This is a genomic window from Enterococcus sp. AZ015 (assembly GCF_050499225.1).
Classification (GTDB): domain Bacteria; phylum Bacillota; class Bacilli; order Lactobacillales; family Enterococcaceae; genus Enterococcus_D; species Enterococcus_D entomosocium.
The window spans coordinates 3,127,131-3,230,000 of sequence record NZ_JBMHEX010000001.1; the positions used below are offsets into that span (position 1 = coordinate 3,127,131).

The 102,870-nt window shown below is 44.8% G+C and carries 93 protein-coding genes, 23 tRNA genes, 1 other RNA gene, 1 riboswitch and 1 other annotated feature (1 of these 119 cut by a window edge); of the genes, 27 read left to right on the forward strand and 90 right to left on the reverse strand.

The features are described from left to right. From IGK85_RS14580 to IGK85_RS14600, 5 genes are all read left to right on the forward strand, one after another. On the forward strand, window positions 1-55 hold the final stretch of the coding sequence (locus IGK85_RS14580; RefSeq protein ID WP_005233555.1) for a type 1 glutamine amidotransferase. Its footprint begins 617 nt before the window's first position; 55 of the gene's 672 nt are visible here — the last part of the coding sequence; its start codon lies beyond the left edge, outside the window; it ends in the stop codon at window positions 53-55. A 187-nt stretch (window positions 56-242) separates the two neighbouring features. Further along, window positions 243-1,835, forward strand: a complete 1,593-nt coding sequence (locus IGK85_RS14585; protein ID WP_005233553.1) for an alpha-glucoside-specific PTS transporter subunit IIBC — start codon at window positions 243-245, stop codon at window positions 1,833-1,835. Window positions 1,836-1,848: 13 nt separating this feature from the next. Continuing rightward, the gene (locus tag IGK85_RS14590; protein ID WP_008379332.1) at window positions 1,849-3,180 is read left to right on the forward strand and encodes a 6-phospho-alpha-glucosidase; all 1,332 of its coding nucleotides are present in this window, start codon (window positions 1,849-1,851) and stop codon (window positions 3,178-3,180) included. A 63-nt stretch (window positions 3,181-3,243) separates the two neighbouring features. Next, on the forward strand, window positions 3,244-4,017 hold the full coding sequence (locus tag IGK85_RS14595; RefSeq protein ID WP_008379329.1) for a MurR/RpiR family transcriptional regulator: 774 nt from the start codon (window positions 3,244-3,246) through the stop codon (window positions 4,015-4,017). Beyond that, window positions 4,010-4,450, forward strand: coding sequence for a hypothetical protein (locus tag IGK85_RS14600; RefSeq protein WP_008379328.1), 441 nt, complete (start codon window positions 4,010-4,012; stop codon window positions 4,448-4,450). The genes IGK85_RS14595 and IGK85_RS14600 overlap by 8 nt, the downstream gene beginning before the upstream one ends. Before the next feature lie 55 nt (window positions 4,451-4,505). On the opposite strand, the gene IGK85_RS14605 is transcribed toward IGK85_RS14600, so the two are convergent. Together IGK85_RS14605 and IGK85_RS14610 are read right to left on the reverse strand one after the other, a co-directional pair. Further along, entirely contained in the window at window positions 4,506-5,336 is an 831-nt protein-coding gene (locus IGK85_RS14605; RefSeq protein WP_008379326.1) for an endonuclease/exonuclease/phosphatase family protein, read from the reverse strand. A gap of 93 nt (window positions 5,337-5,429) precedes the next feature. Further along, a complete protein-coding gene (locus tag IGK85_RS14610) occupies window positions 5,430-7,604 on the reverse strand; it encodes a PTS transporter subunit IIBC (RefSeq protein WP_005233542.1) in 2,175 nt (724 codons plus the stop codon). Window positions 7,605-7,855: 251 nt separating this feature from the next. Between IGK85_RS14610 and IGK85_RS14615 the strand changes: the two genes are divergently transcribed. Both IGK85_RS14615 and IGK85_RS14620 read left to right on the forward strand, forming a co-directional pair. Continuing rightward, window positions 7,856-10,120, forward strand: coding sequence for a glycoside hydrolase family 65 protein (locus IGK85_RS14615; protein ID WP_008379323.1), 2,265 nt, complete (start codon window positions 7,856-7,858; stop codon window positions 10,118-10,120). Window positions 10,121-10,227: 107 nt separating this feature from the next. Continuing rightward, the gene (locus tag IGK85_RS14620; RefSeq protein ID WP_005227844.1) at window positions 10,228-11,247 is read left to right on the forward strand and encodes a LacI family DNA-binding transcriptional regulator; all 1,020 of its coding nucleotides are present in this window, start codon (window positions 10,228-10,230) and stop codon (window positions 11,245-11,247) included. Window positions 11,248-11,324: 77 nt separating this feature from the next. Here IGK85_RS14620 and IGK85_RS14625 read toward each other — a convergent pair whose 3' ends face one another. Beyond that, window positions 11,325-12,290, reverse strand: coding sequence for a ribose-phosphate diphosphokinase (locus IGK85_RS14625; RefSeq protein ID WP_005233536.1), 966 nt, complete (start codon window positions 12,288-12,290; stop codon window positions 11,325-11,327). 71 nt (window positions 12,291-12,361) lie between these two features. After that, complete coding sequence (locus IGK85_RS14630; protein WP_005233534.1) at window positions 12,362-12,901, reverse strand: C39 family peptidase; 540 nt, start codon at window positions 12,899-12,901, stop codon at window positions 12,362-12,364. 140 nt (window positions 12,902-13,041) lie between these two features. Between IGK85_RS14630 and IGK85_RS14635 the strand changes: the two genes are divergently transcribed. Then, window positions 13,042-14,934, forward strand: coding sequence for a M13 family metallopeptidase (locus IGK85_RS14635; RefSeq protein ID WP_429972319.1), 1,893 nt, complete (start codon window positions 13,042-13,044; stop codon window positions 14,932-14,934). A gap of 63 nt (window positions 14,935-14,997) precedes the next feature. Here the strand turns inward: IGK85_RS14635 and IGK85_RS14640 are convergent, their stop codons facing one another. Continuing rightward, complete coding sequence (locus IGK85_RS14640) at window positions 14,998-15,606, reverse strand: hypothetical protein (protein WP_008379316.1); 609 nt, start codon at window positions 15,604-15,606, stop codon at window positions 14,998-15,000. Between the two features lie 137 nt (window positions 15,607-15,743). Continuing rightward, window positions 15,744-16,298, reverse strand: coding sequence for a hypothetical protein (locus IGK85_RS14645; RefSeq protein ID WP_008379314.1), 555 nt, complete (start codon window positions 16,296-16,298; stop codon window positions 15,744-15,746). A gap of 870 nt (window positions 16,299-17,168) precedes the next feature. Here IGK85_RS14645 and IGK85_RS14650 point away from each other — a divergent pair. After that, window positions 17,169-18,185 carry a hypothetical protein gene (locus IGK85_RS14650; RefSeq protein ID WP_008379311.1) on the forward strand — a complete coding sequence of 339 codons (1,017 nt, stop codon included), beginning with the start codon at window positions 17,169-17,171 and terminating at the stop codon, window positions 18,183-18,185. A 101-nt stretch (window positions 18,186-18,286) separates the two neighbouring features. Here the strand turns inward: IGK85_RS14650 and IGK85_RS14655 are convergent, their stop codons facing one another. From IGK85_RS14655 to IGK85_RS14665, 3 genes are read right to left on the reverse strand one after another with little or no spacing between them, the layout of a single operon-like run. Further along, entirely contained in the window at window positions 18,287-18,586 is a 300-nt protein-coding gene (locus tag IGK85_RS14655) for a hypothetical protein (RefSeq protein ID WP_008379310.1), read from the reverse strand. Further along, window positions 18,587-19,150 carry a cysteine hydrolase family protein gene (locus tag IGK85_RS14660; RefSeq protein ID WP_008379309.1) on the reverse strand — a complete coding sequence of 188 codons (564 nt, stop codon included), beginning with the start codon at window positions 19,148-19,150 and terminating at the stop codon, window positions 18,587-18,589. A gap of 43 nt (window positions 19,151-19,193) precedes the next feature. Continuing rightward, window positions 19,194-19,889: a 5'-methylthioadenosine/adenosylhomocysteine nucleosidase gene (locus IGK85_RS14665; RefSeq protein ID WP_005227823.1), complete on the reverse strand. Its 696-nt coding sequence runs from the start codon at window positions 19,887-19,889 to the stop codon at window positions 19,194-19,196. 152 nt (window positions 19,890-20,041) lie between these two features. Between IGK85_RS14665 and IGK85_RS14670 the strand changes: the two genes are divergently transcribed. Beyond that, window positions 20,042-20,644 carry a class I SAM-dependent methyltransferase gene (locus tag IGK85_RS14670; protein ID WP_008379308.1) on the forward strand — a complete coding sequence of 201 codons (603 nt, stop codon included), beginning with the start codon at window positions 20,042-20,044 and terminating at the stop codon, window positions 20,642-20,644. 57 nt (window positions 20,645-20,701) lie between these two features. Here IGK85_RS14670 and macP read toward each other — a convergent pair whose 3' ends face one another. Both macP and IGK85_RS14680 read right to left on the reverse strand, forming a co-directional pair. Beyond that, window positions 20,702-20,998, reverse strand: a complete 297-nt coding sequence (gene macP / locus IGK85_RS14675) for a cell wall synthase accessory phosphoprotein MacP (protein WP_005233519.1) — start codon at window positions 20,996-20,998, stop codon at window positions 20,702-20,704. Further along, window positions 20,991-21,569, reverse strand: a complete 579-nt coding sequence (locus tag IGK85_RS14680) for an NUDIX hydrolase (RefSeq protein WP_008379307.1) — start codon at window positions 21,567-21,569, stop codon at window positions 20,991-20,993. Before IGK85_RS14680 ends, macP begins: the two co-directional genes overlap by 8 nt. Window positions 21,570-21,787: 218 nt before the next feature. On the opposite strand from IGK85_RS14680, the gene IGK85_RS14685 reads away from it, so the two are divergent. Together IGK85_RS14685 and IGK85_RS14690 are read left to right on the forward strand one after the other, a co-directional pair. After that, a complete protein-coding gene (locus tag IGK85_RS14685) occupies window positions 21,788-22,429 on the forward strand; it encodes a 5-bromo-4-chloroindolyl phosphate hydrolysis family protein (RefSeq protein ID WP_008379306.1) in 642 nt (213 codons plus the stop codon). A gap of 97 nt (window positions 22,430-22,526) precedes the next feature. After that, complete coding sequence (locus IGK85_RS14690) at window positions 22,527-23,720, forward strand: toxic anion resistance protein (RefSeq protein WP_005233515.1); 1,194 nt, start codon at window positions 22,527-22,529, stop codon at window positions 23,718-23,720. An 84-nt stretch (window positions 23,721-23,804) separates the two neighbouring features. Here the strand turns inward: IGK85_RS14690 and IGK85_RS14695 are convergent, their stop codons facing one another. The 25 genes from IGK85_RS14695 to IGK85_RS14815 all read right to left on the reverse strand — a co-directional run bounded on the left by IGK85_RS14695 (window position 23,805) and on the right by IGK85_RS14815 (window position 50,835). Next, window positions 23,805-25,136, reverse strand: coding sequence for a sensor histidine kinase (locus IGK85_RS14695; protein WP_008379305.1), 1,332 nt, complete (start codon window positions 25,134-25,136; stop codon window positions 23,805-23,807). Beyond that, window positions 25,130-25,816 (reverse strand): response regulator transcription factor, encoded by a 687-nt coding sequence (locus IGK85_RS14700; RefSeq protein ID WP_005233513.1) that lies wholly within the window; start codon window positions 25,814-25,816, stop codon window positions 25,130-25,132. Before IGK85_RS14700 ends, IGK85_RS14695 begins: the two co-directional genes overlap by 7 nt. Window positions 25,817-25,890: 74 nt before the next feature. Next, window positions 25,891-26,049: a hypothetical protein gene (locus tag IGK85_RS14705; RefSeq protein ID WP_005233508.1), complete on the reverse strand. Its 159-nt coding sequence runs from the start codon at window positions 26,047-26,049 to the stop codon at window positions 25,891-25,893. Window positions 26,050-26,089: 40 nt separating this feature from the next. Next, a complete protein-coding gene (locus IGK85_RS14710; protein WP_008379304.1) occupies window positions 26,090-27,403 on the reverse strand; it encodes a PASTA domain-containing protein in 1,314 nt (437 codons plus the stop codon). Further along, window positions 27,396-28,070: an ABC transporter ATP-binding protein gene (locus IGK85_RS14715; protein ID WP_008379303.1), complete on the reverse strand. Its 675-nt coding sequence runs from the start codon at window positions 28,068-28,070 to the stop codon at window positions 27,396-27,398. The genes IGK85_RS14710 and IGK85_RS14715 overlap by 8 nt, the downstream gene beginning before the upstream one ends. 12 nt (window positions 28,071-28,082) lie before the next feature. After that, window positions 28,083-29,537, reverse strand: a complete 1,455-nt coding sequence (locus tag IGK85_RS14720) for an ABC transporter permease (RefSeq protein ID WP_005233505.1) — start codon at window positions 29,535-29,537, stop codon at window positions 28,083-28,085. Window positions 29,538-29,810: 273 nt separating this feature from the next. After that, entirely contained in the window at window positions 29,811-31,196 is a 1,386-nt protein-coding gene (locus IGK85_RS14725) for an APC family permease (protein ID WP_005233503.1), read from the reverse strand. 23 nt (window positions 31,197-31,219) lie between these two features. Next, entirely contained in the window at window positions 31,220-32,086 is an 867-nt protein-coding gene (locus IGK85_RS14730; RefSeq protein ID WP_008379298.1) for a GRP family sugar transporter, read from the reverse strand. Between the two features lie 115 nt (window positions 32,087-32,201). Then, window positions 32,202-33,239, reverse strand: a complete 1,038-nt coding sequence (sapS, locus tag IGK85_RS14735; protein WP_008379296.1) for a two-component system sensor histidine kinase SapS — start codon at window positions 33,237-33,239, stop codon at window positions 32,202-32,204. Beyond that, the gene (sapR, locus tag IGK85_RS14740; RefSeq protein ID WP_005227794.1) at window positions 33,236-33,910 is read right to left on the reverse strand and encodes a two-component system response regulator SapR; all 675 of its coding nucleotides are present in this window, start codon (window positions 33,908-33,910) and stop codon (window positions 33,236-33,238) included. The genes sapS and sapR overlap by 4 nt, the downstream gene beginning before the upstream one ends. Before the next feature lie 159 nt (window positions 33,911-34,069). Further along, entirely contained in the window at window positions 34,070-34,273 is a 204-nt protein-coding gene (locus IGK85_RS14745; RefSeq protein ID WP_005227790.1) for a hypothetical protein, read from the reverse strand. 19 nt (window positions 34,274-34,292) lie between these two features. Then, window positions 34,293-35,798 carry a phosphoglucomutase gene (locus tag IGK85_RS14750; RefSeq protein ID WP_008379286.1) on the reverse strand — a complete coding sequence of 502 codons (1,506 nt, stop codon included), beginning with the start codon at window positions 35,796-35,798 and terminating at the stop codon, window positions 34,293-34,295. Between the two features lie 103 nt (window positions 35,799-35,901). Next, on the reverse strand, window positions 35,902-36,396 hold the full coding sequence (locus IGK85_RS14755) for a methylated-DNA--[protein]-cysteine S-methyltransferase (RefSeq protein WP_008379284.1): 495 nt from the start codon (window positions 36,394-36,396) through the stop codon (window positions 35,902-35,904). A 201-nt stretch (window positions 36,397-36,597) separates the two neighbouring features. Next, on the reverse strand, window positions 36,598-38,520 hold the full coding sequence (locus IGK85_RS14760) for an ABC transporter ATP-binding protein (RefSeq protein WP_429972332.1): 1,923 nt from the start codon (window positions 38,518-38,520) through the stop codon (window positions 36,598-36,600). After that, a complete protein-coding gene (locus tag IGK85_RS14765; RefSeq protein ID WP_008382065.1) occupies window positions 38,459-40,198 on the reverse strand; it encodes an ABC transporter ATP-binding protein in 1,740 nt (579 codons plus the stop codon). Before IGK85_RS14765 ends, IGK85_RS14760 begins: the two co-directional genes overlap by 62 nt. 186 nt (window positions 40,199-40,384) lie before the next feature. Next, the gene (locus tag IGK85_RS14770; protein WP_008382063.1) at window positions 40,385-41,932 is read right to left on the reverse strand and encodes a PASTA domain-containing protein; all 1,548 of its coding nucleotides are present in this window, start codon (window positions 41,930-41,932) and stop codon (window positions 40,385-40,387) included. Beyond that, window positions 41,925-42,599: an ABC transporter ATP-binding protein gene (locus IGK85_RS14775; RefSeq protein WP_005227776.1), complete on the reverse strand. Its 675-nt coding sequence runs from the start codon at window positions 42,597-42,599 to the stop codon at window positions 41,925-41,927. Before IGK85_RS14775 ends, IGK85_RS14770 begins: the two co-directional genes overlap by 8 nt. Window positions 42,600-42,611: 12 nt before the next feature. Continuing rightward, window positions 42,612-44,162 carry an ABC transporter permease gene (locus IGK85_RS14780; protein WP_081487954.1) on the reverse strand — a complete coding sequence of 517 codons (1,551 nt, stop codon included), beginning with the start codon at window positions 44,160-44,162 and terminating at the stop codon, window positions 42,612-42,614. Between the two features lie 313 nt (window positions 44,163-44,475). Next, a complete protein-coding gene (dtd, locus tag IGK85_RS14785) occupies window positions 44,476-44,922 on the reverse strand; it encodes a D-aminoacyl-tRNA deacylase (RefSeq protein WP_008382058.1) in 447 nt (148 codons plus the stop codon). A 6-nt stretch (window positions 44,923-44,928) separates the two neighbouring features. Then, on the reverse strand, window positions 44,929-47,139 hold the full coding sequence (locus tag IGK85_RS14790) for a RelA/SpoT family protein (protein ID WP_005233463.1): 2,211 nt from the start codon (window positions 47,137-47,139) through the stop codon (window positions 44,929-44,931). A gap of 187 nt (window positions 47,140-47,326) precedes the next feature. Then, a complete protein-coding gene (locus IGK85_RS14795; protein ID WP_008382055.1) occupies window positions 47,327-47,992 on the reverse strand; it encodes a hypothetical protein in 666 nt (221 codons plus the stop codon). A 4-nt stretch (window positions 47,993-47,996) separates the two neighbouring features. After that, window positions 47,997-48,752, reverse strand: a complete 756-nt coding sequence (locus tag IGK85_RS14800; protein WP_008382053.1) for a 16S rRNA (uracil(1498)-N(3))-methyltransferase — start codon at window positions 48,750-48,752, stop codon at window positions 47,997-47,999. A gap of 1 nt (window position 48,753) precedes the next feature. Then, window positions 48,754-49,701 carry a 50S ribosomal protein L11 methyltransferase gene (gene prmA / locus IGK85_RS14805; RefSeq protein ID WP_005233456.1) on the reverse strand — a complete coding sequence of 316 codons (948 nt, stop codon included), beginning with the start codon at window positions 49,699-49,701 and terminating at the stop codon, window positions 48,754-48,756. Window positions 49,702-49,712: 11 nt separating this feature from the next. After that, window positions 49,713-50,201 (reverse strand): DUF3013 family protein, encoded by a 489-nt coding sequence (locus IGK85_RS14810; RefSeq protein ID WP_034872159.1) that lies wholly within the window; start codon window positions 50,199-50,201, stop codon window positions 49,713-49,715. Then, entirely contained in the window at window positions 50,137-50,835 is a 699-nt protein-coding gene (locus IGK85_RS14815; RefSeq protein ID WP_005233451.1) for a DNA-3-methyladenine glycosylase, read from the reverse strand. Before IGK85_RS14815 ends, IGK85_RS14810 begins: the two co-directional genes overlap by 65 nt. 216 nt (window positions 50,836-51,051) lie before the next feature. Between IGK85_RS14815 and IGK85_RS14820 the strand changes: the two genes are divergently transcribed. The 4 genes from IGK85_RS14820 (at window position 51,052) to IGK85_RS14835 (ending at window position 53,611) form a co-directional block, all read left to right on the forward strand. Next, a complete protein-coding gene (locus IGK85_RS14820; protein ID WP_008382049.1) occupies window positions 51,052-52,329 on the forward strand; it encodes a replication-associated recombination protein A in 1,278 nt (425 codons plus the stop codon). An 85-nt stretch (window positions 52,330-52,414) separates the two neighbouring features. Next, a non-coding RNA gene (gene ssrS / locus IGK85_RS14825) (6S RNA) lies at window positions 52,415-52,609 on the forward strand. A 167-nt stretch (window positions 52,610-52,776) separates the two neighbouring features. Next, a complete protein-coding gene (locus IGK85_RS14830; protein ID WP_005233435.1) occupies window positions 52,777-53,067 on the forward strand; it encodes a hypothetical protein in 291 nt (96 codons plus the stop codon). Window positions 53,068-53,131: 64 nt separating this feature from the next. Continuing rightward, on the forward strand, window positions 53,132-53,611 hold the full coding sequence (locus tag IGK85_RS14835; protein WP_008382048.1) for a universal stress protein: 480 nt from the start codon (window positions 53,132-53,134) through the stop codon (window positions 53,609-53,611). Window positions 53,612-53,896: 285 nt separating this feature from the next. On the opposite strand, the gene IGK85_RS14840 is transcribed toward IGK85_RS14835, so the two are convergent. Together IGK85_RS14840 and IGK85_RS14845 are read right to left on the reverse strand one after the other, a co-directional pair. Then, window positions 53,897-55,477, reverse strand: a complete 1,581-nt coding sequence (locus IGK85_RS14840) for a hypothetical protein (RefSeq protein WP_008382047.1) — start codon at window positions 55,475-55,477, stop codon at window positions 53,897-53,899. Then, window positions 55,478-56,233 carry an ABC transporter ATP-binding protein gene (locus IGK85_RS14845; RefSeq protein WP_008382046.1) on the reverse strand — a complete coding sequence of 252 codons (756 nt, stop codon included), beginning with the start codon at window positions 56,231-56,233 and terminating at the stop codon, window positions 55,478-55,480. A 270-nt stretch (window positions 56,234-56,503) separates the two neighbouring features. Between IGK85_RS14845 and IGK85_RS14850 the strand changes: the two genes are divergently transcribed. After that, window positions 56,504-58,504 carry a KUP/HAK/KT family potassium transporter gene (locus IGK85_RS14850; protein WP_008382045.1) on the forward strand — a complete coding sequence of 667 codons (2,001 nt, stop codon included), beginning with the start codon at window positions 56,504-56,506 and terminating at the stop codon, window positions 58,502-58,504. A gap of 313 nt (window positions 58,505-58,817) precedes the next feature. After that, complete coding sequence (gene abc-f / locus IGK85_RS14855; RefSeq protein WP_008382043.1) at window positions 58,818-60,401, forward strand: ribosomal protection-like ABC-F family protein; 1,584 nt, start codon at window positions 58,818-58,820, stop codon at window positions 60,399-60,401. A gap of 95 nt (window positions 60,402-60,496) precedes the next feature. Here the strand turns inward: abc-f and IGK85_RS14860 are convergent, their stop codons facing one another. The 15 genes from IGK85_RS14860 to IGK85_RS14930 all read right to left on the reverse strand — a co-directional run bounded on the left by IGK85_RS14860 (window position 60,497) and on the right by IGK85_RS14930 (window position 72,627). After that, window positions 60,497-61,957, reverse strand: coding sequence for a peptide MFS transporter (locus tag IGK85_RS14860; RefSeq protein ID WP_005227746.1), 1,461 nt, complete (start codon window positions 61,955-61,957; stop codon window positions 60,497-60,499). Between the two features lie 357 nt (window positions 61,958-62,314). Continuing rightward, complete coding sequence (locus IGK85_RS14865) at window positions 62,315-63,499, reverse strand: acetate/propionate family kinase (protein ID WP_005233419.1); 1,185 nt, start codon at window positions 63,497-63,499, stop codon at window positions 62,315-62,317. A 24-nt stretch (window positions 63,500-63,523) separates the two neighbouring features. After that, window positions 63,524-64,528 (reverse strand): class I SAM-dependent methyltransferase, encoded by a 1,005-nt coding sequence (locus IGK85_RS14870; RefSeq protein WP_008382040.1) that lies wholly within the window; start codon window positions 64,526-64,528, stop codon window positions 63,524-63,526. Between the two features lie 167 nt (window positions 64,529-64,695). Continuing rightward, complete coding sequence (gene comGG, locus IGK85_RS14875; RefSeq protein ID WP_008382038.1) at window positions 64,696-65,067, reverse strand: competence type IV pilus minor pilin ComGG; 372 nt, start codon at window positions 65,065-65,067, stop codon at window positions 64,696-64,698. Further along, window positions 65,030-65,455, reverse strand: a complete 426-nt coding sequence (gene comGF, locus IGK85_RS14880; protein ID WP_005233416.1) for a competence type IV pilus minor pilin ComGF — start codon at window positions 65,453-65,455, stop codon at window positions 65,030-65,032. The genes comGG and comGF overlap by 38 nt, the downstream gene beginning before the upstream one ends. Next, window positions 65,445-65,759: a hypothetical protein gene (locus IGK85_RS14885; protein WP_005233415.1), complete on the reverse strand. Its 315-nt coding sequence runs from the start codon at window positions 65,757-65,759 to the stop codon at window positions 65,445-65,447. The genes comGF and IGK85_RS14885 overlap by 11 nt, the downstream gene beginning before the upstream one ends. Continuing rightward, a complete protein-coding gene (gene comGD, locus IGK85_RS14890) occupies window positions 65,740-66,204 on the reverse strand; it encodes a competence type IV pilus minor pilin ComGD (protein WP_005233414.1) in 465 nt (154 codons plus the stop codon). Before comGD ends, IGK85_RS14885 begins: the two co-directional genes overlap by 20 nt. Then, window positions 66,188-66,493, reverse strand: coding sequence for a competence type IV pilus major pilin ComGC (comGC, locus tag IGK85_RS14895; protein WP_005233413.1), 306 nt, complete (start codon window positions 66,491-66,493; stop codon window positions 66,188-66,190). Before comGC ends, comGD begins: the two co-directional genes overlap by 17 nt. After that, window positions 66,490-67,518, reverse strand: a complete 1,029-nt coding sequence (gene comGB, locus IGK85_RS14900) for a competence type IV pilus assembly protein ComGB (RefSeq protein ID WP_008382036.1) — start codon at window positions 67,516-67,518, stop codon at window positions 66,490-66,492. The genes comGC and comGB overlap by 4 nt, the downstream gene beginning before the upstream one ends. Then, window positions 67,472-68,434, reverse strand: a complete 963-nt coding sequence (gene comGA / locus IGK85_RS14905; protein ID WP_429972320.1) for a competence type IV pilus ATPase ComGA — start codon at window positions 68,432-68,434, stop codon at window positions 67,472-67,474. Before comGA ends, comGB begins: the two co-directional genes overlap by 47 nt. Window positions 68,435-68,522: 88 nt before the next feature. Further along, window positions 68,523-69,179, reverse strand: coding sequence for a tRNA (guanosine(46)-N7)-methyltransferase TrmB (trmB, locus tag IGK85_RS14910; RefSeq protein ID WP_005233410.1), 657 nt, complete (start codon window positions 69,177-69,179; stop codon window positions 68,523-68,525). A gap of 57 nt (window positions 69,180-69,236) precedes the next feature. Continuing rightward, entirely contained in the window at window positions 69,237-70,016 is a 780-nt protein-coding gene (locus IGK85_RS14915; protein WP_005233409.1) for a phosphotransferase family protein, read from the reverse strand. Window positions 70,017-70,120: 104 nt separating this feature from the next. Beyond that, window positions 70,121-71,332 (reverse strand): ABC transporter permease, encoded by a 1,212-nt coding sequence (locus IGK85_RS14920; RefSeq protein WP_008382031.1) that lies wholly within the window; start codon window positions 71,330-71,332, stop codon window positions 70,121-70,123. Then, a complete protein-coding gene (locus IGK85_RS14925) occupies window positions 71,329-72,063 on the reverse strand; it encodes an ABC transporter ATP-binding protein (RefSeq protein WP_008382029.1) in 735 nt (244 codons plus the stop codon). Before IGK85_RS14925 ends, IGK85_RS14920 begins: the two co-directional genes overlap by 4 nt. Before the next feature lie 84 nt (window positions 72,064-72,147). Continuing rightward, window positions 72,148-72,627, reverse strand: coding sequence for a hypothetical protein (locus IGK85_RS14930; protein WP_008382028.1), 480 nt, complete (start codon window positions 72,625-72,627; stop codon window positions 72,148-72,150). A 211-nt stretch (window positions 72,628-72,838) separates the two neighbouring features. On the opposite strand from IGK85_RS14930, the gene IGK85_RS14935 reads away from it, so the two are divergent. From IGK85_RS14935 to IGK85_RS14945, 3 genes are all read left to right on the forward strand, one after another. Beyond that, window positions 72,839-73,264: an HIT family protein gene (locus IGK85_RS14935; protein WP_008382027.1), complete on the forward strand. Its 426-nt coding sequence runs from the start codon at window positions 72,839-72,841 to the stop codon at window positions 73,262-73,264. Further along, window positions 73,265-73,639, forward strand: a complete 375-nt coding sequence (locus tag IGK85_RS14940) for a YtxH domain-containing protein (RefSeq protein ID WP_005227717.1) — start codon at window positions 73,265-73,267, stop codon at window positions 73,637-73,639. It begins immediately after the preceding gene. A 115-nt stretch (window positions 73,640-73,754) separates the two neighbouring features. After that, complete coding sequence (locus IGK85_RS14945) at window positions 73,755-74,789, forward strand: peptidylprolyl isomerase (protein ID WP_008382026.1); 1,035 nt, start codon at window positions 73,755-73,757, stop codon at window positions 74,787-74,789. Between the two features lie 170 nt (window positions 74,790-74,959). On the opposite strand, the gene IGK85_RS14950 is transcribed toward IGK85_RS14945, so the two are convergent. From IGK85_RS14950 to IGK85_RS14970, 5 genes are all read right to left on the reverse strand, one after another. Continuing rightward, a complete protein-coding gene (locus IGK85_RS14950; RefSeq protein ID WP_034872173.1) occupies window positions 74,960-75,904 on the reverse strand; it encodes a 3'-5' exoribonuclease YhaM family protein in 945 nt (314 codons plus the stop codon). 16 nt (window positions 75,905-75,920) lie between these two features. Beyond that, window positions 75,921-78,596: an AAA family ATPase gene (locus IGK85_RS14955; protein WP_008382023.1), complete on the reverse strand. Its 2,676-nt coding sequence runs from the start codon at window positions 78,594-78,596 to the stop codon at window positions 75,921-75,923. Further along, entirely contained in the window at window positions 78,593-79,783 is a 1,191-nt protein-coding gene (locus IGK85_RS14960; RefSeq protein ID WP_008382022.1) for a metallophosphoesterase family protein, read from the reverse strand. The genes IGK85_RS14955 and IGK85_RS14960 overlap by 4 nt, the downstream gene beginning before the upstream one ends. Before the next feature lie 193 nt (window positions 79,784-79,976). Next, window positions 79,977-80,318, reverse strand: a complete 342-nt coding sequence (locus IGK85_RS14965; RefSeq protein WP_005227708.1) for a YlbF family regulator — start codon at window positions 80,316-80,318, stop codon at window positions 79,977-79,979. A 70-nt stretch (window positions 80,319-80,388) separates the two neighbouring features. Continuing rightward, window positions 80,389-82,551, reverse strand: coding sequence for a PBP1A family penicillin-binding protein (locus IGK85_RS14970; protein ID WP_008382020.1), 2,163 nt, complete (start codon window positions 82,549-82,551; stop codon window positions 80,389-80,391). Between the two features lie 191 nt (window positions 82,552-82,742). Here IGK85_RS14970 and IGK85_RS14975 point away from each other — a divergent pair, with 191 nt between their 5' ends. Beyond that, entirely contained in the window at window positions 82,743-83,597 is an 855-nt protein-coding gene (locus tag IGK85_RS14975; RefSeq protein WP_008382019.1) for an RluA family pseudouridine synthase, read from the forward strand. Window positions 83,598-83,693: 96 nt separating this feature from the next. On the opposite strand, the gene IGK85_RS14980 is transcribed toward IGK85_RS14975, so the two are convergent. The 3 genes from IGK85_RS14980 to IGK85_RS14990 form a co-directional block, all read right to left on the reverse strand. After that, window positions 83,694-84,770 carry a peptidoglycan DD-metalloendopeptidase family protein gene (locus IGK85_RS14980; RefSeq protein WP_035007288.1) on the reverse strand — a complete coding sequence of 359 codons (1,077 nt, stop codon included), beginning with the start codon at window positions 84,768-84,770 and terminating at the stop codon, window positions 83,694-83,696. A gap of 141 nt (window positions 84,771-84,911) precedes the next feature. Next, window positions 84,912-85,631, reverse strand: coding sequence for a pseudouridine synthase (locus tag IGK85_RS14985; protein WP_008382017.1), 720 nt, complete (start codon window positions 85,629-85,631; stop codon window positions 84,912-84,914). Window positions 85,632-85,700: 69 nt separating this feature from the next. Continuing rightward, window positions 85,701-87,347, reverse strand: coding sequence for a putative polysaccharide biosynthesis protein (locus tag IGK85_RS14990; protein ID WP_008382016.1), 1,647 nt, complete (start codon window positions 87,345-87,347; stop codon window positions 85,701-85,703). 199 nt (window positions 87,348-87,546) lie between these two features. Here IGK85_RS14990 and murE point away from each other — a divergent pair, with 199 nt between their 5' ends. Beyond that, window positions 87,547-89,067 (forward strand): UDP-N-acetylmuramyl-tripeptide synthetase, encoded by a 1,521-nt coding sequence (gene murE / locus IGK85_RS14995; protein ID WP_008382015.1) that lies wholly within the window; start codon window positions 87,547-87,549, stop codon window positions 89,065-89,067. Window positions 89,068-89,139: 72 nt separating this feature from the next. On the opposite strand, the gene IGK85_RS15000 is transcribed toward murE, so the two are convergent. Beyond that, window positions 89,140-89,439 carry a DUF5960 family protein gene (locus IGK85_RS15000; protein ID WP_008382014.1) on the reverse strand — a complete coding sequence of 100 codons (300 nt, stop codon included), beginning with the start codon at window positions 89,437-89,439 and terminating at the stop codon, window positions 89,140-89,142. Between the two features lie 220 nt (window positions 89,440-89,659). Between IGK85_RS15000 and IGK85_RS15005 the strand changes: the two genes are divergently transcribed. Beyond that, window positions 89,660-89,890, forward strand: a complete 231-nt coding sequence (locus IGK85_RS15005) for a hypothetical protein (RefSeq protein WP_005233376.1) — start codon at window positions 89,660-89,662, stop codon at window positions 89,888-89,890. A gap of 106 nt (window positions 89,891-89,996) precedes the next feature. On the opposite strand, the gene leuS is transcribed toward IGK85_RS15005, so the two are convergent. Together leuS and IGK85_RS15015 are read right to left on the reverse strand one after the other, a co-directional pair. Further along, window positions 89,997-92,411 (reverse strand): leucine--tRNA ligase, encoded by a 2,415-nt coding sequence (gene leuS / locus IGK85_RS15010; RefSeq protein ID WP_008382013.1) that lies wholly within the window; start codon window positions 92,409-92,411, stop codon window positions 89,997-89,999. An 86-nt stretch (window positions 92,412-92,497) separates the two neighbouring features. Beyond that, window positions 92,498-92,717 (reverse strand) — a binding site (T-box leader). A 42-nt stretch (window positions 92,718-92,759) separates the two neighbouring features. Continuing rightward, window positions 92,760-94,460 carry a LysM peptidoglycan-binding domain-containing protein gene (locus IGK85_RS15015; RefSeq protein ID WP_008382011.1) on the reverse strand — a complete coding sequence of 567 codons (1,701 nt, stop codon included), beginning with the start codon at window positions 94,458-94,460 and terminating at the stop codon, window positions 92,760-92,762. 291 nt (window positions 94,461-94,751) lie between these two features. Here IGK85_RS15015 and IGK85_RS15020 point away from each other — a divergent pair, with 291 nt between their 5' ends. The 3 genes from IGK85_RS15020 to IGK85_RS15030 are packed head-to-tail and all read left to right on the forward strand — an operon-like array spanning window position 94,752 to window position 96,953. Next, window positions 94,752-95,402, forward strand: a complete 651-nt coding sequence (locus tag IGK85_RS15020) for a phosphatase PAP2 family protein (protein ID WP_008382009.1) — start codon at window positions 94,752-94,754, stop codon at window positions 95,400-95,402. Between the two features lie 14 nt (window positions 95,403-95,416). Beyond that, a complete protein-coding gene (locus tag IGK85_RS15025; RefSeq protein ID WP_005233367.1) occupies window positions 95,417-96,400 on the forward strand; it encodes a TIGR01212 family radical SAM protein in 984 nt (327 codons plus the stop codon). Beyond that, window positions 96,375-96,953 (forward strand): tRNA (mnm(5)s(2)U34)-methyltransferase, encoded by a 579-nt coding sequence (locus IGK85_RS15030; RefSeq protein WP_008382006.1) that lies wholly within the window; start codon window positions 96,375-96,377, stop codon window positions 96,951-96,953. The genes IGK85_RS15025 and IGK85_RS15030 overlap by 26 nt, the downstream gene beginning before the upstream one ends. A 24-nt stretch (window positions 96,954-96,977) precedes the next feature. On the opposite strand, the gene IGK85_RS15035 is transcribed toward IGK85_RS15030, so the two are convergent. From IGK85_RS15035 to IGK85_RS15160, 26 genes are all read right to left on the reverse strand, one after another. Next, window positions 96,978-97,757, reverse strand: a complete 780-nt coding sequence (locus tag IGK85_RS15035; RefSeq protein WP_005227672.1) for an alpha/beta hydrolase — start codon at window positions 97,755-97,757, stop codon at window positions 96,978-96,980. Between the two features lie 22 nt (window positions 97,758-97,779). Further along, entirely contained in the window at window positions 97,780-99,237 is a 1,458-nt protein-coding gene (locus IGK85_RS15040; protein ID WP_005233363.1) for an MDR family MFS transporter, read from the reverse strand. Window positions 99,238-99,303: 66 nt separating this feature from the next. Beyond that, entirely contained in the window at window positions 99,304-100,488 is a 1,185-nt protein-coding gene (gene metK, locus IGK85_RS15045; RefSeq protein ID WP_008382004.1) for a methionine adenosyltransferase, read from the reverse strand. After that, window positions 100,486-100,567, reverse strand: a riboswitch (SMK box riboswitch). It overlaps the preceding gene by 3 nt. 91 nt (window positions 100,568-100,658) lie before the next feature. After that, window positions 100,659-100,730 (reverse strand) — tRNA-Glu (locus tag IGK85_RS15050). A gap of 15 nt (window positions 100,731-100,745) precedes the next feature. After that, window positions 100,746-100,819: transfer RNA gene (locus tag IGK85_RS15055), tRNA-Ile, on the reverse strand. A 16-nt stretch (window positions 100,820-100,835) separates the two neighbouring features. Next, window positions 100,836-100,906 (reverse strand) — tRNA-Gly (locus IGK85_RS15060). 7 nt (window positions 100,907-100,913) lie between these two features. Further along, window positions 100,914-100,986, reverse strand: a tRNA-Phe gene (locus IGK85_RS15065). Window positions 100,987-100,994: 8 nt separating this feature from the next. Beyond that, a tRNA-Asp gene (locus tag IGK85_RS15070) sits at window positions 100,995-101,068 on the reverse strand. Window positions 101,069-101,107: 39 nt separating this feature from the next. Then, window positions 101,108-101,181, reverse strand: a tRNA-Met gene (locus IGK85_RS15075). Window positions 101,182-101,247: 66 nt separating this feature from the next. Then, window positions 101,248-101,337: transfer RNA gene (locus IGK85_RS15080), tRNA-Ser, on the reverse strand. 12 nt (window positions 101,338-101,349) lie between these two features. Further along, window positions 101,350-101,421 (reverse strand) — tRNA-Glu (locus IGK85_RS15085). 12 nt (window positions 101,422-101,433) lie between these two features. Beyond that, window positions 101,434-101,521, reverse strand: a tRNA-Ser gene (locus tag IGK85_RS15090). 21 nt (window positions 101,522-101,542) lie between these two features. Then, window positions 101,543-101,616, reverse strand: a tRNA-Ile gene (locus tag IGK85_RS15095). Between the two features lie 17 nt (window positions 101,617-101,633). Continuing rightward, window positions 101,634-101,704: transfer RNA gene (locus IGK85_RS15100), tRNA-Gly, on the reverse strand. A 1-nt stretch (window position 101,705) separates the two neighbouring features. Beyond that, window positions 101,706-101,782 (reverse strand) — tRNA-Asp (locus IGK85_RS15105). A gap of 38 nt (window positions 101,783-101,820) precedes the next feature. Next, window positions 101,821-101,894: transfer RNA gene (locus IGK85_RS15110), tRNA-Met, on the reverse strand. 66 nt (window positions 101,895-101,960) lie between these two features. Beyond that, window positions 101,961-102,050: transfer RNA gene (locus tag IGK85_RS15115), tRNA-Ser, on the reverse strand. Window positions 102,051-102,076: 26 nt separating this feature from the next. Next, window positions 102,077-102,150: transfer RNA gene (locus IGK85_RS15120), tRNA-Ile, on the reverse strand. A 14-nt stretch (window positions 102,151-102,164) separates the two neighbouring features. After that, a tRNA-Met gene (locus IGK85_RS15125) sits at window positions 102,165-102,238 on the reverse strand. Window positions 102,239-102,266: 28 nt separating this feature from the next. Further along, window positions 102,267-102,339: transfer RNA gene (locus IGK85_RS15130), tRNA-Ala, on the reverse strand. 13 nt (window positions 102,340-102,352) lie between these two features. Then, a tRNA-Pro gene (locus tag IGK85_RS15135) sits at window positions 102,353-102,426 on the reverse strand. Between the two features lie 9 nt (window positions 102,427-102,435). After that, window positions 102,436-102,509 (reverse strand) — tRNA-Arg (locus IGK85_RS15140). A gap of 11 nt (window positions 102,510-102,520) precedes the next feature. Next, a tRNA-Leu gene (locus tag IGK85_RS15145) sits at window positions 102,521-102,606 on the reverse strand. 18 nt (window positions 102,607-102,624) lie between these two features. Beyond that, window positions 102,625-102,696 (reverse strand) — tRNA-Gly (locus IGK85_RS15150). Between the two features lie 10 nt (window positions 102,697-102,706). Next, a tRNA-Thr gene (locus tag IGK85_RS15155) sits at window positions 102,707-102,779 on the reverse strand. Between the two features lie 7 nt (window positions 102,780-102,786). Then, window positions 102,787-102,868: transfer RNA gene (locus IGK85_RS15160), tRNA-Leu, on the reverse strand. Window positions 102,869-102,870: the final 2 nt, after the last annotated feature.

A 102,870-nucleotide genomic window follows, 5' to 3' on the forward strand; every position in this document is an offset into this window, starting at 1 on the left:
AGAGCGCTTGATCCGCACCGCCCTTGCCAATCGTTATGGCAACGTCGAAATTTAAATACACGTACTTAGCAAACAAACCTGTTTTTCGCAGGTTTGTTTTTTTATGGGAAATTTCCCCGCAGTTGCTACCTTTTCTCTTTGTTTGCTTCTACGTTCCTATGCCGCCTCACTTTATTGTAACCGCTATCTTTCTTTTCTATACTGAGGTTGTAGTAAAAATTGAAAGGAGATGTTAAGAAATTATGATGGAAAAAGTTCAGCGGTTTGGCGGTGCGATGTTTACCCCGGTCCTCTTGTTTTCATTTTCGGGGATCATGGTCGCGCTGTGTATTATCTTTAAAAATCCGATGCTTGTGGGGAGCATCGCCACTGAAGGCTCTACTTGGTTCAACATTTGGACGATCATTGAAAACGGTGCATGGACGGTCTTCAACCAAATGGAATTACTATTTGTTATTGGATTACCGATCGGTCTCGCAAAAAAAGCCAATGCGCGAGCGGCAATGGAAGCCTTTGTCGTCTATATTACTTGTAATTATTTTATTTCTGGCATGATCGAGTACTTTGGTCACTTCTTCGGTGTCAACTTTGCAGCTGATCCCGGCGGTGAGAGTGGCTTGAAAATGATCGCCGGCATCAAAACATTAGATACTGGTATTATCGGAGCAATTTTTATTTCGGCGATCGTCGTCTATCTTCACAACAAGTTTTTCGATACGAAGCTGCCTGATTTTCTCGGAATCTTCCAAGGCTCTTCCTTTGTCGTGATCCTTGGATTCTTTTTGATGTTGCCAGTCGCTTTCTTGATTGCATTGATTTGGCCGAAAGTCCAAGCTGGCATTGGGTCCATGCAAGGGTTTCTAGCAAGTGCTGGGGTCTTTGGGGTCTGGCTCTATACTTTCTTAGAGCGAATATTGATCCCCACAGGTCTCCATCATTTCGTGTATACCCCCTTTGTTTTTGGTCCTGCTGTCGTCGAAGAAGGAATCTCCAAATACTGGATGGCACATTTACAAGAATTTGCCCAATCCACCAGACCATTGAAAGAGCTTTTCCCTGAAGGGGGCTTTGCTTTACATGGCAATTCTAAGATCTTTGCTGCACCGGGGATCGCTGCTGCTTTTTATTTCACAGCCAAGCCTGAGAATAAAAAGAAAGTCTTAGCGATTTTGATCCCTGCCACTTTAACTGCCGTTTTAGCTGGTATCACTGAGCCATTGGAATTCACCTTCCTCTTTATCTCACCACCCCTCTTTGCGGTGCACGCTGTTTTAGCAGCGACCATGGCGGCAACGATGTTTGCCTTCGGGGTCGTTGGAGATATGGGGGGCGGCTTGATCGATCTGTTAGCGAAGGTCTGGATTCCGCTATTTCAAAATCATCGCAGTATGATCTTCACGCAGTTGGTGATTGGGTTAGCCTTTACTGCGCTTTATTTCCTTGTTTTCCGCTTCTTGATCCTCAAATTTAAGTTAGCCACACCAGGACGGGAAGAAAACAATAGCGAAGTCAAACTATACACCAAAAAAGATTACAAAGAAAAACAAGCCAACACTGGAACTCCAGTGATTGCCGGTGCCAATCGCTACACCGAACAAGCCGCAGTCTACTTAGAAGGGTTTGGCGGTCGCGACAATATCGATAAAGTCACTAATTGTGCCACTCGCCTAAGAATCACCGTCAAAGATCAAGACCAAGTGCTGCCAGATGACATCTTTAAAGGCGCTGGTGCCCATGGTGTCGTTCGCAACGGCAACGCCTTCCAAGTGATCGTTGGCCTGGATGTGCCACAAGTGAGAGAACAATTCGAAAAATTATTAGCTGTATCAGACTAAGGAGGAAACAAAAATGAAAAAATTTTCAATCGTGATCGCTGGAGGCGGCAGTACCTTTACCCCAGGAATCGTCTTGATGCTTTTAGAACACTTGGATCGTTTCCCGATTCGCCAAATCAAGTTTTACGACAATTTGGAAGAACGACAAGAAAAAGTGGCACAAGCTTGCGAGATTTTATTGAAAGAACGCGCACCCGAAATCAGCTTTTTAGCAACCACTGATCCCGAAACCGCGTTTCAGGATGTCGATTTTGTGATGGCGCATATCCGAGTTGGCTTGTATGCGATGCGCGAAAAGGATGAAAAAATCCCTTTGAAATATGGTGTGGTCGGCCAAGAAACTTGTGGTCCTGGCGGGATCGCTTATGGGATGCGTTCTATCGGCGGTGTATTGGAGTTAGTCGATTATATGGAAAAATATTCCCCTGATGCGTGGATGTTGAATTATTCCAATCCTGCAGCGATCGTCGCAGAAGCGACTCGTAAATTGCGCCCTGATGCTAAGATCATTAATATTTGTGATATGCCAGTGGGAATCGAAGAACGGATGGCGCAAGCGATCGGTTTAGCTTCTCGCAAAGAGTTGGTGGTTCGCTATTATGGCTTGAATCACTTTGGCTGGTGGACAGATATACGAGACAAAGCTGGCAATGATTTGCTGCCGCAGATCCAGGCGCATGTGGCAAAATACGGCTATTCATTGCCAGAAGAAATCGAAGCGAGCCAACATGCTGATGCCAGCTGGATGCACACCTTTGCCAAAGCAAAAGAAGTGTACGAGGTTGATCCATCCACTTTGCCAAATACCTACTTGAAGTATTACTTTTTCCCTCAAGATGAAGTGGCGCACACCAACCCATCTTTTACACGGGCAAATGAAGTCATGGCTGGCCGCGAAAAACACGTCTTTGGTGAATGCCAACGCATCGTAGAAAACCAGACAGCGACTGACACCACGCTTGAAGTGGATGAACACGCCAGCTACATTGTTGACCTTGCACGAGCGATTGCTTATAACACGCAAGAACGAATGCTGTTGATCGTGCCTAACGAAGGAGCGATCGTCAACTTTGATGAACAGGCAATGGTGGAAGTGCCTTGTATCGTCGGCAGTAACGGGGCAGAACCAATCACACAAGGCAAGATCCCTCGCTTCCAAAAAGGATTGATGGAACAACAAGTCGCCGTAGAAAAATTAGTCGTGGAAGCTTGGGCAGAGGGTTCTTACCAGAAGCTGTGGCAAGCACTGATTCTTTCAAAAGTGGTCCCAAATGCCCGTGTAGCCAAAGAATTACTCGATGAATTGATCGAAGCAAATCAAGCCTTTTGGCCAGAATTACACTAGCCAGCGTTCTTCGCCTCCCCTCCTGGCTTTTCAGCTATACTTAATCAATAAGGAGGGGTTTTTGTGAAATTACAGTATTTGATTCAACAGCACCAAGCAGAGTTAAGTGAACTTGACCGTGGCATTCTGAACTATATTCTTTCCCACGGCGATACCGTTCTATCTATGGGGATCGTCGAGCTATCCGAGCAGGTTCACGTCTCAAAGTCATCTATTTTACGGTTGACGAAAAAACTTGGTTTTTCTGGCTATTCCGAGTTCAAATATTTTCTACGGCATCAGCAAGAACAGGCAACAACGATTTCGCAGCAAAAAACGATTTTTGAAAAACAACAAGAGGATATTTTCGCCACCCTCAACTATGTAAAAACGGTAGACTTAGCTGTCCTCAACCGCTTGTTTGACCGCAGCAAAACCATCTACTGCTACCCAACTGGGTTTTCCCAAAAGAAAGCACTGGAGGAGTTTTCCAAAATGATGCTTTCTATGGAAAAACGAGTGATCGTATTGCCGAACAAAACGGAATTTGATATGGTCATGCCGATGATCACTGCCGAAGATTGTGTGATCATCGCCTCACTCAGCGGCGAAACAGAAAACGTCAAAGAGAATCTGACGACTTTTGCGATTCGTCAGATTCCCGTTTTGACATTGAGTGCGCCAGGAGATAATTATTTTGCTCGCCATTCAACGTTTCACCTGACCTATTATTGCGATTTTTTTCAAATCGGTCGCAAGAAAATCCCTAGCCAGTCTTTGATTGGACTGAGCTGCTTGATTGATTATTTGATCCGTTCCTACGGACTATTCACTTTACAGGAGGGCAACCATGACTAAACGAAAATGGGCGTTTCCATTGATTTTACTGAGTTATTGGCTTTTGATCGCCGGTGCTTACTATCTTTATCTTTCCTTGACTGCCTTCAACCATGGGATGACCTTTGCCCAGTACCTCAACTCGCAACCGTTAGCCGCTTTAGGGGTCTTGTTAAGTAGTCTCCTTTTGCTGCAAGGGGCTTGCCTGTACTTTATTCAACGGTTTTCCATGAGTAAAAAAGGCCTTTTGGGACAGTATTTATTCCTGATCTTCTTCCAGCAGTTACTGACAGCGAATGTCATCGGCGCAGGACTCGTCTTTTTTACAAGAAGAAGTCTTTCGAGTCAGGAGGAAAACGCAACCTGGGGCGAAAAGAGTTTTACCTATGGGACATTAGCATTCATTCTTTTATTGAGTTTATTCTTTTTCCTCCTTGTTCGATCAGCGATTTAACTTCCCCAAAAAGAAAAGCAGTGCCGGTTGGCACTGCTTTTTGCTGTCGCTCATGTTAGTTTGGCTCTGTTTTTGAAGCAAAAACCACTTTGATTCCAAAGTGATCGCTGACGATTGGAGTACGCGTTCCGTCAAAAACGACTTCATATTCCGTTGCTTGCAGGTCTTTTGATGCAAAAACATAATCGATCCGCAATGCTTCTCGATTGTCTTGCCAACCATCAATGGCTTTAACGACAGAGGCTTCACCAATCGTTTCGGTAGCCGTTAAAAAGCTGTCTTGCAGCTGTAAGGAGCTGTCAAGGACGAGTTGATGACCAGAACTGGCCGCATCGTTGTTGAAATCTCCTAGAATCAATAAGGTATCTGCCCGTTCTGCTAAAAATGCTTCTGTCTGTTGCCACTCGTAGGCAAATTTACCGTCTTGCCACCAAGAAAAGTGACAGCTAACGACTTGTACGATCTGCCCATCGGCTTCAGTCACGCCGCTCAGGTTTTTGCGCGTGGTATGATCCCAGACATCCGTGGCTTGTGAAGCAAGATATTCTTTGGCAATGATGGGCTGTTTGGACAATAAGGCATTGCCTTCGTGGTAAATGTCATAGCCTACGTGACTGTAGGTCCATGACCAATAGTAGTCACAGTCTAACAGTTGCAGTTCTTCCACTAGGCGTAAAGCAAAATTGTCCTCCTTGATTTCCACCAGCGTATCTGTCGGGCAATAAAGCCCATCAGGAACGATGGTTTGAGCAGCAATCGTTTGGTTGACTTCTTGCAAGGCGATGATGTCATAGTCGCCTGTTGCAATTTCTTGTGCGATCATTTTGCATTTTTCTAGCTGATTTTCTTCTAACCAGCTATGGGTGTTCAAAGTTAATACCTTCATGAATAAGGCTCCTTCTCTCGATTTGCTTGTACGATTCCTTTTAAAAATAAAAGAGAGCGGGTCAACAAAAGAGTCGACCCGCTTGTCATTTTATTATAGTTTTACGATTCCAACAACTGCGGCTGCTTGTTGCTTGCCGATTTGGGTCAATTCAAAGGAATCGATTTGATCGCTGTTGGTCAACACTACAACGATGGTGGTGTCTTTGCCAGCAGCACTTACTGCAGCGAGATCCATCTCCGCTAACTTGTCACCGACCGCCACTTGTTGTCCTTCAGTGACAGCTACCGTAAAGGGTGCACCGTTTAAGTCAACGGTATCTAAGCCCATGTGAACCAATACTTCGATGCCTTCATCAGAAAGCAAGCCGATCGCATGTTTCGTTGGGAAGATGTTGGTGACTTTCCCGCTGATTGGTGCGACAACTGTCGTCTGCTCTGGACGCACGCCATAACCGTCACCCATCATTTTTTCCGCAAACACTTGGTCTTTGACAGAGGTGATCGGCATCACTTCTCCAGTGGCAACGGCAGCTAGTTCAGCTGTCACGCCTTGGCTTTGATGGGTAGTGCTTTCTACGGGTGCTTGACTAGCAGTCGGTTCGGGAATCGTGACACCAGAATCTAAGATATCTTGAATGTCTGATTTTAAGACATCTGCTTTCGGTCCATAGACTGCTTGCACGCCATTGTCTTTTACGATCAAGCCTAACGCCCCTGCGGCTTTCCACGCTTTTTCATCGCCGACCGCTTCTCGATTTTTCACAGAGACCCGTAAACGAGTCATACATGCATCAACGTCGGCGATATTTTCACGTCCACCTAATAAATGAATGATTTTCACGACTTGTGAATCTGGGTTCAAGTTGCCATCCGCCGAAGCAGTTGCTGGCGCATCGCTGGCCCCTTCTGTTTCATAGTTGCCGTTTCTACCTGGTGTTGCAAAGTTGAATTTTTTGATCAAGAAGTTTGCCAAGAAATACATCCCGACACCAAAGACGATGGTCACTAACACAAAGTTGATCAAATCCTGTCCTAAGCCGGCATTGATCGCCATTGGGGTACGGGTCAACAACTCGATATTCCCAAAAGAATGGACCCGTAAGTTGACGATATCCGCCATCGCAAATGCCGCCCCTTGTACGACTGCATAAACGATGTAAAGCGGTACGGCAGCAAACATAAACATGAACTCCAACGGTTCTGTTACCCCTGTCAAGAAGACAGCGATGGCAGCTGATAAATACATAGAGGTATATTTGTGCCGTTTGTCCGCATCGACATTGCGGTACATGGCATAAGACAAGCCCATCAAGATCCCAGATGAACCAATCATTTGTCCAACTTTAAAGCGGGCAGGAACAAAGTTTTCCAATAAAAATTGATATTGTGACGTATCTCCAGCATTGCGCATATTCACTAGATCTGTTGCCCAAGCAAGCCATAATGGGTCTTGTCCAAAGACTTGGGTGCCGGCTTGTGCCCCAGAAAGAATTGTGTAGGTTCCACCTAATTCGGTGTAATTGATCGGGATCGTCAACATATGATGCAGCCCGAATGGTAAGAGCAGCCGCTCCAAGGTTCCAAACAAGAAAGGTGCTAAAACGGGCGCACTTTCTTGTGATTGCGCGATCCATAAACCGAAGTTGTTGATACCGGCTTGAATGTAAGGCCAAACGATTGATAACACTAATGCGACGACTACTGAACGGGCAATCACCACGAAAGGGACGAAGCGTTTGCCGTTAAAGAAGGAAAGCGCATCCGGTAATTTGCGGAAATTATAGTATTTGTTGTAAGCTGTTGCCCCCACAAAACCGGCGATGATCCCGACAAAGACACCCATGTTCAAAGCAGGTGCTTCTAATACACTAGTAAAGAAACCGTCGATCATGATCTTTGTCCCAAACAACGTATGGGTAAAGGCGCCTTCTTCGGTTAACATCGCGCTCGTCACGCCAAAGATCGAACCAGTGATCCGGTTGATCAAAATAAAGGCGATCCCGGCAGCAAATGCCCCACCAGCTCGCTCTTTAGCCCAACTACCACCAATAGCTAATGCAAATAATAAATGCAGGTTACCAATAATTGCCCAACCAATGTTTTCAATGACGCCTCCTGTGGTGATCAAGAATGCCCAGTCGGCATTAATCATTGGGATCGTTTTCCCAATACTGATCATCAAACCAGCGGCTGGCATAACAGCGACAACCACCATTAGCGCTTTTCCGAATTTTTGCCAAAATTCGAAGCTCAATAATTTTTTCATCTTCCTTCTTCCTTCCCTGAATCGATTTACGCAATCGGTTTCTTAATAATTTCATTCTAGCGGAGAAAAAAGATTTTGTAAACCCAGAAATATCAAAAGGGATTCTATTCGCTTTTTCACCTTTATATAACTGAATCTCTCTTTCTCGATGTTTCCTAATAGGAAATTCTTTAAACGCAACAACTTTCACTTGACGATGCAATCGTTTGCGCTTATGATAGAGATATCAAAAAGATTCTGGAGGGACTTTCATGAAAAAAATCCAACGATTGTTCGAGATCGATCCATGGAAAATCGCGACATCTACCTTAGATAAAGAAAATCGTCGACTGCAAGAGTCGCTAACAAGCATCGGGAATGGCTACATGGGAATGCGCGGCAACTTCGAAGAACAATACAGCGGCGACCATCACTTAGGTACTTATATCGCAGGTGTCTGGTACCCAGACAAAACCCGTGTTGGCTGGTGGAAAAACGGCTATCCTGATTATTTTGGCAAAGTGATCAACGCGGTCAACTTTATTGCGATGGACCTATTTGTCAACGACCAGTTAGTCGACTTAGCAAAAATCAGCCCAAGTGATTTCCGTTTAGAACTAGACATGGAAACCGGAATTTTACGCCGCAACTTTACCGTCACTTTGGCAGGCGCCACCGTAAAATTCTCTTTTGAACGCTTCTTGAGCATCGTAAAACGTGAACTTGCCCTCATTAAGATGGACGCTGAGATCATTGAAGGCGACGCTGAGATCAAAGTCGTTTCTAAACTAGATAATAACGTCCATAACGAAGACAGCAACTACGACGAACGTTTCTGGGAAGAATTGGCTCATGGCCAAACCGAAACCTTCCATTACTTGACGACTCGGACCGTAGAAAATAATTTTGACATTGAACGCTTTACTGTCACTTCTGCTATGCGTCATAGCCAAACACCGATTGATTCCGTGAAAAGCGAACTTTGCGTCGCTGATACCTTTGCCTTTTCTGGGGCAGCCGGTGACACCTTCTCATTGATCAAAGAAGTCTTGATCGTTACGAGTCGTGATGTTCCCGCTCATGATCATCCAGCAAAAGTCACCGAATTAGGCACTTTATACAAAGCAGATTATGATGCGTTGCGTGCAGAACAAGTCGCTGCTTGGAAAGCCCGCTGGGATTTAGCCGATGTGATCATTGAAGGCGATGCTGCGGCGCAACAAGGGATTCGTTTCAACCTGTTCCAATTGTTTTCAACCTATTATGGCGAAGACGAGCGCTTGAACATCGGACCGAAAGGCTTTACTGGTGAAAAATATGGCGGTGCGACTTACTGGGATACCGAAGCCTATGCAGTCCCATTGTATTTGGCATTAGCAAAACCAGAAGTGACCCGCAACTTGTTGAAATACCGTCACAACCAATTGCCGCAAGCCCATATCAATGCGCAAAAACAAGGATTAGCAGGTGCCCTTTACCCAATGGTGACCTTCACTGGGATCGAATGCCACAATGAGTGGGAGATCACTTTCGAAGAAATCCACCGAAACGGTGCCATCGCTTATGCCATCTACAACTATACGAATTATACTGGCGATACAAGTTACCTGAAAAAAGAAGGATTAGAAGTGTTAAGCGCGATTTCACGTTTCTGGGCAGATCGTGTCCACTATTCAAAACGTCAGCAAAAATACATGATCCATGGCGTCACTGGACCAAACGAATACGAAAACAATATCAATAACAACTGGTACACCAATAAAATGGCTACTTGGGTCTTAGCTTATACCTTAGCCAGCTATGAAGCCTTCAAAGACGAAGCGACTGTCACGATCTCTGACGAAGAGCAAGCCAAATGGCAAGACATCATCGACAATATGTACTTCCCAGAAGACCAAGAGCTTGGAGTCTTCGTCCAGCATGATACCTTCTTAGACAAAGACTTGATGCCCGTTTCCGATCTTGATCCAAAACATTTGCCGTTGAACCAAAATTGGTCGTGGGATCATATCTTGCGCTCTTGCTTTATCAAGCAAGCCGATGTTTTGCAAGGGATCTACTTCTTCGGCGATCAATTCAGCAAAGAAGAAAAACAACGGAACTTTGATTTCTATGAGCCGATGACAGTGCATGAATCTTCCCTTTCTCCAAGTATCCATGCGATTTTAGCAGCGGAATTAGGCATGGAAGAAAAAGCGTTGGAAATGTATGAGCGGACTGCTCGTCTTGATTTGGACAATTACAACAATGATACCGATGATGGCTTGCACATCACTTCTATGACCGGCAGCTGGTTAGCGATCGTTCAAGGCTTTGCTCAAATGAAAACCGATCACGACCACTTAGGGTTTGCGCCATTCTTACCTAAAACGTGGAGCCGCTATGCCTTCCACATCAACTATCGTGGACGTCTGCTCTTTGTTTCCGTCAATGAGTCGACGGTGACTTTGAAAAAAATCAGCGGTGAGGCATTGCCAATCAAGGTGTATGGCAAAGACTATGTTTTAGAAGACGAAATCAGTACAGCGATTAGCTAAACAAGCCTTCTGAAAGAAGAAATGTCTGCATTTCTTCTTTCTTTTGATTGGCTCTACCCTTGTGCCGACACTTTGTGATACTATAAGCTAAAAAAGGAGGGAAATCAGTGAGCATTACGGTCAAAGATGTCGCCAAAAAGGCTGGCGTCGCTACATCCACGGTTTCTCGTGTCGTAAACGATCATCCCAGTATCTCTGAAGATACTAAGAAGAAAGTGCGCAAAGTAATGGCAGAAATGGGCTACGTCCCCAATCTTGCGGCTCGAAATCTCGGCAAACAGATATCTAGTGCCATCGGCGTGATCTTGCCGCCCCTTGATTCGAAAGAACGACTAGGAAACCCCTTTTATTTAGAAACGATCGAAGCCATCAATGAAGAGGCCCGCCATCATCAAATGACGGTTGCCGTTGCCTCCGCCCGTGACTTTGCTACATTACTAAAAAACGTGGAACGAATGCACCTGCAAAAACAAGTAGATGGCTTTATCTTGGTCTATTCCGATGAAAAAGACCCCATCATCGATTATCTGGTCGAAAAAGAAGTCCCCTTTACCTTGATTGGTCAACCATACAGCAATGAAGACAAAATCGTTTTTGTCGATAATGACAACCAGTTGTTAGGCAAGCAAGCAACCGAGCATCTGATCGCCCAAGGGCATACGAAGATTTTATTTGCTACTAATACGACCCATGAAAATCTGTATTTCGAGCGTTTCTTCGGCTACCAAAAAGCCATGATGCTGGCAAATCTCCCCTTTTATCCAGCATTGACCTTTGAAAAAGCGGAAGATTACGTCACGTTTGAAGAAACGATCAAAGAATCCCAAGCAACGGCCATCGTCGTGATCGATGATCTGTTCGCTGTGCGGATCATTCAATTAGCGACGATGTATGGCTACAAAGTCCCCGACGATTTATCCATCATCAGTTTCAACAATTCGATCTTTGCTACTTTGACACATCCGTATTTGACTAGTATCGATATCAACGTGTTGTCCTTAGGAAAAATCGCTACCGAACGGCTGATGGCGCAATTGAATCATGAAGATTCAAACGGCGTACAGCTGGTCGTACCACATAAGCTGATCAAACGAGAAACAGTCTTGAACCGCAACCAGTTGAACTGATCCGCTGTGTCTGGTCCACTTCCCCCACACGCAAAAGCACCCGCTGTCCCTAGGGATAGCGGGTGCTTTTCATATTTTTATTTATACTCTTTGCTTTCCAGGCGGAACAATGGACTCATTGGTGTATTTTCGTGAATGCGGCGAACGGCTTCCCCCATCAATTCAGCACAAGAAATGTAGTGCAGTTTTTCTGGATGGCGTTCTTCGCTGGTCCAACAAGAATCGGTGACACAAATCCTTTCAATCGCTGATTGATCCAAAATTTCTTTAGCTGGCGGCGAAAGTAAGGCGTGAGACACACAAGCATACACTTCGCTGGCACCAGCTTCCTTCAACAAGTCTGCCGCTTTTGCCAATGTATGGCCGGTATTTAAAATGTCATCAACTAAAATACATTTTTTCCCAACGACATCACCAATCACATAGCCGCCATCGGCTTCATCTTGATCGACGATCGCGATCGCTGTATCTAAGTATTCTGCCAAACTACGGGTCCGTTGGACACCGCTGTTTTTTGGTGAAACAACGACATAGTCGTCACCAGTCATTTTTTGTTCGCGATAATAATGGGCAAACAATGGGATCGTAAAGAGATTATCCACTGGGATGTCGAAAAATCCTTGAACTTGGACGGCATGCAGATCAAGCGTCAAGATCCGAGAAGCCCCTGCTTCCACCAGCATATTGGCAATCAATTTTGCAGTAATCGGCTCATGCGGGTTGGCGGTTCGGTCTTGCCGCGCATATGCGTAATAAGGCAAAACGACATTGATGGTCTTCGCACTAGCCCGTTTCATCGCATCGATCATGATCAGCAACTCTAAATAATGATCATTGACGGGTTCATTCGTCGATTGAATGATATAAATATGGTCGCCCCGCACACTTTCTTCAATATTGATGGCAATCTCTCCATCACTAAACTGTGTCACTTTTGACTTCCCTAGTTCTGTACCGAAAACTTTCGCAATGTTTTCTGCTAATGGTAAATTTCCATTTAAACTAAAAATTTTCAACGAACTATCTTTATAACTTTCGCCCATGATTGCCTCCAATGAATGTGGTTGTTTTCTTCTATTCTAGCACAAAGTGACTGTTTTTTTAACCGTCTCGTTCAAGGAAGTGTGACGGTACCGTTTACCCAACTGGCGGGAATTACTTTTTTGTAGTTGCCCCAGTTGTCATGAACTTTAAAATAGCGTTCTCCGCTGGCGGTTTCAGCGTAGGCGTAAGCCACGACCCAATGATTGCCATATGTGCTGCCTAAAGGCTTCAAAATACCGATGATCACCGGTTTGCCTTCGTCGATTCGTTTGCACGCTCGATGCCAACCGCCAACAACGGTCGCACGTCCGCGGTAAGGCAATTGGAATTGATCGAAAAACCGAGTCAAACCATGACTGACTTGCCAAGCGATCGTCGGCAACCCATGAGGCTGAATCAGCACACGCAGCATTTCCGTCACTACTGTCAGATCCCGCTGTTTTTTTCGGCGAAACGCTTTCGGGATGATCGTTTCATCGATGTAATCTTGATAGTAGGCCAAAAAGACGGCTGCCGCATAGGTGCCGCATAAATACCCTGAAGGAGTGACCCACTGCTTATACGGACGAAACCGCTCTTCGGCGATCCCTTTCCACTCTACTTGTTCCATCTCGTTCACCTGCCTTTTTTCTTATTATACCTTAGATTCTCCTCCTACTTGGATCAAAACCCTTTTTCGTCTAGAAAACTTTTCTTTGCGTCCTTACAGATTTTGTTTCATAATAGTAGAAAGCGAGAGGAGCGAAAGACATGACAACCTTGTTAAAAGATGATTTTTATGACTATGTAAATGGCGAGTGGCTGGAGACCGCTGTTATTCCAGCAGATAAACCCGCTACGGGTGGATTCCAAGATCTCGTTGACGGAATCGATTCCTTAATGATCGCAGAATTTGAAAATATGGCACACGATCCCCATGCTACGCCAAAAGGCCGCATGAAGGATGCTGTGGCTTTTTACCGCTTAGCCAGCGATTTTGCCCAACGAGAGGCAGCTGGCGCTACTGAAGCAAATGCACTATTAGCAAAAATCGAAGCGTTGCGTTCTTATGAGGAATTGAATCAGCAACTGGCAAGTTTCGTTTTAGATGGCATTGCCTTGCCTTTCCAACTGGATGTCGATGCAGACATGAAAAATGCGCAAATGAATACTTTGTCGGTCTATCCGCCTGCTACTATTTTGCCGGATAAAACCTATTACACAGAAAATCCCCAAGCAGGCGAAATGCTGCAAGTCTACTTTGAGATGGCCGTCAACGTTTTAGTTGCTTACGGAAAAGACCAAGCAGAAGCGGAATCGTTGGTAGAGCAAGCGATCGCATTTGATAAATTGATCGCCCCTCACGTCCGCAGTGCGGAAGAAAGTGCGGATTATAGTAAAAACTACAATCCTCGCTCCTTGGAGGAATTTGCAAAGCAAGCTAGCAAGATCGATTTTACACAACTCTTGACAGCCCTTTTACCAGGTACACCAGAAGAGCTGATCATAACGGAACCCGCTTACTTTGAAGCCTTTGACATTATTGTTTCTGATAGCCATTTTGAACTCTTGAAAGGCTGGATGATCGTCAACCAAAGCTTGCGCTATACTAGCTATTTGAGTGAAGAATTGCGTCAGTTAGGCGGAACCTACAGTCGCTACTTATCAGGGATCGATGAAGCGGCTCCCCAACAAAAAGCGGCTTATTACTTAACGATGGGTCATTTTAGTCAAGTGATCGGTGATTATTATGGACGCAAGTACTTTGGGGAAATGGCGAAAAAAGACGTCAAACACATGGTGGAAACAATGATTGCTGTCTACCAAGATCGTTTGCGCAACAACACGTGGTTAAGTGAAGAAACCCGCCAAAAAGCGATCATCAAATTGAATCGTTTAGGCATCCATGTCGGGTACCCTGATCAAGTTCCTGCTATTTATGATCAATTGCATACCGATGAAGGGAAAAGTCTGTTGGCAAATGCCCTGCATTTCAATCGTTTGTTCCGAGAAGATGGCTTCAAAAAATGGCAGCAGCCCGTGGATCGCGAGGAATGGGAAATGTCCGCCGCTACCGTGAATGCCTACTATCACCCATTTAAGAACGTGATCGTTTTCCCAGCGGCAATTTTACAAGCGCCCTTTTATAGTTTGGAACAATCCACCAGCGCAAATTATGGGGGGATCGGCGCGGTCATTGCTCATGAGATCTCCCACGCCTTTGACAACAACGGGGCAAAATTTGATGAATATGGTAATTTAAACAATTGGTGGACAGAAGAAGATTTGGCACACTTTGAACGCTTAGCTCAAGCGATGATCGACGAGTTTGATGGCCTGCCATTTGCCGGCGGTAGCGTCAACGGAACATTGACTGTTTCTGAAAACATCGCCGATGCAGGCGGACTAAGCTGTGCGCTAGAAGCAGCGCAAAAAGAAAGCGATGTTTCTTTAACAGACTTCTTCACCAATTGGGCGAAGATTTGGCGTACAAAAGCCAAAGAACAATACCAACAGCTCTTACTGGCGATCGATGTCCACGGACCAGCGAAACTACGGGCCAATATCCAAGTCCAAAATATCGATGAATTTTATACAACCTTTGATATCAAACCTGGTGACCCTATGTATCGTGCACCAGAAGATCGTGTGCAGATCTGGTAAACAAAAGCGTAAGAAAAAGACAAACCATAGATAGCTAGGGTTTGTCTTTTTGCTATGGATTTTTTAGAAGTGATAGATGAACGAGACAACTAACGAAAGAACCCCCAGGAGAATATGAATGATACCTATGCCTACGAAAAAACAAAGCAAGACATGGTACATCCTGCATTTTCTATCTTCATAATAAAAGGCTTTATAATAGTCGAATGCCAATACACACCGCAGTAAAACATAGAACATCATAAAAAAATGAAGAAAGTAGAGCCGTTCCAGATGATAGGTGATTTTCTCTAACGGTATCGTTCGAGATAGTAAACCAATCAAGGGATCGGCAGTGAAAATCAAGATAAAAAAACCGGCCAAGAAGAAGAAAACGTGCTCAATTCCAGCGAGATGCTTTTTGTATTCAGGAACAAGCTCATGACGGTTTAAACTTGAAGTTGTATTCCAGGCTAGCAAAAGTATCATTGCGGTTACTGCTGTCAACCCAATCGCGCGAATATCTGAATTTCCAAGAGTTCTTATAGGTCTAATCGAGAATCTACGAGGCCAAATTTGGGAGCTATGATATGCTTCAAGTAATATTGCAGCCCCCATAATTATATGATCAATAAGGGAATAGATCTTCCCTTTTCGCTGATAACTATCAAGGGGTTGATATCTTTTTTTCAAAACATTAAAAACCTCCTCACAATTTAAATGAAGCAATCCTGTAACAAACTTATGCGATTGAAAGACAATCTTTTAATCACCTAAAGCTTATCTTTTGCTAATGGATTCTTTTAGAAGGGTTGAATAAATGAGACAAATTAAGTAAGAGCTGCACGAAGAATACGAATGACACCTACGCCCACGAAAAAACAAAGCAAGACATAATACATCCTGCATTTTTTATCTTCATAATAAAAGGCTTGATAATAATCGAATGCCAATACACACCGCAACAAAACATAGAACATCATAAAAAAATGAAGAAAGTAGAGCCGTTCCAGATGATAGGTGATTTTCTCTACCGGTATCGTTCGCGATAGTAAACCAATCAAGGGATCGGCAGTGAAAATCAAGATAAAAAAACCAACCAAGAAGAAGAAAACGTGCTCAATTCCAGCGATATGCTTTTTGTATTCAGGAACAAGCTCATGGCGGTTCAAACTTAAAGTTGTCTCCCAAGCTAGCAAAAACACCATTGCGCTCACAGCCGACAACCCAATCCCACGAATATCTGATCTCCCACGAATTATAGGTCTAATTGGGGAGCTATGATATGTTTCAAGTAATATTGCAGCCCCCATAATTATATGATCAATGATGGAATAGATTTTTCCTTTTCGCTTGTATAACGTCACTTGATCCGTTTTCCCCAATACAAAGCCCCCTATTCTATTCATAACTGAGTATATTTTTGAAAAAACTTTTCCTATGGCAATGAGGTATGGACGTAAACTCCGAAGACACTATTTGCGAAATAAAAAGTTTATGGACATGATCCACATATAGAAGAGTGCACCTCCTACTAGAAATAAAAAGCTGTATACATAAATATAGCCCATGTAGCATTTTCTTTTTTTGTAATAAAAGGCTTGATAGTAATCAAAAGCGAATAAACACCGTATCAAAGCGAACAGTAACATAAGTAGATTGAGAAAATACAATCGATCGAAGTGATACATAATCTGTTTCAAAGGTAATTGGTTTCGAAAAAGCAAATGATTAATTAAGCTTTCTGATCTGAATAAAAGCAAAATAAAAGAGACGAGTAAGCCGAGAAAAAAACTGATTTCTATACTATGTTTTTTTTCTTTAGGAATGTTTTTATGCGCATTCAACAAATAGGTCTTATAAAGAGAGTAGGACATTAATACGCTAAATAAGCCACCTACCATATACTCGTTCGTCCCCGGAATATGTAAATACTTAGGAATCGTAAGCGGAAAAGAATGATATGCACTAAAACAAAGGGCTGAGGTGATCACTAGATAATCAATCAAAGCATACAATTTTCCTTTAGTTGTATCATCGTCGAATATCTTGAATTTTTTCACTTCCCTCCTCTTTTAGCAATCAAGGTTATCTGCTTAGGGATACCTCCAAAAATTAAGACGAAATAACTAATCCTACATTTTTTAAACAAATTAATCAAATTTAGATAAAATAATTCATTTTTGTATTTTTATACGATAAATTTAACTTGTATAACACGTGTTGTCAAACTTTAATTATGAGGAGGAATTGAAATGAAGCAAAAATATTCAGTTATATTGTTACTTGTCGTTTTACTGAGTGGTTTTTTCTCACCAATCACGGCATATGCTGTCAGTGAGAGTGGCAATTTTGCAGATGTTCCTGATGACCATTACGAAAAAGCGAATCTATTGGTCGCCCTTGAAGAAGAGCTAGTAGAAATCGGTTTATCTTTGGAAATCTTTGCTAATACGAGTATCGATTTTGAAAATTTACAGTACCAGTCACTAATGCCAGCAGAGGAGCGTTCAGAAAGAAATTTACCAGCTGTTACGCCGGTCGTTCCTTTTGAGTTTCCTAAAGTCAAACAATTTGCCACCAGAATTTACGGAAACAATCCCACCAATGATCAACTAATGCACACTTTTATGCTTTATTATTTTGATGTGCATGATTATGATCGCAATGCTGGGCTGGTGGGTGACAGACTTCCCCTTCGTTACTACCCTGAGTATTACACCTTCAATGACACCAATGCTTACAATGCCTTTCTTAGAACCACTACGGGAACCAAGTACTTGAATTTTGCGTTATCATCTTATGATACGGTAACTAGTCTTAAAGATTATTTTTCTCAAACTTCTATCTCTGAGATAAGGAATCAGGCTTCCTTTGTAAAGACAACAATCGCCTCAGCAAAATTAAAGCTGGATACTAAAGACTTATTTAAGAGCATTCAATCTACATTTGAAGATTACAACACCTTGAAATCCATAAACTCCCCAGAAAAATTCATGGAAGAAATCTCTAATATGATCGATACACAAGAAACCATCGATCAAGCTTCGAAAAAGGCTTTAAAAGGGATGTATGACACCGTTTTAGACTCTGTCTTTCTTCTACTTATGGGTGCAAATCCAATTGGGATAGCGGGAATCGCTACCATGTATGTTACCGCTATGGCGACAATGTACGTATCTATTATTGATCTTGCTGCCATCAATACTTTAGCGGGTACACGAAACAGCCGTCTAAACTTTAGACAGCTTAATAACTGGGGTATGTGGTAGCAAATAAAAATCAATTTGTTACCTATCCCCACCACTTACTATATGAAGAAGGAACCTTCGGAAATCAGTTGATTTTCGAAGGCTCCTTCTTCTATCGTTGTTTATTTCTGTAAAGCTTTTTTCATCATACTAATCACAGAATCGAATTGAGAATGCTCATTGACGACTTGATCGGCTTTTTGTCGATTGGGGCGGTCTTTTAGAAAGTCGAAGATTTGGTTTTCATTCTGGATTCCTAGTTTAGCCATAAACTCATCCAAGTTCTGAAAATCTGTATACTTTTGTAAGAAGTCATTGTTCAACAACGCCTTCACATCAAGATTCCCTTTTTGATACGCTTGATAAAGGCTAGTCAGTTCACTGAAACTGAAATTTGCTTTTAATTGATCCATCCATCCCATTTATGCTTCCTCCTTCGCAGAAATGATTTTCGCACCAAGGGTATTTTCAAAATGGCGTAGTGCCCATTCATGTCCGACCGCGTCAAAGCTGGCAACGGTATCTGCATCGATCACCAGTTGGTAGCCTAAATTATAGGCATCCACTGCTGTATGCAAGACACAGATGTCGGTACAAACGCCGGTCAGGTACAATTCCGTGATCCCTCTTTCCCGGAGTCGGATGTCCAAGTCGGTACCACTAAACGCTGAGTAATGGCGCTTGTCGATCCAATAGACATTTGGCGCTTCCTGATAGGTTTCATAAAGCGGGGCTAAACGACCATAAAGATGTCGCCCCGCACTGCCCGCAAGATTGTGAGGTGGGAACAAGCGGTTTTCAGGATGATAGTTGTCTGTTTCCTCATGACGATCAATGGCAAAAACGACATACTCACCGGCTTCGATAAAGGCTTGCGTCCGAGCCACTAAGGCAGCTTCAATCGCTTGCCCAGCAGCACCCGTGGTCAATCGTCCCTCATCTGCAACAAAATCAAACGTATAATCAATGGATAGTAATGCTCTCATGCTTCCTTCCTCCTCTTACGGATCGGCTCTCCTGTTTTTTAAGTTACTTTAATGTTTCAACGAATGCCAAGACCATTTCAGCGGAACGCTTGCCAGCTTCTAAGATAAACTCATCAAAAGAGACGGTTGCTGCGTGGTCGGCGGTGTCGCTGATCGCGCGCACGATCAAGAAAGGAATATTGAATTGCTGCGCGGTCTGTGCGATCGCGGCTCCTTCCATCTCACAAGCCAAGGCATCTGGAAAATGTCCTAAAATCTCCTGTACTTTTTGCGGGTCATGAATGAAGCTGTCGCCTGTAACGATCAGTCCCTTTTTCACGGTATGATGGGTCGCTTCTGCGGCTTTTGTCATCTCACTGATCAAATAGCGGCTGGCTTCATAATACAAAGGCATCCCACCAGGCAACTGGCCATATTCATAACCAAAGCCCGTCACATCGACATCAAAATAGGCCACTTTATCTGAGATCACTAAATCCCCTACTTGTAAACCGGCACCGATCCCACCAGCTGATCCAGTATTGATCACCATATTGACCCCGTATTGTTGGATCAGTAAACTAGTGGTGATCGATGCCAGAACTTTACCAATACCTGAACGAACGACGATCACTTCATGATTGCCGATACTTCCTGAAATAAATAGTGCGCCGCCGCGTTCCCAAGAAAGCGGTGAAATCAACTGTTCCCGCAACGCCTTGATTTCTTCCTCCATTGCACCAATAATACCAATTTTCATGTGTTTGCCTCCTGCTTCTCGTTTATTTTTCATCCTTTAAAATGAAAAACAACAGAAATTCCCACGTATCTACTGACGTGTTTTTTCTCCTTTCATGATAAACTAGTTTTGACGAAACGAACAGTTTTTTGTCATTATCAAAGGAGGCACTTATGTCTGAAATTTTCAACGCCATGGCAGCAAAATACGATACCCCTGAACGGATCGCGTTAGCACAATTAGTCACCCAAACCCTTGAACCTTATTTTAAAGACAACCAGCACCAAACTCTGATCGATATCGGCGGCGGTACCGGCCTAGTAAGTCTGCCCTTAGCAGCTTATGTCCAGCACTTAGCCATCTGGGATACTGCCCCTGGCATGATCGAGGTTTCTGAAAAAAAAATCAACCAACTGCAGCTGGCCAATGCTTCTGCAACTGTCCACGATCTGCTGCAAGAATCCTTACAAGCAAAAGCAGACGCTGTGCTGCTATCCCTCGTCTTGCTGCATATTCCTGACACAGCCGCTATGATGGAAAAACTATACGCCTTGCTGCAGCCAGGAGGAACCCTTTACCTAGTGGATTTCCTCAAAAATCCCGCCGTGTCTCACCCGCTGGTTCATAATGGGTTTGACCCTGCTGCATTGACTCAACTGACAGAGGCGATTGGGTTTACCGACACTTCCTTTACCGTTTTTCATGAAGCGGATCATTTGTTCATGAATCAGCCAGCGGCCATGTTTTTAGCTATTTTGAAAAAGCCGACCGAATAACAAAAAAGCCGCACTTGCAGAAGATGCAGGGGCGGCTTTTTCTTAGTACTAGATGAATCACAACAAAAAGATCGCCAAACCGACGACGACTAACAATAAAGTGACGATCACAATGGCTTTCATTAAAAAACGGTTCAGATCCCGAGATTTCTGGTTCTCACCGGCACGGGTCTTCGTGATTTCTTTGTTTTTCTTGCGCACTTTTCGGTAGTGGTTATCAATTTGTTTTTCTTTTTGTTTCCATTCTTTCTTGCTTTGCTTTTCTACGATTTGCTGATTACGTTCAGACGCCGCTTGTTCTTCTTCGCGTCGGCGTCGAAGTTCACTGCGGGTGATCAATGGTTCTTTAGGCAAGTCCGTTCCTCCGTTTCAATTCCAGCAACTCCCAAAATTGGATCGCAAACACGGTCTTCGCATCACAGATCGTTCCATCAGCGATAGCGGCTTGTGCTTGCTCTAAGCTCAATTCATAGACTTCCAGCACTTCGTCTTCGTCTTGCGGTAAGGGATTTGCCACTTTTTCCAGCTCTTTCGCATAATAGACGTGCAAGATTTCATTCGCAAAGCCTGGTGAAAGGTACATAGAAGAAACATGCTCTAGCGTTTTTGCGCGATAGCCAGTCTCTTCTTCCAATTCCCGGGCGCCAGTCAAATCTGGACGTGCGCCTTCTCCTGGATCGATTTTGCCTGCTGGTATCTCTAAAATCACTCGCTCTAATGGCTTTCTGAATTGGCGAACGAACAGCATTTTGTTCTCACTCGTCAAGGCGATCACGGCCACCCCACCTGGGTGGAAGACTAGTTCGCGTTTACTGGTTCCACCATTGGGCAAGGAGACATCATCAACCACCACATCAATGATTTTGCCATGGAAAATTTCATTCCGTTGGATCGTTTTTTCTTCAAAATCTTTAAATTCTAACATCTATCGACACCTAACTTTCCTCATACGTCTTATCTATCAAACACTTTAGCATAATTTAGAAAAAATATCTTCTTAAGAAATGGCAAGAAAGCTTATGAATTTACTAAAAATCGGAAAATCCACCCCAAGTCTGATATTTTTCTTTTAGTGAACATGCTAAAATAAAGATGTCGAATAACCCAATCTACTTGTCCAAGAGATTTTTAGGAGGAGGAAAAATGAAAAAAAACATCTGGCTGATCGTTGGTGCGATCGTCCTCATCAGTATTATTTTTAACGTAGTAGGCGATTCATTTGCGAGCCTATTATTAATCGTCGGTGCAATTTTAGTCTACGTCGGTATCAGAGGACGTAAAGTTCCGGCAGCGGATCCACAAGTTTTGCCTTCTTTAACGAGAGAACGAGAAGCCCATTACTTGAAGAGCGGAATGACTGCTCGTGAGATCGAATTGTTCCGTGAAACGATGAATCAGACGAAACACCAAATCGATAAATACCAAAAAAATATCACTAGCAATAACAAGTTAAAAGCCATTGACTTGCGTCACGATGCCTTGCGTGCCTCAAAAGCTCTTTTCAAAGAACTCGTAAAAGAACCAACTAAACTGCCTTTGGCAAGTCATTTCCTTTATACCCACTTGCCCAATATGGTCGATTTGACCGATAAGTTCATTGAAATCAATAGCCATGAGATCAAAAGTCGTGAGACCTATGATAAAATCGAAGAAAGCACACAAATTATCGAGCAAATGGCTTCCTTGATCGCCAAAGACTACTCCCAATTTGTAGCAGACGATCTTGATGACATGGATATTGAGTTATCCATTGCCAAACAAAGCATAAAACGAGATAATGAATAGGGATAGATTCTGATTGGCAACAAAAAAAGAATCTAAAAAAAAATCTAGCCCAGGCTAGATTTTTTTCGAAAGCAGACAATTATTAGGAGGAGTTATTATGAGTGACACACCAAATCAAGTAAAACCGGTAACGGATACGCTTGACGATTTATTGAACAACCCATTTTCAACCCCTGTCGACACTTTGACCACTACTCAACAAGCGGAGATCAGTCAGCTGAAAGAACAGCAAACAGCACCGCGTTTGATTGACAAATTACCGCCAGAGCGTCAAGCACAGGCCCAAGAATTAGCCAGCAAGATCGATGCAACTGACCAGCAAGCAGTCATCACCTATGGTGCAGCTGCCCAAACCAAACTTGGGGAGTTTTCCCAATCTATGTTGAACCATGTCCAAGCAGCTGATATCGGCCCTGTGGGCGACTCATTGACTGAGTTGATGTATCGCTTGCAAGAAGCCAATCCAGATGAACTGCGTGCAGGTGAAGGCAACTTATTCAAGCGGATGTTTGGTAAAGTAAAACAATCCATTTTTGAAATCACCGCTAAATACCAAAAAATCGGTGCCCAAATCGACAAGATCGCCGTCAAATTGGATAAAGAAAAAGACGGTTTGCTAAAAGACAACCTGATGTTGGAACAGTTGTATCAAAAGAACAAAGATTACTTCGATGCATTGAACATCTACATTGCCGCTGGCGAGTTGAAGATGCAAGAATTGCAAACCAAAATCATTCCTGAAGCCATGAAAAAAGCAGAAGAAACGAATGATCAAATGGACGTACAGATCGCCAACGATTATACGCAATTCCTAGATCGTTTAGACAAACGGACCCATGACTTGCGCTTGGCACGTCAAATCACGATCCAACAGGCACCGCAAATTCGCCTGATCCAAAACACGAACCAAGCGTTAGCAGAAAAAATCCAAGCTTCTGTCAATACAGCGATCCCACTATGGAAAAACCAAGTGGTCATTGCCTTGACTTTATTGCGTCAAAAAGATGCAGTTACGGCACAGCGCCAAGTTTCTGAGACCACCAATGATCTATTGAAGAAAAACTCAGAAATGTTGAAAGTTTCTGCTATTGAAACAGCGAAAGAAAACGAGCGCGGCATCGTCGACATCGAAACATTGCAAAAAACACAAAACGACCTTGTGGAAACGATCCAAGAAACATTACGGATCCAAAAAGAAGGAAAAGAAAAACGTCGTGCTGCCGAAGTGGAATTAGGTCATCTAGAAGAAGACTTGAAAGACCGCTTATTGGATTTAACTAGCAACAAGTAAATTTCACCTATCAAAAGAGGACTTCCATTCCCGGAGTCCTCTTTTTTTGAAAAAATTGATTTAAGTGAAGGCAGCAATCAAATCTCAATGAAATGAAACTTCAAAGTGATTGACGCCGTCTTGATCCACCGTCAAACTGATTTGCGCCTCCAGCATTTCTGTGATGGCTTTGGCGATGGCTAAACCTAACCCATAGCCACCGTCTTGATGGTTGCGAGAAGGATCCCCGCGGTAGAAGCGGTCAAAGACATAGGGAATTTTTTCTTCGGGGATCAGACAACCACTGTTGGAGACTTGCAATACTGTCTTTCGTTGCCGTTCGATTAGGGCCACTTTGACTGTTTCTCCAGCGGGCGTGTATTTCAAGGCATTGTCTACCAATATCATGGTCAATTGCCGCAAGGCTTGCTCATTGCTTTCAAGGTGCACCTGTTTAGCGATCTGTTCCTGATAGTGGATCCCTTTTTCCAGCGCAATCGCCTCCATGCTTTGATAAACACTTTGCACGACTTGACTGGCGTCGATCAAAGAACGCACCATTTCTTGTTCGGCACTTTCGAATTTGGTCAACAGCAATAAGCTATTCACTAGCTCATCCATCCGTTCGGAACCTAACTGAATGTTTTTCAGCCATTTCATCTGGCTTTCCAAGGTTTCTTCTGGACTGCCAGCTAATACCTCAGCATTGACTTGAATGATCGCCAGTGGTGTTTTCAACTCATGGGAAGCGTTAGAAACAAACTCTTTTTGTTTGCGCCAAGCCAGTTCCACCGGTCGCAAGGCTCGATTGGCCACATAAAAACTAGCGATATAAATACTGGCTAAAGCTAAAACGCCGATGAGCAAAAGCGTGTTTCTTAGATTTCTCAGACTGGTCTTATAATCGGTGACATCAAAAAACATTACTTGGTAATACGGCTCATAGCTATTGATACTGGTAGAGTACATTCCCATTGACTCATTATTGATGGAATAATGGCTGAAAGAAGCTACCAAAAAGAGGGAATAGCGCCAATAACGATCATTCAACTTCACCTCGTTTGGTACTGCTCCTTGCTTCGTTGCTGTATCGACCAAAGCGGCATACAGTTCGCTCTCATCGACACCCTCATCATCACTTTGGATCTCAACGTCGACTTGATCGCTGACAACTAAGCCAATTTCTCTGACGTCACTCGTACTATTGATGACAGTCAAAATCATTGGATATTCTGGGTCTGCCAGTGATTGACGCACTTCTTCCTCATCTAACGGTGCTGCAGCTAGGAGATTTGATTCTTGCGAGACGAGCGATTGGATCTCGTTTTCAATTTGGGTGGCATTCAAAATATAGATAAAGGTAAAGGCACCTAAGACAATGATTGAGATCAACGCCATATTGAACCACAGCATTTTATTTCGCAATTTTTTTAACATGGTGGCTCCTTGCTCTGCAAAATATACCCCGCATTGCGGATCGTGCGAATGCCGATATCCGCTTCAAGCAGCGTCAGTTTTTTCCGCAGCAAAGACACATAGATTTCAACGCGGTTTTCTTCCACATCGGGATCAAAGCCCCAAATTTTATTGATGATGGTTTCTTTTGATAAAATCACTTTAGGTCTGGCTAAAAATAGCTCCATCAGTTTCATTTCTTTGGGTGACAGCACCACTTGATTGCTAGGCGTGGCTAACTGCAGCTCATTACGATCTAAGCCCACGTTGCCAAAGGCTAACTGGTCTTCTTGATAATCCAAATCTTTTCTTCTGCCTAGCGAACGAATCCGTGCCAGCAACTCTTTCATTTGAAAGGGTTTCGTCAAGTAATCATCTGCCCCTGCATCCAAGCCGAGTACTTTGTCATCGACTTCGCTTTTGGCCGTCAACATAATGATCGGCGTGCGAATATTTTGCTTGCGTAACGTCTTTAGCAATGTGATCCCATCGATTTTTGGCAGCATGATATCCAAAACGAGAATGTCATATACACCACTCGCTGCATAATCTAATCCGGTTTCGCCATCATACGCCAAATCAACGGAATAATGTTGTTTCTTCAATAAGCTGGCAACCGCTTCTGCGATCGATGGCTCATCTTCTACGAATAAGATCCGCATCGGTCAGTCCCCCTTTTACACTCATCATTTCTTTTTTCAATCACTTTTCGGTAAGCACAATCATTCCTGTAGGATCATTCCAATTGTTCTCCAATAAAACGTTCTGTTGAAACGATCCGCACGTGTTCGCTGGATTGATGAATCCACATGTGTAGCAACAATGCTACCATACCGCTTAGTAAAAACACAAACAGCTTTTTCCTAAGGTCTTGAAAATTCTCTTGATGACGCATGGGTTTCCTCCTTTTGCAGGTTGACTAAAAAAGAAAGCGACTATTCAGAATCAGATGCCGCTGGGGCTGTCTGATTGCCTAAGCTGATATCGAAGGTAATCGTATCTTCTAACGGTAAAAACTGATTGAACTTGCTCATCCCCACGATTGTCCCGTAGGGTTCTGCTGAATTGACATAACGGACTTGATAGCTGATGTTCGCCCCTTTTGAACGGAATTCATCAAAGAAGAGTTTTTGCAGATCCCCTTCAAGGATCTCGCTTCGACGGTAATCTTTGATATAAGGTTGACCTGCCGAATAGACGACTTCAATGCCTTTGTCATCTTTGCTGGTTAAGACGGTCCCGGCGGTCTCACTTTGCGAGATCAATTGTCCATAGGGCAGACTCTGAGTAAACTGCATCCGCATCCGCACAGTGACACCCTCAACAGCGGCCTGGGAATCATCTGGTAAAATCGTTGAAAAGTCTGGTACGGTGACCCCTTTCCCTAGGGAAATCGTTACTTGAAACGCATCCCGTTTCGCAATTTTTTCTTTTGGTGCCACGCTTTGTTCAATGACCTTGCCTTCTTCCACAGTATTCGAAGCCTGTTCTTTGACTTCAAGCTCCAGCTCATGGGCTTTCCCCCATGTTTCTACCTCTGCACGGGTTTTATCACTAAAGTCTGGTACTTCAATATCTTTTTCAAAGGTTTCTTCGCCTTTGGAATAAAAGACTCGTCCGACATCTCGACGATGATAGTTCTCTCGTGAGACTTCTTTATTGGTAAATTCTACTCGAATCGGTGCTTTTTCCTCGATCTCATCGTGGTATTCATCGACGATCGTCAAATTGCTTGCTTGATTTTTTTCGATCCACTCTGCTGCCTCGTCCCTCGTCATTTCCATAAAGTCTGGCAATGCCAATTTCTCTTCTGGATCAGGTCCTTGGCTCACGGTTAGATGCAGGGTGCTTCTTTTTCTGACTCGACTTCTGGCGGCTTCTGCTTGGGCGATCACTTGATTGGCTGGGGCTTCATCATAGGCTGGTGTGACATCAACCGCAAGATCATGTTCCGCTGCCCATTCTCTGACCTCTGAGATCTCTTTGTCCACAAAGTTATCCAACCGGACATACGCCAATTGGAAAAATAAAAAGCCGCTGAGTATAAAGAGTCCAAGCAAGGCAGCTAACCCTAGCAGTCGTTTTTTTCGCCGCTTCTTTTTGAAGGAGGGATCATGTTCGATCCCCTCTTCTAAAGAAGCTGAACCTTTTTCTTTGCGGGAAGCACGGGAAGAAGGTACTTCGGCTGCTGCTGATCCCTTGTCTGGCTGTTTCGGTTCTTCTTCAAACTTCGATAAAAAATCACTCATAGGCCGTCAACGCACCTTTTTTTAAGTAAAAAGTCTGATCTGACTGCTTGGCGATCTCGGTCGAATGGGTCACTACGATGATGCACTTGTTGTGGATCGCCGCTAGTTCTTTAAAAATATCCACGATTTCTTGTTCCATGCCTTCATCCAAATTCCCGGTAGGTTCATCGGCTAAAATGATATCAACGTTGGTCGCTAAAGCACGAGCGATGGCGACCCGCTGCTGTTCCCCACCGGAAAGCTGATTGACGAAACGATCGGCTTTCGTGGAATTGATGCCGATATAGTCCAGCAAACGATACGCAATTTGATCGTGCTGATCCGGGAGTTTGTTGTCTGAAATCGCCATCGAAACAAGGACGTTTTCTAAAGCCGTCAAATAAGGGATCAAGTTGTAACTTTGAAAAATCAGACTGATTTTGTTGCGGCGATATTCTTCATAACCGATCGTTTTGATATTTTTTTCTTCAAAAAACACTTCCCCATCGGTTGGCTGATCCAATGCACTGATCAAGGAAAGAAAAGTGGTCTTTCCTGAGCCTGATTTTCCTAAGATCGTGTAAAATTTGCCTTTTTCAAAGGAGATATTGGTTTTATCTAAAATTTTCCGGCGATTCTCGCCATCTTGGTAGTAATACGTCATGTCTTTTGTTTCTAAAATTGCCATGTTCATCGCTCCTTACAGCATGATTTTTTTCGGATTCAACCGTAAAATGTACAACAGCGGCACCACTGCCGAAAGCAAGATCGTCACGATCCCAGTCGCTAAAAAGGCGATCACATAAGATAAGGTATATTGAACGCGAAACGCCTCGTTGATCGTCGCTTGGTCGATTTTCGGTGCCCCCACAAAGAATTGTTCCATCCCTGCCTGGTTTGCCTCTAGCATACTGCTGGCTAACAAAGATTCAGAAACCATCTTGCCCAGCATATTCCCTGTAACCAAAGAGATCAGCATTGCACTGACACCAATCAACAGGAGTTCGATCACAATCTGTGCAAACACGTATTTCCGGCGTTCCCCTAACGAAAGGTAGATGCCTAACTCATATTTACGATCACGGGTAAACAACACAATGATCAAGGAGATAATAATCAAGGAAGCAATCACCGCAATCACTACGACATACGAGGAAATTTGTGATAAGCGATTCATACTGGTTCCCACACGGTCATACTCATCCGTAGAAGCATTGACCTTATAGCCATTTGGCAAGAGTGGTGTCACCTCTTGTTTGAATTGTTCTGCATCTTCTGGTTGATTCAAAATAAATTGCGGGGTAAAGAAATCCTCGTCAGATCCGGGGTCTGTCGCTGGAAACGCCGCTTGTCGCCCCGCACGTTCCTCTTCAACAATCGTTTTCACAGCATCATTTGGCATATAGATCCGATTGAAGGGACGATCATCAAAAGCAAACGAGCTGACTCCCCCCTCTTGTCCTTGTTCATTCGCTTTTTCTAAGCTGGTATTTTTAAAGATCCCGACGATTTCGATAGGATAATCATTGCCTTTTTGTTTCTCTGGATCTCCACCAGATGAATAATCGATAAACTGTCCATCTAATACCATGGTGTCACCAACGGTCAAGCCGTTTTCCTGAGCCACCTCTTCAGAAATCAACCCTACACGTTTTCCGGTACGCTGTTCCTCTTCTGTAAAGAAGCGTCCCTGAGTTAAATTCACCGTATCTTCTTCAAAATCCAACGGTTGTAAGAGATTGGTTCCTGTTAAATAGACCCAAGAATCCATACCTCCAGAAACCATGATATTCTCGTTTTCAACTTCTGGTCTAAAACTATAGGGTTTGAATTTATCAACAGCAATCATTGCTTCTCGCAAATAGTCATACTGTTTGACTTCCGAGCGCTCGCCAATTTGTTTGATCAGCTCCTCCGGCAGCGGCTGAATCTCCTCCATACTTGCGCCGCCCTCACTATTTGCCATCAAGGCTTCATAGTCGATATCGATCGTTGCGAGGGAACCTAATTGGTTTTTGATCTGCTTTTCGACATTTTGAGTCGACTGATTGACCGCAATTGCACCAGCGATCACATTTCCTAAAATTAGAATAACAGCAAACAATATTGCAGATTTCCCTCGCTTTCTCGTCACACTCAGCCATGCCCGTTTCATATAATTCAATTGCCAACATCCTCTCTTTTTTTCTCTAACAAAAGCATACTGGATGAACCTTTAGCGAATCTGTCATTTGGAAAATTTCTCAAAAAAAGCAGATTCATAGAGGACTTTTGATCAAGAAAGACTGTCATTGCAATGATCAGCACCAGAAATGACCACTATTTGAATAACAAAAAAAGCCTCCTAAAACGCTGCTTATAGGAAGCTCGGCTATATTTACATAAAAAAAGACAAAAACCGCATCCGGGTCTTTGCCTTTTCACAATCCTATTCGTCAATTTTCTCATTTAATTCGCTGTTACGATAGCCATATACAAAATAGATCGCGATTCCGATCACTAAGGAGATCCCAAAAACGATCCAGGTCGCCGTTTGTAGACGGGTCATCAAGAAGAGACAGCTGGCAACGGACAACAAAGGCAATAACGGTACCAGTGGTACTTTGAATTCGCCTTTAGCAGGTGGGCCCATCATCTTCCGCAGCTTGATGATTCCTAAGGACATTAAGATCATATACGACAATGCCGCAATGTTGGTCAATTCTGCCAAGATATTCAATGGGAAAGCTGCCGCAAAGAAGAAAGCAAAAACACCCGCGATGTAGGTCGCTTTCTTTGGTGTTTGATGCTTTGGATCAATGGCTTGCATCGCTTTTGGCAATAACCCATCTTTACTGATGGCATATAACAGACGCGCCAAGGAGTACATCATAGCGATCGTCACTGTTAATAAGGTCAAGATCGCACCCACAGAAATGATTGATCCGACAACCCCATGACCGACATAACGCATCGCAAAAGCTACCGGATCATTGACTCCTAATTCCGCAAACGGAACGATTCCCGTCATGATCAGTGTGACAATGATATAAAGGACAGTTGCGATCGCAATGGAGCCAATGATTCCTCGAGGGACATTTTTCTTGGCATCTTCGACTTCTTCCGCTGCCATTGCGACGGCATCAAAGCCAAGAAAAGCAAAGAAGACTAACGCTGCACCATTAAAGACGCCTGAAAAACCAAAGGGCATAAAGGGCTGCCAGTTGTCTGGTTCCACGAAAAAGGCACCAAAGACGATAAACAAGAGGATCACGCCGAATTTGACCCATACCATGGCATTGTTCAAACGTAACGCTTTTTTCGCTTCTTGGCTGACCCACAAGGTTACAAAAATAATGACTAAACCAGCAATCAAATCAATGTAGGTCCCCTTGCTTGGGTCATAACCGCCCGTCAAAGCGGTTGGTAAATGGATATCCGCACTGGCCAAAAAGCCTTGCACATAGCCTGACCAGCCAGATGCTACCGAAGAAACGGCCAATAAGAACTCGCAAATCAAAAACCAGCCTGCCAGCCACGCGGTAAATTCACCAAAAACGACATACAGATACGAATAGGCGCCCCCTAAAACGGGGATCCGAGAAGCAAATTCCGCAAAAGAAAGCCCTGATAACACAACAACGATACCAGCTACAACAAAGGAAAGAATCAATGCCGGTCCGGCATACTCAGCAGAAGCAGTCCCTGTAACAACAAAGATACCTGTGCCAATAATGGCGCCGATCCCCAACATAATCAAATCTTTTAACTTCAACTCTTTTTTTAAATTCGTCACACTTTCCCGTTGTATGACTTTTTTTCGAAATAAATCCATAACTCCTCCTCAAAAATATACGTTTATGTTGCTTTCATATACCCCAGCAAAACACCGCCGATAATCACCAGCAGACAACCAATCACCACATACCGCAGTTCTTTTTTGGTTTTCTTTTCGCCGAGAATAAAAATCCCGCCTAGCGTTGAAATGATGATTCCCATCTGCGACAATGAGAAGCCCACCGCTAGTCCGACTTGCTGAACCGTGATCAGCATGCAGACATTGCCGATGCCCCATAACAATCCTGACAAGGTATTTTTCCCTACAAAACGGTCGACCTTCGTCTTTCTTAAAGCAAATAGGCTGGCACCGATCAGCATCCCGACACTTTGTGGCAAAATGATCGCCAATGGGTCCAATCCTGCCCAAGTAATCAAAATCGTATAGGCGCCGTACCCAATCGTGGATGAGATCAATGCCCGAAATCCTTTAGGAAAATCAAGCATCTTGCTGCCGGCTTCTACCGGACTTTCACCATCTTGGCGAGCGGTCAGATAAGCCCCTATCACCAATAAGATCAATGCGCTAACACCTAATGCATAATCGCGGGTCTGTGTCCATTCTGCAAAAAACAATGCACCGGCGACCGTATTTAAAATTAGCTGCATCCCGGTTGAGAGCGGTAATCCAACAGACACACCTAAATATTTCATGCCATGGAATTGACCGTTTTGACCGACGGACCAAAAGAGACCAGACAAAAGACCGATCAAAATCACCTTTCCATCAATCACTGGCATCGTCACAAAATATACGACCAGAGAAAAGAAAAAGGCACCAATCGTCATTCCTAGCGTTTGCTGGTTCGCATCCCCGCCAAGTTTGGCACTTACTAAACCAATGCTGCCCCACGCAAACATTGGTACTAATGCAACGAGTATCTCCATTTCATTCATCCTTACCATTCAATTTTAAGCACAGGCTTTAGTGTATCAGTGAAAACGTTCTAGGGACAAGTGGTTTTTGTCAAAAAACACAAAAAGATACTCGAAAAAAAGCAGATTAGCGTTTTTCCTCATAATAACTCAACAAGGGAAAGAACAGCGTCATGGTGGTTCCTTTTCCAACTGTCGACGAAGCCGTTAGCTCGATGCCTAATTCCTTCGCTAAACTTTTCGCTAAAAAGAGCCCTAATCCCGTCGAGTGGGTGTCCGTTTGGCGCCCATTTTCGCCCGTAAAGCCTTTATCAAAGATGCGACGCATGTCTTCTTTAGGAATGCCGATCCCACTATCTTGCAAGTGGAGATAGGTTCCTTGGGCATCTTTTTCGATCCGAATTATCAGCTGCCCATTTTGTGGTGTGTACTTAACGGCATTGCTGACCAATTGTCGAAAGATAAAGCCGAGCCATTTTTCATCGGTCAACACTTGCTGATCCTCACCTTCAACGGCATAGTGCAGGTTCTTTTGGATAAAATAATTTGCCTGACTGCGTAAAACCGGCTGGATGACGGCTTTCAATGAAATTTCTTGGACCAGATAATCTTTTGAAAAGCTGTCCAAACGGGCGACGTACAAGACTTGCTCGACATATTCGTTCATGCGGTTCAATTCATTTTCTAGTAAGATGAATTTTTCATCTGGAATATCAAATTCGATCGAATGCAAAAGCAATCGTGATGCGGCTAAAGGTACTTTGATTTCATGGACCCACGAATCGATGTATTCCTTTTGTTCTTCTTGATTGCTGACGACTTGCTGCATCAATTCTTGGTGCTCTCGGATCAACTGATTGATGTAAGATTCGATCCGTTCTTCTTCCGCCGAGCGTGCTCCTTGCAAGTAGTTTTGCAGCAAGCTGTCTCCGGGCTTGGGGGTGATTTTTTGCCAAAAACGCCGCTTAGATAAGTAGCTGATTGCCAAAAAGAACACCATCAAGACACTTTGCATCAAAAAGAGATAGCCGACTGTACCCCAATCCATCGGGGAATGAGGAGTCAGCCAAAAAACTAAGACCGTCAACACGAAAAAGACCAGCCAGCCAATAAACAGCAGCCAACGATCTTTCAAAAAACTGCGCAAAACCCGCCACTTTGTCATGGTACGATATACCCTTGACCAACCTTGGTTTCAATGTAGCCATTCATCCCCGCTTGTTCGATTTTTCGTCGCAAACGATTGATATTGACCGTCAAGGTATTGTCATCTACAAAACGCTCGTCATCCCATAAGGCCCGCAAGAGTTTTTCACGACTTAAAATCTTGCCGTGATTTTTCATCAAAATATACAGCAGGCGGTATTCGTTTTTGCTAAGATCGATGCTTTCGCCATTGATATACATGCTGCTGTTGTCGATATTGAGGGTCAAACCGTTATGCACTAACGTCTCGCTGCTGCTTTCTACATAGTTGTAGGAACGGCGCAATAAGGCATTGATTTTTGCAATCAGAACGTCGATCTCAAAAGGTTTTGTCACAAAATCGTCCGCCCCCATATTCATGGCCATGATCATATCCATATTGGTATTGCGACTGGAAATAAAAATGATTGGTACTTTGGAAGCTTCGCGGATTTTTTGACACCAATAGTAGCCATCAAAAACCGGCAAATTAATATCCAGTAAAATCAGTTGGGGCTCTTGTTCTTCAAAGTCAGTCAACACTTGATGGAAATCCGTCGTGCCAAAGGTCTCAAACTGCCATTTTTCTAGTTCTTCGATAATCAGTTGGCGAATCACCGCTTCATCTTCTACTACCATTATTTTTGCCATATCCGTGAATTCCCTCACTTTGCGTAATTTTCTCCTCTTTACTTTATCAAATATCAAAAACGAATGCGAACATTAATCGCCGTTTTTAGCAAACCCTAAAAAACCTCTTCACTGTCCTGAGGAATCAGTGAAGAGGCAAACAAAAAACGGACGACTAGGTTACTCGATGATCTCAACAGTCTCAATTAGTAGTTTTCCGATAAACAATAAAATCCCATCGAAAAAAAGCACACTCATGTTGACACCTAATAGCATTGATAACCGTTCAACGACATCGATTTTTGGTCGTTTGTTCAAATAACGAAACAAGAAAAAATTCACACCATACGTCACTGCCATGATCAGCAGCATCAAGATCACCATTTTAGTTCCCTGCTTTTCTTCAAATTTTTGGTTGCTGTGCTAAAAACTGTGTCAGTTTACTTTGATCGATGGCTTCATACTGCGATAGGAAGCGACCGATTGCTTGAACGACTGCCGGTAGATGACCCGCTTCATCATTTTCGATCTGCAGCACCAGCAGTGGTTCGTGCAAGCTCATTCGCAGCAAGAACCAGCCTTGGCCATAGGGCGCTGTCAAGTTGATGCGAATGCCTTCCTCATTTTCTGGATCGATCTGCCAGCCTGGCAGCAAATGATCGGCTAAATCCGCGATCACTTGGCGACCATAGTCTTGATAGTCGGCTTTTTGGATCGCAAAGCGCAATTCTTGGGTCTCGGCGGGTTGTTGCAACGCCGCGATCAGCTCATCCAGTGTCGTGCCTTGCTGTTGCAATTGTGGCAGCATCATCAAGAGCTTGGCGATCACGTACGCCCCGTCATCTAAAAAGAAATTTTCTTTAAACGCGGCATGCCCGCTGGTTTCGATGGCTAACTGTGTGTCCAGTCCTGCTTCATTCAATTCAATCGCTTTGTTGATCACATTGCGGTAGCCAGAAATATAGCGTACTTGCTGCCCTCCCAGTGCTTCGATAAAGGTTTTTAAATGATTAGAGGTTGGTGAATTAGTGACGATACGCGTGCCAGGGTGTTCCGCTAAGATGATCTTGCTTAATACAGCAATCATATTGTTGCGGTTCAAGGGCTCACCGCTTTTGGTCACGACAGCCGAGCGGTCGACATCGGTATCGAAAATAATGCCTAGATCGGCTTGTTCTCGTAAGACGGCTTCACGAATACTTGCCATCGCCTCTTTATTGTCTGGATTAGGGATATGATTGGGAAAATGCCCATCCGGTTCTAAAAATTGCGAGCCATTCGTATCTGCCCCTAGCGGCAGCAACACTTTTTCAGCAAAAAAGCCGCCGGCACCATTGCCTGCATCAACAATGATCTTTAATCCAGCCAAAGGTTTTTCCTCATTGGTTCCCATCCCTTGGCGAATTTTTTGCAGTAGATCTTGGGCATAAGGCGTCAGCAGGTCTTTTTGCTGATAGCTTCCTTTTTCCGCTGCCTCATGAACGGTAGTGTGGGTCAAAATATAGTGGATATCCGTTTTTTCGGCACCACCTTGGCGGCTGAAAATTTTTATTCCATTAAAGTAATAAGGCAAATGACTCGCTGTCAGCATCACACCAGCATCACAGTCGAAATCCGCAAACTGTGTGCTCATAAACATGGCTGGTGTCGTTGCCAAGCCACAATCGATCACTGCCACGCCTTCTTGCTGCAGCTGTGCCATCAACACTTCTTGCAGTGCTTCGCCACTCAAGCGACTGTCACGACCGACTGCCACGCGAAAAGGTCCGCTGCCCTTTGTTGCCAACCAGTTGCGCAAGCCCGAAGCAACTTGCCAAACCGCTTGCTCCGTCAGCGTCACCTGTTCTTTTTCTGTTGCGATCGCAATCCCTCGAATATCAGAACCATTTTGCAAATCAACGATGTTCATTTCCTCCACCCCTTCTTGTAACCGGAATCAATTTTATTATACCAGAGAAAAAAGGAAATGAAATTGCTTTTTAGTATTTTTTACTATAAATAGTTTACTTTCCTTATTCTTTAAACGGAATCCCTTCCAGTTGCAGTAGTCGGCGTTTGGTTGCTACCCCACCCCGATACCCCGTTAAGCGGCCGTTTTTTCCTAACACCCGATGACAAGGAACCACGATCATCATCGGGTTACGCCCCACTGCATTTGCGACAGCGCGGACAGCAGTCGGTCGTTGAATGCGCAGCGCCAAGTCACTATACGTAGTGGTTTGTCCATAAGGAATTTGGGTCAGTGCTTGCCAAACGGTTTGTTGAAACGGTGTCCCTACAAAATCAAACGCAAAAGTAAACGTCACTGGTTCCCCTGCAAAATAAGCTTGCAGCTGCGTTTCAATTACTGGATCAAGGTCAGCTATACTACTGATTTCAGCCAATGGAAAGAATTTGAGTAATTCATGATGATCCTGCTGCCGACCAAAATACACTAGCCCTTTTTCCGATTGGACCACCTCATACCATTCTTCGTCTAAAACGATCTTTGCCAATGCTAGTTTCATATTTTCACCTCGTGGAATCCATTTTCCGCAGCACAACTGCTTACGTGCTGCCGCCGTTCTACGGCTGTCTCAGTGACAGTATACCATTTTTTCGAGCTGCGCAAAAAAACCGACTGGCTTACTGCCAATCGGTCGTTGCAAACAAGGGGAAAATAGGCAGATCGCCAGTCGCTGCAGCTTCAAGCCGTAGCAATGGCAGAATCAATCCAATTCGATTTTCCCAGTATATAGCTGATAATAGGTGCCTTTTTCTGCCAACAGCGTTTCATGGGTCCCCCGCTCAATGATACGGCCATGATCCATCACCATGATGGCATCGGAGTTTTGGATTGTAGACAATCGATGGGCGATCACAAACACGGTCCGTCCAGACATCAAACGATCCATCCCTGATTGGACGATACGCTCTGTACGGGTATCGATGCTTGAGGTGGCTTCGTCTAAGATCATCACTGGCGGATCAGCGATCGCTGCGCGAGCAATTGCCAACAGCTGCCGTTGACCTTGGGAAAGCCCTTCGCCATCGCCCGTGATCACGGTGTCGTATTTTTCTGGCAAATGGTTGATAAACATGTCGGCATTGGCTAGTTTCGCTGCTGCCAGCACTTCTTCATCACTAGCATCCAGTTTTCCGAAGCGAATATTCTCGCGAATCGTTCCAGTAAACAAATGGGTGTCTTGCAAAACGATTCCTAATGAGCGACGGAGGGATTCCAGATGGATTTTTTCAATATTGATACCATCATAGCGAATCTTCCCGTCTTGGATGTTGTAGAACCGATTGATCAGATTGGTAATCGTTGTCTTACCAGCACCTGTTGCACCAACAAAGGCAACTTTTTGCCCAGGCTCTGCATACAGATTGATCTCATGTAAGGCCAGTTGATTATCGACATAGCCGAAATCAACATCTTCAAACCGCACGTCTCCCGTCACTTCCGTATAGGTAATGGTTCCATCCTCGTGGGGATGTTTCCACGCCCACGTGCCTGTTCGTTCTTTGGTTTCAACTAGTTGACCTTGCGACCATTTGGCATTGACCAGTGTGACGTAGCCATGATCGATTTCTGGCGTTTCATCTAATAGGTTGAAAATTCGCTCAGCACCGGCTAATGCCATGATCACAAAGTTGATTTGTTGTGATACTTGGCTGATAGGGCCATTCAATGAACGGCTCAGTTGCAAGAAAGAAGCGATCATCCCGACCGTCAGTCCAGAAACACCATTGATGGCAAACAGGCCACCAATGATGGCGATCAAGACATATTGGACATTTAGTAAGTTCATCATGATCGGCATCAAGGTATTGGCATTGACATTGGCTTTAGTGGCACTTTCTTGCAGTTGATCATTTAAGGCATCAAATTCTTCCATGACGATTTTTTCATGATTGAAGATTTTGACGACTTTTTGTCCGTGCATCATTTCTTCGATATACCCGTTGACAGCGCCTAAATCTCGTTGCTGTGCGCCAAAGAAGCGGCCGCTGCGGCGAGAAATGATGCGGATCACATTCAGCATCAAAATAACCGACAGCATCACGAACAGAGTCAATGGAACACTGATGGAGAACATGGCGATAAAGACAGAACAAAAGGTTACCGCCGCCATCATCAAGTTTGGAATACTTTGGGAGATCATTTGACGCAACGTGTCCGTATCGTTGGTAAAGTGACTCATGATGTCGCCATCTGAGCGGGCATCAAAGTAGCCGACTGGTAGAGACTGCATATGTGTAAACATTTGGTCACGGATTTTTTTCTGCGTGCCCTCACTGATCTTGACCATCATAAAGTTATAGATCAGTGCGGCCAAGATCCCAATCAGGTAGATGATCGCCATTTGGACGATCGCCCGAAACAAGCCGCCAAAATCAGGATTGGCTTGCCCTAAAAGCGGTGTGATATGATCGTCGATCACGACTTGTAAAAACAACGAACCACGAACGTTGGCAAAAGCACTTAACAAGATCATAACAACGACGAATAGGAGTTGTCCTTTGTAGTCGCCAAACATCGTTCGCAATAAACGTTTTAATGTGCGCTTGGGATTTGCTGCTTGTCTATTCTTCACCTTCACCAAATCCTTTCTGCTGCGAATGGTACACTTCTTGATAGATGGCATTGTTTGCCAACAATTCTTCGTGGGTACCGATGCCATTGATTTTGCCATCATCCATTACGATGATCCGGTCGGCGTCTTCGATCGAATTGATCCGTTGGGAAATAATGATCGTCGTCGTTCCCGGAATTTCTCGTTTCAAGCCTTCGCGGATACTGCGATCGGTTTTGGTGTCGACGGCACTAGTAGAATCATCGAGAATCAAGATTTTCGGTTTCTTTAATAAGGCGCGAGCAATCGTCAACCGTTGTTTTTGCCCACCGGAAACATTGTTCCCTCCTTGTGAGATCTGCGTTTCATATTTATCAGGAAACTCTTGAATGAAGGGATCGGCTTGTGCAATCGTCGCCACGCGCTGGATCTCTTCATCCGACGCCTCTTCATTGCCCCAACGTAAATTGTCGTTGATGGTGCCGCTAAAGAGTACATTGTTTTGCAAGACCATACTTACTTGGTCCCGCAATGCTTCTAAATCATAGTCGCGAACATCATGACCGCCGACGATGACACGCCCTTCAATCACATCATATAAGCGCGGGATCAGCTGGACGAGGGTGGATTTCCCGCTCCCGGTTCCACCAATGATCCCAATGACTTCACCGGATTCGATGCGTAGATTCGCATCGGTCAGCGCCAACTTGTTTTTGTCATTGGCGTAACTAAAGCCGACATTTTCAAAAATGATGGAGCCGTCTTTGATTTCTTTGACTGGCTCGTCGGGATTTTTCAAGTCACTTTCTTCATCTAATACTTCCACGACCCGTTCTGCCGACGTTCGTGCGATCAAAATCTGCACGAAAGCCATCGACATCATCATCAAGCTCATCAAAATCTGCATCGTGTAGTTGAACATGCTGACTAATTCACCAGTCGTCAGGCTACTTTGTTCCACGATCAACTGGGCACCAAACCATGACAAGAGCAACATACATGTATAGACTGCAAATTGCATCAATGGCATGTTAAAAGAGACGATTCGTTGCGCAAGAGTGAAATTCCGATAAACATCGGTGGACACTTCGCCAAACAGTTCTTCTTGTTGTTCTTCCCGGACATACGATTTCACGACGCGAACCCCTTGTAGATTCTCTTGCACCACATTATTCAAGCGGTCATAAATGCGGAATACTTTTAGAAATAGCGGGTGGGCAAAACGAATCACTAAGGCAAGGCCAATCGCTAAGATCGGTAAAACAACTAAGTAGATCGTCATAAGTTCTGGGCTGATGGTGCTAACCATTGCAAGTGAGAAAATCAGAACTAACGGACTGCGGACCAGAATACGAATAATCATTTGATACGCATTTTGGACGTTGGTCACGTCAGTGGTCAAGCGGGTGATCAAACTGGAGGAAGAAAAGCGGTCAATGTTTGAAAAGGAAAAATCTTGGATTCGGCGAAACAGATTGTGCCGCAGGTTGCGGGCAAAACCAGCCGAAGCGATCGCTGCCGTTCGTCCGCCAAGCGTTCCTAAAAGTAATGCGATCAAGGAACATAAAAAAAGCAAGCCGCCATCTCTTAGAATCACACCGGCGTCTCCTTTTTCGATCCCTTGGTCGATCATCATTGCCATGATCAGGGGCATAATGACATCTAAGGCAACCTCTCCTGCTACATACACAGGGGTCAGCAAGCTGTCCTTCTTATAGCTGCCAACATTCGCGAGTAATTTTTTTATCATTTGTTTCGTCCCTTCTATAGATGGCACTGCGGAGCCATTTTTTCTCGTTACCATCAAGTTTACTTTATCGATCCAGCGATTTCAAGCGGCTCGCTCGTGTTTTTTTTACAATTAGTAAGTAAAAACACCCTTCCAAGGAAGGGTGCTTACCTTTTGATGCTGTGTGAAAAAGTGTCGGTTGCGAGATTATTCGGCAGCAGATGAACTAGCGGTACTGACCGGTTCATCCGCCTCCCCGCCATCCTCTGCCGGCGGTGTTTGGGTACTGCCTTGCAGATTGCCGCGGCTGATACCGATGGTGATCCACGTTTCTAGGGGAATGAACTCGCCGTAGCGGCTCATTTCAACGACGGTTCCTTTTGGTTCCGCCGAATCGACATAGTAGATTTCGTAATAGACATTGGCGCCTTTTGATTTATATTCATCAAAGAATAGTTTTGGCAAGTCGCCTTCCGTTGCTTGGAAACGGATGTCTTTCAAATACGGTCTACCTAATGAGTAGACGACTTTGACAGTTGGCAAAGTATCGCTTTCGCTGTACTCTTTGCCCGCTTCCTCCGACTGACTCAAGAAACTACCATACGCCACTTGATCGGAATAGACCGTGCTGACTTGCAGCGGGATTTTTGATTCTAGTCCTTGGGCTTCTTCGATCGTGTATTGTGAAAAATCTGGAACGGTCAAAGCTTGGCCTTTTGAGACCTTCACCACAAATTCTTCTTTTTTCGCAAGTTTGCTGCCTTTGACTGGTTCTTGTGAAACGACCAGATCCAGGGCGACACTGTCAGAAAAGACGGTTTCTTCTTTGTATTTCAAGTCATTCTTTTTCGCCCATTCAGAAGCTTCACTTTTGGCTTTGCCTGTAAAATCAGGTACTTCAATATTTTTTTCAAAGACTTCTTTGCCCTTTGAATAGTAGACACTCAAACGGTCTTTGCGTTTGTATTCGGCTAAATCAAGCTCTTTGTTGGCCGCCTCTTGTTTGATAAAAGCTTCTGCTGCTACATTGTCGTCAAATTGTTCGATCAAAGAGAGGTTTTCGGCTTTATTGCTAGCGATCCAATCTTTTGCTTCGGTCACTTGCATCGCTGAAAAATCCGGTAGCTCTAAGCGTTCTTCAGGATCAGGCCCGAGACTCGCCGTCAGTGTCAGTGTGGCACCCTTCTTGATTTTTTTCTCAGGGTCGACACTTTGGTCGATTACTTGGTTGACGTCTTTGTCAAAGTCATATTCTTGCTCCACTTTGATAGCGACGCCTTCTTCCATGCCCCACGTCCGCGCTTCTGACAGATCTTGGGCAGTGAAATCCGGCACCTTCACATGGGTCATCTGATAATAGACGATCCCGATCACGGCAACCGCCAAGGCGGTCAGTAAAGCAATCAGCAAGATTTTTTTCTGCTGACGCTTTTTGTAGGTCGGATCAAATTCCGTTTCTTCTTTACCAAAACGGCTGACTGGTTCCTTTGATGCTACCTTCTCAGTCGCAGAACTCGCCGCTTTTGCTTCAGTCGTCTGTGTTTGTTGACGGGCTGCCGAGCGACTCATCGGCTCACTAGCTGTCGGCTCTTCTGATTGGTGAACCGTCGTTGGCTCCGCTGGTTTGCTCGCTTGCTCCGCGCCTCTTGCATTTTGATCTCCGACAGGTTCGCTAGTTTTTTTCTCGCTATTGCCAGCGGATTTCTTTTTGCCATCATAGTTGTCCGGGCTAAAATTTGATAAAAAATCACTCATGTTTACTCAACACACCTTTACGTAAATACAAGACTTCATCCGCTTGTTGAGCGATCTCGTTAGCGTGGGTCACGACGATCACACATTTGTTGTGGACGTGTGCCAGCTCCTTAAAGATATCGATGATCTCTTGTTCCATTTCTTCATCCAAATTCCCGGTTGGTTCGTCCGCTAAAATGATATCGACATTGGTGGCTAACGCCCGGGCGATCGCTACCCGCTGTTGTTCTCCACCAGATAATTGATTGACGAGCCGATCGGCTTTTTCTTTGGTGATGCCTATATAATCCAGCAAATTGTATGCCACTTCTCGCTGATTGTCTGGCAGCTGATTTTTCGTGATCGCCATCGGCACTAAGACATTTTCAACTGCACTCAAATAGGGAATCAGATTATAGCTTTGGAAAATGATACTGATGTCGTCGCGGCGATAATTTTCATGCCCAATTTTTTCGATATCGGTGCCTTCATAAAGTACTTGACCGCTTTTCGGACTATCCAACGCACTGATCAAGGATAAAAACGTCGTTTTTCCTGAACCAGATTGCCCTAAGATGGCATAGAAAGTCCCTTTTTCAAAAGAAACAGAGGTCTCTTTCAGTATATAGCGGCGCTGATCGCCGTCTTGGTAATAGTAATCGACTGCTTTGGTTTCTAATAAAGTCATCGTTGGTTCCTCCTACATCATGATTTTCTTTGGATTCAAGCGTAAAATATACAACAGCGGTAAAATAGCTGAGAACAAGACGGTTCCTAAACCTAACAGCAGATACGTAATGATGTAGCCTGCTGAGAAGGACACTTGATAGGCATTCTTGATATCCATGTAATCAATATCAGCTGCCATCAAACCGCCAGAATAAACACCGCCCATATCATTTTGATTGCTCATCCAATCGTTTTGCATCAAGGTATTTGAAACGGCACCACCTAATAAGTTCCCGGTCACTAAGGACAATAGCAGTGCGGCTAAACTAACCAGCAAGACTTCAATCACGATCTGTCCAATGACTTTCCCACGGCTTTCCCCTAAGGAGAGATAGATGCCCAATTCTTGTTTCCGATCTCGTAAGAAAAGCAAGACCACTAAGGAAATAATAAAGATGGTTGCGATCGACGCAATGATCACGATGTAATTTGCGATCACCCCTAACCGAGTAAAGCCACCGGCGATCTGCTCGTATTGATCCGTATTAGCAATGACACGATAATATTGGGGCAATAACGCACCGGCTTCTTGTTTAAAGGCTTCGACGTCATCCGTTGAATTTAGGACAAAGATCGGTTGATAATAGGCGTCTGACTCTTCTTCGATCACTTCTTGACCCCAAAGTTTTTCAGACTGCAATTTGTTAAAATCTTGCACTAAATTATTGCTAGCATAAAAGGTATTGATTTGTTCCATCACTTGCCATACCTGATCACTATTTTGTGAATCACTTTGATCTGATGAACTACTTTGATTGCTTTGATCCTTTTTAATTACAGAAAAGATCCCTGCAATGGTCACGGGATAATCAAAGGTCGCGACACGATTGCCACTCTCAGCCGTTTCGTCCGTCACATCCTCACTATCATCACTTACTCCCTCACTTGAACCACCTTCCATCATGACTTCTGCCCGTGTATCCCATACCAATTGATCACCGACACTCAGGTTATTCAATTCTGCGATCTCTTTACTGATCAATACCGCGTTCGTCAATTCACTGACATCTTTTTCTGTCAATCCCTCGCCTTCCTCCAAGCGAATCAAGCCTTCTTGCATGTCTAATGGCTCAACCAAATTTCCGCCCTTCAAAGAGAAGTAGTTGCCACCCATGCCGACCGATCCATCCTCTGGCGTATAGGCTTTCAATTTTGTTGTTTCTAACCACGCTTGATTTTGGTAATCAAAATATTTCACATAGCTTAATTGACCGATTTGCTCATAAAGATCCAGCGCTGGTGGTTTCGGATAAAAATCTTCTTGTGACTGCTCTTCCTCCGAAGCATCCGCATGGTCTTTTTCAAAACCTTCCCAATCCATTTCCACCGTAGCTACGTTCCCCATTTTGCGTTTCGTCTCTCGCTCCACGTTGGCAGTGGATTGTTGAATTGCTACAGCACCAGCGATCACATTGCCTAAAATAAATAGAACTAAAAATAAAATAAATGATTTCCCTTTTCTTCTGGTGATACTCTTTAATGCACGCTGCCAAAAGTTCATTGTTATTTCCTCCAGTGACATTATTTTTTAACAATTATTCCATACTTCTCCCTCAAGAACAATCGCAATAAAGGATCGTTTTTCGAATTTAAAATATTAAAAAACGGGTGAAAAAGATATTTCCATTTAATAACCCTTATAAAAGAACAAGAAAAAGATGTTAAATAACAAATAAAAGAATGGAATTTTTGCTAACAGTTTTGTAAGATTTCCCGATTTCAACTTAGATTTCACTTGGATTCCATCAAAAATGCTTAGCGCTTTCGAGAGTATAAAAAAAACGAAGGAATTCTCCCACTCTTTTCCAGCGAGAAAATCCTTCGTTTTGTATTCCCTATTTTTCTTTCGTATCGATCACGATCGTCACCGGGCCATCATTGACCAAGGCGACTTGCATATCTGCGCCAAATTTTCCAGTAGCAACAGTGATGCCTTCGGCTTGTAAACCTTCATTAAAGGCTTCGTAAAGCGGGGTCGCAATACTTGGCGGTGCCGCTTGAATGAAACTAGGGCGATTGCCTTTCTTGGTCTCCCCATAAAGGGTGAACTGTGAAATACTCAAGACCGCGCCGTTTATGCTTTCCAGTGACCGATTCATTTTGCCCTCTTCGTCTTCAAAAACCCGCAGATTTTTGATTTTTCTTACGAGATAAGCCACATCGTCGCCTGTATCCTCATGGGTGATCCCCAACAAAACCATGAACCCTTGTTGGATCGCACCGACGATATTGTCCTCAATCGACACGCTTGCTTGACTGACTCGCTGGATCACTGCCCGCATTCTTTCTCACCCCTTCGTACGTCTGACGCTGTAAACATCTGGAATCTGCTTGATTTTATCAACGATCGATTTCAAATGAGTCAAATTCTGAATCGCCACCGTGATACGGATCGTTGCCATTTTGTCTTTATTGGTTTTGGCTTCGACACTCACTAAGCGTTTCGTGACGCTATTGACCGTCTGCAAGACATCGTTGAGCAACCCAGACCGATCATAGCCATAGATCTCAAGATCGGCATCGTATTCTTTGTTGATGTCGGTAGCATCTTCCCACTCAACATCGATCAAACGGTTCGCTGCCTCTTTGTTTTGAACATTGGGGCAATCGCTGCGGTGGATCGAGATTCCCCGCCCTTTAGTAATATAGCCGACGATCGAATCCCCAGGAACCGGATTGCAGCAGCGGGAGATGCGGATCAACAAGTTATCGACCCCTTCAATGACAATGCCGCCTTCGTGACGAACCTTCATTTTTTCTGGTTCTTTTTTCGCCGGTTGATTGATCATCTCTTGGACTTGCTGCTTTTGCTTCTCGATTTGTTTCTCGCGCCGTTCTTCTTCGGTCAAACGGTTGGCTAAGGTCGTGGGACTGACTTCCCCATAGCCGACAGAGGCAAACAGGTCATCTTCTGTTTGATAATTGAATCGTTCGCAAGCTTCCGCCATTTTGCTTTTCGTCAAGAATTCTTTTGGCACAAAGCCCATATCTTGTAAGGTACGAACCACTGCCTCATGTCCTTTGATGATATTCTCATCACGATCTTGGGCTTTAAAAAATCGTTTGATTTTGTTCTTCGCTTTGCTGGTAGCCACTAGTTTGACCCAGTCGCGGCTTGGCCCAAAGGAATTCGGTGATGTCAGAATCTCAATAATGTCGCCATTTTTCAGCTTATAGTCTAATTGGACCATTTTGCCGTTGACCTTGGCACCAGTAGTTTTGTTGCCGATGTCGGTATGGATGCTATAGGCAAAATCCAGTGGACTGGAGCCTTGAGGCAACTCCGTCACATCACCTTTTGGCGTAAATACATAGACTTTGTCGCTGAAAATGTCCCCTTTGACACCTTCCATAAATTCAGAAGCATCATAGCTTTCATCTTGCAGTTCCAAGATTTCACGGAACCAGCCAACTTGTTGGGTCATCTTGTCGGCTCGGACTTTTTCGGTCTTGCCTTCTTTATAGGCCCAGTGCGCAGCAACCCCAAATTCAGCGATCTCATGCATTTCATGGGTCCGAATTTGGATCTCGACAGGATTGCCTTTGGGACCAATGACCGTCGTATGCAGCGATTGGTACATGTTGGCTTTTGGCATAGCGATATAGTCCTTGAACCGCCCAGGCATTGGTTTCCATTTTGTATGGATCGTTCCCAAAACCGCATAACAATCTTTGATGGAGTCAACGATCACTCGGATCGCCAACAAATCATAAATTTCATTGAACTGTTTCTTTTGGTCTTTCATTTTGCGATAGATCGAGTAAATATGCTTTGGTCGACCATAGATCTCAGCATAGATATCTAGTTCCTCCGTAGCGATCCGAATCTCTTCCACGGTTTCGGAAACGTAGGATTCCCGTTCTTCTCGTTTGGTCTGCATCAAATGCACGATTCGGTAATATTGCTGTGGATTCAAGTAACGCAAAGAAATATCTTCTAGTTCCCATTTGATTCGGCTGATCCCTAAACGATGAGCTAATGGGGCATAGATTTCCATCGTTTCTTGGGCGATGCGGCGTTGTTTGTCTTCCCGCAGATGTTTCAACGTACGCATATTATGTAAACGGTCAGCCAGTTTGACCATGATGACCCGTAAATCTTGCGCCATGGCGATCAACATTTTCCGATGATTTTCTGCTAATTGTTCTTCATGAGATTTGTACTTGATCTTACCCAGCTTGGTCACGCCATCCACTAGCATCGCTACATCGGCACCGAATTCTTCTTTCAGATCGGCTAACGTCACATCGGTATCTTCGACGACATCATGCAAAAAACCTGTTGCAACTGTATGAGGGTCCATCTGCAATTCTGCCAAGATCCCCGCAACTTGGATTGGATGAATAATGTACGGCTCGCCGGATTTACGGAATTGTTCTTTATGGGCTTCTGTCGCGTAATCTAATGCTTTTTGGACAAAGGCAACATGTTCTTCACTCATATAATGAGCGACCAATTTGATGACATTGGGCCCGGTCAATATAACTTCTTTTGCCATTCATTCCGCCTCCTGCTCTTCTTTTTTGTGCTATCAAAAAGGCAGACAGAAGTCGCTGTTAACGTTTCGTCACGCACCCAAAGCCTTGCGGACAAACGTTCTAAGCATGGGACTCCTGTCTAACCTGCAGTTCTTATTTTTTAGTATTATTATACAAATTTTTCAGCTATTTTTCAATCGCTGTTGTTCAAAGCACATCGGGTGCCGGCTGGTCCTTAAGCAATTCTTCAAAAACATGATACGAGAGCCCGATTTTCTCAGCGCCAGCAGCCTGTAGTGATTGCATAGCTTGTTCATCTATTGTGTCAGGATTGATCTGGATCGACAGTTGACTGCCACCATCTAAGGAAAACAAGCTCACGTCGTGCAATGCTTCTGCTAGTGGTTGTTTTTGTCCTAACACGATCTTTGGCCATGCTTCTTCTTTCAAGCGTTGTGCCACTTGGATCTTCGTCAATTCATTCATGATCTCGGTTTGCACAGCTAAGCGGATCTCCCCTCCTGTCAAGGTCAAGGAGCGAATCGTTTCAGTCAATTCCGCAAAGCCACGATCATTTTCCATGAAGGAAGAAGCCGGTAGCCAGACTTCCAAAAAATCGGCACCTTCCATAAACGCCCGACCGATTTCAAACGCTACCTTTGCCAGTGTTCCTTGGGCAAGGGGGTAATCGATCACTGCGCCGATTTGTAAGGAAGAGCCTTGTGCCAAGATTTTCGCCCGCCGAATGGCACTAGGCAAAACGACGACTTCCTTTAAAGCCGTTTTATATTGATTGATAAAATCCTTCAAGACCCAGTCGGTCAGATCGGCCGTCAACAAACGGACACTGATTGCTTCTTGGTTCTTATTCATCAACTCACATCCTCTTTAATTCCGTTAGCACACTGACAGCACTTAAAAAATAAAACGGTGCTGTTTCTGTTCGTAAAATCCGAGGGCCTAACCCGCATAATTTAGCGTTGTTTTCCTGGGCTCCTTCGATTTCGGAGGGGGTCAGACCGCCTTCTGGGCCAAAGATCGCTAAAACTTTGCTACCAACGGGCAATTCGGTGATCACTTGCAGCAGCATCGCTACTTCTCCTTGCTTGGCTGATTCTTCATAAGCCACTAGGACCGCATCGTACTGACTGAGGCTTTGCCAAAATGCTTTGGCGTTATCCAGTAGTGTGATGGCTGGTGCGATCTGCCGTTGGGATTGCTCCGCCGCTTCTTGGGCGATTTTTTGCAGCCGCTGCTGCTTTTTCTGTAACTTCTTTTGATCCCATTTCACGACCGAAGTTTGCGCAGGAAAACCGATAAATGCTGCCGCCCCAAGTTCCGTGCCTTTTTGAACGATCAAGTCCAGCTTGTCGCCTTTCGGGTAGCCGCTAGCGATCGTGACCTGCAGCGGCAATTCCTTGTCCTGCTGTTCTTTTTCGACTTCCTCTAAGTAAACCGTTTCTTCATCGGCCTCTTTGATCTTGGCGATGATCGCCAAATGATCCTCAAAAACTAAACCGACTTTCGTGCCGGGAGTCATGCGCATCACTCGGATCATATGGTGGAAGGGTTCTCCCGAAACGGCAAACACCGCTTTTGCTTCATAAGGCTCCTGTAAAAAATATCGCTGCATCTTACTCTACCTCTGGTTTTTTAAAGGCGATCGCATACCAGTCTTTTTGATTGAACAATTGATCGATCTCAAAGCCTTGTGCGATCATGGCATCGATCACTAATTGTTTTTTCGTCTCAATGATCCCAGAAACGATCAAGGTGCCCTCTTGCTTCAATAAACGCCATGCATCAGGGATCATCAATAAAATGATATCCGCTAAAATATTGGCAACGATAAGATCAGCAGGGACCGTCACCCCTTGCAAAAGGTCATTGGCTTGCACGGTCACATCGTGAGCAATGGGGTTCATCGCCATATTTTCTTGGGCGGACCTCACAGCGACTTCATCTAGATCATAAGCAAACACGTCTTTGGCACCTAAATATTTGCTGGCGATACTTAACACCCCTGAGCCCGTCCCGACATCTAAGACGGTTTCACCGCCCCGCAAGTAGACTTCTAGGGCTTGTAATGTCAAGCGTGTCGTAGGATGCGTGCCGGTCCCAAAGGCCATTCCCGGATCAAGGGTGATGATCTTTTCATCTTCTTGCAGCGGTTGATAGTTTTCCCAGCTCGGCACGATCGTCAGATAGCGGGAGATACGGACTGGATGGTAATATTTTTTCCAGGCCGTTGCCCATGCTTCTTCCACGACCTCGCTCGTTGTGATGGTGTTTTTGCCGATTGCCAAACCATACTCCGGCAGACGGTCGATGGCTGCTTTGATCGTCGGCAGCACTTCTGGCAAAAAAATCGTCTCTGGGAAATAGGCACTGACTTGCGCACCTTCTTCTAAGGTCGTATAGGTTTCTTTATCCAAAATTTCGCCATACGCATCGCTTTTAAAATTTTCGACATCTAAAACGTCCTCGATCGCTACCCCACTTGCTCCGTGTTCCATTAAAATATTGGCGACTGCTTCCACTGCTTCGCTAGCTGTCGCTACGGTTACTTCATTCCATTTCATGTTCGTTCTCCTTAGTAACTAGGGTACGGGATCATGGTTTCCCCAGCCCCGGCTTGATAGTTCGTCATTTTCTCCACAAATGCTTCTTCGTTGAATCGCAATTCAAAGATCGCTTCTTCACTGTCATCGTTCAAGAAATCAAGCAGATCGCTTTGGCCTTCTTCTAAAATTTCTTGAATGTAATCAACCAATCCGTCTAACAACGCTTTTTGGATCCCTTTTTTTCCTGCATAAGGAATCGTCGCTAAATAATCTTCTTCATCAAACGTTGATTTTTGTGGATCATACAACAAAATCCCATCTTCAAATTCAATGATCGCTTCCTCTGATGCCACACCTTGCGCATCGTCGATTTGGACTTGTTGAGGATTTTCGGCAAACAAGCGCAACACCAATTCGATGGTATGATTTTTGGCATCCCAATCGATCGCCACATCATAATCGGAGATTTTTTTCGTTAATCGCTGATCTAAGTAAGTCAATATCGTTTCTTTCGCCATCACTATTCCTTCTTTCTAGCCAGCCATGATCTTGCTGAACAGCGGCTTTTCGTATATTTGTTAAATAAGGATTACCAGCTACCGCAAATCGAAGCGGCATCTGAGTCCACTCCCCTTTGTTCGGGATACCAATTCGAGGCAATGCCAAAATTTCTTTTGGGGTACGTCGGCGCTCAGGAACCAAATGCAGCGGACTCGTAAAAATCGATTCGCCGTAAAGCTCAGCTGGAATCTGTAGTGCCTGTACTAGTTTCCCGGGGCCATTGGCTACATCCGGTCCCGTTTTTTGTCGCTGTTGTTCCATCAAGTCAATCCCATCCACCGGTTCTAGCCCGCGAATCATGATTCCTTGTGGGATGCCTTTTGGTTGCGTAATAAAGTTGACAATTCGATGCGTATGCATCGTATATAAATAAATCGTGCCGGGTTCCTGATACATCGCCCGAACCCTTGGTGTGTTTCGCATGCCCACACTATGAGCCGCCAGATCATCGGGACCTAGATACGCTTCACAATCCACGATATACCCACCTAATGTTCCTTCTGGGGTCTCATGTTCCAAATACATTCCTAATAAGGCACGTGCGATGGTCGTTGTCGGCTGTGTCGCAAATAGTGCCATTAATTCATCCATTCTCATCACCCTCTTTATTCTACACAATTCTCGGTCAACTTACTATCTTTGACTACAGAGTTGCGGTGATCTCAACGATTTCTTTTCAACGAACCTGTTTTTTGCTGACTGAGTGGAAAATACGCGCCCTTTTGTTTTCGTAAGGACGCAAATCAGCTTGTTTATGAGAATGTACGTTCTTATGTTATACTTACAGGAAAAGGAGAGGATCGTTTTATGCAGCAGCCACTTGCTTATCGAATGCGGCCACGGAACTTAGATGAAGTCGTCGGACAGCAGCATTTGGTTGGCCCGGGGAAAATCATTCGCCGAATGGTCGAAGCCAAAATGCTTTCTTCGATGATTCTATACGGACCGCCGGGAACCGGAAAAACCAGCATTGCCAGTGCGATCGCCGGCTCGACACGCTATGCGTTTCGCATGCTGAACGCCGCCACAGATACAAAAAAAGACCTGCAAATCGTGGCAGAGGAAGCCAAAATGAGCGGTACTGTCATTTTATTGCTTGATGAAGTCCATCGACTAGACAAGACAAAACAAGACTTTTTACTGCCCCATTTAGAAAGCGGCAAGATTATTATGATCGGTGCCACGACGGAAAATCCCTACATTACGATCAATCCAGCGATTCGCAGTCGGACACAGATTTTTGAAGTCAAACCGCTCCAAGAAGAAGATATTTTGACCGCCATTGATCAAGCTTTAGCAGATGAAACTCGCGGACTTGGATCAGAAACCATCGTATTGACCGATGATGCCCGCTTGCATCTTTCGCGAGCGACCAACGGTGATTTACGAAGCGCCCTCAATGGCTTAGAACTCGCTGCCCGTTCCACACCAAAAGGACCAGACGGCATTATTCATTTGACCTTAGCGATCATCGAAGAGTGCGTACAGCGCAAAGCATTGACCCATGATAAAGATGGGGATGCGCACTATGATGTGATCTCTGCTTTTCAAAAATCGATTCGCGGCAGCGATGTGGATGGTGCGCTGCATTACTTAGGTCGTTTAGTAGAGGCAGGCGATTTGGCGATCATTTGTCGGCGCTTGATGGTCATCGGTTATGAAGACATCGGTTTAGCTAACCCAGCAGCCGCTGCTCGAACCGTCAATGCTGTGTTAGCCGCTGAACGTTTGGGCTTGCCGGAAGCTCGGATCCCTTTGGCCGATACGGTGGTCGATCTATGTTTGTCACCAAAATCCAACTCGGCCTACATGGCATTGGATGCAGCGATCGCAGATATTCGTAGCGGTAAAGCTGGCGATGTCCCGGATCATTTACGAGACAGTCATTACAAAGGCGCCGAAAGCTTGAATCGAGGAGTTGGCTATCAATACCCACATAATTTTGATGATGCATGGGTCGATCAGCAATATTTACCTGATAAGCTAAAAGGTACCCACTATTATCAACCGAAAGCCACCGGTAAATATGAGCAAGCGTTGGGCCAACGGTACCAACAATTGCAGCAACGAAAGAAAAAAAACTAGGTGCTTAGAAAAAATAGTGACTTTTTGGTATCGTTTTCAAACAACTTTATTGCACCTTCGTCATTCCTATGCTACTATAAGGATGGGAATTCTGTGATGTACGAGTTGTCCCTTTTGTGTGTTGACCGAACATTTTTATTGATATCTTGGGATCCGTCTTGTGTCAATGCTGGTAACATGCCTTTTCCTTTGGTAGTTCGAAGCTTAGACCGTGGAACCCACCTGCTAGAATTTGCGGGATCAATACTATGGGAAAAAGAACGGCATCAACGGATATTACCCATTCTTTTTAGAATGTGCCATCTGTTTTTAACAGATGGCTTTTTTGCGTTTTCTAACCGATAGCAACAGTGAAACGTCCTTGCCTGACATCAGAGTAAGGGTGGCTTTTGCTATTCTTTCTAGGGTTCGCTATACTAAACCTATCAACTTAGAATAGGATGGCGTATGTTTATGATTCTTCTATTATTTACGATCGTGGCACTCGTATTATTCGGCACCAGTTATTTGCTTTATGCCAAACAAGCGATTTTTTTCACTTTGATCCCTACTACTGAGGCGAATAAAGTCTTCTTAAAAACCTATAGCCTCATTCATTTCCTTTTAGGCGTAGTGGCATTGGTTGTGGGCTTTGTCGATAGAGAGCTGATTGCCTTGTTTTATTTGGCGTTGTTGCTGCTCTCTTCCGCTTCATTCAGCATCTTGCTGGCACAAAAAATGAAAAAAAAGGAAGATTAGGTTTTCTTTTTCCAGAAAAAAGCATTACAATAAAAGTAGAAGATAACAGATGGGAGTGTTTCTTATGTTACAACAATATCAACGAATCATGGTAGCCGTCGATGGGTCTAGCGAGTCAGAATTAGCCTTCAAAAAAGCCGTGAATGTGGCACAGCGGAATGATTCTGAATTAGTTTTAGCACATGTGATCGACACTCGGGCCTTTCAAACCGTTTCTTCTTTTGACGGCATGCTTGCTGAGCAAGCAACCGAAATGGCCAAACAAACTTTGAAAGACTATGAGGATTATGCCCGCAAACACCAAGTAACTGCAGTCAAAACAGTGATTGAATACGGCTCGCCAAAACCAATCATTGCCAAACAATTGCCCGAAGATCACAACATCGATTTGATTATGATCGGTGCCACTGGTTTAAATGCCGTGGAACGAATCTTTATCGGTTCCGTGTCTGAGTATGTCATTCGCCATGCTGGCTGTGATGTGTTAGTTGTGCGGACAGATCTAGAAAACAAAATCCCAGAAAAAGACCACACCAAAGCTTGATAGCTAGACGACCTGCCGACGAACGGCAGGTTTTTTTGTGCAAAAAAAACCGTGACAAAAGCAAAAGAGTCAACGAGCACTTAGGTCTCATTGGTCTTTTTGCCTTTGGTCACAGCTCTTTGACAAGTCGGTTATCCAAACTTGTACAGCAAAAAATGAAAGCAAAGTAATAGGTACTCCTATCTAACCATGTTTCCTTTTGATTGTAAATAGTTTTTCTGAATTTTCTGAATAAATAGTTAATTTATCCATCCTTAAATAAAAAAAAGCAAAGCATCGCTTCCCTTAGGAAAAACGACGCCAAAATCTATGGTCATAGTGGGCTATCCAAAGGACGCTGGTCAAGAGGATCACAAAGAAAACCGGACCATTCAATAACAAAAAATCAATCGAAGTCGCAGCAAAGCCATAAAGGATGATAACAATGACGGAAAGAAATAGCGTTGCGACTGTTCCAATGGCTAACCCAAGACTCCCCGCCCCTCTCGTAAACAATTGACTGATATTGGTCCAATCCAAAAGCAGCAATCGATAATCACGAGCAAAATATTTCAAGCACAAAAGAAAACTGCTCCAAAGTGCTCCTACTAGGAAAGAGATAGCCAAAATCAGCGGCATTTTGAATAAAAGCACTGCTACCAGCACGATGACTGCCGTTAAGCTCAGCTGCAAAACGACGCCAAAGCGGAATTTTTCCCGCAAGTAGCGCTTCATCGATAACGGCAAGGAGCGGACAAACAAGAAATTCTCCTGATCCAATGAAATCAAATTACTGATAAAAGAAGTCGGGTTGACCATCAGTGCCGCCAAGGCGATCCCCGCCACGAAAACAACACCGATAAATCGCTCATCCAATTCACTTAACTGAACCGCCCCAGTAAACACAAAGGACACTAAAAAAATGATGGGCATCAGTAACGAGGAAGAAAAGACTTGCATGATCAAATTCGGATCACGGATCAACTGCGAATTGTAATTAAACAACAGCTGGCCCAAACCTTGATTGGGTTTATGCTTCCGACGAACACTCCCTTGGTTAGGCGCCGCGGCTGCCACTTGCTCATAAAACTTCGGCAAGATCAATCGATAGAGGGCAAAAAGCAGCACGCCTGCTGTGGCGATGATCCCTAGCAAGCTAAGCAAACCGGTCGTTTGAAACGGTGCCACCATCACATAATAAAAAGGCAATAAAAAGCTGATCGCTCCCCGGTCTACCACGTCTGTCTCATAAGTATTCACCTGATTCATCATTAAGACCCCGATCACAACAACCAGCATCGTCACACCTAGCAATAAACTAGTGACCAATTTTTTATGCTTCAAGAAAAACTTGGTGCGGGTCAGGCTGAAGACGATCAAGCTGCAAATGCTGAAGATCAAGACTAAAAACAAGCCGAACAGCAAGAACGCCCATAAGATCGTCAGCAAGAAAAAGACGTTTGCCCGAATCCCTGTCAGGAGAAATAAGACCAACAAAGGAAAAATAAACGGCGCAACGGTAAGAAATACCACCACGATCTTTGCCAGAAAAATTTCACTCTGTCGAAAGGGCAGCGGCAAATACGCTGGCAGATCTTGACTTTCGAAGAAGACATTGTAAATGGACGAAATCCCTTGGGAAAAGCCTAAGATTCCGAACAAAGCGACATAATAGGTAAAAAAGCCCGGCATCTGACTAAAATCCAATGTGATCATCGTCAAACCATAGACTAGCAGAAACACCACTCCAGAAAGCGCATATTGAAACAACAGATAACTGGTCAAGGTCGAACCAGCCTTGCCTTTTTTGCGGGCTTTGTCTGTCAGTTGGGGATTGGCATACCGCAAATTAACGGAGGTCAGCGTCAGAAATTGTTGTTTTCGCATCTACGCTTCCTCCGCTTCTGCAAGAATCGCTTCTTCTTGACTTCTCCCAGTCATTTGCAGATAGATCGTTTCCAAAGAAAGCGACGGATGCTGTGCCAGCAAATCTGCCACTGAGCCATTGTACAGCAACTCACCTTTTTTCAAAATCGCCAATTGATCGCACAACTGCTGGGCGGTGTCCAAGACGTGGGTGGAAAAAATCACGGTCTTACCCTTGGCAGCGTGCTGTTTCATCATTTCTTTTAAATCATACGCCGCTTGAGGATCTAAGCCTTGTAATGGTTCATCCAAGATCCAAATGTCCGGATCGGGGATCAATGCCCCAATCAGCAGCGTTTTTTGCCGCATTCCATGGGAAAAGCTGGCGATGGTCTCTTCTTCATGAGACAGCATATCAAACAAGCGCCCTAATTTTTGCAAACGCTCGGCCTTTTCCGCTGCTGGTACTTCATACGCTGCTGCAATCAAGTCCCAATATTCCCCAGCCGTCAGCTGTAAAAACAAATCTGGCGTGTCCGGCACATAGGCAATTTGTTTTTTTATCGCTTCCCGATGTTCCACGAGGGATTGACCGTCAAAAAAAATTTCCCCACTCGTCGGTTGTAAAATACTAACTAAGCTTTTGATCGTTGTCGACTTCCCTGCCCCGTTGTGTCCCAGAAAGCCAAAGATCTCCCCTTGACGAATCGTCAGGGAAAGATCAGACAATGCTTTTTTTGGTCCATATTGTTTCGTCAGATTCTTGATCTCAATCATTTTCCTGCCTCCTTATTCCATACCTATTGTTATCTTACGCTGAAACGTAGTAAAAGAAAAATGTTTATTGCCATTTTTATCAAATCAATTGACAGGAGCTGCAAAAACAAAGATAATAAGAGCACTTTAGGGGAGTAGCACATGGATCGTTCCATGATCTTAGATCAACAGCAAGCGGGAATCCGCTGGTTTAAGATGTTTCTTGCAAGACCTAAGTGGCAAGGGGCCGCTTAGGTCTTTTTGCAGTTTAAAATGGAGGGAAAACAGTCAATGAGTTCAAGTAAAATGAAAAAAGTGACCGCCGGCGGACTTTTAGTCGCCATGGGGGTGGTCTACGGTGATATCGGTACGAGCCCACTTTACGTAATGAAAGCCCTGGTGGAGGATAATGGCGGACTACGCACCTTAACGCCCGACTTTATCTTAGGCAGCGTCTCGCTCGTCTTTTGGACGCTGACCTTGTTAACGACGATCAAGTACGTCTTGATCGCATTAAACGCGGATAACCATGGAGAAGGCGGGATTTTTTCCCTTTATACCTTAGTTCGTAAAAACAGCCGCTACTTGATTATTCCAGCGATCATCGGGGGCGCAGCCCTGCTAGCAGATGGGGTATTGACGCCTGCCGTGACCGTAACCACTGCCATCGAAGGATTACGGGGAATTCCAGCCTTTTTTGATCGCTTCGGCAATGACCAATCGATCATCGTCGGCATCACCTTAGCAATCTTATTGGTCCTCTTTGCCCTGCAGCGCTTTGGGACTGAGTTTGTCGGCAAAGCCTTCGGACCGATCATGCTAGGCTGGTTCACCTTCTTGGGCATCGTCGGTGTGATGAACTTTGCTGGTGACCTTTCGGTGATTCGGGCCCTTGATCCCCGGTATGCGATCAATCTGCTCTTTAGTCCCGATAACAGCGCTGGTCTCTTTATTCTCGGCAATATCTTTTTGGCGACTACTGGTGCGGAAGCCCTCTACTCGGACTTAGGTCATGTGGGCAAAAAAAACATTTATGCCAGCTGGCCCTATATCAAAATCTGCTTGATGCTGAATTACTTTGGTCAAGCGGCGTGGCTGCTGCAAGTCTATCAAAACCCGACTTATCAAGAAATCGAAAACTTGAACCCATTTTTCCAAGCGTTGCCGCAAGGGTGGACAGTCTTTGGTGTCAGCTTCGCCACACTCGCTGCCATCATTGCTTCGCAAGCTCTGCTGTCTGGCTCCTTTACCTTGGTTTCTGAAGCCATCAAGTTGAAACTATTGCCGCGGATGCAAATCATCTATCCGGGGGCGTCTATCGGGCAAATGTATATTCCTGCCTTGAACACCTTGCTGTGGATCGCCTGTTCCGGCGTGGTCTTATTCTTCCAGACCTCTACTCGGATGGAAGCCGCTTATGGATTGGCCATTACGGTAACGATGTTGATGACCACTATTTTGCTGTATTTCTACTTGCACCAAAACAAGAAGACCCGTTTCTTGGCACCGTTCATCACGCTCTTTTTTGCAGCGATCGAAGGCATTTTCTTTATCTCTAGTGCGACGAAATTTTTCCATGGCGGTTACGTTGCCATCTTATTAGCCAGCGTGATCATCGGTGTGATGCTGATTTGGGAATGGGGCAATCGTATTCAAGAAAATGCTGCCGAAGAAGTTGCACTTTCTACCTACATCCCTCAATTGAAACAGTTGCGGGAAGATGATTCTTTGCCATTATCTCAGACGAACGTCGTCTTCATGGTTCCTAAACTACAAGACGATCAGATCGGTCAGCAGTTCATCTATTCCATTTTAGACAAACGGCCGAAGCGTGCCAAAGTGTATTGGTTCGTCAATGTGGAAGTCACCGATGAACCTTATACGAAAAAATATGAAGTTTCGATGGCAGATACCGATTTTATCGTTAAACTAAAGCTTTATCTCGGCTTTCGGGTGCCGCAAGAAGTCAATCTCTACATTCGCCAAATCATTCAAGAATTGATGAAAGATGGTCGCTTGCCGCTGCAGCCGCAACGCTATTCCTTAACGCCTGGACGCAATGTGGGTGATTTCCAATTCGTGATGATCGAAGAAGAGCTGTCGAATGCAACTGCATTAAGCAAATGGCAGAAGCAAGTCATGCAGACGAAGCTTTTTATCAAACGCCATACTATTTCACCTGAACGCTGGTTCGGCTTAGAATACAGCGATGTGGTTCATGAGACCGTTCCTTTGGTCATCGGTCAGATGAAAGAAAGCTCTCTGACAGAATTACGCATCGAGGAACGCTAAGAAACCGCCAGTACTGGTTGAACTTTCTGATACTTTCAGGTACACTGAAAAGACAAAGACACAAAGGAGGGAAAACGACCATGATGCGCATGACTAAAATAACAAGTAATGAAAATTACCAACGATACCATATCGCATTTAGCCATGCAATTGGTTTTACAGTTGCTGTTGACGGGACGAGTCTGTCCAAAACAGTTAAATTTACGTAAAATCAATGGCCATCTCAAGGTATTTTTCTCAAAAAAATCTGAGTTTAAATAACACTGGCCATGGATATCCATGGCCTTTTTGAGTGGTCTCAAGGAGAGAGATCATGATCATACAAGCAATTGCTATTAAAAAAACCATCGGCGGGAATCCGTTATTTGAGGAGTTATCCTGCCAAATCGAAGCTGGGGAAAAAATTGCCCTAGTCGGCATCAACGGAACGGGCAAATCAACCTTTTTACAAATCTTGACTGGCAGTGAAGGTGTCGATAGCGGCGTTATCAGCCGCCAAAAAGGCTTGAGGATCGGGACGGTCGAGCAAGAGCTGACAGTTTCTGAAGCAACCGTTACCCACTACCTGCTCCATTCTGCAGCTAACATTCAAGAACTCAAACAGCAAATGAGCCATTACGAAGCCTTGATGGCAGAACCCGATACTGATTTAGAGAAGTGTCTGATCCGTTATGGCGAGCTGCAGCAGCGCTTTGAAGAGCTGGGCGGTTATGGATTAGAAGACCGAATTTCCGCGATCTTACAAGGGTTAGGAATTCCCCATCGGCAGGACGCACGGTTAACAGACCTTAGCGGGGGTGAACGGGTCAAAGTCGCTTTAGCCAAAGTGTTAGTCACCGATGCTGACTTGCTGTTACTGGATGAACCAACCAATCACTTGGATCTTTCAAGTATCCGCTGGTTGGAAAATTATTTACAGAATACGAAAAAAGCGGTTCTAGTCGTTTCTCACGATCGACACTTTCTCGATCAAGTCACCACCAAGACCTGGGAACTGGAAGAAGGCGCCCTGATTGAGTATCCTGGGAACTATAGCCGATTTCGTGTCTTGAAAGAAGCTCGCTTGGCGGAGCTGACCAAAAATTACGAACTGCAGCAAAAAGAAGTCCAGCGACTGAAAGTCATGATTCGTCGATTTCGTCAGTGGGGCCATGAAGGAGACAATGAATCCTTCTTCAAAAAAGCCAAAGAATTGGAACGCCGCCTAGCGAAACTTACACTGGTCAAACCGCCAGCGCCCCCGAAAAATCGGCTGCAAGGCTTGGCAAATGGCGGAAAATCAGGTAAAGAGGTGTTCATCGTTCGCGACTTGCACCAGCAATATGCCGATCAGCTCCTATTCAAAGACAGCAGTTTTGCAATCTACCGTGGGGAGCATCTAGCCATCATCGGCGACAATGGTACCGGAAAATCAACCTTACTCACATTACTTCTCGGTGAGGAGCTTCCTAGCGGCGGCACTATCAAGCGCGGCAGCAGCTTACAAATCGGCTATTTGCCCCAACAGCTACAGTTTGCCGATCCTGAGAGCCGCTTGTTGGCCTACGTACAGACGTTGACAGGAAACGAAGAGGCTGCTCGTCGGCAATTGGCCAAAAGTGGGTTTTATCAAAGTGATGTGGCCAAACGAATCAAAGATTTATCTGGTGGTGAAAAAATCCGGTTGGCATTACTGAAACTCTTTTTAGAAAAAATCAACGTCCTGATTTTGGATGAACCAACCAATCACCTCGACAGCTATGCCCGAGAAGAAATTGAAGAAATGCTGCAAGATTATCAAGGAACCCTGCTGGCAGTCAGCCATGACCGCTACTTTTTGCAGCAGCACTTCCAAGAAGCCCTGGTCATTGCACAGCAGCAGATCACACGCCAGCCACTAAGCCCATTGATTGACTAAGACATTGATTCGCAACAAAAAAACTTGATTTTCCTACAGTAAGCATGGGTTGTTCAATCCATGCATAGGCGGAAAATCAAGTTTTTATTTTTTGATCAATGAATGTTGCCGATCAAGTTGCGGATCGGTTTTCTAGCTAAATACAAGATGATGCCGACAACAACGGCTACTCCGCCGACGATGCCATAGTACATCCCTTCTGTTTGTGGTGTATAGAACCGAGCGATTTGCGCATTGATGGCTTGTGAAGAAGCGTCTGCTAACAACCAAATCGCCAAGGTTTGTGCTTCGAAAGCTTTCGGCGCTAGTTTGGTCGTCACCGACAAGCCCACAGGTGAAAGACACATTTCCCCCGCAATCATAATGAAGAAGCTCAATACCAACCATAATGGGCTGACCCGTTCTTCTACTCCAAACAAGAGGCTTGGCAGCATTAGCAATAGAAAGGACAAACCGGCTAAGACTAAACCAATGGCAAACTTCACTTCTGTCCGTGGCTGACGAGAGCCTAGTTTGGTCCACAACCAGACAAAGACAGGTGTCAGTAAGACGACAAAAAGTGGATTTAAGGTTTGATACAAACTTGCTGGAATATTGATGCCGAATAACGTTGATTGCGTACGGTCAGCAGCAAACAATGCCAAGATCGATGAGCCTTGTTCTTCTAAGGACCAAAAGACGATCGCTGACAAGAACAGCGGAATGTAGGCCAACACTTTTTTCTTTTCATCTGGTGTGACATCTTTCGAACGCAGCATTTTGGTAAAGTAGTAGATCGGCAAGAAAATACCTAAAACACTGATGAAGTTGATGAAGAAATCAACCGTCAGATGGCCAGTTGCAGCAGCTGCGCCAAACAACACTGCCAATGCGAGAAGAACCAGAACGACTGCTCGGAAGAAGGTTTTCTTTTCGGCTGCCGATAAGGGATTCGTTGGCGCGATCGCTACACTTTTCAACGTGGTTTTTCCTTGCACATAATACTGCACCAAACCGATAAACATCCCGATAGCAGCAATCGAAAAGCCTAAGTGGTAGTTGACCTCTTGTCCTAAGATCCCGACGATGATCGGTGCTAACAAGCCACCGATATTGATCCCCATGTAGAAAATTGAGAAACCAGCATCCCGACGGATATCGTCTTTGCTGTATAAATGCCCCACCATACCCGACACGTTGGATTTCAATAGTCCGGTTCCGATGACGATCAGCATCATGGACACAAACAACGCTGGAATCCCTAAAGGTGTTGCCAAGACGATGTGTCCTAACATGATCAAGATTCCACCATAAAAGACGGATTTATTTGATCCTAAAAGACGGTCCGAGATCCAGCCGCCAACAATACTTGACATATACACTAAGGAACCGTAAATCGACATGATCGCCACAGCCGTTCCTTTTGGCAACCCTAAGCCGCCGTTGGCAACTGCATCGTACATGAAGTACACCAAAATCGCCCGCATACCATAATAACTGAATCGTTCCCACATTTCCGTGAAGAATAAAGTTGACAGCCCTCGCGGCTGACCTAAGAATGTTTTTTCTTTTTCCATATGTAATGGCCCCTTATAAAAATTAATGAAAATAAAATAGCGGAATTTTTCTGAAAATTCACAAATGCCAGTTTATTCCCATTTGGCAACTTTTACAAGGGTATTTCCCTGAGAACACCTTGTAAAAAAGGAGGGAAATTTAAATTCAAATGAAAGCAAAATGAGAAGCCCTCCACCTAGGTGCAGTATGAGCCAATTTTCATATGTATAATTATTAAATTATCTGTTTAAAAAATTAGAAAATGGTCTTCACCAATTTTTCTCTCTAGCCCCATTTTGCGGACTTTCCTACAAAAAAACACATGCAAGCATTTCTCTTGCATGTGTTTCAGCTTCTATTCTAAGGAAGGTTTTCGCTTAGCCGCGTAAACGTTCCACATCGCGAGCGATCATTAATTCTTCATCTGTTGGGATCAAAAGTACTTTGACTTTTGACTCTTCAGTTGAGATCACTAATTCTTCGCCGCGTTTTGCATTTTGATCGGCATCTAATTCGCAACCAAACCAAGTCATGCCTTTGATAACTTCGCTGCGGACGTGGGCATCATTTTCACCGATACCGGCAGTAAAGACGATCGCATCAACACCGTTCATGGTCGTTACATAGCCACCAATGTATTTACGGATGCGGTCAGTAAAGACGTCATAAGCAACTTTGACTTCTTCTTTGTCGTAGTTTGCTTCTAGATCGCGCATGTCGCTGGAAATACCAGTTAAGCCTAATAAACCAGATTTTTTGTTTAAAACATCCACCATTTCATCGATATTCAAATCTAATTTTTCCATTAAGTAAGGCAAAACAGCAGGATCGATGTCACCTGAACGTGTGCCCATCGTTACACCAGCTAATGGCGTGAAGCCCATTGATGTATCTACTGATTTTCCGCCGTCAACCGCAGTGATCGACGCACCGTTCCCTAGATGGCAAGTGATGATTTTTAATTCTTCGATTGGTTTACCTAACATTTCTGCTGCACGCTCAGAAACATAACGGTGGCTTGTACCGTGGAAGCCGTATTTACGTACTTTAAATTCGTTATAGTACTCTAATGGCAAGCTGTATAGGTAATTGTGTTTTGGCATCGTTGCATGGAAAGAAGTATCAAAAACAGCGACACTGATGATTTCTGGCAAGATTTTTTTGAAAGCAGTGATCCCCATCAAGTTTGCTGGGTTGTGTAATGGCGCAAATTCAGCCAATGCTTGGATGCGTTCCATCACTTCGTCTGTGATCACAACTGAATCAGGGAAATCTTCTCCGCCGTGAACGACGCGGTGACCGACGCCAGTGATTTCATCATAGGCACCTAAAATGTTTAATTCAATCAGTTGATCCAATAACATTTTTACAGCTACTTCGTGATCGTTGATGTCGATGATTTGTTCGAATTTTTGATCTTCCCCATATTTGATGGTAAAGATAGAATCTTTCAAACCGATTCGTTCAACGATTCCTTTAGCGACAACTGTTTCCTCTGGCATTTGATATAATTGCCATTTTAAACTTGAACTTCCAGCATTGATTGCGATTGTTTTTGACATGATGATCTCCTTATCCGAATTATATTACAGATTTGCTGCTTTCCAAGCCGCAAATTGTTCAAAAAGTTTTGTGATGTTCTTTGGTTCTTTCAGTGAGGCTAGCTTGACCAGCAAGACTTCGTCTGCTTGTTTGCTTGTCCCTCCATGGTTTTGTAAAAGCAAAATACTTTTACGTGAATGTTCATTTTTAAAGAGTTCTTCAGGAAGCTGAATCATTCCTTGCAAATAAACCTTTTCTTTCAGCCATTTTTTCAAAAATTCACTCTGTTCCGTTTCCAAGAAGTTGCTTGGTACTAAGAACAAACCGTAACCGCCAGCTTTGACATAGTTCATCGCTTGTTCCATCAACAAATGATGGGCGTAACTGTGCCCTTCTGGAGCCGCCGTAATAAAGCTGCGGGCTTTGTCATCTTGTGGGTAATAGCCCACCGGTAGATCGCTGATCGCCAGATCCATCGGTTCGATCAAAAGCTCTTGCAAGCCATCTTGATGGAACAAATGCAAGGGCGCTTTGGTCCATTCGCCAGTCGCAGCTGCGATCGCCAACAAGGTTTCGTCAATATCCACACCGGTTCCTTCTACTGGACGCTTCGCTAATTGCAGATTCAGCAAGACTGTCAATAAGAGATTCCCCATGCCTACCGATAAATCAAGAAGTTTCACTGGTTGGTCGGCACTACTCAACTGCTCGATCAAATAGACGAATAAAAACCCAAGACTATCTGGTGTCAGTTGGTGATTGGCCTGTAGGCGCTCCGTTTGGCTGCCTTTCAACAAAACCAACTGCGCAAGCTTGCGTTTTTCTTCTGCCGATAGTTCCATTGCTCGAATTTCTTGATAGATGGTTTCTAAACGAGCAGCAGTTGCTTCATCTGGTACCCCATCGATCACGCGAACTTGGTATTGATCAACAAAATTTTCGATCGTCTCTACGTAAGCATCAAAAAAAGACGTTTCCAATGCGTTTTGAAGCAGTTGGATCGCTTCAACGGTCAAATGAAAAGACGTTTCCATTTTTTCTGCGGACATCTTGCACCTCTTTTCAAAACTATAACAACATATATACCTGTTTAATTTTAGCCGATTCATCCAAAATAATCAATCGCTTTCGTTTAGAATAATTTGTGAAGCTGTAAACATTCTTTTTCTATTTCTGTATGAAAAAGGATGGTCGAAACAACCATCCTTTTCCTGTACTATTCTTCTTGGTCATCTGTGTCTATTTCAGGCTGCTCTTCAGGCAACAAAAAGGTAAAAGTAAATCGCCGACTTTTGACATAGCATTCGATCTGTAAGCTCTGTCCTTGCCGTTCATAAGTCAACTTTCCTACATTATAAAACCGTGTCCCTCGATCTTCCAACTCGTTTTGCAAGAATTCCGCATGGAAAAGTTCACTCATAATACGGGCTTCATAGGTTTCAATGGTTTTTGTATAAAAAAGGGCTGTTGTGCGGCTGTTTTCTAACACCAGCAATAACATCAAGCTCAACAGCTGCACAAACAACAATGCTGTGAGTAAAATACCGCCTTTATGCCGCCTCTTGTGAGTGTATTTTCCATTGTCCAATTTTCTGGTCTCCATTCTCAAAGGAAACGGTAAAGCGGATCGCTGCGCCAATTTTCTCAAAAGACACATCTGCCACTTCTGTCAACAACGGTTGATAGCCATTGTTGTCCCGTTTCCGCAACACGCGGTTGATGCGATCGATCGTTACCGAATTGTTTTGACTGCTTCGCAAATATAGCGTGTTCTCGCTGACTGATAGATAGACACAGGTACTTAATTCCCGTTCCAACTGAAACAAAAAAACATGCCATTCTTGATCTTTGCGAGCCATGATCTGCTGATTGACCGGTGCGAGGTGCTTGACGATCCCGCTGATCATCAATAAGCAGATCGCCAATACCCATAAAGACAACAGACACTCCAACAAAGTAAAGCCTTTACTCTTCATACACAATCTCCCAGAGCTGTTCGCCACTTTGGATGCGTGCCTGTTGATGCTGCGCTGCTTGCCAAAAGCGAACTTGATAGACCGTCTGACGCTGCGTCGTGTAGGTAATGGTTGACGCATCAAAGGAGTGGTTCTGGACTTCTTCATACAGCACCCGCAGCATTTGGGCTTTTTCCTGCAATGCCGCACTTTGCGTCAGTGAAGCGGTCTGCATCGCTAAAAACAATAACACACAGGTTGCCAACACCCCAAAGCCAATCAGGCTTTCTGCTAAGATGAACCCGCTATTCAACGATTTTTTCATAGCGTCCGCTCCCAAATAAAAACTTATAGCTGATGGTTTGCTTTTTCTCCTGCCAATAGAAAACGATCCTTCGCAGACTACTATTGTTGCCGGACTGACTACTAAAAAGAATATCGGGAAACGCCTGCATCGCTAGTTGAGGAGGGACTTCGATCTTGGTGACCGGCTCAGTTGCAGCGCCATAAAATGAAACAGTTGGCGTTGGCGCTGCTTGATAAACGGCTCGGGTTTGTGTGTTATCGATGATGGCCGATTGCTGTATGGTATAGAGGCCTTTTTCTAAGCGTGCACAAAAGCCTAAGACTTCAGCAGATCGTTGATAGTACTCGATGGCCACGACGGGAAAAAAGAGAAACATACTACTGACCATGAGGACCAAAAGGCTTTCTATTAAAGTAAAACCAGCAAAAGAGCAACGTCGACAGCCCTTAGTCCCCTTGCTCATAAATCGCATATTGCTCCTCAGATACATACCCTTCAGCGATCAATTCTTCTCTCGAGGGCTCCCGATTTTCATTCAGACGAAAGAGTTCGATCTGGGTTTCCACCACTTTCACGATGGCCGCATTTCCTTTCTCATCAATGATTCCTCTTTGCTTGGCAAGATTTGGGACAAACAACAAAACCAAAATACTGATCACTAATAAAACAACCAACATTTCAACCAATGTAAAGCCTTTTTTGACACGCCAAATCCCCTGCTTGCGAGAAGATGCGACTTTCTTTTCTATCATTCGATCACTCCTTGGATATTTCCATAGATTGGTAAAAACATAGCGGCATAGATCCCAACGATCATTAAAGCAACCAACAAAAAAATCAGAGGCTGAACCCAGTGAATAGCTTTTTCGATTCGTTGAAACAAGCGATCCATCAATAATTGACTGTATAAAAAAAGCTCTTCTCCTAACTTTCCCCGTACTTCTCCTTGAAAGACGATCAAAGAAAATTCTGGTGTGAGAAACGAGAAATGACGAAGTTTTTCTGGGAGTTCTCCGCCAAGTGTCAAGGTCACTCGCAACTCTCGCGCTAATTCTTGGATCAAGGTAGCTTTATTGGTGTGCTCCATACACTCAATGATCTGTTGGATATCTAACCCTTGCTGAAACAACTTGCCCCATTCCAATGCGAAAAAACTCGTGTGATAACTTGTGTACAATGCTCCGAACAATGGCAGGTGGCTGAAGAATACAGCTTTTTGCAAGGCAGTGCGGCGGGCAAACACCCAGCGGCTGATCACAAAAAGCAGCACACTTACTAACAAGAAGAGGATAAGTACTGCTGGTGCCCAAGTGATGGCGCGAATGCCCCAATGATCTTCGTCGATCATGCCAGAGGCTAACAATTGAGGCAATAAAAAGCGATGCATGCCAAAGAGAGCCGCCACTAAAAAGACCAGTAGCAAAAGCGGATAGGCCGCTACTTTGTACAGCAGCTGTTTTTGCTTGTTGACCAATTTGTGGTAGTCGACCATCCGCCGCAAGGTCGTCGTGAGATTCCCATGACTTTCTGCTAAATAAAGCTGACTTTTTTCGGTAGCCGATAAAGACAACGGCGCTACTGCTGCTGCCAAGCTTTGCCCTTGGGCAAGATGGGCAATCAGCTGTTCGATCACAGGTTCAGAAAACTGGCGACTGCGCAGCAACACTTGGAGGCTTTCTTGTAGGGAAAAGCCACTCTCCAATAACACCGTGAAGGTGACCAAGAGGGCTTCAGTTGCACGGCGTGGTAGCTGGGGCTTCTTTTTCATAAACTTCATCGGTGATCCACCCACTTTCTTTCACTCGTTTTAATACGTGCTGCCACTGTTTTTCCACTTGCCCCTCATAAAAGTGATACGCCAGCAATCCATGGGGTTCGTTGACTTCATTCGGCAACAATCGCTGATAAACGATCCCTTGCAACGCGTGCGCCAGAAGATCGTCTGACCCTAGCAATTCCAGCAGCCGTGTCTTGGTTTCTGCTACGCCTCGTGCATGGATCGTGGCAAATACTCGGTGACCTGTCAGAGCGGCTCGTACAGCGGCTTGCGCCGTCTCTTTGTTACGGATCTCGCCAATCAAAAGCAGGTCTGGACGATGCCGCAAAGACAAGCGAATCAATTCATCATAGTCTTGTCCGATTTTCAAATTGGTCTGCAGCTGCAAAAAATGCGGCTCTTCAATCTCCACAGGAACTTCGATGGTAATGACTTGTCCCTGGGTTGCCCGTGCTAATTGATACATGAGGGTCGATTTTCCTGAGCCAGTGGGGCCGGAAAATAAATATAAGCCTCTTTGTTTGGTTGTCTGTTGGATCTGCTGGACGTCTTCTGCAAAAAAATAGCGCAGATGCTCCTTGTTCAAAGGATAAAGAAACCGCATCACGAGACTTTCACGCCCTTGATAATCACCCACCGTTGAGATGCGCAACCGCTGTAGCTGATCGCCTAACAGATAGCTGACTGCGCCTAACTGAGCTTTGCGCCGTTCTCCCACCTCCATTCCTCCTAAAAATTTGAAGCGGGTGATCAGCTGCTGAGCTTCTTCGTTGGTCAGTACTTGATAGGTCTTTCTGAGATAGCTTTTACTGATAATCACCTCCATCTGTGTACCGCTAGGCAAAATGGCCAGATCCTGCATGCGTTCTTGTCTTCCATAAAGAATCAACTCGTCTGAGAATGCTCGAATATCCACGACTTATCCCTCCTAAAAAGAAATACGCAAACGCTTTGAGAATAGAAAAAAAAGATGAAGCAAATTTGCTTCATCTTTCATCATTCGTTTATTTCTGTGGTTCTTTTGCCACAAATTGGGCTTCCACCCGATAGATCCGCTGCCCGCGGCTTGAGAATTTTTCTTCATATTCCGTCATGATATTGTTCTCAAAGGAACTGTTATGCAAGTCCAACCAAACTTGTTTGATAATCATGCCGTATTGAGAAAAGCTCGCTAAGGAATACTCAAACAATCCTTGGTTATCCGTTTTGAAATGGATCTCGCCGTTGGGACGTAAAATCTGCTCGTCGACTGCTAAAAAGGCTTTGGAAGTCAAACGGCGCTTCTCATGCTTCTTCTTAGGCCATGGATCAGAAAAATTCAAATAGATCTGGTCTACTTCATTGTCTGCAAAATAGTTGGTCAATGCGGAACCATCGACATGCAGCAGTTGCAAGTTCGGGATCTCCTGCTCGATCATTTTATCTAATGCGATCGAAACGACACTAATCTGCATTTCCACACCAATATAATTGATCTCGGGATGAGCTTTCGCCATTTCCGTAATAAATTGGCCTTTTCCCATTCCAATTTCGATATGCAGCGGGTGATCATTGCCAAAGCGTTCATGCCAACGCCCTTTCCATTCAGTAGGCTCTGCCACGACGTATTCTGGATGAGCGTCAATCAGCTCTTTTGCACCTGCACGTTTTCTTACTCTCATGTTTCTTCCTTTCCGAAAAAACAAGATGGAACCAAATTGCCTCGCTCCATCTTCTCTTCATTCGCTATAAATTCGTTTTAATTGTAAAATCTCTGCATTCATGGCTTTGTAATCGCCTCGCAGATAATATTTTTTGACCTCTTGCAGCATACTCAACAATGCGTACCAATAAATCTTTTCGATCACTTCGCTGCTGCTGTGGATACCATAGCGCACGAGCCAATGAGACCAGCCAGATAATGGCACATAGTGACCTAAAATAGTGCCGATATCGATTGCCGGATCTGCAAACATCACGGAATCCCAATCGACTAAATACAAATAGTTTTGACAAACTAGCCAATTTCGATAATTGACATCGCCATGGACGACCGCGGCTTTCTGCTCGTCAAAAGCTGGAATATTGGTTTTTAAATACTCGGTGACCAAATGAATAAAACGGTTTTGGGCGACCGCAGAAGGCAGCTGATCCTGATAATCCATCAGCATCTGTTCAGGCGATCTGACTTGTCCGCCGATTTTGCTTAGCATCTGTGCCAACGTTTTTGAATGATGCAAGTGATACAACACATCAATGACATCATTTCTTTGGCCGATTTCATCGGGATCTAAGACCCGTCCATCCAGCCATTCTTGTGCGGAGAGCGTATCCCCATTTCCCGTCCGTTTCGTCCAGACGAGTTTGGGTGCAATGCCCTCTTTAGAGAGTGCCGCAAGCATCGGGGTCGTATTTCGTTTGATAAAGACTTTGTCGTTGTCCTTGAGCCCGATATAGGCTTTCCCGGTGTCGCCTTTGATTGGCCGCATACGCCAATCTTGATCCAAGCGAATATCCATCCTAGCTTCTCTCCTTATTTCGCAGTACCTCTTATTCTAGCTTCCTAATGGGTCGCCGTCAAGCGCATATGCGTTCGCTTTTTGTAAGAGAGGCCACTTGTGGATCAGGCGTGCATTTTCTTTAATCGCCCTGGCAAGTAGATGCCTAAAAAAAGACCCGCAAACCCTAAGAAGCCAAGAAACGCGATACCGCCTTGCCAAACAAAAGGCAAGCGCAAGCAACAGATCACACCGAAAAGAACTGCGGTCACCAGTAAGAGTGCCCCAAGAATTTTTTTGATCGCTGCGGCTTTTTGTTTTTCTGGCACGGGATACAGATGTGTCAAAACCATGTATTGAAACTCATTGATCAAAGGAATCAGTTGGAAACCGATCAGATAAAGAAACAAGCAGCCGATCAGCAGACTGATCCAAAGCTCATCGACAAAGAATAAGACGAACCCACCAATCAAAGTCAAACGGACATAAAGCCCGCCATATTGCCCCCCACGGATCACTCGGCGCAAGTAAAGATAGAGGTACGTATTGCTGTGCACTGGTTTGATCTTTGCCAGCAGCCAGTCGAGGTATTTGCGCCGTTTGGCTTCCGTCGTGATTTGGGGAACATCTGTAAATAAGTTGATAAAACGATAGATACGCATTAAGCGCGACTGTTCGGCTTGGATCATATAGTCCCAATCCAAAAGCTGGCTATTGGCTTTCAGTCCAAAGAGGAACCAGATTGCTTGGAGGATGCTGATCCCCAATCCTAGCCAAGGTGCTACATAAATACTGGCAAGTGTGGCAGCAAACGTACTTGCGAACCAGATGCCTCGCTGCTGTTTGACTTGCTGCTGAGTTTCTTGATACAAACGAATCCGTTGTAGTGAAAGATCCCCCAGTTTTAAGAGCCACATCATCCCTAAAAAGTATGGGAATGAGGCAAAGGTGCTGTTTGCTGTGACCACGACCAAAGGCATCGTTGCCCCTACGGTTAAAAATAAAACCCCAAAGGGCAGCCAGAGGGAATAACGTAACGCTTGGCTGAGATAACTTGTCATTTGTCCTTCTTTGGCTAACAGAAAAATCAAATCTGCCGGTTTCGTCAGTGTCGCTAAGCGTCCCAGCGGTAAAACAAAGAGCCAAACAGCGACCACGATGATGCCGCCTAATGGAAACGGCCGCGGCAATGTTTTTAGCAATTCAGAATAATAGAGCCCCAGACCTCCGACTAAGAAGGTGCTGATCAAAGCAAAATGATCATTGAAGACATAGCGCAAATAGCGTGTCATCTGTTTTTGATGCCGCTGTAAGCGTTGCGAGAAAAACTGCTTCATGCTTGACTCTCCTTTGTCAGTTCGAGGTACAGATCATCAAGGGAGGCTTCTGGTGCTTGAAATTGGCTTCTTAGTTCCGCCAGTGTCCCTTGTGCGCGGATCTCACCGTTATGCAAGAGGATGAATTTGTCACAATACTTCTCTGCGGTTGCTAAAATGTGGGTGGACATCAAAATAGATGCCCCGGTTTGTTTCATCTCATTCATCAGTTCCAATAACGCATTGATCGCTAAAGGATCTAATCCTAGAAAGGGTTCATCAATGATGTAGACACTCGGCTCAATCAAAAAGGCACACAGTACCATGACTTTTTGTTTCATCCCTTTTGAAAAGTTTGCCGGGAACCAATCGAGTTTGTTTTCTAAGCGAAAGGTTTTTAGCAGGCGTTCTGCTCGCTTCATGGCTTCTTCTTGTGGAAGATCGTAGGCCATCGCTGTCACTTCAATGTGCTCTCTTAAGGTCAATTCTTCATATAAAGATGGGGTTTCGGGAATATACCCGATTTGTTTGCGGTATTGCTCTGGGTTTTCTTTAAGGGTCAAGCCGTCGATCGTGATGGTGCCGCTATGAGGTTGCAGTAAACCGATGATTTCTTTGATCGTCGTACTCTTCCCTGCCCCGTTCAAGCCGATCAAGCCAACGAGCTCCCCATCGCCGATCGTAAAATCAATATTTTTTAAGACTGGCAGCTGATTATAGCCGCCTGTCACGTTTGCTACTTGTAAAGTCATTTTTTCCCTCCGATTCGCCTGATTATGGCTCTTTGTCAACGTAGGCTCTTTTTGTTCAATTCAGTCAGCTGGCAAAACAGTTGTTTATTTTTCTTTATTCGTGACTTGCAGGATAAATTCATTTTCTCCCACTGTAATGATTTCTTGTGCTAGTTCTTGGCTGCCAAAGCGCTCTTGCCACGTTTGTGCTTCGCTGGCTGGAAAGACGACCATTTGGATGGCACCAGCGGCAAGACGGGTGGTAAAGGCTTGGACAGCGGCTGGTTCGGCATAAGAAACCAGGCTGATCCGCAGCTCTTCTTTTTGATACCTTTGGTCTATTGCCCATGCTTCAACGGCTGCTTCCAATTCACTTTGCACCGCAGGGTCCATTGCTGTTTCAGTGACAATGGCGGCATTGACTACTTCTTCTTGCGGACGTGTCAGAGAATAAGTGATTGAACCAGCAAACACCACAAACAGCGTGATCGCGATCAACCACTCTTTATAGGCATAGGCTAAGTATCGAAGCTTCGCTGAAGTCGTTGTTTTTTTCTGTAAGGTTTCTTTAATGATCGGTTTCATAGGTTCCTTCTTTCCAAATGATTTCTGATATTAAGTCTAGGGTTGTTGGAATCTAAATGCAAGCGTTTCTCGCTTGCTTTTCGCATTTCTTTAAAAAAGCGCCTTTGTTGAAGGAACAGTTGCCTTGTTCCGACTTTTTCAAAGAGGAAACCAGACGAAAAAAAGCAAAATATGGTAAAGTAGAGGTAATAGATCAAGGAGGTTTTTTACAATGGAAAATTGTATTTTTTGTAAAATCAATAATCGTGAGATTCCTAGCTACAAAGTCTACGAGGATGAGCAAGTCTCTGCCTTTTTAGATATTTCCCAAGTCACCCCTGGTCATACATTGGTCATTCCCAAAACGCATGTGACGGATATTTTCGAGTACGATGAAACGTTGGCAGCAGCGGTTTTTGCCCGTATCCCTAAGATTGCTCGGGCGATCGAAAAAGCATTCCCTGAGATCGAAGGCTTAAATATCATCAACAACAATAAAGAATTGGCGTACCAATCCGTCTTCCATTCCCATGTCCATTTGATTCCTCGCTACAGCAAAGACGATGATTTCAAGATCCATTTTGGCAATCATGCAGAGAATTACACGGGGGAAGAGCTGGCGGCAATCGCCGAAAAAATTGGAAAGCAGGTGAACTAAATGATCGGTAATTTTCTTAAAGGACTTTTGTTCGGTTCCATCGCCGGCGGTTTAGGCGGTTTGCTTTTTGCACCAAAAAGCGGCAATGAAACCCGTGAAGAATTGATTCGCTATTTAGATGACACGACAGAAGCGACCTTAGAATTCAATGACAGTGTCAAACAGCTCAAAGATGCTGTGATGGTAACCCGCAAAACGATCGACGAAACGATCCCAGTTGTGACCGAATCTTTCACGAAAGATTTGGAAGCCTTCAAATTCCAAGCACAACCGCGCCTTGCTCGGATAAAAACCCAAATGGAACAATTGAATCAGCACATCACGACGATTCAAGCCCAAAGCGCCGAGGATGACAAACAAATCGAAAATTTGTAGTTTTTATGAATTTTGTTTGAAACATCCGCTGTTTTCTTTCCAACCATTTCTAGAAGTGGTATAGTAGGTGCAGTGATTATTATGAATCTTTTTAGAATTAGGAGTGCTTAAACGAATGAAGAAAAAATTAATTTTAGTAGCAGTCAGTGCAATGAGTCTTTTTGCATTAGCGGCTTGTGGTAACTCAAGTGAGGAAATCGCAACAATGAAGGGCGGTAAAATCACTGTTCAAGATTTTTATGACCAAGCAAAAACAAGTTCAGAAAATCAACAAGCGTTGCGTCAAATGATCGTCTTAAAAGTGTTTGATGAAAAATACGGTGATGACGTAACAGAAGAAATGATCGACGAACAATTCAATAATGTGGCTGAACAATATGGCGGCAGTGATTCCTTTGAATCAACATTGACTGCCTCTGGTTATACGGTGAAATCTTACCGTGCAGAATTGAAACAACAACTTGCGTTACGTGAAGGCTTAAAAGCCAACATGGATATCACTGATGAAGACATGAAAACTGCTTGGGATTCTTTCCACCCTGAAGTAGAAGCACAAATCATCAAAGTAGCAAGTGAAGATGATGCCAAAGACGTCTTAGAAGAAGCGAAAAAAGATGATGCAGACTTTGGCGAAATCGCTAAAGAAAAATCAACGGATGCGGCAACAAAAGAAGATGGCGGAACGATCAAATTCGATTCTACTTCATCAGCTGTACCAAGTGAAGTAAAAACAGCCGCTTTTGATTTAAAAGATGGTGAAATCTCTGAAGTGATCTCTGCAACCAACACGTCAACTTACACGACGGAATACTATATCGTGAAAATGGTGAAAAACCAAGACAAAGGCAATGATATGGATAAATACAAAGATGAATTGACTGAAATTGCTCAAAACACTTTGTTGAATGATTCAACCTTTATGGCAGCAACGATCGGTCAAGAATTGCAAGCAGCTAATGTGAAAATGAAAGACTCTGACTTAGCAGACTTGCTTTCTGATTACATCACAGCGGCTGAAACAGAAGATTCAACTGCTGACTCTTCTGCTACCGATGCAACGGACAGCTCAGCGGCAGATACTTCTGCTACTGATGCAACCGATGATTCTACTGCAACGAGTGAAAGTGCTACAGATTCTTCTGCTGAATAAATGAAAAAAGAAGTGCCGTCGTAACGGCGCTTCTTTTTTTATGCTAATTAGGTTAATATTGCCGATTCAGCTACTTTTTCCAACATCTGAAAAACCACGCTAAGCAAGCCTAGCGTGGTTTTTTGTTCTTTCCGTCATTCACTTTGGTTGATCGTGCTACAAGGTCACCGCTACACTTCTTTCGGTACATAAAAACTCCGATTGTCCATGCCAAAAATTCGGTCTGTGTATTGACCAGGTTCCGTTAAACGAATCGACGTCAGCATCATTTGCATGGAAGCATCCAAATTATCGATTTGATGGAGGATCTCCGCTTCCATTATGCGGGGGCGAACAGGTGACCCATATTCTAATAAGCCATGGTGGGCTAAAACCATATGCCGCAAAACAACGATATCTTCTTCTTTGTCATCAAATTTCAAAGCCATACAGGCTTGCGTGATTTCTTCATCCACTAAGACCAAATGCCCTACTAGATTCCCCGCCAAGGTATACTCTGTCGTCATCGGACCTGTCAACTCGATCACTTTTCCTAAATCATGCAAAATGATACCCGCATACAGTAGTGAAGCATTCAATTCAGGGTACTCTTTGACGATTGCTTTTCCTAACCGCAGCATAGTGGTCGTATGATACGCCAATCCACTGGCGAAGGCATGGTGATTGCGCTTCGCAGCTGGAAAGTCAAAGAATTCCTTTTTATACTTGTTCAGTAAGAAACGGACGATTCGATTCCAGTGAGGATTCGTGATCTCAAACAAGGTTTGACTGATTTCTTCTTCCATCTCTTCTTTTCGCAAGGGTGCTTTTTCCATGTATTGGCTTGGTTCATGGGGCTCTTCCGGTTTCGCTAAACGCAAATGCATGATTTTGACTTGCGGATTGCCTTGGTAGACCTCCCGTTTTCCATCTAGCAGTACTACTTTCCCGGGTTCAAAACGGGCGATTTCTTCATCTGATGCATCCCAGAACTTTCCGTCGATCGTGCCGGATGTATCTTGAAAGGTGAAGGCAATAAATTTTTTGCCGTTTTTCGCGATCCGCACATCGGCATTCTTGATCAGCAAGAAAAGTTGAAACGTTTCATCAACAGTTAATTCACGAATTTTTTTCATGGGCTTATTTGGCCGATCAGCCAAATCTTTCACTTCCTTTACTCAGATCCTGGATAGGCTGCTGGTACTTCTGATAATAGCTTACCATTTCTTGGTCAGAAGACAAACAAATTACTTGATAACTTTGCCCAAACTCTTTTAACAGTGCGGCAAACCGTTCCTTACGAACACTATCATAATGCAGCCAACCATCATCAATAATGATTGGACACAATGGGTGATTTTTTTGCAGTGCTAGATAACCGAAGCGTAACGCCATGATTAACTGATCCTTCGTGCCTGTGGACAGGTCGATGATCGAAAACGTCTCGCTGGCATTTGCCGCTACCAACAAGCCATTTTCCAAAAGAATCTTTTGATAACGTCCGTTTGATAGCTGTTCAAAATAGGTTGAAGCAGCCGACAATAGCTGCGGCAATTGCTGTTCTGACAACTCGGTCGTGACATCCGTTAAAATCGAAGCCGCCAACTGACGACTCCCCCATGCCACAGCAAGTTCTTCAATGACCGCCTTTAGCTCACTTTCTTCTTGATAAAGCTGATTCAAGGTGCCATTTTTTTGACTAGCTGCTGCTTCTAATTCCAAACGCTGTTTTTGCTCCGTCAACTGCTGTATTTGTGCCTGAAGCTGTGTTTGCTGCTGCTTGATCTGGTCTTTTTGCTGCAGCAATTCTGCTTGCGTCACTGGTTTAGGATAAATCGGTGTTAACATCACCGCCAATTCTTCTGCTCGCTGCTGCGTGCGTTGCGCCGCTTCCCATTGCTTCAACCAGAGGCTGATTTCTGCAGGGTGATCTAAGCCTTGTTGCTGCAAGAGATCACTGGCCTGGGAAAGCAGCTGGTCGCGTTCATTGCGGGTGCGGGTCAACTGTTGGGCCAGCAGCGTGCTAGGTTGTTGCAGTCGTGAAAGCTTGATTGTTTGCATCTCTTCATGAAATTTCTGCAAAATCGCTGCTTTTTCTAACAAGGTTTTGTTTTGCAACGGCAGCCACTCAGCATAAGGTCGGAACTGCTCATCAAAGGGTGCCAGTTCTTCTGCGACGGCTTGCCGTTCTTGATAGGCTTGTTTGCGCTGCTGTGAGTAGGCTTGATAACTAGCAACATCTTCATCATAGGCCAATAGATACGACTGCCAGCTTTCCACCGGCAAATTACCAAAAAAGGGTGTCAGGGCTTGGTGGGCACGATCGATCTGCTGCTGCTTTTGCTGCTGTTCATTTCCCAGCTGCGCCAACTCTTCTCCCAGCAGATCCAGCTGCATGAGAACCGTCTGCCATTCCTGTTTGATGCCTTGCTGTTTGTTTGGCGCTGCTTTCATCAACGGCAAAACACTGCCAATGATCGCTGCGATCCCTACACCTAGAGCAAGCCAGCGCCACGGACTCGGCAAAAAGATACCGATCACTACTAGCAGCCCACCGACGATCCCTAGCGGCCATAGCGGGCGAGAAACCGGCTTGCGGCCAATCAATTGAGGATGCTGCTGTTCTAAGCGAGCTGCGGTGGCTTGCAAAGGCTGCGCTTTTTCTTCTAAACGCATCATGCGCTTTTCGAGCTCTTCTAACTGCACACGTTCTTGTAGTAAACGTGTGGTTTGTTCATGGATCGAAGCCGTTACTAGCGGCGGCGATTCTCTGCTCCATTGGCGCTTTTCGACCAAGCGATTCAGCTCCGTGATGGCGACGGCTTCTTGATGATTGGCCGCTGCTTCACGATCTGCCAAACGCGCCATCGTCACTTGCTGCTGCAGCAAGTGATTGATTTGGTGCTCGTGATCAAGGTAAAAGAAATACTTATCTGATTCTTTTCCTTGCTCCAACTGATCTAATTCAGCTTCTTTTTTGCGAATTTCTTCCGTCAGCTGCTGATACTGCTGATAAAACTGTTTGATGGCTTGGACTTGCTGAGGATCGGCTAACGTATCTGCTGGTGCCATTTGCTGCCACTCTTCATAAAGCCCCCAATGACTCAGCTGCTGCTGATTTTCCTGATAGGCTTCATTCAATGCTTGAAACTGGTGTCGCAAGTCTTGGATCTGTTCTTGCAACTGGGCGATCTGCTGATACTGCTGTTGGATGCGGCTTTCTTCGCTTTCTTTTTCCGCAATCGTTTTTTGCAGTTTTTCTAATTGTTTTAACGCCTGATTCAAAGGCAGCTTTTGCCCCCGTGGCTTGTATTGCTGCTGATTGATGGTTTCATATTGTGCCACTTGCTGCAGCATTTTTTGACTGCCGCTGATTCCCAGAGAAATCAACGCTTGGTGCAGCTCATTTTCTTCTAGCTTATCGATCTGGGTCAATTGCTCTTGCTGAAAGGTAAAGACATCGAAGAACAATGCTCGATTGAGGGGCTGCAGGTGTTGTGCCAGCCATTGCTCATCGACCGTCTGACCAGCGACATGGACTTTGGCACGACCGCGGTCTACATGCCGATAGCGTTCCACGATCACTTCGCCGAAGGGTTCCAGAGCCAACCATAACTTGCCACCGTAAGCTGCACCGTTTTTGGGGGTATAGTCTTTTTTCTTGGCTGTCTTTTTCGGAAAGCCAAATAAGATGGCGGCAATAAATTGATACAACGTCGATTTTCCGATCTCGTTGTGCCCAAAGAGCAGCTGATTTTGCGGATGAAAGGCAAAGCTTTGTTCATGGTATTTCCCAAAACCGGTAATCTCTGCTTTTAAAATTCTCATGACTGCTCCTCCCATTGAAAGTCGTCTTTCAACAATTGCTTGGCTTGCTGCAAGACTTCTTCTTGAAATGATTCATGGGTGATCCCCCGCTGGATAAGCGGATGCTGCAATAGATCGGACAGTCGGTCCGCAAAGATCTCTGGTGACTCATACATCGCTAAAAACTGCAGCATATAGTCTTGTGGTACCGCCAATGCGATCTTGTCTTCATTGGCTTGCTCGACTTCAAGGGCATAGATTACTTGCAGCGGCTCTGTTTGTGCCAACCGTTCATTGAGGTAGGTCAGCCATTCATTTTTTTCCGCAGCTGGAAACCAATCTGGCGGCAGCTGCTGCACATCGGTCAACACCAGATGCAGCAAGCGCGAACGAGGACTTTTTAAGCGCTCGATGATCGCTGGCAATACGGCATTCGAGGCGGTCACATCCGCTAAGGAGACCACTTGCTTTTGCCAAGCGATTTCCGCGATCTCCAAGCGCTCGATTGTTGGTCCTTGTGGCGATAATTCTGCCAAAATCACCCCAGTCGCCTGCTCTTTCTTGGTCTTTCCTTGAGGCGTACCGGGATAGAGGATCGGTGGTTGCTCTGAGAGCGTCTTAGGTACATGGATGTGCCCCAAGCCCCAATAATCATAGCCTTTTTGCTTCATTTCACTGATTGAAAAGGGGGCATACCGTTCACCGGCTTGATCCCCGTGGTAAAGCCCAATATGATAATCCACCGCTGCTCTTGCGGGAAATTCTGTTACTTTATTTTCAGCGATCCAAGGATGTTGGTAGCTAAATCCACTGATTGCATAGGTTTCACCGTTTTTCGTTGTTCCTTGTACCGTTTGAACTTCTTCCGATGAAAAGAGAATGACGTTTTCTGGAAAAGCAAACCAATACCGTTGCGGATCATAATAATCATGGTTGCCGAAAATCATATAGACTGGGATCTCTGCTTCTCCCAGTCGTTGCAGTTGGGTAAAAAAGTCATGCTGCACTTTTAGACTCGGCCGTGCTTGATGGAATGTATCCCCAGCCAGCAAAACAAAATCGACCGCTTTTTCTAAAGCAACATCCACCAAATTACGGATGATTTTTTGATTGATAGCAGGGAGTTGGGTCTTCACTTTTTCAGATAACAGATGGACCCCTTCAAATGACCGGTCGATATGCAGGTCTGCACTATGTAAAAATCGCATTTCTTTCTCCCTCCTTAATGCTTCTATCATAACATTTATCAGTCATTTCGTCAGTAAAATACGAAAATTTGTTCGCCTTTTTCATAAAAAAAACCAAAGAAGCGCTTTTGAAACTTCTTTGGAAACGACTCTTGCAGTTGCAGCCGGTTTCTCTGAAGTTTCACTTGCTTCTTTGGTCTTTGTTTGTTGGCGATTACGCTTCGTATAGATCTCTTACAGGACCCATGATGATGCGGTTCAAGTCATTGGCCACTAAACTGAAGGCTTGCTCTTTTTGCATCAAGTCAGAAACGATGCCGTCTTGTTGAATTTTTTGCGATAATTCTTGGGCTTTTTGCGCTTCTTCTTCCGTCATTTCTTCGCCAGCCATCATTTTTTGTTGCAGGCTTTGTTGCAACTCTTGAAACTCTTTGAATAACGCGTACGCTTCTTCATTTGCTTTCAAACGGTCGAAAGAACCTTTCAGATCTTGAAATTGTTCTGACTCCCGTAATTCACGTTCTAATTGGTTTGCTGTATCATAAATATTTGCCATTTTGACGCCTCCTCTTTTTTTCTAGTATACCATTCTTCTCAGGTTCTAGACTAGCAGTTGCCTAATTCCTTTAATTTCCACTAATGGAATTCCACAAGCCGCCAAACAATTCTTTCGTTCCTTCTTTGATCTTGCTGCCGAATTCCTTCATACCTTCTTTGGCGCTTTCGGCAAAGTCATCGATGGTTTGTTGCCAATCATTGCTATTTTGTGACGTACTGCTATCAGGATCTGGTACCTCATCGGCTGCCATTAATTTTCCGCCTGTCCAATAAGCGTCTGCAACTTGGAATTGGGTGCCTTGACTATAAGGCAGTAAGCTTTCGGCCTCTGCTTTAAATATTTTCCCAACAACTTGTCCGCTAGTTCCCGTTAAGTAATGATCTTCACTCACATGTTCAAATCCTAGCCAGGTTGACAGAACCATATCAGGAGTATAGCCGACGATCCATTGGTCATTGACCTTAGAAGCATCAAAGTTGGTCTCTGTCGTACCCGTCTTACCGGCGATCGTAAAGCCGTACGGACTAGCACTAACCCCCGTCCCGTTAGAGAAGGTTCCTAGCATCATGCTCGTCATTTTATCAGCGGTCTCTTTAGAAATCACGCGTTTGCCTTGCACAGACGTATTGTCAACGATCACGGCACCAGTTGAATCAACGATTTTGGTGATCAAATGCGGTTTGTAGTAATACCCGCCATTAGCGAAAACGCCATACGCTGCTGCCATCGTCATTGGAGATTCCCCTTTTTCCAAACCACCTAATGCTAAGCCATAATATTTGTCGGATTCGGTCAAGGAAAGACCGAATTCTTGTGCTTTGCTATACCCGCGATCTAAGCCGATCTCATGCAGCAGCCAAACTGCTGGCAGATTCAAACTTTGGGCGAGGGCTTGGTACATGACTGCTTCGCCAGCATAGGTCCCGTCAAAGTTTTGAGCATCATAAAAATCAAGGGGCTCGTCTTTCAGGACACTGTCCGGTTCAAACCCAGCTTCTAGGGCAGGGGCGAAGACGCTGATCGGTTTGATCGTGGAACCTGGTGAACGTTTCATTTGCGTGGCAAAATTAAATCCTCTAAAGACGTGCTCACCACGACGACCCACCACCGCTTGCACCCCACCGGTATTCGGATCAAGTGCAACAGAGCCAGATTGCACCATCGTGCCATCAGCGGCATTTTCAGGGAACAAGGCATCGTTTTTATAGGCAGCTTCCATTTGTGCTTGGTAGTTTTGATCCAGGGCTGTATAGATCTTGTAGCCGCGATTCATGACATCATCGGCGTCCAACCCATAGGATTCGGCTTCGTCGATGACCGCATCGAAATAATAAGGATACTTATAGCCAGATTCTGAATTGCCAAATCCATCATAAAGTAAATTGGCTAAGGCAACTTGTGATTCTTGGTCAGCAACGGACTGGTCCAACTTGCCGTTATCCACCATCAAACTCAAGACGGTGTCGCGACGGTTCGTGGCGTTTTCCAGATTGTCGATCGGGTTATAGATCGAAGGACCTTTGAGCATCCCCACCAAAGTCGCAGCTTCTCCCACGCTTAGTTCAGAAGCATTGACACCGAAATATTTTAGCGAGGCATCTTGAATGCCCCAAACCCCGTTACCGAAATAGGAACTGTTCAAATACATTTCTAAAATCTCATCTTTAGAATATTTCTTCTCGATCTCGATCGCTAAGAAAAGCTCCTTGGCTTTTCGACTAAAGGTTTGATCCAAGGACAGATAGGCATTTTTAGCAAGCTGCTGGGTGATGGTACTTCCCCCACCGCCTTCGGCACTGCGGTTGACCAGCATACGTAGGGCTGCCCGAGCGATCCCTTTGATATCAAACCCGTGGTGATTATAGAAGTTGCGGTCTTCAGTTGAGATCAAGGCGTTGACCACATCACTGGAGATGGCATCAAGAGAAACGTACGTGCCTTTTTGCGAGTACAACTGCCCTGCTTCATCACCATTGGCATCAAAAATCACCGTCGATTCTTTCAGACCTGACTCTAATTCACTGACTTTCGTATTTTTGGCGATATAAAATAAATACCCGCTCATGATTAAGATAGCAACTAAACTAAGTAAAATAAAAATTTTATTTACGTGGTATTTTTTCCAAACCCGCTTGCGCCATTGATGAAATTGCTGCAAATACGGTTTTAACCAGCGCCAAAAGGTCAGCCAACCGGTCTTTATTTTGTGAAGGATGTGTTTCCAATCCATTACTTCACGCTCCTTTGGTTAAGTGTAGCATAAATGACTTTCTTTGTTATACGGCTCTAGACGTAATTTCATTCGAAAAGAATGCTTTATTATTCTAGCATTGAATACTCTGTTTTTTATTGTTTTTTTTATAAGAAAAGCTTAAAGATGCTATAATAGTCGGTAGCGAATAGCAAAGAAAGGACGTTATTATGGAATACACCATGACTTTACCCGAAAATCACCCGCCCATGCCGCTTCGCGATTTGTTGGAACAGGAGTGGCTCGTTCCACGAAAAGTGCGCCATTTTCTGCGCACACGGAAAAATGTGGCCGTCAATCAGCAGCCCGCGATGTTTCATCAAGAAGTTCGTGGCGGCGATCAAATCACTTTGATCATTGAAGACAGTGATTACAGCTACCAGCCGATCCAGTTAGGCCAAGCGGACAAAGTCGACGTACTTTTTGAAGATGAACACTTATTGGTGCTGAACAAGCCTGCCGGGGTCAAGACGCACCCAAATCAGCCATTAGAAGCCGATACTCTGTTGAATGATGCAGCTGCTTACCTTGCGCCGAAACAGCAGCAGTCTTATGTGGTCCATCGTCTAGACAAAGAAACCAGCGGTGTGGTTTTATTTGCAAAAAATCCTTTGGTGTTGCCGATCTTGGGCCGAATGCTGGAAAACAAACAGATTTTCCGTCGCTATCAAGCCACTGTTTTGGGGAAACTTACGCAAGATCAAACGATCGCCAAAAAAATCGGTCGTGACCGTCACGATCGTCGCAAGCGGATCATTGACTCCCGCAACGGTCAGTCAGCCGTCACCCATGTAACCATCGCCCACGCCCAACAAAAGACAACCAATGTGTATTGTGTGTTAGAAACTGGTAGGACCCACCAAATTCGCGTCCACCTTGCCAGCATCGGTCATCCAGTCGTTGGCGACCCGCTTTACCAAAACAAACCAGCGCCACGTTTGCTGCTGCATGGCTACGAATTGCATCTAGAGCATCCTTTTACCAAAGAACAGTTAGTGATCATCGCTCAACCGGGCTTGTGGTAAGCAACCAAAAAGCATGACGACTTGAGGAATCCCTCTTGTCAGTCATGCTTTTTGGTTTCAGATGATTTTCTCCATGCTTCTACTTGGTATTTTGGTTTATAGCGGTAAGTAAGCTGCTGGATCAACGAAATCTGACCACAACGTCTTACTCAGTCCAAAGTGCAGATGGACGCCTGTCGAATTTCCAGTCGTCCCCATCGTACCGACTTGGTCGCCGACTGCAACGGTCGCCCCCTTTGAGACACTGACAGCTGTTAAATGAAAATAATACGAGTAAAAGCCATTATTGTGAGCCAAAATCACGTAATTTCCAGTGCTTGGGCCATAGCCAGCATCTTCTACCTGTCCATCACGAGCGGCGACGATCTTCTCCCCCGCTTGACCTGTGAAGTCGATCCCGTCATGCTGCGTCCCTGAAAAACCAGTCGGGTCTGCTCGAGTACCAAAACCGCTGGAGATCGACACGGAGCCAGTGATTGGCAGTGAAAATTCACTGGCTGCCGCTTTCTCCGCTGCTTCTTTGGCTTTTTGTTTCGCTTCTTCAGCTGCTTTTGCTTCTTGCTCCACTTTTTCTTGTAGGTCTTGCACTTGGGCTTGCGTCTGCTGCAGCTGCTCTTGTTGGGACTGCAATTCTTTTTTGGCTGTTGCTAATTGTTCTTCGCTATGTACTAATTGGGCTTGCGTCAAGGTTTGGTACGAAGTGATTCGTTGTTGTTCGGCTTCTTTTTCCGCCAATTGTTGGTTCACTTCCCGTAAAGCCGCTTGTTGTTCACTAAACTTGCGTAGTTGCTGGATCGTGGCTTGCGGTCCATCGACTACCAGACTGCTTTGCGCTTGGCTTCCTTGGTGCTGGGCTTTTTGATCATTCAGTGCAGTGATCTGCGTTTGAACTTCCTTGCTTTCTTCTGCCAATTGGCTTAATTCTTCCTGATAATCCGCTAATTGACTTTCCAACGCTGTGACTTTCTGTTGGCTGGTGGTGACTTCGTCTTCATAAGAGGCTAGTTCTGTGGTCAAAACCGTCAGTTCCTCGCTGCTCTTGGTTTCAGCAGCATAACTGATAGCTGGCTGGAAAAGAGGCAACGTAAGGGCGAGCAATAAAAAAATCTTTTTCTTCAATGAGGTAACTCCTTCTTTTTTTAGTAGCTTGGCTACTTTAACATGCTTATTCATGAAAAAAAAGAGGGTTTTTCCAACAGTTTAAAGTCTATTGTTGCAAACTTTCATGTAAATCACCTATAAAACGGGCTTTTTTTACAAATATTGCAGCCGAATAACAACTTTCATAAGAATTTCTTTAGCTCGCCGATCGTCTTATCCTCGCTCTTGCAGCTTCGCCAATTCCTCAGGAGTCAATTCCCGATACTCGCCTAATGCCAAATCATCTGGCAGGGACAGGCCTCCCATGCGAATCCGTTTCAAATAAACGACTTCTTTTCCTACTGCATGGACCATCCGTTTGACTTGATGAAACTTGCCTTCATGGAGGATCAGTTTGATTTCGCTGCGCGTTTCGTCTTCATCGACGTTGAGGATCTGCAGTTCAGCCGGCAAGGTCCACTCGCCGTCTAATTTGATGCCTTTGGCAAAGGTTTTTTGATCCTCCGCTGTCATGATTCCCTCGACTTGGGCATAATATTCTTTTTCCACATGCTTCTTAGGCGACAATAATTGATGCGCCAATCCGCCATCGTTCGTAATCAGCAAAAAGCCTTCGGTGTCTTTATCCAACCGTCCTACTGGAAACAAATCTTCGCGAAACGCTTCTTCAGAAAACAAATCTAAGACCGTCTCTTCATAGGAATCGACGGTTGCCGAAATCACTCCAGCGGGTTTATTCAGCAAATAATAAAACTGGCTTTGATAGACGATGGGTTCCCCCTCAAAACAAACGGTATCTTGTGTTTCTAGTACTTGCGCTTTGTCACTCTTGATGACTTGTCCATTGACGGTCACGAGACCTTTTTTGATCAACTGTTTCACTTCTTTGCGGGAGCCATAACCCATATCCGCTAAAAACTTGTCTAAACGCATCGGTTTCTTCCTTTCATATAAAACAGCCGCCAAGGTCTCACAAAGGAGGCTCAGCGGCTGCTTCTAGTTTTATTTGATGTGTAATTTCTGGCGTAAACGAACCATTGATGAGCCGAGTAGTTTTTCAGCTAAACGCAATTTCAGCGCAATGTAGATGTACACACTGCCACCGACTCCTGCTACTAGCAAGCTCAAGATAAAGGCTTGGACTTTTCTTTCAGAGCTAAAGATAAGACCAAAGAGTTGGCGGGCGATCAACGCTGCGATCACCATAATGATCGTCATCGCGCCAATCAATAACGTCCGTCGCAACGTTAAGTTTACATTGAAATGGCCTTTGCGAATCATCTTGCGAATGTTCAGCCAGCAGACGATCCCTAAAGCAATCGTCGTGGAAACTAATGGGCCATAAACTTGGAACAACCGAATCGCTGGATACTGCAGGATCAACTTCACCAGCAACCCTACAAAGAAGAAAACAACGGCTTCTTTGTTGTGGTACATTCCTTGCAGCATACTAGAACTAAGCATAAACAAGCCCAAGACCAGACCAGACAGACAGGCAGCGACTAAAACGCTCGCTCCTAACGCATCTGGACGATAAAACAAGGTGTATAAGGGATAAGACAGCACGATCATCCCAAAGGTCGCTGGGAACATTACAAAGGAATACAATTGTAAGTTGTTGCTGATCAATTTAGCTAAGTTCTTTTTGTCTTTTTTGGCGACTGCTTCACTGATCAAAGGCAAGCCTGTTGAAGCCATGGAAGTAGCTAATCCGATAACCACCATCGTCAACTTATCAGGGTTGCTACCGAAGATCGCCATTAATTCTAAGAGCTGATCATTTGAAAATTCAGTAAAACTACTCATGATCCGCACAAAGGTGTATTGATCCACCAATTTTAAAATCGTGATCCCAGAACCAACGATAATAAAAGGGATCGCTTCTTTGATGGTCGCTAAAACCAATTCTTTGGTTTGCAACACGGTTTCTTCTTTGCTCATATCGACTAAGACGTCCATCCGCACCCGTTGCTTTTGGAAGTAATAGCCTAAAACCAAAATACTGGCTAAGACACCGATAAAGGCGGCAAAGGTCGATTGCGTCACAGCCGCCGTGTATTCGCCTTCGATAACCCGCATAATGATGAAGGTCGCCAAAAGCATATAGCAGACGCGGGCGATTTGTTCGACAACTTGCGAGATCGCAAAAGGTTTCATGTCTTGGTTTCCTTGGAAGTATCCTCGCATAACACTCATACAAGGAAAGACCAATAGTGCAATGCTCAATGAGCGCATTGCAGGAATCAATTCTTCCCCGCCACCTGAAGCCGTTGCCAACCATGGGGCTGCCAAATACATGATTCCGGCGGTCACCACGCCAAAGCCTGCCATCAATTGGAAGGCCCTTAAAAAGAGCTTCTGGCTGGTGCGGTATTCTTGGCGAGAATTATAAAAAGAAATCTGCTTGGCAATTGCCGATGGGATCCCAGCAGTTGAGATCATTAAAAATAAGGCGTAAACATTATAGCCCATCCCAAATAACGCATTTGCTTTATCGGCATTTGCCCCCATCCAATAATACCAAGGTAAAATGTAAATCGCGCCAAGCAAACGTGAACCGATATTGCCCATTGTCATCCAAGCAGATCCTTGAGCCATTTTTTCTTGTGTAGTTAATTCTTTTGACACTGAACGCATGTGATTATCCATCGCCATTATCTCCAACTTTCTACAAACATATCCCTTCCATTTTAATTCGAAAAAGAGTTGGTCGCAATCTATTTTTGCAACATCTTAAAGTTTCTTCAAAATAAGAAGAAAAAAAAGAAAACTTTTCCCTCCTAAACGGCGGTTTTTAGGAGTTATGCTATAATAAGAGAAATCTTTAGAGGAATGAAGGAGAACAACGATGCAAAAGGAACTCATTACCGTGCCACAGATCCGCAAACTCTTATTGCAGGAAAACCTATTAAAAGAAATCATCACCCCCACTGATTGGGTTTATACCGTGCCGCAAGAAATGACTGATATTGCCTTTACCTCCTTAAGTTACGACTCGCGAACGGCCGATGCGGCAACGCTTTTTTTCTGTAAAGGGGCTTCTTTTAAAGAAAGCTACCTAGCCGCCGCCATTGATCAAGGCATTCAGTGCTACATTTCAGAAACACCTTATGACAACTTCGCAACCTACGGGATCATTGTTACGGACATTCGAGAAACGATGGCAGTGATCGCTCAAGCATTTTATGGCAACCCGCAAGAACAGCTGGTGACCATCGGCATCACTGGTACCAAAGGCAAAACCAGCTGCGCCTATTTTGCTCGGGCGATTTTAGCAGAATCGACGGGTCAAAAAGTAGCATTCTTTTCATCTGAGGAAAACTCAGTCGATGGAAAAACCTTTAATGAAGCAGTGTTGACGACTCCCGAAACACTGGATCTTTATAAAATGATGGCTGAGGCTGTTGCAAACGGCATGACCCATCTTGTAATGGAAGTTTCTTCTCAAGCGTATAAAACCAAACGGGTCGCCGGCATTACCTTTGATATTGGCGCGTTCTTGAATATTTCGCCTGATCACATTGGACCGGTGGAACATCCAACTTATGATGATTATCTTTACTGCAAACGGGAACTGATTCGCAACAGCAAACAAATGATTTTAAATCGTCAAAGCGATCACTACCACTTGCTGCGAGAAACTTGTGAAGTCCATCAAGTTCCTTATATCACCTACGGACGTTCAGATGCCGATTATGTCGTTCAAGAAGGAATGGACCTAAAGAGTTTCGCCCTGACAGCTGCTTCTGATGTCTTGCAAGTCTCTGGTGAATATCAACTGGGGATCTTAGGTTCTTTCAACCATGAGAACGCCGCAGCGGCGATTTTGGCTGCCTGCTTAGCGGGTGCCTCTCATGAGGACGCTCAGAAAGTCCTGCCGACAGTGATCATCCCTGGACGAATGATCGTTTTAGAAAAAGAAAATGGCGCCGTCATGATCGTTGACTATGCCCACAATTACCTGAGCTTCCAATCATTAAGTGAACTTGCCCGTCAATTACGCCCAGATGGTCGCCTGCTTTTTGTCACTGGCAGTGCTGGCGGAAAAGCCCAATCTCGCCGAGCAGATATGGGACGAGCGCTAGGAGAATATGCGGACAAAGTCTACCTGACCAGCGATGATCCTGATTTTGAAGAAGCAGCTGCGATCGCAAAAGAAATTGCAGATGCTATCACCAATCCTGAAGTTGCCATCATTCATGAGATGGATCGGGCTCAAGCCGTCAAATTGGCGATCGCTGAAGCAGACGGTCGTGATATCGTGATTATTGCGGGCAAAGGTGCCGAACAATACTTGAAAGTCGCTGGAAAAAAAGTCCCTTACATCGGTGACTTGACCTTAGCGCAGCAGCAAGCCAAGCACCAATAGCAACAAGTTGTCTCAACAAAAAAAGCTTTCAGATGATCCATTAAATCATCTGAAAGCTTTTTTCCTGTGTGATTAAGGTTGTTCGTCTTCGTAAGTCTCATAGACATAGGGTGCGCCATCATAACGGAATTCTGTTGAAATGGCAGCGTCAAGGTCTTCGGTAAACATTCGCTTGCTGAAAGGAAACAAAAAGACTTGCCCTTCTTTGGCATCTTCGGCTGCTAAACGGTAAAACAGCTCTTCTTCTGTTAATTGTTGATTCAACTGTTCCAAGACATCGGCAGTGACTGCCTCTTCTTCATAGCCAGGTTTGGCAATCCGTGCATAATCTTCAAAAAAAGCCGTTTGGCCTTCAAATGATTGATACTCCATGTACGTCCCCTCTTTCTTTTCTCTTTCTTTATTATACGAGAGTCTGTGAGGATCAGCGAATAATATGATCGCTAACAAGCGGAAATTTGGCTTTTTTAGCCCTTAAATATGTCAGAAACATTTCAAGTGTATTACGAATCAATTATTTGACAAAATCAGATTGAACACGTATCCAAATTTTGTATAATGATACATAGAGACTATAAAAGGGGCAAATGTAATGAACAACGCAAAGAAAAAATTATTCGTCGGTACTGGTGCTGCAATTGGTTTTGTCGCAATCGTTGCTATGATGGCTCAGTTCATGATTTCCAATCATCTATTTGGCGGAAGTGATGCTTCATCAGAAATTTTCACTCGCGCTACGTATCCAAACGGCTTTCTACTAGTGATCTTGATTCCATTGGTCGCAACAGCCGCTTTGTTCTATGGTATCATTCGCAAAAAATAACAAAAAAGTGTTGCTGAGAACCACTCAGTAACACTTTTTTTCTTTGTCGCTACCAAAAAGCTGCCTAACAGACCATTGACCTGTTAGGCAGCTACTTTTTTAGCGTTTAGTTTGCAACGATATTGACCAATTTATTGGGTACGACGATCACTTTGCGGATCGTTTTTCCTTGGAGCTGTTCTTGGACAAGTTCGTTTTCTTGGGCCAATTGTTCAAGCACTGCTTTTTCTGCGTCTGCTGGAACCATTGCTTTGGCACGAACTTTGCCGTTGACTTGAAAGACGACTTCGATCTCATCTTCCACTAGGGCACTTTCGTCATAGGTTGGCCAAGGCACATAAGAGATCCCATTGTCATTTCCGAGGATCGACCAGAGCTCTTCACCGATATGTGGTGCGATTGGAGCCAATAGCTGCACAAATCCTTCGACATACTCGTAAGGTAAGGCATCAGCTTTATACGCTTCATTGACGAAGACCATCAATTGGGAAATCGCCGTATTGAAATGCAGCTGTTCATAATCTTCCGTCACTTTTTTAACTGTTTGGTTATACACCTTCGACAATTTTCCATCGTTGAATGTCGTGATGCGGTCGCGCATTTTGCCATTTTCATCGACGATCAAGCGCCACACGCGATCCAAGAATTTGCGACTGCCTTCAAGGCCATTCTCATTCCAGGCGATCGATGCATCCAATGGTCCCATAAACATTTCATATAGACGCAAAGTATCTGCACCGTATTGATTGATGACATCATCTGGATTGACTACGTTGCCGCGGGATTTCGACATTTTTTCATTGTTTTCCCCAAGGATCATCCCTTGGTTGAACAATTTTTCAAATGGTTCTTTCGTTGGTACGACACCGATATCATACAAGAATTTATGCCAGAAGCGAGCATAAAGCAAATGCAAGACAGCGTGTTCCGCCCCACCGATATAAATATCGACTGGCATCCAGCGTTTCAATTTATCATAGTCTGCCAAAACAGACTTATTATGAGGATCGATAAAGCGTAAGAAATACCATGAGCTTCCTGCCCATTGTGGCATCGTATTGGTTTCGCGACGTCCTTTTTTCCCAGTTTCTGGATCGGTGACATTGACCCAATCCGTGACATTAGCTAATGGCGATTCCCCAGTACCGCTTGGTTTGATATTGTCGGTTTTTGGCAAACGCAATGGCAGCTGATCTTCAGAAAGCGCTGTGGTCGTCCCATCTTCCCAATGGATGATTGGGATTGGTTCCCCCCAATACCGTTGACGAGAGAACAACCAATCGCGAAGACGATAGCTGACTTCTTTTTTCCCAACGTGGTTTTCTTCCAACCATGCGACCATTTTTTCGATGGCTGTCTCTTTGTCTAGCCCATCCAAAAAGTCTGAATTGATATGCAGTCCATCTTCGGTATAGGCAGATTCTTCCACGTTGCCCCCTGCCAATACAGGAATGATCTCTAAACCGAATGTTTTGGCAAATTCGTGGTCACGTTCGTCATGGGCAGGAACCGCCATGATCGCACCTGTTCCATAAGAAGCCAAAACGTAATCGGCGATCCAAATCGGGATCTCTTTGCCATTCACGGGATTGATGGCATAGGCACCAGTGAAGACACCGGTTTTTTCTTTGGCCAAATCTGTTCGGTTCAAATCAGATTTTTTCGATGCTTCTTCTACATAGGCATCAATGGCTGCTTTTTGTTCTGGGGTAGTGATTTGGGCCACTAGCTCATGTTCTGGTGCCAATACAGCGTAGGTCGCACCAAACAAGGTATCTGGACGAGTCGTAAAGACGGTAAAGTCTTTTTCCATCCCTGCCACTTTAAACGTTACGTTGGCTCCGACAGAACGTCCGATCCAATTGCGTTGCATTTCTTTGATGCTTTCTGGCCAATCAACTTCTTCTAAATCGTCCAACAAACGATCAGCATATGCCGTGATTTTTAGCATCCATTGGCGCATCGGTTTGCGGATCACATCATAGCCGCCCCGTTCGCTCTTGCCGTCAATGACTTCTTCATTGGCGATCACAGTTCCAAGCTCTGGTACCCAATTTACCGGAACTTCGGCTTCATAAGCTAACCCTTTTTCATAAAGCTTGGTAAAGATCCATTGCGTCCACTTGTAATATTCAGGATCTGTCGTATTGATTTCACGATTCCAGTCATAGCTGAACCCTAGCGCATTGATTTGACGGCGGAAGGTCTCAATATTTTTCTTCGTAAATTCCGCTGGATCATTTCCTGTATCTAGTGCATATTGTTCGGCAGGCAGACCAAAGGCATCCCAGCCCATTGGGTGCAGTACATTGTACCCTTGGCTGCGTTTGAAACGGCTCAAGATATCCGTAGCCGTATAGCCTTCTGGATGTCCGACATGTAATCCTTGTCCGGATGGATATGGGAACATATCTAGCGCATAAAATTTTGGTTTGTCCGGCTCATCATGGGTGTTGAACTCATTTTTCTTTGCCCAATATTTTTGCCATTTTTTTTCGATTTCTTTGTGATTGTAATTCACGATGGACTCCTCCTAAAAATTGGTGTTTTGCTCGTCAAATCAACCAGCAAAACTTAAAAAAAGTCCTATAAAAATCGCTATGATTTTTATAGGACGTTATCAACGTGGTACCACCTAAGTTTATCTGCTCCTCAAAAAAGCAGACCTCGATGTTTTAACGGCCATCGCCGTATCTGCCTAGCCAAATCAGGTTCAGTCAGATATCACTCGAAGACGAGTTCGAAAGGTGTGCTGTGCATTTCCACCAACCATGCACTCTCTAAAAGTCCCACCGTACTTCTACTATTCCTTCTCAAACGTGAAAGTTTCTTTGCACTTATCCTAACAAAAATCATTAGGAATAGCAATCTATTTTACCCTAACTGTTTGTCCTGGGTAAATAAAGTTATTTTGAATATTGTTCCATTGAATAAATTGATCCGTCGTGATGCCAAACTTATCTGCGATCCCCCAAACGGAATCACCCGATGCGACCTTGTAAGTACCATTGGTCGCTGAAGTGCTGGTAGTAGCTGCCGTGCCGCCTTGCTTGACGACCACCTTTTGTCCTGGATAGATAAAATCATTTTTGATGTTGTTCCAGTTGCGGAATTGGTCCATCGAAATCCCGTGTTTATTGGCAACTGACCAGACTGAATCACCCGCTGCCACCGTATAGGTGTTGCCTGCAGCACTGCTGCTGGTTTGGCTGCTGACGGTCGTGCTCGTTGTTGTACTTGTACTCGTTGCGGAACTACCACTGACGACAACTTTTTGTCCTGGGTAGACAAAATCATTTTTGATATTGTTCAAACTGCGAAATTGATCCATGGAGATCCCATGTTTGTTGGCGATCGACCAGACTGAATCACCCGCTGCCACTGTATAGGTACCGCCGCTGCTTTGGCTAGCAGTTGATGCAGTGCTGACGGTCGTGGTACTGCTGGTATTCGTAGACGAACCACCGCTGACGACAACTTTTTGTCCTGGGTAGACAAAGTCATTTTTGATATTGTTCAAACTGCGGAATTGATCCATTGAGATCCCATGTTTATTGGCGATCGACCAGACTGAATCACCAGAAACTACGGTATAGGTATTGCCTGATGTAGTTGCTGAAGTATTACGATTGACGATCGATACCGTAGAAGTTGCCGAAGTGCTTTGGGTGCTGCCGTTGACTTTCAACGTTTGCCCTGGATAAACAAAATCATTTTTGATGTTGTTCAAGCTGCGCAACTGGTCCATGGAGATGCCATGTTTGTTAGCGATCGACCATACAGAGTCGCCCGAAGCGACTGTATACGTTTGACTGCCGCTCGTGCTGACAGCCGCCGTTGTAGTCGTAGTATTGGTTGATGCGCTAGCTGTGGCACCACCACCGGCATTGCCAGAAGCAGGTGTGTCGTATTGTGTCAAACCAAATTGTTGGATCACTGCATTCAGGGAAGAAGCATAATTGGGTGCAGTCGCATAGCGGCCTGCTAGCCATGCGGTTGCATCAAGATATGAAGTCGTATTGCTTTTCCAAGCGCCAGAATAATATGAAACGCCGCTTTGTAAAGAGGTTGAGCGTAAAGTACGTGCGTTATCTTCGAATGATTGCGTGTATGATGGGTAGCGCTTAAAGGGTTCATTCATAGTCAACCATTGATTGTTTAAGTACTCCAAAGTACTCATATAAACGGTTTGACCGTTGTAGCTGCCTTTGATCCCGAATAGATTATAATTCGGTGCTTTTGATAAACTGCTTCGGCCCCAACCACTTTCTAAAATGGCTTGTGCGATCATCACAGAAGCATATAAATCGTTGGCTTGTGCCACGGGCTGAGCGTAAGTAGCGATTTCGGCAATAAATGCGGAAGTATTCGGCGCGGCAAAATTGCTAGTAGAAACTTGGGCGATCGAGGTCTCTACGGCTTCTGCTTGAACCGATGACACCAATGGAGCTACAACAGAGCAAGCAGTCAGTGTCGTTCCTAAAACAACTGCACTTTTTTTGATCACTCGATACTTATCGCCCGATTGGTCTGCTTGACGATGTACTTTTCTTGATTGACTCGTGTTCATGTCCGTTATTCCTCCGTTTTTTCCTTATAGTGAACGTAGGTTTAGTATACAATTTCTTAAGAATTTATAAAAGGTATTTGAGCCGATTTCAGAAACTGTAAACTCTTTGTAATCAAACGAACATTTATTGAAATGAAGAGTTTGTATTTAACCCAACGAAAAATATTCCTTGACAGTGGGATGCTCCCTGAATGGTTCCCTGCTTTTTCCGTCTTGCGATAAATGCTATAATACCTTCTAGATGTCTCTTTGCTTGAAGGGACAGAAATTCTCTAGAAACGAGGCTTTTCCATGCATAAAAAACTTTATTTTCAATTTGCCGGCAGCTGCTTTTTACTGCTGTTCGTTTTTCTCGGCTATCTCGTGAAATTTTATCCTACTTGGTTGGTCTCCTTTGACGAAACCTTGACTCGCATCATCCGCACCGGCTATCCGTTTTGGACACCGTTTTTTCTATGGGTCACAAAATTTGCGAATCCTACCACGATCATCTTGCTCTTTCTTGCTGTTTTAGCCGTTTTAGTGATCAATAAATATTATGCAGAAGCACTATGGCTCAGTATCGGCACCATCGGGATTGCCGGGCTCTTTAATCCATTGATCAAACTGGTCTTTTTACGGGAGCGACCAACCCTTGAACACTTAGTCACGGAATCAAGTTTTAGTTTCCCCAGCGGACACTCGACAGGCAGTATGGTTTTTTATGGGACATTGCTCTTCTTGGTCCCAGTTTTCTTCAAGCAGCCTTTTTGGCAATGGGGACTCCGTATTCTGCTAGGCCTATTGATCAGTTGTATCGGCATCAGCCGCATCTATGTTGGCGTGCATTTTCCCAGTGATGTGTTAGGCGGTTTTTGTGTCGGCCTGTCTTGGCTACTGTTGACCTACCCTTACTACTTGCAAAAACGTTTTGTCTGGCGCTTCACGCGTAAACAATTATAAAAGAAGGTAAAAAAATGAATCCATTTCCTTATGCAGAAGATAAAAACAAACGATACCATTCATGGAACTTTGCTTTGCGGCAAGAATTTGGCGAAAAAATCTTTAAAGTTCCCATCGATGCGGGCTTCGACTGCCCCAATCGTGACGGCACCGTTGCCAAAGGCGGCTGTACATTTTGCAGTGTGTCCGGCTCTGGCGATATGATCGTAGCACCTGAAGCCCCGTTACCAGAGCAGTTTGAAAAAGAGATCGCCATGATGCACAAAAAGTGGCCGCAAGTGGACAAATACATTGTCTATTTTCAAAATTTTACGAACACCCACGCACCGGTGGCAGTGATCCGCGAGCGCTTCGAGCAAGTACTGACACTACCTGGTGTTGTCGGGATCTCCATTGGGACCCGACCAGACTGCTTACCAGCAGATGTCGTTGACTATCTGGCAGAGCTCAATCAACGCTTTTATTTATGGGTCGAATTAGGACTGCAAACGACTTTTGAAACCACGAGCAATGCCATCAACCGCGCCCATGATTATCAAACCTACTTAGACGGCGTCGCCAGCCTGCGCAAACACAATATTCGTGTCTGTACCCATTTGATCAATGGCCTGCCAGGCGAGACGATCGAGATGATGCAAGAAAACGTCCGCCGCACCATTCAAGATTCTGATATCCAAGGCATCAAACTGCACCTGTTGCATTTGATGCGCAATACTCGGATGCTGCGGGATTATCATGAGGGACGTTTGCAATTGATGCGGCGCGATACCTATGTGTCATTGATCTGCGATCAGTTAGAAATGATCCCCCCAGAGATCATCATTCATCGCTTGACAGGCGATGCACCATGGGATTCTCTGGTAGGTCCAATGTGGAGTTTGAAAAAATGGGAAGTCTTGAATGAGATCGATCAAGAAATGCTACGCCGCAACTCCTATCAAGGGAAATTCAACGTGCGAAAGGAGCTTGTCAATGCTGCCGACCGCCATGCATTATAGCCACACCCTTTTAAAAGAAGTTCTGCAACCGGGACAAACCGCCGTTGATGCCACGATGGGCAACGGCTTCGACACGGAATTACTGGCTTCCTTAGTTGGACCGACTGGTCAGGTGTTTGCTTTTGATATTCAAGAACAAGCCCTCCAAGCCACCAAAAAACGTTTGACTGAAAAAGAGCTGTTGGCGCAAGTCCAGCTGATCCATCAAGGCCATGAGACGTTGGCAGATGTTGTGAGCGGTCCGGTTCACGCCGCCATTTTCAATTTAGGCTACTTGCCGAAAGGGGACAAAGCGATCATCACGCTGCCTGATACAACGAAAACGGCTTTAGAAGTTTTACTGACACGTTTAGCCCCGAAAGGTAGAATCATCCTCGTCTGCTATTATGGACACGCTGGCGGCGAAGCAGAGCTGAAAGAAGTCCACTCCTTTTGTCAGCAGCTGCCGCAAGAGGAATATAATGTCCTTTCCTATCAATTTATCAATCAGCGCAACCAGCCGCCGATCTTATTTTGTATCGAACGAAAAAACCATCAGTCCTCGGCACGTTAAGGTGTCGATCGACTGATGGTTTTTTTATTCACTAAAAAGCCATTGCAGGACTCGTTGGATCCATTGATCCCAAAAATTCCAATCATGATCCCCAGTTCCCGATTCAAACGTTACGGCTAGTTTGCGTTTTTGCAGCTTATCCACCGCATATTCACTTGCCGGATACAGCTGATCCTCGGTTCCACAGCTAATAAAAAAGCGCGGCGCGGTGCTTGGATCGATGGTCTCAATCAGATGGATCAAATCATTTTCTGACCCTTTGAATTGCTCTAAAGGGCCAAAGATTCCTTCCCAATAAGCTTGGCTTCGCAGCTGCAGCAAGGAATCCATGCTTTCAGCCAGCGCTAATGCGCCAGACAAAGACGCTACCGCCGCAAACTGGTCAGGCTTGCGCAGCCCAAGTTTTACTGCCCCATAGCCCCCCATCGAGAGACCTGCTGCAAAAGTTTTTTCTCGTTTTTGCGTCAGTTGAGGAAACAGTTCATGACAAATTTGTGGTAATTCTTCGGCGATAAACGTCCAATACTTCATTTCGTAGGTCGTATCGGTATACCAGCCCAGATCAGTAGACGGCATGATGACCGCTAGTTGATACTCTGCGGCATATCGCTCGATCGACGTCCGTCGCTGCCAGACACTATGATTTCCGTTCATCCCATGCAATAAATAAAGCACCGGGAGATCTGTGCCCGTCGATTGGCTTTGCGTACCGATTTTTTTCTTGGTACTTTGAGGCAAGATCACATCGATCATTACCTCCATTTCAAGAACATTTGAATAGATATTTGCTTGTAAAAAAGCCATACAATCACCTGCGATCCTTTTTTTATATTGTACCAGATTCTCGCGAAATCGTGCGGGTCAAACCAATCGCTAGCACAATGAGTAAAACACCGATCCCAAAAACCCAGTGTAGACCGCTATAAAGAATCTCCCGTAATTGCCCTAATAAGGCTGTTGGCAGCTGACGCGCGGCGGCTGGATCAACCAGCTGATTCATGACACTGCTGTCAGTGACTTGCGCCTGTGCCAAGCCCACGCTATTGCTGGTGTTTAAAACGATACCGAAGACCGCCACCATAATGGTTTGCCCAATCGTTCGCAGCAGCGTATTGAAAGAAGTCGCCACGCCGACTTGGGTGGGTGCAACGCTGGTTTGGGCAGTAACGGTACAAACCACCATCGTTGCCCCTAATCCGACGCCCGTAATAGAAGAAATCACCAAGAACAACCAGAATGATGTCTGTGCCGGTGTCAAAAACAACCACAAGGCACCGGTAGCCGTGATCACTAAGCTAACCGTCAAGACCCAACTGACACTGTGTTGTGTCAACCAACGGCTGGCTAAGAAGGAACCAATCATCCATAAAATCGACAACGGTGCCAACACAAGCCCGCCAATCCCCGCACTCATGCCTAAGACCCCTTGCATCCACATTGGGATATAAACATCGATCCCCATCAGGAAGCCGCTAGCCAAAGCTGCTACGATGTTGACCACCACAAATAGTTTTGAGTGGAACAGCTTCAGATCAATAATCGGATCTGCTGCTTTTTTCTCCACACGAATGAAGCCGATAAACGTGAGGACAGAAAAAACGAACAGACCGATAACAGGCAGACTTACACCATAATCTCCTAGCAATTGGAAGCCTAGCAGGAGCCCTACTAACGTCAACATCAACAAGAGACTGCCTGCATAATCAATGTTGACTGCAGCAAAGGCCTTTTTTTCTTCATGAAAATAAAACCAAATTAAGGCGATCAACCCTAATCCGATGGGCACGTTGATAAAGAAGATCCAATGCCACCCGATCGTATCTACGATCAATCCACCGGCTAAGGGACCAACGACACTGGCGATCCCCCAAGCAGTACTATTGAGCCCTAAGACTTTCGCCCGCTTTTCAACAGGATACAGGTCCGCAATGATCGTTAGGGCAACGGGCATCATGGCCCCTGCGCCTAATCCTTGCAACGCTCTGGCAATGATCAACGTCAACATTGTGTTGGCCATCCCACAAAACGCCGACCCGATAATAAACAGCAGCGTACCAAATAGAAAGACTGGTTTGCGGCCGATATTATCGGCAAACTTGCCGTAAATCGGGGTCAACATCGCACTGGTCAAAAGATAGATCGAGAAGACCCAGTTCATGATCTCGATTCCTTTCAATGAACTAACGATGGTAGGCATCGCTGTCGTAATGATCGTTCCTTCGATCGCGGTCATAAACGTTGCGACAAAAACTGCAATAGTGACTAATTTTACATTGGTTCGCATGTAACTCCTCCTTTTACTCCAAAAAAAAGAACCTCTATTGATAGTCATCAATAGAGGTCGCCTCTTTTAATCCTTCACACTTGCCAAAAGTGCCGCCACCTTGTCGGTGCGTTCCCATGGCAAATCGATATCTGTACGACCGAAATGTCCGTAAGCGGCAGTCTGACGATAAATCGGACGGCGCAAATCTAACATTTCAATAATTCCTGCTGGTCGCAAATCAAAGTTTTCCCGCACCGCTTGAATCAAGCGATCGTTACTGACGGTTCCTGTACCAAAAGTGTTGATGCTGATCGACACGGGTTGTGCCACACCGATCGCATAGGCTAATTGGACTTCCACTTTTTTGGCTAGCTTTGCTGCTACGATGTTTTTGGCAATGTAGCGAGCCGCATAGCTGGCTGAACGGTCAACTTTGGTTGCGTCTTTTCCAGAAAACGCACCGCCACCATGACGAGCATAGCCGCCATAAGTATCAACGATGATTTTTCTGCCTGTCAAACCGGCATCCCCTTGAGGACCGCCGATCACAAAACGACCAGTAGGATTAATATAATATTTTGTCTGCTCGTCTAAAAGATCGGCAGGGATCACTTCTTTGATCACTTTTTCAATGACATCACGGTGGATCGTTTCATTATCAGCCGCATCATCATGCTGGGTACTAATAACGACGGTGTCCACTCTTTGTGGTTGATCGTTATCATCATATTCAACAGTTACTTGCGATTTTGCATCTGGACGCAAGTAGCTTAGTTCATTGTTTTTACGCAACTCTGCTAAACGACGGACTAACCGATGACTCAATGCGATTGGTAAAGGCATCAATTCAGGTGTTTCATCAACGGCAAAACCAAACATCAAGCCTTGGTCACCGGCACCGATATCTTCTTTATCCGTTTCTCCGCGACTTTCTAAAGCATCGTCAACGCCTTGAGCGATATCTGGTGATTGCTCATCGATCGCTACTAAAACAGCAACCGTATCGCCGTCAAAGCCGAATTTTGCTCGTGTATAGCCGATTTCTTTGATGGTTTCACGGACGACTTTTTGGATATCTACGTAAGCAGAAGTAGAAATTTCTCCAAAAACTAAAACCAATCCGGTGGTAACTGACGTTTCACAAGCAACCCGAGCCATTGGATCTTCGGCAAGCAACGCATCTAAGATGGCATCACTGATTTGGTCGGCTACTTTGTCTGGGTGTCCTTCTGAAACGGACTCTGATGTAAATAAGTGTTTCTCTGTCATTTTTGTATTCCCCCTAATATATGTTTCGGTTACAAGGCATCTTCGCAGCTGCGAATCCTTTCGGGAACTTGCAACGGACTGATTATAACAAATTTTGACCCTTCGTAGTTGAAAAATGATAAAAAAGATCATTTTTGGGTAATAAAAAAACACTCTCAAGAGTGTTTGCATGATCCGTACGGGATTCGAACCCGTGTTACCGCCGTGAAAGGGCGGTGTCTTAACCGCTTGACCAACGGACCAGTTTGAAAATGTAATGGGCCTAAATGGACTCGAACCATCGACCTCACGCTTATCAGGCGTGCGCTCTAACCAGCTGAGCTATAGGCCCCAAATAAAAAATGCAAAGCGGGTGACGAGAATCGAACTCGCGACAACAGCTTGGAAGGCTGTAGTTTTACCACTAAACTACACCCGCATTCCTATGGCGCGGGACAGAATCGAACTGCCGACACATGGAGCTTCAATCCATTGCTCTACCAACTGAGCTACCGAGCCAAAAACAACGGTCTGGACGGGACTCGAACCCGCGACCTCCTGCGTGACAGGCAGGCATTCTAACCAACTGAACTACCAAACCAGAAGCTTTGTATTGCTGCTTTGCCGTTAAACAAAGCGATTGCGGGAGCAGGATTTGAACCTACGACCTTCGGGTTATGAGCCCGACGAGCTACCAGACTGCTCCATCCCGCGATAAGTAATTACTTTTCAGTAATTAAAGGACTGTGATTCTTTTGCTCGCAACAAAAGAGACAGTTAAGGAGGATAAGGGATTCGAACCCTTGCACGGTTTTACCCGCCTGACGGTTTTCAAGACCGTTCCCTTCAGCCGGACTTGGGTAATCCTCCAAAAGTAACAAATGATCCGTACGGGATTCGAACCCGTGTTACCGCCGTGAAAGGGCGGTGTCTTAACCACTTGACCAACGGACCAATAAAAAAAAACGGAGAAGGAGGGATTTGAACCCTCGCGCCGGTTTCCCGACCTACACCCTTAGCAGGGGCGCCTCTTCAGCCACTTGAGTACTTCCCCAAATGTATGACTACATTTTGATGGGCCTAAATGGACTCGAACCATCGACCTCACGCTTATCAGGCGTGCGCTCTAACCAGCTGAGCTATAGGCCCCAAAAAATAAAAGCTAAAGCGGGTGACGAGAATCGAACTCGCGACAACAGCTTGGAAGGCTGTGGTTTTACCACTAAACTACACCCGCATGGCGGTCTGGACGGGACTCGAACCCGCGACCTCCTGCGTGACAGGCAGGCATTCTAACCAACTGAACTACCAAACCATATTTAGCTTTTATTGCGCTTTTGAAAACAAAAGCAATTGCGGGAGCAGGATTTGAACCTACGACCTTCGGGTTATGAGCCCGACGAGCTACCAGACTGCTCCATCCCGCGATAAGTAATTACTTTTCAGTAATTAAAGGACTGTGATTCTTTTGCTCGCAACAAAAGAGACAGTTAAGGAGGATAAGGGATTCGAACCCTTGCACGGTTTTACCCGCCTGACGGTTTTCAAGACCGTTCCCTTCAGCCGGACTTGGGTAATCCTCCATAATAAAACAGATACAATGCCACAATGGACCTTGTAGGACTCGAACCTACGACCGGACGGTTATGAGCCGTCTGCTCTAACCAACTGAGCTAAAGGTCCAGGCTCTTAAAAAATCGCGGCGGAGGGGATCGAACCCCCGACCTCCCGGGTATGAACCGGACGCTCTAGCCAGCTGAGCTACACCGCGTAAAAAAGAATCATTTATTCAAATGATATGGAGCCTAGCGGGATCGAACCGCTGACCTCCTGCGTGCAAAGCAGGCGCTCTCCCAGCTGAGCTAAGGCCCCTTTTGTAAAAGTATCGGGAAGACAGGATTCGAACCTGCGACCCCTTGGTCCCAAACCAAGTGCTCTACCAAGCTGAGCTACTTCCCGTTATTAAAGCGCGCCCAAGAGGAGTCGAACCCCTAACCTTTTGATCCGTAGTCAAACACTCTATCCAATTGAGCTATGGGCGCATATTATGAAATGCCGAGGACCGGAATCGAACCGGTACGGTGATCACTCACCGCAGGATTTTAAGTCCTGTGCGTCTGCCAGTTCCGCCACCCCGGCTGAAAATTGCTAAGGCAAAGCGGAAAACGGGGTTCGAACCCGCGACCCCCACCTTGGCAAGGTGGTGCTCTACCACTGAGCTATTTCCGCGTATTCCTGATGCCGGCTAAAGGACTTGAACCCTCGACCCTCTGATTACAAATCAGATGCTCTACCAACTGAGCTAAGCCGGCAATGAAGTGCGGGTGAAGGGACTTGAACCCCCACGCCCGAAGGCGCTAGATCCTAAATCTAGTGCGTCTGCCAATTCCGCCACACCCGCAT

Bases quoted from the DNA above. Each gene is read 5' to 3' on its own strand.
- IGK85_RS14840 (WP_008382047.1), bottom strand. From the start codon at position 55,477: ATGCGAAAACAACAATTTCTGACGCTGACCTCCGTTAATTTGCGGTAT.
- murE (WP_008382015.1), top strand. From the start codon at position 87,547: ATGCAAAAGGAACTCATTACCGTGCCACAGATCCGCAAACTCTTATTG.
- IGK85_RS14780 (WP_081487954.1), bottom strand. From the start codon at position 44,162: ATGTCACTGGAGGAAATAACAATGAACTTTTGGCAGCGTGCATTAAAG.
- IGK85_RS14710 (WP_008379304.1), bottom strand. From the start codon at position 27,403: ATGAGTGATTTTTTATCGAAGTTTGAAGAAGAACCGAAACAGCCAGAC.
- IGK85_RS14610 (WP_005233542.1), bottom strand. From the start codon at position 7,604: ATGAAAAAATTATTGAGCTTCGAATTTTGGCAAAAATTCGGAAAAGCG.
- IGK85_RS14990 (WP_008382016.1), bottom strand. From the start codon at position 87,347: ATGGATAATCACATGCGTTCAGTGTCAAAAGAATTAACTACACAAGAA.
- IGK85_RS14800 (WP_008382053.1), bottom strand. From the start codon at position 48,752: ATGCAGCGATATTTTTTACAGGAGCCTTATGAAGCAAAAGCGGTGTTT.
- IGK85_RS14810 (WP_034872159.1), bottom strand. From the start codon at position 50,201: ATGGCGAAAGAAACGATATTGACTTACTTAGATCAGCGATTAACGAAA.
- IGK85_RS14940 (WP_005227717.1), top strand. From the start codon at position 73,265: ATGATCGGTAATTTTCTTAAAGGACTTTTGTTCGGTTCCATCGCCGGC.
- IGK85_RS14930 (WP_008382028.1), bottom strand. From the start codon at position 72,627: ATGAAACCGATCATTAAAGAAACCTTACAGAAAAAAACAACGACTTCA.
- IGK85_RS14980 (WP_035007288.1), bottom strand. From the start codon at position 84,770: ATGAATAAGCATGTTAAAGTAGCCAAGCTACTAAAAAAAGAAGGAGTT.
- IGK85_RS14970 (WP_008382020.1), bottom strand. From the start codon at position 82,551: ATGGATTGGAAACACATCCTTCACAAAATAAAGACCGGTTGGCTGACC.
- comGD (WP_005233414.1), bottom strand. From the start codon at position 66,204: ATGAGCAAGGGGACTAAGGGCTGTCGACGTTGCTCTTTTGCTGGTTTT.
- IGK85_RS14935 (WP_008382027.1), top strand. From the start codon at position 72,839: ATGGAAAATTGTATTTTTTGTAAAATCAATAATCGTGAGATTCCTAGC.
- IGK85_RS15040 (WP_005233363.1), bottom strand. From the start codon at position 99,237: ATGCGAACCAATGTAAAATTAGTCACTATTGCAGTTTTTGTCGCAACG.
- trmB (WP_005233410.1), bottom strand. From the start codon at position 69,179: ATGAGAGTAAGAAAACGTGCAGGTGCAAAAGAGCTGATTGACGCTCAT.
- IGK85_RS14635 (WP_429972319.1), top strand. From the start codon at position 13,042: ATGACAACCTTGTTAAAAGATGATTTTTATGACTATGTAAATGGCGAG.
- comGF (WP_005233416.1), bottom strand. From the start codon at position 65,455: ATGAAGAGTAAAGGCTTTACTTTGTTGGAGTGTCTGTTGTCTTTATGG.
- IGK85_RS14845 (WP_008382046.1), bottom strand. From the start codon at position 56,233: ATGATTGAGATCAAGAATCTGACGAAACAATATGGACCAAAAAAAGCA.
- IGK85_RS14715 (WP_008379303.1), bottom strand. From the start codon at position 28,070: ATGGCAATTTTAGAAACAAAAGACATGACGTATTACTACCAAGATGGC.
- sapS (WP_008379296.1), bottom strand. From the start codon at position 33,239: ATGACAAAGTGGCGGGTTTTGCGCAGTTTTTTGAAAGATCGTTGGCTG.
- sapR (WP_005227794.1), bottom strand. From the start codon at position 33,910: ATGGCAAAAATAATGGTAGTAGAAGATGAAGCGGTGATTCGCCAACTG.
- IGK85_RS14755 (WP_008379284.1), bottom strand. From the start codon at position 36,396: ATGAAACTAGCATTGGCAAAGATCGTTTTAGACGAAGAATGGTATGAG.
- IGK85_RS14625 (WP_005233536.1), bottom strand. From the start codon at position 12,290: ATGGGCGAAAGTTATAAAGATAGTTCGTTGAAAATTTTTAGTTTAAAT.
- IGK85_RS14760 (WP_429972332.1), bottom strand. From the start codon at position 38,520: ATGCCATCTATCAAGAAGTGTACCATTCGCAGCAGAAAGGATTTGGTG.
- metK (WP_008382004.1), bottom strand. From the start codon at position 100,488: ATGACAGAGAAACACTTATTTACATCAGAGTCCGTTTCAGAAGGACAC.
- IGK85_RS14790 (WP_005233463.1), bottom strand. From the start codon at position 47,139: ATGGCAAAAGAAGTTATATTGACCGGGCCCAATGTCATCAAATTGGTC.
- IGK85_RS14885 (WP_005233415.1), bottom strand. From the start codon at position 65,759: ATGAAAAAATCGTTGAATAGCGGGTTCATCTTAGCAGAAAGCCTGATT.
- IGK85_RS14860 (WP_005227746.1), bottom strand. From the start codon at position 61,957: ATGGAAAAAGAAAAAACATTCTTAGGTCAGCCGCGAGGGCTGTCAACT.
- IGK85_RS15000 (WP_008382014.1), bottom strand. From the start codon at position 89,439: ATGGAGTATCAATCATTTGAAGGCCAAACGGCTTTTTTTGAAGATTAT.
- IGK85_RS14850 (WP_008382045.1), top strand. From the start codon at position 56,504: ATGAGTTCAAGTAAAATGAAAAAAGTGACCGCCGGCGGACTTTTAGTC.
- IGK85_RS14665 (WP_005227823.1), bottom strand. From the start codon at position 19,889: ATGAAAATTGGTATTATTGGTGCAATGGAGGAAGAAATCAAGGCGTTG.
- IGK85_RS14585 (WP_005233553.1), top strand. From the start codon at position 243: ATGATGGAAAAAGTTCAGCGGTTTGGCGGTGCGATGTTTACCCCGGTC.
- IGK85_RS14920 (WP_008382031.1), bottom strand. From the start codon at position 71,332: ATGAAGCAGTTTTTCTCGCAACGCTTACAGCGGCATCAAAAACAGATG.
- IGK85_RS14600 (WP_008379328.1), top strand. From the start codon at position 4,010: ATGACTAAACGAAAATGGGCGTTTCCATTGATTTTACTGAGTTATTGG.
- IGK85_RS14765 (WP_008382065.1), bottom strand. From the start codon at position 40,198: ATGATAAAAAAATTACTCGCGAATGTTGGCAGCTATAAGAAGGACAGC.
- comGB (WP_008382036.1), bottom strand. From the start codon at position 67,518: ATGAAGTTTATGAAAAAGAAGCCCCAGCTACCACGCCGTGCAACTGAA.
- IGK85_RS14820 (WP_008382049.1), top strand. From the start codon at position 51,052: ATGCAGCAGCCACTTGCTTATCGAATGCGGCCACGGAACTTAGATGAA.
- abc-f (WP_008382043.1), top strand. From the start codon at position 58,818: ATGATCATACAAGCAATTGCTATTAAAAAAACCATCGGCGGGAATCCG.
- IGK85_RS14945 (WP_008382026.1), top strand. From the start codon at position 73,755: ATGAAGAAAAAATTAATTTTAGTAGCAGTCAGTGCAATGAGTCTTTTT.
- IGK85_RS14590 (WP_008379332.1), top strand. From the start codon at position 1,849: ATGAAAAAATTTTCAATCGTGATCGCTGGAGGCGGCAGTACCTTTACC.
- IGK85_RS14815 (WP_005233451.1), bottom strand. From the start codon at position 50,835: ATGGATGAATTAATGGCACTATTTGCGACACAGCCGACAACGACCATC.
- IGK85_RS14830 (WP_005233435.1), top strand. From the start codon at position 52,777: ATGTTTATGATTCTTCTATTATTTACGATCGTGGCACTCGTATTATTC.
- IGK85_RS14985 (WP_008382017.1), bottom strand. From the start codon at position 85,631: ATGCGTTTAGACAAGTTTTTAGCGGATATGGGTTATGGCTCCCGCAAA.
- IGK85_RS14870 (WP_008382040.1), bottom strand. From the start codon at position 64,528: ATGTCCGCAGAAAAAATGGAAACGTCTTTTCATTTGACCGTTGAAGCG.
- IGK85_RS14975 (WP_008382019.1), top strand. From the start codon at position 82,743: ATGGAATACACCATGACTTTACCCGAAAATCACCCGCCCATGCCGCTT.
- IGK85_RS14605 (WP_008379326.1), bottom strand. From the start codon at position 5,336: ATGAAGGTATTAACTTTGAACACCCATAGCTGGTTAGAAGAAAATCAG.
- IGK85_RS14915 (WP_005233409.1), bottom strand. From the start codon at position 70,016: ATGGATATTCGCTTGGATCAAGATTGGCGTATGCGGCCAATCAAAGGC.
- IGK85_RS14690 (WP_005233515.1), top strand. From the start codon at position 22,527: ATGAGTGACACACCAAATCAAGTAAAACCGGTAACGGATACGCTTGAC.
- IGK85_RS14705 (WP_005233508.1), bottom strand. From the start codon at position 26,049: ATGCGTCATCAAGAGAATTTTCAAGACCTTAGGAAAAAGCTGTTTGTG.
- prmA (WP_005233456.1), bottom strand. From the start codon at position 49,701: ATGAAATGGAATGAAGTAACCGTAGCGACAGCTAGCGAAGCAGTGGAA.
- comGC (WP_005233413.1), bottom strand. From the start codon at position 66,493: ATGATAGAAAAGAAAGTCGCATCTTCTCGCAAGCAGGGGATTTGGCGT.
- IGK85_RS14865 (WP_005233419.1), bottom strand. From the start codon at position 63,499: ATGTCAAAAACAATCGCAATCAATGCTGGAAGTTCAAGTTTAAAATGG.
- IGK85_RS14925 (WP_008382029.1), bottom strand. From the start codon at position 72,063: ATGACTTTACAAGTAGCAAACGTGACAGGCGGCTATAATCAGCTGCCA.
- IGK85_RS14660 (WP_008379309.1), bottom strand. From the start codon at position 19,150: ATGAGAGCATTACTATCCATTGATTATACGTTTGATTTTGTTGCAGAT.
- IGK85_RS15015 (WP_008382011.1), bottom strand. From the start codon at position 94,460: ATGAACACGAGTCAATCAAGAAAAGTACATCGTCAAGCAGACCAATCG.
- IGK85_RS14695 (WP_008379305.1), bottom strand. From the start codon at position 25,136: ATGTTAAAAAAATTGCGAAATAAAATGCTGTGGTTCAATATGGCGTTG.
- IGK85_RS14960 (WP_008382022.1), bottom strand. From the start codon at position 79,783: ATGCGATTTTTACATAGTGCAGACCTGCATATCGACCGGTCATTTGAA.
- IGK85_RS14730 (WP_008379298.1), bottom strand. From the start codon at position 32,086: ATGGAGATACTCGTTGCATTAGTACCAATGTTTGCGTGGGGCAGCATT.
- IGK85_RS14795 (WP_008382055.1), bottom strand. From the start codon at position 47,992: ATGAATAAGAACCAAGAAGCAATCAGTGTCCGTTTGTTGACGGCCGAT.
- IGK85_RS14745 (WP_005227790.1), bottom strand. From the start codon at position 34,273: ATGGTGATCTTGATGCTGCTGATCATGGCAGTGACGTATGGTGTGAAT.
- IGK85_RS14750 (WP_008379286.1), bottom strand. From the start codon at position 35,798: ATGAACATCGTTGATTTGCAAAATGGTTCTGATATTCGAGGGATTGCG.
- IGK85_RS14630 (WP_005233534.1), bottom strand. From the start codon at position 12,901: ATGGAACAAGTAGAGTGGAAAGGGATCGCCGAAGAGCGGTTTCGTCCG.
- IGK85_RS15005 (WP_005233376.1), top strand. From the start codon at position 89,660: ATGAACAACGCAAAGAAAAAATTATTCGTCGGTACTGGTGCTGCAATT.
- IGK85_RS14770 (WP_008382063.1), bottom strand. From the start codon at position 41,932: ATGAGTGATTTTTTATCAAATTTTAGCCCGGACAACTATGATGGCAAA.
- IGK85_RS15025 (WP_005233367.1), top strand. From the start codon at position 95,417: ATGAATCCATTTCCTTATGCAGAAGATAAAAACAAACGATACCATTCA.
- IGK85_RS14700 (WP_005233513.1), bottom strand. From the start codon at position 25,816: ATGCGGATCTTATTCGTAGAAGATGAGCCATCGATCGCAGAAGCGGTT.
- IGK85_RS14680 (WP_008379307.1), bottom strand. From the start codon at position 21,569: ATGTTAGAATTTAAAGATTTTGAAGAAAAAACGATCCAACGGAATGAA.
- IGK85_RS14965 (WP_005227708.1), bottom strand. From the start codon at position 80,318: ATGGCAAATATTTATGATACAGCAAACCAATTAGAACGTGAATTACGG.
- IGK85_RS14775 (WP_005227776.1), bottom strand. From the start codon at position 42,599: ATGACTTTATTAGAAACCAAAGCAGTCGATTACTATTACCAAGACGGC.
- IGK85_RS14725 (WP_005233503.1), bottom strand. From the start codon at position 31,196: ATGGATTTATTTCGAAAAAAAGTCATACAACGGGAAAGTGTGACGAAT.
- IGK85_RS14955 (WP_008382023.1), bottom strand. From the start codon at position 78,596: ATGAGAATTTTAAAAGCAGAGATTACCGGTTTTGGGAAATACCATGAA.
- IGK85_RS14835 (WP_008382048.1), top strand. From the start codon at position 53,132: ATGTTACAACAATATCAACGAATCATGGTAGCCGTCGATGGGTCTAGC.
- IGK85_RS15020 (WP_008382009.1), top strand. From the start codon at position 94,752: ATGCATAAAAAACTTTATTTTCAATTTGCCGGCAGCTGCTTTTTACTG.
- IGK85_RS14685 (WP_008379306.1), top strand. From the start codon at position 21,788: ATGAAAAAAAACATCTGGCTGATCGTTGGTGCGATCGTCCTCATCAGT.
- IGK85_RS14950 (WP_034872173.1), bottom strand. From the start codon at position 75,904: ATGAAAAAAATTCGTGAATTAACTGTTGATGAAACGTTTCAACTTTTC.
- IGK85_RS15035 (WP_005227672.1), bottom strand. From the start codon at position 97,757: ATGGCTTTTTTACAAGCAAATATCTATTCAAATGTTCTTGAAATGGAG.
- dtd (WP_008382058.1), bottom strand. From the start codon at position 44,922: ATGCGGGCAGTGATCCAGCGAGTCAGTCAAGCAAGCGTGTCGATTGAG.
- IGK85_RS14615 (WP_008379323.1), top strand. From the start codon at position 7,856: ATGAAAAAAATCCAACGATTGTTCGAGATCGATCCATGGAAAATCGCG.
- IGK85_RS14655 (WP_008379310.1), bottom strand. From the start codon at position 18,586: ATGGGATGGATGGATCAATTAAAAGCAAATTTCAGTTTCAGTGAACTG.
- IGK85_RS15030 (WP_008382006.1), top strand. From the start codon at position 96,375: ATGCTGCCGACCGCCATGCATTATAGCCACACCCTTTTAAAAGAAGTT.
- IGK85_RS14650 (WP_008379311.1), top strand. From the start codon at position 17,169: ATGAAGCAAAAATATTCAGTTATATTGTTACTTGTCGTTTTACTGAGT.
- IGK85_RS14720 (WP_005233505.1), bottom strand. From the start codon at position 29,537: ATGAAACGGGCATGGCTGAGTGTGACGAGAAAGCGAGGGAAATCTGCA.
- IGK85_RS14670 (WP_008379308.1), top strand. From the start codon at position 20,042: ATGTCTGAAATTTTCAACGCCATGGCAGCAAAATACGATACCCCTGAA.